The organism is Streptomyces shaanxiensis, from assembly GCF_039537145.1.
GTDB lineage: Bacteria > Actinomycetota > Actinomycetes > Streptomycetales > Streptomycetaceae > Streptomyces > Streptomyces shaanxiensis.
Window position 1 is genome coordinate 587,940 of record NZ_BAAAZY010000012.1, and the last position, 113,916, is coordinate 701,855.

The window sequence follows — 113,916 nt, forward strand, 5'->3', positions numbered from 1 at the left end:
CGGTCAAGGACTTGTCGGGCGGGGTCAGCCGCCGCGGGGTCCGGGTCAGCCGCTGTAGGGCTCGGCCTTCAGGATCTTCACCGAGGCCTTCTTGCCGTTCGGCAGCTCGTACTCGGCGTCCTCGCCGACCTTGTGGCCGATGACGCCGGAGCCCAGCGGGGACTGCGGCGAGTAGGTCTCGATGTCGGCGCTCGCGTACTCGCGGGAGGCGAGCAGGAAGGTCATGGTGTCGTCCTCGTCACCGTCGAAGGCGATCGTCACGACCATGCCGGGCGCCACCGCACCGTCCGCCGATGCCGGCGCCTCGCCGACCTGGGCGTTCTCCAGGAGCTGGGTCAGCTGGCGCACACGGAGCTCCTGCTTGCCCTGCTCCTCCTTGGCCGCGTGGTACCCGCCGTTCTCGCGCAGGTCGCCCTCCTCGCGCGCGGCCGCGATCTTGGCTGCGATCTCCGTGCGCGCAGGACCAGACAGGTACTCCAGCTCGGCCTTGAGCTGGTTGTACGCCTCCTGGGTCAGCCAGGTGACGTTCTCGCTGGTCTGGGTCACAGGTGCTCCTCGTCGGTACTGGGAATACAAAGCATCGCCCTACCCAGAAGGATGTTCCTTCACGGATGGGCGAAACCACGAGCCTAACAATTCAATGGCCGAAGGGGGAGGACATAAGCCATCAGAATCACATCAACGCAGGTCAGGGCCTACGCATTCAGGACAGAACCGGTCGGCGTCGAGCAGCGTCGGGCGGTTTCGATCGACGGAGAAGCCGGAGTCAGTCGGCGTGGCAGCCGAGCAGTTCGGCCGTCGTCCCCTGGGACGTCGTACGGAGTGTGACGACCTTGTCGATCCGAGTCGCGTCGCCGTCGAAGCGGAAGTCGGCCCGGCCCACCTCGGCGCCGTTCTCCGCCTGGGAGCGCAGCGTGCAGTAGCCGGAGGCGCCGGCGTCCTTGCGGACCTCCAGATGGACCTTCACCGCGTCCTGCGTCGCGTCGAACTCGATCACCTCGGCGCTGATCTTGTTCTGGCCGACGTAGTGGTAGCCGAAGAAGCCGACCAGTGCCAGCAGCGCCACCCCGAGAACGGCGCCGACGACCTTGAGCGTGCGGTCGGAGCGCGCGTCCGAGGAACGGCCGTAGCGGCCCTCGGGCAGTCGCGTGCTCGCCGTACTCATGATCGTCCTCTCGGCCGGGGCGGGACGGATGTCCTAAAAGGAGGGCCTGCGGGCCGTACCACGGAATTATCCGCCCCCCGATTCGGTCACTATAGAAGCCGCCGATCGCACCGGTTCACACCGGGCGCCGACTTTTGAGGATTGAGTCTTGACTGACCAGTTGCGACTGATGGCCGTCCACGCCCACCCCGACGACGAGTCGAGCAAGGGCGCGGCCACCATGGCGAAGTACGTGTCCGAGGGGGTGGACGTGCTGGTCGTGACCTGCACGGGCGGGGAGCGCGGCTCCATCCTCAATCCGAAGCTTCAGGGCGACAAGTACATCGAGGAGCACATCCACGAGGTACGCAAGAAAGAGATGGACGAGGCTCGCGAGATCCTCGGTGTGAAGCAGGAGTGGCTCGGCTTCGTCGACTCCGGCCTGCCCGAGGGCGACCCGCTGCCGCCGCTGCCGGAGGGCTGCTTCGCCCTGGAGGACGTCGACAAGGCGGCCGGCGAGCTGGTGAAGCAGATCCGTTCGTTCCGCCCCCAGGTGATCACCACCTACGACGAGAACGGCGGCTACCCGCACCCCGACCACATCATGACCCACAAGATCTCGATGGTGGCCTTCGAGGGCGCGACGGACACCGAGAAGTACCCGGAGCCGGAGTACGGCCCCGCGTACCAGCCGCAGAAGCTCTACTACAACCAGGGCTTCAACCGCCCCCGCACCCAGGCGCTGCACGACGCCATGCTGGAGCGCGGCCTGGAGTCGCCGTACGGGGACTGGCTCAAGCGCTGGGACGAGTTCGAGCGCGGCGAGCGCACGATCACCACGCACGTCCCGTGCGGCGACTTCTATGAGATTCGCGACAAGGCCCTGATCGCCCACGCCACCCAGATCGACCCCGACGGCGGCTGGTTCCGTGTGCCGCTGGAGCTCCAGAGGGAGGTCTGGCCGACGGAGGAGTACGAGCTCGCGAAGTCCCTCGTCGATACCTCCCTCCCCGAGGACGACCTCTTTGCGGGCATCCGCGACAATGCCTGACATGAGCGCAAGCGCAAGCCTGGCAATGACACAGCTCGTCACCCTCGCGAAGGAGGTGGACAAGGACAAGGTCACCCCCGGCGTCCTCGGTTTCATCGTCTTCGCGGTGATGGCGGTGGCGGTGTGGGGCCTGATGAAGTCCATGAACCGCCACATGAGCAAGGTCGACTTCAAGGAGGCTCCGGACCCGAAGGCGGAGGCCTCCGGCGAGAGCGCCGGAGCGACCGGCACCGCCAGGCCGTAGCGAGGCCGAGGACGGCCACGGGGGCGAGGACGACCGAGGGCCCGGCCGGGTGGGGACCGGTGCCGGACCGGCCGTGTCACTGCCGGGCCGCCACCGGCACCCCCATGACCTCCCGCGCGTGGCGGTTCGGCACCATGCCGAGCCGCCAGGCCTGCCAGCCGGCCTCCAGGCTCACGCCGCGTTCGAGCAGGAGCTGGTACGCCTCCACGTAGTCGACCAGCTTTCCGTCCCGCAGCGCATGCCCGTCGCGTCCCAGCTGCGCCAGTTCCTCCTGCGCCACCGCCGTCCCGATCTCGACACCCCCCGGTGCCGCGTACGGCAGCAGGGTGCAGCGCAGGAACCGTGCCCAGTCCTCGCCTCTGCGGTCGCCGTACGACGTGAAGAGCCCCACCGCGTCCTCGCACAGCGTCAGCGCCTGCTGGGTTCGGGTGTTCCCGGCGTCCACCACGGCCAGCTCCAGGCATGTCCATGCCTCGCCGTGCGCGACGCCGATGCGCTGGAAGTCGGCGCGGGCGTCCATCAGCAGCTGGCGGGCGAACCCGGAGTTCTTCAACGAGCCCGTTTGGGCCGCCCGCTGGTCGCGGGTCACGCGGGCCGAGTGGTGCCGGGCGCAGGCGAGACCGTACACGTCGCGCATGCGGGAGAACATCGTGCGGGAACGTTCCAGCTCGCGGACCGCCAGGTCCAGGTTGCCCGTCTCCTCCAGGGCCTGGCCCAGGTAGTAGACGGACCAGGCCTCGCCGCGCGCGTCCTCGTTGTCGCGGTGCCGGGACGCAGCCTGGCGCAGTCCGTCCACCGCCGGGGACGGGTCACCGGCGACCAGGCGGGCACGGGAGAGCTGGGTCATCGCCCAGGCCTCGCCGCGGGCGTCACGCGTACGGCCGTACAACTCCAGGGCCGTGCGCAACTCGGCTTCCGCGCTCGGTACGTCGCCCATGCGCAGGCTCAGTTGCCCCAGCTGGAAGTGGGCCCAGGCCTCGCCGTGGATCGACTCGCCGGCGCGGTGCAGGGACAGGGATTCGGTCAGGAGGCCGAGCGACTCGGAGATCCGGCCCTGGTCCCGTTCCACGGCCGCCAGCGCGTGCATCGTCCAGGCGCGGTCCGTCGCCAGCGCGGGGGCCGACTGCAGGTCCAGCGCCTCGCGGAGCTTCGTCGCCGCCTCGGTGAGGTTGCCCTGGTGGTGCAGGGTGATGCCGAGGGAGCACAGGGCCCGGGCCGCGCCCGCGTCGTGGTGGGCCTCCATGTAGAGGTCGACGACCGACGTCAGGGTCGTGCGGGCCTTGTCCAGCTCGCCGAGCTGACGGGCCGCGATGCCGGTGCGCCACTGCACCGAGCGGACCAGCAGTCCCTGGTCCACCTCCTGCGCCAGCTCGCTGATCTCGCCGAGGCGGTAGAGGTCGCCCCGCAGGAGGCAGTAGTCGCACAGGGCGCCGAGCAGGTTCAGGACCGCCGCCTGGTTCACGTCCTCCGCGTGCCGGAGCGCAGCCGTGATGAAGCTCGACTCGTCGTCCAGCCAGCGCAGCGCGTCGTCCAGCGAGGTGAAACCGTGCGGGCTGAAGCGGTCCGAGCGGGTCGACATGTTGCCGTCGACCAGGCGCAGCACGGAGTCCGCCAGCTCCGCGTAGTTCACGATCAGCCGCTCCTGCGCCGCCGTACGCTCCACCGGCTCCTCCTCGTCGAGGAGGCGGGCCTGGGCGAAGGCGCGGACCAGGTCGTGCAGGCGGTAGCGGCTGCCGCGCACATGGTCGATCAGACCCGACCGGGACAGGGCCACCAGGTGGCGGGTCGCCTCCGCCTCGTCCGTGGCCAGCAGCGACGCCGCCGCGGCGGCGCCCAGCGAGGCCCGGCCCGCCAGAGCCAGCCTGCGCAGCAGGCGCCGCGCGACCTCCGACTGGTCCGTGTAACGCAGCCACAGCACCCGTTCGATCGGCTCCACCGGGCCGTACGCGCCCAGATCCGTCGCCAGCGTGCGCGGTGAACGCGGGCCCAGCGACGAACCCGCGATGCGCAGCGCCAGCGGCAGCCCGCCGCACAACTCCCGTATCCGGTCGGTGGATTCGGCGTCGTAGGGCCCCGAGGAATCCTGCGCCGCCGCCGTCAGCAGCTCCTCCGCGCCCGCCGCGTCCAGCGAATCCACCGGCAGCTGGTGCACCCAGGCGGCGAGGTCCGCGGGCAGGTCGAGGGGCTCGCGGGCGGTGACCAGGACCAGGCTGTCGGAGCGCTCGGGGATCAGGGTGCGGACCTGCTCCGGGTCCGAGGCGTCGTCCAGTACGACCGTGACCGGGAGGCCGGTGAGGTGCTGGTGGTAGAGCTCGCTCAGCCGCTTGACCTGCTGGTCGGCCGACGAGCGCTCGCGGAACAGGAGCTGCTCGCGCGGGGCGCCCAAACGGTTCAGCAGATGCAGCAGCGCGTCTCTCGTCGACAGCGGCGGCTCCTCCGACGTGTCGCCGCGCAGGTCCACCACGCACGCGCCGCGGAACTGGTCCTTCAGGTCGTGGGCGGCGCGGACCGCCAATGCCGTACGACCGCTGCCGGGCGCCCCGTGCAGGACGACGACCGTCGGCTTCGTCTCCGTACTCGCGCGTGCCGCCTGCACCCACTGCCGGATGCGGGCCATCTCCTGCCTACGGCCCGCGAACGAGCCCTCCGGCTCCGGGAGCTGACCGAACGACTGCTCCAGCACGCTCCGGCCGCGGGCCGCCGCGCTCTTGTCCGCGCCCTTCAGCCGCGGCCCCGTCTTCTTCGGGCCGGTGGACGCGCTCAGTACCCGCTGCTGGTCGAGGAACGGGCGGATGCCCCGTACCTCCAGCGCCGTCAGCCACTGCAGCCGCAGCTGTTCCGGTCCGCCCGGCTGGCCGACGGCGCCCGCGCGGTGGTGCGCGGCGGGCAGATGGGTGCCGGCCACCTTCGCGACCGTCGCCGCCGCGCCGACGACGCCCACGGTCACGCCCGCGCCGACCGCGGTGCTCGTGCCCGTGCCGAGCGCCAGGTCGGAGACGACGGCCGTGATCGCCGCGACACCCGCCACCATCAGCGGCGTACGGCCGCCCTCCCGCGCGAACCGCTGCCCGAACGTCAGCCGGCCGGCCTCCGCCTCGTCCAGCGCGCGCGTATACGCCTCGTACTCCTCGGCCGCCGTCTGCGCCATGGAGTCCAGCGCCCCGCGCGCCCGCGACAACAGCACCTGGCCGTCGACGCTCCCGCCCGAGCGCCGCACCTCCTCCTCCACGGCCCGGGCCAACAGCCGCTCGGCATCGGCCCGATGGCTGTCCCGCATGTGGCCTCCCCCCGGCCTTCAAGGCCAGGATTCCAGGCGGCTTTGCCGCTCGGTGGTTCCTGCTTCATCACCCACTGCCCCGGCTTGCGGGGTCTTACGCGGGCTCCACAGGCGTTTTACCTCTCCGCAAGCCCTGCGGCGAGGAGTCTGCGCCCTTCGGCGCGAAGGTTGTACTCGGCGTTCTGATCCCGGTCGCGCACGGCCCCGCGGTCGCAGACCCACGGGCGGGTGCGGAGCTGATCGCGGGACGGACGGATCCTGTGGTCGTAGCGCAGCTTCACCGCTGCAGGCGTGGGTGCGGACGCGTGACGGCGGGGTACTGCGGCAGGATGGACACCATGCCGAACCGACTGGCGCACGAGACGTCCCCGTACCTCCTTCAGCACGCCGACAACCCGGTCGACTGGTGGCCCTGGTCCGCGGAGGCCTTCGAGGCAGCCCGGAAGCGTAACGTCCCCGTGCTGCTCAGCGTCGGCTATTCGAGCTGTCACTGGTGCCACGTCATGGCACACGAGTCCTTCGAGGACCAGGAGACCGCCGACTACCTCAACGCCCACTTCGTCAGCGTCAAGGTCGACCGCGAGGAACGCCCCGACGTGGACGCCGTCTACATGGAGGCCGTTCAGGCGGCCACCGGCCAGGGCGGCTGGCCCATGACCGTGTTCCTCACCCCGGACGCCGAGCCCTTCTACTTCGGCACCTACTTCCCACCCACCCCCCGCTCCGGCATGCCGGCCTTCCGGCAGGTCCTGGAGGGCGTGCGCAGCGCCTGGACCGACCGGCGGGACGAGGTCGCCGACGTCGCGGGGAAGATCGTGCGGGACCTCGCCGGGCGGGAGATCTCCTACGGCGGCACGGAGGCCCCCGGCGAGCAGGAGCTGGCCCAGGCGCTGCTCGGGCTCACCCGGGAGTACGACGAGCAGCGGGGCGGGTTCGCGGGGGCGCCCAAGTTCCCGCCGTCCATGGTGATCGAGTTCCTGCTGCGCCACCATGCGCGGACCGGCGCCGAGGGCGCGCTGCAGATGGCCCAGGACACCTGTGAGCGCATGGCCCGCGGCGGTATCTACGACCAGCTCGGCGGCGGCTTCGCGCGCTACTCCGTCGACCGTGACTGGGTCGTGCCGCACTTCGAGAAGATGCTGTACGACAACGCCCTGCTGTGCCGCGCCTACGCCCATCTCTGGCGCGCCACCGGCTCCGAGCTCGCTCGCCGCGTGGCCCTGGAGACCGCGGACTTCATGGTGCGCGAACTGCGCACCGACGAGGGCGGGTTCGCCTCCGCGCTCGACGCCGACAGCGACGACGGGACCGGCAAGCACGTCGAGGGCGCCTACTACGTGTGGACCCCGCAGCAGCTGTGTGACGTCCTCGGCGACGACGACGCCGAGCTCGCCGCCCGGTACTTCGGTGTGACGGAGGAGGGCACCTTCGAGTACGGCTCCTCCGTCCTCCAGTTGCCGCAGCAGGACGGGCTGTTCGACGCCGAGAAGATCACCTCGATCCGCGAGCGCCTCCTCCGGCAGCGCGGCACGCGCCCCGCCCCCGGCCGTGACGACAAGATCGTCGCCGCCTGGAACGGCCTCGCCGTCGCCGCCCTCGCCGAGACCGGCGCCTACTTCGACCGCCCCGACCTCGTGGACGCCGCCCTCGGCGCCGCCGACCTCCTCGTCCGGCTGCACCTCGACGACCACGCCCGCCTCGCCCGCACCAGCAAGGACGGCAAGGTCGGCGCGAACGCGGGCGTGCTGGAGGACTACGCCGACGTCGCCGAGGGCTTCCTCGCGCTGGCCTCGGTCACCGGCGAGGGCGTCTGGCTGGACTTCGCCGGGTTCCTGCTCGACCACGTCCTCGCCCGCTTCACCGACGAGGAGTCCGGCGCCCTCTACGACACCGCGGCCGACGCCGAGCAGCTGATCCGCCGGCCGCAGGACCCCACCGACAACGCCGCCCCCTCCGGCTGGACCGCGGCGGCCGGCGCCCTGCTGAGCTACGCCGCCCTGACCGGTGCCGAGCCTCATCGCATCGCCGCCGAGCGGGCGTTGGGCGTCGTGAAGGCCCTCGGTCCACGCGTCCCCCGCTTCATCGGCTGGGGTCTTGCCGTCGCCGAGGCCAACCTCGACGGGCCCCGCGAGGTCGCGATCGTCGGACCGAGCCTCGACGACCGGGCGACAAAGACCTTGCACCGGACGGCACTTCTGGCCACCGCCCCGGGCGCAGTCGTGGCCGTGGGTACTCCGGAGAGTGACGAGTTTCCGCTGCTCGCCGACCGGCCGTTGCAGCAGGGTGAACCCGCCGCCTATGTCTGCCGTAACTTCACCTGCGATGCCCCGACCACCGATCCGAGCCGGTTGAAAGCCGCGCTGAGCAGCTGAAACGGCGGCGGGCGTGGGGCACTTACGCAGGCTGTGTTCGATTTGTTCACTCTCGGGGATCGTTGTGATGAAACGCGCTCTTCACTGAAACGGCCTGCGGACTTCACAGATCACCCTTAATGTCTACACAGTTCCGCGACAGATGTGGCTCACTGTCGCAACAGGGGGCATTGGGGATCTGGGGGGATCTGTTGCTGACGTCTGTCTTCATAGCCGTCGTCTCGCTGGCCTTGTTCTGGATGGCGGCTTTCACCTTGTGGTGGCAGATGCACGCGTGGCGTACGCCCGAGGTGCTCGCCTCCACCCGGTTCAGCAGACCGGACGGCGGCGAGCACGTGTCGTTCTCGCTGCTGTTGCCGGCCCGGCACGAACAGGCCGTGCTGGACCACACCATCCAGCGACTGCTGGAGTCCACACACACCGACTTCGAGATCATCGTCATCGTCGGACACGACGACCCGGAGACCACGGAGGTGGCCGAGAGGGCCGCGGCGCGTGACCCGCGCGTCCGCGTCGTCGTCGACACCCACGAGAAGAAGAACAAGCCGAAGGCCATGAACACGGCGCTGCCGCACTGCCGCGGCGACGTCGTCGGGGTCTTCGACGCCGAGGACCAGGTCCACCCGGAGTTGCTCGCCCATGTCGACCACGCGTTCCGGACGACGAAGGCGGACGTGGTTCAGGGCGGGGTCCAGCTGATCAACTTCCACTCCAGCTGGTACAGCCTGCGCAACTGCCTGGAGTACTTCTTCTGGTTCCGCTCCCGGCTCCATCTGCACGCGCAGAAGGGGTTCATCCCGCTCGGCGGCAACACCGTCTTCGTGCGGACAGACGTGCTCAGGGAGGCCGACGGCTGGGACCCCAACTGCCTCGCCGAGGACTGCGACCTGGGCGTCCGTCTCTCCAGCGTCGGCAAGAAGGTCGTCGTCGCCTACGACTCCGACATGGTGACCAAGGAGGAGACGCCCGGCAGCCTGATGTCGCTGCTCAAGCAGCGCACCCGCTGGAACCAGGGCTTCCTGCAGGTCTACCGGAAGAAGGACTGGAAGCAACTGCCCACCTTCGGGCAGCGGTTGCTCGCCCGGTACACCCTCATGACGCCGTTCATGCAGGCCTTCACCGGGCTCATCATCCCGCTCAACATCGCGATCGCGGTGTTCCTCGACGTGTCCGTGACCGTCGCCTTCATCACCTTCCTGCCAGCCGTCACCGCGCTCGTCACCTTCGTCTTCGAGATCGTCGGACTGCACGACTTCGGCAAGCAGTACGGCCTTCGGGTGCGCTTCGTGCACTACGTGAAGCTCGTCGTGGGCGGCCCCTTCTACCAGGTGCTCCTCGCCGGGGCCGCCGTCCGCGCCGTATGGCGTGAGCAGCGCGGCCAGAACGACTGGGAGTTGACCAGCCACGTCGGCGCGCATCTCACCGATGCCGAAGCGACCCGTGACCTCCGAGAGGACGTCCCTGCGTGACCTCCACCCTTCCCGCGGTGACCACTCCGAAGGTCCCCGCGCAGAGACAACCTGTCCCTGAAACGCGTTCGACCGCTCGAACGGACCCGCCGAACCGTCTCCGCTCCTCCCGTTCCGACCTGCTCCTGTGCGGCGTACTCCTCGTCGCGATCCTCGTCGTGCAGGGCTGGAACATCGCCGACTACCCGACCCTCAGCGACGACGAGGGCACCTACCTCGCCCAGGCCTGGGCCGTCCAGGAGGGCCGGGGCCTCGCCCACTACACCTACTGGTACGACCACCCGCCGCTCGGCTGGATCCAGATAGCCCTGCTCACCTGGATACCGGCCGCGCTCAGCCCCGAGTCGATGACCGTCGGCTCGATGCGCGCCGCGATGCTCGTCATCAGCGCGGTCAGCGCGGTCCTGGTGTACGTGCTCGGGCGGCGGCTGTCCCTGCCGCGCTGGGCGGCCGGGCTCGGCATGGTCCTGTTCGGGCTGTCCCCGCTGTCGGTCGTGCTCCAGCGGGAGATCTTCCTCGACAACCTCGCGGTGATGTGGACGCTGCTCGCCTTCGCCCTCGCCGCCTCGCCGAGCCGCCACCTCTGGCATCACTTCGGCGCCGGGATGGCGGCCGCCACGGCCGTGCTGACCAAGGAGACGATGCTCTTCGTCCTCCCGGCGGTCTTCGTCACCATGTGGCGGCACAGCCACCGCGACACCCGGAAGTTCGCCCTCACCGGCGCCGTCACCGCCTGCGCGCTGATCGGACTGGCCTACCCCCTGTTCGCCCTGCTGAAGGGCGAGATGTTCCCGGGCGACGGGCACGTCTCGCTGTGGGACGGCATCAAGTACCAGATGACCAGGCCGGGTTCGGGCTTCATCCTCGACCAGGGCTCCGGCTCGCACGGTGTGCTCCAGTCCTGGCTCTACTACGACCGGGTCCTCATCGTCGGCGGTCTCGCGGGCGCGCTGCTGCTCCTGTTCACCTGGCGCTGGTCGGTCACCGCCCGCGCCCTGGCCGGACCGTCGTTCGCGGTGGCGATCCTCGCCCTGGTGGCCATGCGCCCCAGCGGCTACCTGCCCGCCATGTACGTCATCCAGGCGCTGCCGTTCCTCGCCCTGGTCCTCGCCGGAGGAACCGCCTCCGTCGCCCACGCCGTCCTGCGGCGGTGGCGGTCCGAGGCCGAGCACCGGTACCTCACCGGCGGGCGGTACGCCCTCGCGGCCGTCCTCGCCATCGCCGCCGGCGCGTACGTCGTCCCCCGCTGGTACGACGGCGACCGCACCGCCGTCACCGCCGACGCCAACGCGCCCTACCAGGCAGCCTCGAAGTGGCTGTCCACCGAGGTGGCGGACCCGAAGGACACCCGCGTCCTCGTCGACGACGCGCTGTGGCTGGACCTGGTGCACGCCGGGTACAAGCCGGGGCTCGGCGTCATCTGGTTCTACAAGGCCGACCTCGACCCGGCCGTGACGAAGACGATGCCGCGCGGCTGGAAGGACCTCGACTACGTGGTCGCCTCGCCGACGGTACGGCGCGACGCGGTCGAGCTGCCCAACGTGAAGGCGGCCATCGAGCACTCGACGCCGGTCGCCGTGTTCGGCAGCGGCGAGGACCGCATCGAGATCCGCCAGATCCAGACAGCCTCCGGAGGCGTTCGATGACCCACGAGTACACCGCCCCCGGGGAGCTGGGCGATCCGTCCGTAGAGGCCGTCGAGGTGCCCGAGCCGGGCGCCGTCACCATCGTCGTACCGACCTTCAACGAGTCGGCGAACGTGCGGCAGTTGCTGCATCAGATCACCGAGTCGGTGCCGTCCCGGCTGCCCTGCGAGGTCGTCTTCGTGGACGACTCCACCGACGACACCCCGCAGGTCATCAGGGAGGCCGCGCAGGACTGCCCCTTCCCCGTCACCGTCATCCACCGCGACGAACCCGTCGGCGGGCTCGGCGGCGCGGTCGTCGAGGGGATGAAGGCGGCCGGCTCGGACTGGATCGTCGTCATGGACGGCGACTGCCAGCACCCGCCGTCCCTCGTGCCGGACCTGGTCGCCACCGGCGAGCGCGCGAACGCCGGGCTCGTCGTCGCCTCCCGCTACGTCAAGGGCGGCAGCCGGGCCGGTCTCGCGGGCAGCTACCGGGTGGCCGTCTCACGTGGCGCGACCTGGCTGACCAAGTCCCTCTTCCCGCGCAGGCTGCACGGCATCAGCGACCCGATGAGCGGCTTCTTCGCCATCCGCCGCAGCGACATCACGGCGGAGGCGCTCAAGCCGCTCGGCTACAAGATCCTGCTGGAGCTGGCCGTGCGCAGCCGCCCGCGCACGGTCACCGAGGTGCCGTTCGTGTTCCAGGAGCGGTTCGCGGGGGAGTCCAAGTCCACGGCGGCGGAGGGGCGCCGTTTCCTACGGCACCTCGCCGGGCTGCGTACGGCCGACCCGCTGGCCCGCATGGTGGTGTTCGGGCTGATCGGGCTCACCGGCTTCGTGCCGAACCTGGCCGCGCTGTGGGCGATGACCCAGGCAGGGCTGCACTACCTCCCCGCCGAGATCGTCGCCAACCAGTTCGGCGTGGCCTGGAACTTCCTGCTGATCGAGAAGCTGCTGTTCCGCGACCGCCGCCGGCACCGCCACTGGGCCGACCGCACCATCCGGTTCGCGCTGCTCGCCAACGCCGACCTGGTGCTGCGCATCCCGCTGATCGCGCTGCTCGTCGGGCAGTTCGGGCTGGCCGTGCTGCCCGCCACGGCACTGGCCCTGGTCGTCACCTTCGTCCTGCGCTTCGCCGGTACCGAAGCGCTGGTCTATCTGCCGCGCCGGGGCCGGAAGGGGACCGGGCGCGGGAGCCGCACAGCAAGGAGTACTGCATGAGATCGAGCCGCATGAGAGCCGGACGGAGAACGGCCCTGCTGGCCGTGCTGGGCCTCACCGGGGGCCTCCTCCTCACCGCGCCCCAGCCCGCCTCCGCCGCCAACCTCATCAAGAACCCCGGCTTCGAGACCGCCGGCACCGACGACATGCCCTACTGCTGGAAGAAGTCCGGCTGGGGCGACAACGACTTCACCTTCGAGACGGTGGCCGACGCCCACTCGGGCGGCAAGGCCATGAAGGTCACGCTCACCCGCCGCGTCGACGGCGACCGCAAGGCGCTCATCACCGAGTCCGCCGAGTGCGCGCCCGTCGTCACGCCGGGCAAGCAGTACGACCTGGGGCTCTGGTACAAGTCGACCACCCCCGACACCTCGGTCACCCTCTTCCGGCACGACCCCACGGCGGGCTGGCAGTACTGGACCGACCTGAAGACGCTGGAGATGGCGGGCGGTTGGACCGAGGCGACGGTCCGCACACCCGAGGTGCCCGCCGGCACCGACCGGATCGCCTGGGGCGTCTCCGTCTACGGCACCGGCTCCGTCACCACCGACGACTACACGATGGACCAGGTCGCCGACCCCGTCCCCGACCCGGTGTGCACGGGCACCGCGGAGGAGTGCGCGAACGGCCGCTGGGACGTCCTGCCGACCAAGAATCCGGTCCGCTCCATGCACTCCGTCGTGCTCCACAACGGCAAGGTGCTGCTGATCGCGGGCTCCGGCAACGACCCCGAGAAGTTCGCGGCGGGCACGTTCACCAGCGCGGTCTACGACCCGCAGAACGGCACGTACAAGCAGATCCCCACGCCCAAGGACATGTTCTGCGCGGGCCACGTCCAGCTCGACGACGGGCGTGTGCTCGTGATGAGCGGCAACAAGGGCTATCCGTCGGCGGACGGCACGATCGGCTACCAGGGCTACAAGGACTCGTACATCTTCGACCCGGTCACCGAGACCTACAGCAAGACCAACGACATGAACGACGGCCACTGGTACCCGTCGGCCACGATCCTCGGCAACGGTGACGTGATCTCCTTCGGCGGGCTGAAGGAGGACTCGACCGGCTCGGTCGCCGCCGAGCTGTGGTCCGACGCCGAGCAGAAGTGGCTCGAACTCTGGAAGGTCAACCAGACCTGGTCCTACTGGGGCCTGTACCCGTCGATGATCCTGATGCAGGACGGCCGCCTCTTCTACTCGGGCAGCCACACGTTCGGCAACAACATCCCCGGCACCGGATCGGCGATCTACGACTACAACGCCAACACGATCACCCAGGTCCCCGGACTGCAGAACAAGGACCAGCGCGACCAGTCCGCGAGCGTGCTGCTGCCCCCGGCCCAGGACCAGAAGGTCCTCACCATCGGCGGCGGCAACATCGACTCCAACCCGGACGCCAACCGCCTCACCGACGTCATCGACCTCAAGCAGCCCAACCCGTCCTACGTCGCCGGCCCGCCGATCCCGCAGGGCACCGTCGACCTCGGAGCCGGCAAGGTCCCGCAGACCGGCAACCAGGGCAAGATGTACGTCTCCGCCGTGCTGCTGCCCGACGGCAAGGTCCTGGAGACCGGCGGCGCGCTGCACAACCGGGCCGACCCGGTGTACGAGACGTCGCTCTACGACCCGGCGACCAACACCTTCGACCCGGTGGCCCCGGACCCGGAGGAGCGCGGCTACCACTCCTCGGCGTTCCTGCTGCCCGACGGCCGGGTGATGACGACCGGCGACAACCCGGGCAACGGCAGCTGGAACCACGACGTGTCGGTCTACACCCCGCCGTATCTGCTGAAGGGCCCGCGCCCGACGATCACTTCGGTCATCGACACCGAGTGGACGTACGGCGAAACCCAGCGCATCACCGTCGACCGGCCCATCGCCAAGGCCGAACTGATCCGCCCGGCGGCGGTGACGCATTCCTCGGACCCCAACCAGCGGTTCGTGGATCTGCCGCTGTCGGTGGACGGCAACAACATCGACCTGAACGTGACGAGCAACCCCAACCTGGCCCCGCCCGGCTGGTACATGCTCTTCGCGGTCGACGCGAACGGGGTGCCGTCGGTCGCCAAGTGGGTGCACCTCCAGGGCCCGCAGGCCCTGAGCGCGACGGACGCCTCCGCCCATGTCCACGACTTCGCCGACAACCTCCAGGGCAAGGTCACGGGCCCCGGCAAGAAGCGCACGTCGCAGAAGGTCGGCCCGACCGTCTCCGGCTGCGACCGGCACTACGGCTCCGCCAACGTCTGCGTCCCGACGGACTTCCCGCCGACCGTGAAGGCGACGACGAAGTCCCGCTGCGACTGGCTGAAGAAGAACGACTACGGCCGACTGAAGGTCAACGGCAAGGACGATCCGCTGCGGCTGGACCGGAACAGGGACTCAATCGCCTGCGGAAAGGGTGATGTGACCCGGCGTTAGCTCTCAGCTCCGTAGTCCGCGAGGGCGCGCTCCACGATGGCCACCAGCTGTTCGTGGTGCGCGCCCTTCCAGTACGCGCGCCCGCACTGGGTGCACTGCGCGAAGACGTCGTACGACCGCTGCGTCCCGCCCTCCAGCTGGTCGGCCACCTCGTCCTTGGTGGCCTCCTTGAGCAGGCCGTTGCAGGCGGTGCAGCGGGTCCACGGACGCAGCTCGGGGCGGAACCGGTCGAGGATGTCGCGGAGTTGGTCGTCGGGGCGGGTGCTGTAGACGAAGGCACCGGCCCACAGCTCGCGGCGCCGCAGCAGACCTCGGTCGCGGCTGAGCATGACCCGCTGCTCGGCGGCCGAGAGGGCGGCGAGCGCCGGGTCGCCGATGTCCGTCGACTCGTACGCCGTGTCCACGCCGAGCAGGCGCATGCGCCGGGCGAGGGTGCCGAGATGGACGTCGAGCAGGAAGCGCAGGGGAGCGCCGGGCACCCGCTGGGGGCGCCCGACGGGCCGTACGGCCACGGACTCGCCGCCCGCCGGGACGTGCGACACCGGCACCTCCCTGCCGTCCACGAGCAGGGTGCCGACCTCGGTCAGCGGGACGCCGAGGGACTCGACGACATGGCCGAGGGTCGAGACGCCGTCGGTACCGACCCGGGCGGCACCGTCCTGGCGCCGCCCGTTGGGGAGGAACAGGCGCAGCTCGGGGGCGAACTCGACGTGGATCTCGGGACCGTTCACCCGGTCAGGATGTCACGGTCCGGGGCTCACTCCTCAGGTGTTTTTCCCGGGGAGGCCGTGCTCGATGACGTCCAGGGCGCGGTCGAGGAGGGAGTGGAGGTCGTCCTTGAAGTCGTTCTCGGCCCAGTACAGGGAGATCTCCGCAAGGCCGCCGATGAGGGACATCGTGAAGACCCGCACCTCGAAGCTGTCCCTTGGCATGCCGGTGCGCTCGGCGATGGCCTCGCCGAGCATCCGGCCGGTGACCGACATGCTCTCCAGCATCCGGGAGCGCACCGCGGGGACCTGGACCAGCAGGTGCGAGCGCAGCCGGACGACCTCGGGTTCGTCCTCGGTCGCGGCCCCGATGGCCAGCCGCATGACGTACCGCAGGGAATCCATCCACGGCTCGTCCGCCGGCCGCTTGCGCAGCTCGTCCAGCAGGATCGGGTCGTACTCGTCCGTGAGGACGATGTCCTCCTTCGTCGGGAAGTAGCGGAAGACCGTGGACGGCGACACCTCGGCGCGTTCGGCGATCTGCTCGATCGTGGTGGCGTCGTAGCCCTGCTCCTTGATCAGGGCGTAGGTCGCGGTGCGGATCGCCGTCCGGGTCTTGATCTTCTTCCGCTCACGAAGTCCCAGCTGGGGACGGTCGGAGGGGGGAGAGGTCCGTGCGGGGGTCATGGGGGTCATTGTCGGGCATCGGCCCGCTCCGCAGCCATGTCCGGGGTCTCGGGACTCGGCGCACCGGGCGTGCCCGGCAGGAACGCGGCCGCGAGCAGCGCGGCGACCAGGGCCGCGATGCCGCACACCAGCAGGACGACGCCCATGCCGTGGACGTACGCGCTGTTCGCGGAGGCCGCCAGCTCGGCTGCCCTTCCCGCGCCCGCCCGCTCGGCGACGAGGTGCGCCGCGACCACGGACTCCCCGGCGGTGTCGGCGGCCCGCGCGGGCAGCCCGGTGACGTCGAGCCGGTCCCGGAAGGCGCTGGAGAGCAGGCTGCCGAGCAGCGCGATGCCGATCGCGCCGCCGACCTGACGCAGGGTCATCAGCAGGCCGGAGCCGCTGCCGGCGCGGTCGCGGGGCAGGGTGCCCAGGGCGTTGCTCATGGCCGGCATGAGCGAGAAACCGAAGCCGAGACCGGTCAGGGAGAGCCACAGCGCGGTGAAGCCGTAGCCCGAGTCGACCGTCGTACGGCTGCCGAGGAACGCGGCGAAGGCCAGCACCACCAGGCCCGCGCTCACCGTGGCCCGGGCACCGAACCGGGTGACGACCGGAGGGGCCGTCCGTGAGGCGACCAGGATGCCGCCCATCATCGGCAGCAGCCGGACGCCGGTGCCGAGGGCGTCGTGGCCGAGGACCGCCTGGAGGTACGGCGGCAGCACGAACAGCAGGCCGGACAGGACGAACATGACCAGGGTCGCGGCGACGGTGTTGAAGAGGAAGCCGCGGTGGGCGAGCAGGGTCATGTCGAGCATCGGCCGCTCGACGCGCCGCTCGCGCAGCACCAGCGCGGCGATCAGCAGGATGGCGGCGCCGAGCATGGCTACCACCAGGGAGTCGCCCCAGCCGCGGACGGGCGCCTCGATGATCGCGTAGATCAGCGCGCCGAGGCCGGTCGCGGTGAGCGCGGTGGAGACGGTGTCGACCTTCGGGGAGGCGGGGTCCTTCGTCTCCGGGAGCAGGAGGACGCAGGCGGCGATGCCGATCGCGGCCATCGGGACGTTGACCAGGAAGACCGAGCCCCACCAGAAGTGGTTCAGCAGCCAGCCGCCGATGATCGGGCCCAGCGGCAGTCCGAGCGCCGAGGCGGCGGAGACGATGCCGACGGCCTTGGTGCGCTCCTCGGGGCCGAAGAGCGAGGGCAGGACGGCGAGCCCGAGCGGGGTGACCAGCGCCGCTCCGACGCCCATCACCGCACGGGCGGCGATCACCGTGTTCACGTCGCCGGCCAGCGCGCCGACCAGCGAGCCGACGAGGAAGATCCCGAGCCCGGTGATCAGCATCAGCCGCCGCCCGAAGCGGTCGCCGAGCAGGCCCGCGGGGAGCATCAGGGCCGCGAAGACGACGACGTACGCGTCGGCCATCCACTGCTGCTGGCCGGTGCTCGCGCCGAGGTCGGCGGCCAGCGTCGGCAGGGCCACGTTGAGGATCGTCATGTCGAAGCCGAGGGTCAGCAAGCTCGCGACCAGGGCGCCGAGCGCCCACCAACGGCGCGGATCTGAAGTGACAGTTTCCATGAAATGAGAGTAGCTCTCAAAATCTAGTTACTGTCAATAGGGATCTGCTGTTGGCAGGCGGGATCTGCTGCGGGCACGCAAGAGGGCCACGGCTCGCAAGCCGTGGCCCTGATGGGGAAAGGGTGCTGTGCGGTACTACGCGTGCTGGTACGCCACCAGTGAGATCCCCACGTAGTGGGTGATGAACGCCGCCAGCGTGAAGGAGTGGAAGACCTCGTGGAAGCCGAACCAGCGCGGTGACGGGTTCGGGCGCTTGATGCCGTAGATCACGCCGCCCGCGCTGTAGAGGAGGCCGCCGACGATCACCAGGACCAGCACCGCGATGCCGCCGGTGCGCATGAAGTCCGGCAGGAAGAAGACGGCCGCCCAGCCCATCGCGATGTAGCAGGGGGTGTAGAGCCAGCGCGGGGCGCCGACCCAGAAGACGCGGAAGACGATGCCCGCCGCGGCGGCGGCCCAGATGCCCCACAGCAGCCACTGACCCTTGGCCCCCGGCAGGAGCAGCATCGTCAGCGGTGTGTAGGTGCCCGCGATGATCAGGAAGATGTTGGCGTGATCCAGTCGGCGCAGGAAGCCGTCCATGCGCGGACTCCAGTTGCCCCGGTGGTACAGCGCGCTCACGCCGAACAGCAGGCAGGCGGTGAGGGCGAAGATTCCGCAGGCGAGCCGGCCTCTGGGGGAGTCCGCGAGGGCGGTGAGCACCAGGCCCGCGATCAGTGCGGCCGGGAACATGCCGAGGTGCAGCCAGCCGCGGAGCTTGGGCTTGATCTCGTCCGTCAGCTGCTGGGCGTGGTGCGCGATCTGGTGAGGCAGGGAAGACGCGGCGGAACCGCGGCCGGCGGCCGCCGTGTCCGGTTGTGCGTCGGGGACGGGCGCAGTCATGCGGGGCATCGTACCTACGGAACCGTAAGTTACGTATCAGCGCGGCGAGATGAGAGCCCAGAAGTGGCCATCCTCTCATGGGGTACCCGGAACGGGCGCACCCGGGGTGAAGCCGTGGTGACGCATTGAAAACATCTCGATGAGTGGCGATGCTCACGCCGCTCACCTGTGACGCCCTCTGGACATATGGGCGGACGCGTCGGATGATCAAATGAGTGCGGTCGGCACCGGATGAGCGCGGAAGATCCAGACAGCAGTCAGTCCGCGAAGCATCCGGGTCGCGGCCCCCACGGGGCATACAAGGGCATATTCAGGACAAAATCCCTCACTTAGGAGCAACCGTGGCGCGCGACATCGCGGCTCCCCCCGTCGTCCCCACAAACCACCAGGAGCTGATCTCGTGGGTCAACGAGATCGCTGAACTGACGCAGCCGGACAGCGTGGTCTGGTGTGACGGATCCGAGGCCGAGTACGACCGGCTCAGCGAAGAGCTCGTCGCCAAGGGCACCTTCAAGAGGCTCGACCCGATCAAGCGCCCCAACTCCTACTACGCCGCCTCCGACTCGACCGACGTCGCCCGCGTCGAGGACCGGACCTTCATCTGCTCCGAGAAGGAGGAGGACGCCGGCCCGACGAACCACTGGATGGACCCCGCCGAGATGCGTGAGGTCTTCTCGGGTGAGAAGGGTGTCTTCCGCGGCTCGATGCGCGGCCGGACCATGTACGTCGTCCCGTTCTGCATGGGTCCGCTCGGCTCGAAGCTCTCCGCGATCGGCGTGGAGATCACCGACTCCGCCTACGTCGCCGTCTCCATGCGCACCATGACCCGCATGGGCCAGGCCGTCCTCGACGAGCTCGGTGAGGACGGCTTCTTCGTGAAGGCCGTGCACTCCGTCGGCGCCCCGCTGGAGGAAGGCCAGGAGGACGTCCCCTGGCCGTGCAACCAGACCAAGTACATCTCCCACTTCCCGGAGAGCCGCGAGATCTGGTCCTACGGCTCCGGCTACGGCGGCAACGCCCTGCTCGGCAAGAAGTGCTACGCCCTGCGCATCGCGTCGGTGATGGCGCGTGACGAGGGCTGGCTGGCCGAGCACATGCTGATCCTGAAACTGACCCCGCCGCAGGGCGAGTCCAAGTACGTTGCCGCCGCTTTCCCGAGCGCCTGCGGCAAGACCAACCTCGCCATGCTGGAGCCCACGATCTCCGGCTGGACGGTCGAGACGATCGGCGACGACATCGCCTGGATGCGCTTCGGCGAGGACGGCCGCCTGTACGCCATCAACCCCGAGGCCGGCTTCTTCGGCGTCGCGCCCGGCACCGGTGAGCACACCAACGCCAACGCGATGAAGACGCTGTGGGGCAACTCGGTCTTCACCAACGTGGCGCTCACCGACGACAACGACATCTGGTGGGAGGGCATGACGGAGGAGACTCCGGCCCACCTCACCGACTGGAAGGGCAACGACTGGACGCCGGCCTCCGAGGCGCCGGCCGCCCACCCCAACGCCCGCTTCACCGTTCCCGCCTCCCAGTGCCCGATCATCGCGCCCGAGTGGGAGGACCCCAAGGGTGTGCCGATCTCGGCGATCCTGTTCGGCGGCCGCCGCGCCACCGCCGTACCGCTGGTGACGGAGTCCTTCGACTGGAACCACGGCGTGTTCCTCGGCGCCAACGTGGCCTCCGAGAAGACCGCCGCCGCCGAGGGCAAGGTCGGCGAGCTGCGCCGCGACCCGTTCGCGATGCTGCCGTTCTGCGGCTACAACATGGGCGACTACATGGCCCACTGGGTCGAGGTCGCCAAGGACAAGGACCAGTCCAAGCTGCCGAAGATCTACTACGTCAACTGGTTCCGCAAGAACGACGAGGGCAAGTTCGTCTGGCCCGGCTTCGGCGAGAACAGCCGTGTCCTGAAGTGGATCGTCGAGCGCCTCGACGGCAAGGCCGAGGGCGTCGAGACCCCGATCGGCATCCTGCCGGCCAAGGGCGCTCTGGACACCAACGGCCTGGAACTGGCCGACTCCGACCTCGACTTCCTGCTCACCGTCGACAAGGAGGTCTGGCGCGAGGAGGCCGCGCTCGTCCCCGACCACCTCAACACCTTCGGCGACCACACGCCGAAGGAGCTGTGGGACGAGTACAACGCGCTGGTGCAGCGCCTGGGCTGAGCACAGCCCCCAAATACGCCGCGGCCGGCTCCGATCGTGCCCTGACCAGCAACATCGTCACGGCCGGCCGCGGTGACAGCACCACAGACCGGCGAAGTTCCGTACAACGGCGTGCGGGGCTCTGGGCCTGTCGTCGCACCCTCCCGTCCGCCCCGACGGGAGGAACGCGACGACAGGCCCTCGCCTGCATTTCGGTCGTTTGTGCGGTCGTGCCGCCTTGATCGCGGGATCTTCACCACTGTTACATGGTCTCCACAGGAGCGTCACTGACCCCAGTGAGCGCTCAATTCAGCCTGTGGGGGGCACAGTTGAATACTGCACACCGTCCCAGACGTCTCGCGGCCACGCTGCTCGCCGCCGCACTCGCCGGGACCGGACTGACCGTCGCCGTCGCACCCGCGGCGCACGCGGCGGCGTCCGACGCCGTGGCCAAGCTGCCGATCTCGTCGTACTCGGCGCTGGCCGTCGACAACGTCCACCAGCGCGTCTTCGTGGCGGACAGCAACGTCGGCTACTACCTCAACTCCGGCACCATCGCCGTCTACAACTTCGCCGGCGAGCGCCTCACCACGATCACCACCAACCAGGCCCATGTCTCCGGCCTGGCGGTCAGCGCCGACGGCAGCAAGCTCTACGCCGGGCTGCGCGACCGGATCGAGGCCATCGACACCACCACCTACGAGCGCACCGTCGTCGCCTACGCCAACACCGACTACTGCGGCCGCGAGGTCGCCCAGTCCGGCGGCCAGGTCTACTTCACGACTCCGTTCGCGTCCAACGTCTCCCAATGCGCCACCGCCGAGACCTACCTGGACGCGGTCATCGACGGAACACACACGCGCACCGGCTGGAACGACTACGGCGATCTCCTGCTGGAGGCCGGAGCCGGCGACCGGATGCTCATGGGCCAGCCGCTCAACGCGAAGGCCGCAAACCCCTTCCTCACCGTCTACGACACCAGCGGCCCCAGCCCCGTGCGCGACGCCGCGCGGCGCTTCGCCGACGCCGACGGCAAGGGCGCCCTGGACCTCAAGGACCTGGCGCTGTCCGCCGACGGCAGCAAGGTCGCCGTGGCCGACGCCACCGCCGGGACGCGGCTGCTGAACACCACCGACCTGTCCGACGCGGCCACCGGCTACCAGGCGCTGCCCGACGGCGCCACCGCCAGCTCGGTCGCCTTCAGTGGCGACGGCAAGTACATCGCGCGCGGCGCGGCGGCCACCGGCTCGACGCCGGACCTCCTGGTACAGCCCGCCGACCCGACGGACTCGACGGCCCCGCTGGAGTTCGTCTTCGAGGGCAGCCTCGACGGCGACAAGGTCGTACCCCGCGGCATGGAGTGGTCGGCGGACGGCTCCCGGCTGTTCGCGGTGACCACCAACGCGACCGGCGGCCAGTACTGGCTGCACATCATCCAGCCCCCGGCGGTGCAGTACGACGCCCGCTTCACCGGCGGCCTCACCCACAGCCCCGCCGCTGCCGCCGCGGGCGAACCGCTCGCCGTGCGCGGCAAGCTGGAGCAGGACGGCCCGGCGCCCGCCGAGCCCCTGAAGGTCAAGGCGACCCGCACCGACGCGAACGGCACCCACGAGCTGGGCACCTTCACCGTCAAGGCCGACGGCACGTTCACCGTCCTCGACGAGCCCGACCTCGTCGGCGACGCCACCTACACCGTCTCCTACCTCGGCGACCTGACCCACCGCCCCGCCGAGGACATCACGACCACGGTGTCCGTCGGCAAGGCCCCCACCTCGATCGCGCTCACCGCGCCCGAGGAGGGCTCCCTGAGCACGGGTGTCGAGATCACCGGCACGTTCACCGCACAGGGCAAGGCGCTGCCCGACCGGGCGGTCCTGAAGGTCACGCGGACCGACCGGCTCGGCACCGGCACCCTGTCGTCGGTGACGGTCGCCGCGGACGGCACCTTCACGATCAACGACCTGCCGCGCACCCGGGGCGACGCGGACTACACGGTCAGCTGGCCGGGCGACGACCTGCACAGCGCGTCGTCCGCGTCGGCGACGGTGTACGTCAGGCGGTAATGCCACCCGTCCCGCCCCGGTCCTCCAGATACCGGGTGTGGGACTCCTGGCGGCGGGCCTCCACCTCGCGCAGACCCGCCGCCAGCCGCTCGGCGTCCTTCTTCAACAGCCCGAGCTGCCGCTCCAGATGCAGCTCGGGCGACTCGGTGCCGGGCGTCATCCGCGTCCACCACCGCGTCCGTACGAAGCTGTCGACGGCCTCGGGAAGATCGCGCCGCACGATCCGGGAGAGCATGTGCACGCCCTCCGGATCGTGCGCGAGCAGCTCGGCCACCCAGCCCCGGTCGAGCAACGCGGTCAGCAGCTCGGTGAGTTCACGCAGCCGCGCGGCGGCCGTGACCGACAGCTCGACGTCCGTCAGATAGCCGCGCAGCTTCTCGAAGTCGCCCCGCAGCTCGTCCAGTTGGGCCGACGGATCCGGGAAGTCGGGCAGCGCGGGCCGCTCCGGCGGGGCGATCAGCGCGCCCGCGCCGTACAGTCCCGCGACCACGACGGGCCAGTACGGTCCCGCCACCCCCGTGAAGGTCAGCACCAGCCCGACCAGCCCGCACGCGCTCCCCGCGATGTTCTTGCGGGACTCCAGGTACGCCACTGCCTTGCTCGTACCCGTCCTATTGGTAGCCACGGATCTCCTCGAAGGCGCCGTCCAGCGAGCCCTCCTGGGCGTCGAAGAGGCGGCCGCCGGTCAGCTCGGCGATGTGCTCCAGCTCGGAGCGGTCGGAGTCGCCGAAGAGAATGGGGAACACGGGCGTGTCCCGCCGGTCGCGGTCGAGCCCGGCGTAGAAGGCGTCGAAGTCCGCCGCCTCGGCGCCGGTGGTGTTCTCGCCGTCCGTCATCAGCACGACCGAGGTGAACGTGTCCTGGGACCGTCCGGCGCCCAGATGCTCGTACGCCTTCTCCAGCGAGGTGTAGATCGCCGTGTCGCCCTCGGCGGTGAGCGCGTCGGTGTCCTCGCGGATGGCGTCGAGCCCCCTCGCCGGGCGGGCCGGCTCCACGACATGGGTGCGCACGCTCTTCACGTCCGACCCGAACGGCATCAGCGTGACCTCCTCGCGCTCGCGGAAGTCGCCGGTGAGGTCGGCGAGCGCCCGCTTCAGCTGCTCCAGGCGGTCGCCCTCCATCGAGCCCGAGGTGTCGAGGACGTAGACCGTCCTGGACGGGCGGCGCAGCTCGTTCTCGTACGAGTCGAGCAGGCCGTCGGCGACGGAACGGCTGCCCGGGAAGGGCAGTTCGCGCCGCCGGGCGGGGTCGAGGCCGGATGCGGGCGGGACGGAGGCGACGACCGGACGGCGATGGGTGCGCTCGGTGATCAGCCGCTGGATGTCCTCGGTGCGCAGGGCCTCGGTGAGGCGCCGGACGTCCTCGCGGGTCGCGGCGCTCGTCGACGCGAGGGAGGAGAGCGGGTAGTCGGCGGTGACGACGCCGTCGCGGGGGCGGATCACGGTGAGGCCCGGGATGCCCTTGAGGACGGACTCGTAGTTGAGCAGGGCGTCGACGTTCCCGCGCCGCTCGTACGCCGTCGCCAGCCAGCCCGAAGACCCCGACGTCAGCTTCTGCCCCTGGAAGAACTCCTTGAGCCGGGGCGTGGCCTTGTCGACGTCCGCGTCCGTCAGGGCCGACTGGGCGCCGGACAGGGCCGAGGCAACGGAGACGAGGGTGGCGAAGCCGGAGTTGGAGCGGGCCGGGTCGGTCATGCCGTAGGTCAGACGGCCGTCCCGCACGGCCTGTTCGACCTGCGACCAGGTGACGTCGTCCGACTTCCAGCCGAGCCCGCCGAGCGCCGTGGACCTGACCCCGATGGCGACCGGGCTCGACATGACCGGCGTCTCGGACACGACCTTCTTCGCCGCGTCGGGCCGCAGCCGCAGATAGTCGTTGGATGACAGCCACAGGGCGTCGTACTGTCCGTCCGCCTTGCCCTTCGCCAGCAGTTCCACGGCGTCGAGGGTGCCCATGTAGGTGGGCCGGACCTTGATGCCGCTGTCGTCGGCGATCCGGTCGAGCACCGGGGTCATGTCGCTGAGCTCGCTGGAGGCGAGGACGCGGAGGGTGCCGGGCTGCGGGGCGTTCGGGTCGTCGGCGTCCTTGTCCGATTCCGGGGTGCAGGCCGTCAGCAGGGCCAGCGCGGCGAGGGCGCCGGTGAGCAGGCGTCGAGGGCCTCGGTGCTGTCTCATCCGAGCCCACCCTCCAGCGCGCCCTGCGAGCGGCTGCGCTCCAAGTAGGTGCTCGCGTGCTGCAGTTCGGCGGTGAGGTTCTCCACCGTCGTCGCCATCACCTCGGTCGCCTGGACCTTGTAGGTGTCGATGGCGTCGAGCGTGCGGTAGATCTGCTGGAAGGCCGAGCGCAGGGTCTCCGCGCCGACGGCCGGGTCGGCGGCGATGCGCTGGATCTCGCCGCTCTGGGTCGCCAGCATCTCGGCGTTGCCCCGGATCAGATCCTCGGTCGTCCCGCGCAGGGCGTTGACCTGCTCGATGACCTTCTTCTGGTTGTCGAGCGCGGACGCCAGCATCACGGAGATCCGCAGGGCCGAGACGGTCGTGGTCGCGGCCCGGTCGACGCCCTTGATGAGCTCCTCGTTGTTACGCCGTACGACGTCCATGGCGAGGTAGCCCTGCGCGCACACCGCGAGCTGGGTGAGCAGGTCCTGGTGCTTCTGCCGGACGGGAAAGAGGACGTCGGCCCGGAGGGAGTCCGCCTGCTGCGGGTCGCTCGCGTCGACCCCGGCGATGTGCTGCTCTACGGCGGTGTCCAGGGCCTGAGTCAGAACGACGTACTCCTGGAGCTTGCCCATGGTCTCCCACAGGCGCACCCGCTCGGTCTGCAGCGCGGCGTTGTCCCGGCGCAGCTCGTCCTGCCCGCCCCGCAGCGACCCCACGATCTTGTTCAGGGTCCCCTGCGCGGAGGCGTACTTGGCGACGTGGTCGCGCAGCTTGTTGCCGCCGGGAAGCCTGGACAGGAGCTTGCGCCCCTTGGAGGCGGGCAGGTCCCGCGGATCCAGGTCCTCCACGACCCGCCGCAGTTCGACGAGCGAGCCCGCGACCTGCGACTGGGCGTCCCCGCCCGTGTCCGGCAGGCTCCGGATGGTGCGCTCCAGCATCCGGTTGGACTGCGCCGCCGCCGTCCGCATCTCACCGGCACCGAGGCCGGTGATCTCACCGACCTTGCCGGCGAACTCGGGGGAGCGGGCATCGAGCGCCGCGAGCCCCTCGACATAGGCGGAGGCCTTCTTGGCCATCTCGGTACGGACGGCATCGTCGACGGGGACGAGCCCGCCGGCCTTCTCCCGCGGCACGGTGGCCACGGGCTCGGGCGGGGTCAGTACGAAGGTGTCGTCGTTGCTGCTCATGAAGTGCTGTCCCCCTTATCCGCGCGCCCGTCGCGCCAGCTCGTGCAGCACCTTGGAGGTGGGCACGGGCGCCTGGCGGACGCCGGTCAGTTCCTGCTTGAGGTAGGTGGTGGCCGAGGCGAACTCGGCGGCGGCGCCCTGCGGCCGGAACCCGTGCCGGAGGGCGATCCGCCGCAACTCCGGGTCATCCGAGAGGAGTTCGGCGACGGCCTTGCCGTCCTCGGTGAGCGGTACGGCGGTGTGGTCGCTGTTGACCGTGGTGTCGGGGTAGAGGACGACCAGGTCGTCGGGCTGCTCTCCGTTGGTCAGGAGCGAGGCGACCTGCGACTCGTAGACCACGACGAGCGGATTGCCGGCACCGCTGACGAAGTCCCGGAACGCGGCGTCGCTGCCGGACTGCTGGGCGCCCTGCACGCTGACCAGCTTGTGCAGCAGCGGTGCGGTGCGATCCACCTCGGCGTCGGAGGCGACGACCTTGCCGCCGTTCTCGACGTAGGAGGCGGCGGCCAGGTAGAGCGCGCCGGAGTTGGAGGTCTCGGGGTCGGTGCTGGACAGGTAGAGGGTGCCCGTCAACTCCCCGTACTTCCCGGCTCCCTTGAGCTGCTGCCAGGTGCGGTCGGCGCGGGCGGCGTCCAGATAGGCGGCCATCCGCAGCGTGCCCCGGTGGGCCTCGTCCAGCGTGGCGAGCCCGTTCGCCGCGAGCACCTCGGCGGCGTTCTTGTGCGCCACGACGACGAGGGGCGAGTAGAAGGGGCGGGGGAGGGCCCCCGTCACCTTGTACTTCGCGGCGAGTTCGACGGCCGGCGCCTGACTCGACGGCAGCGCGAGGTCGTACCCCTTGAGGTCCAGCCCCTCCATGGCCCACGACCCGGAGGTCTCGGCCTTCACGGTGTAGCCCTTGGCGGCGAGGGCCTTCACCACGTCGGGATCGGCGAAGAACTCCGCCTTCTCCGATCCGATGACTGCTTGCACGGTCTTCGTTGCCGTGCCCTTGTCCTCATCACTGCGACCCGCGACGACGGCGGCCACCACGCCACCGATCAGCAGAACCGCGAGGACGATCCCTGCGATACGTCTCACGCAGGGGAGAGTGCTCGCGGAATCCAACGTTCCCCGTCAACGGGGGTGAACGGGAGGTGTCACACCGGTCCCGGTACAACACGGGGTTCTGCAAGGCCCTTTGTCTTCAGGTGCGCGGGGCTGTGTCGATGTGCGGCTCCGCCGCGTGGGCGCGACCAGCCACACACAACCGTCAGCCGCGAAACGACAGACTGTGGCGCCCGGTCCGCGCGTCGCTGCGGGTGCACGCGGACCGGGGCCGTTCAAGGGGCGTCAGCCGACGCCGGTCAACTTCTGCGACTCGGCCTGCGCGGCGGCATGCGCGTCCATACGCTCCGCCGCGAGAATCGCCGCCGCCGTATCGGCCCGCGACGCGGCGACGACCAGCGCCCGTCCGGCAAGGGCATGCGCCCGCTGATGCAGCGCAGACAGCTTCGGCTGATCGCCGGAGGCCACCGCGCGGGCCGGCTTACGTCCTTCCCGAAGCCGGGCCACCTGGTCCGCGAGGCGCTCGGCCGCGATGTCCAGGTCCTCCGAGGGCGCTGCCGCGCGCAACTCGTCCGTGACGGCGAGCAGCGCGGCGAGATGGCCCGCGAGCTGGATGTCCAGCTCCTCCTCGCGCGAGCGGTGGGGGAAGTCGGTGGTGTTGCCGGCCATCGTGCTGTGGACCGACTTGGTGCGGATCGGTTCGTACATGGGGATGGCCTCCTGTGCGCTGACAGGAAACCATCCTAGCTTAGATTTCGTCTAAAGTTGAGTGCTTCACAAAACAGGGCGGCCCGTACACACAGCGTGAGCGTCAGGGCTGGCCGTAGCCGTCCAGGAACCGCCCGATCCGCCCCACCGCGTCCCGCAGATCCGTGACCGTCGGCAGGGTCACCACCCGGAAGTGATCCGACTCCGGCCAGTTGAAGCCCGAGCCCTGGACGACCATGATCTTCTCGCGTCGCAGCAGGTCCAGGACCATCTGCCGGTCGTCCTTGATCTTGAACACCTTGGGGTCGAGGCGCGGGAAGAGATACAGCGCCCCCTTCGGCCGTACGCAGGTCACGCCGGGGATCTGGGTCAGCAGCTCGTAGGCGACATCCATCTGCTCCTTCAGCCGCCCCCCGGGCAGTACCAGGTCATTGATGGACTGCCGCCCGCTCAGCGCGGCCACGACCCCGTGCTGACCGGGCATGTTCGCGCACAGCCGCATGTTCGCGAGGATGGTGAGGCCCTCGATGTAGGAGTCGGCGTGGGCGCGCGGTCCGGAGATGGACATCCAGCCCACGCGGTATCCGGCGACCCGGTACGCCTTCGACATGCCGTTGAAGGTGAGGGTGAGCAGATCGGGGGCGACGGCGGCGGTGGGCGTGTGCGTGGCGCCGTCGTAGAGGATCTTGTCGTAGATCTCGTCGGAGCAGACGAGGAGGTTGTGTCGGCGGGCGATGTCCGTCAGTCCCCGCAGCATCGCCTCGTCGTAGACGGCCCCCGTCGGGTTGTTGGGGTTGATGACGACGATGGCCTTGGTGCGGTCGGTGACCTTGCGCTCGATGTCGGCGAGGTCGGGCATCCAGTCGGCCTGCTCGTCGCACCGGTAGTGGACCGCGGTGCCGCCGGACAGGGACACGGCGGCGGTCCACAGCGGATAGTCGGGGGCCGGGACGAGCACCTCGTCGCCGTCGTCGAGCAGGCCCTGCATGGCCATGACGATCAGCTCGGAGACGCCGTTGCCGATGAAGACGTGCTCGACGTCGGTCTCGATGCCCAGGGTCTGGTTGTGCATGACCACGGCCCGGCGTGCGGCCAGCAGGCCCTTCGCGTCGCCGTACCCGTGGGCCGACGACACGTTGCGGAGGACGTCCTCCAGGATCTCGGGCGGACACTCGAAGCCGAACGCGGCCGGGTTGCCGGTGTTCAGCTTGAGGATCCGATGCCCCGCCGACTCGAGCCGCATCGCCTCCTCGAGCACCGGGCCCCGGATCTCGTAACAGACGTTGGCGAGCTTGGTGGACTGGATCACCTGCATGTCAAGGAGCTTACGGCGGAGTAACGCGCCTTGGTCCGTGTTTTCCGACACGTGAGACGCGGGGGTTTGGGCTGTTATCGCCGGTAGCTGTCCCGTGGGCGCTCCCGTCCCTACAATGCCCGGTCATGTCCAGGCCGTCTGACCACGAGAACGGAACGTACGGGGCGAATACCGCGAACGGTACGCCCGGTGCGTACGACACCCCTGGCGGGATCCAGCCGGCCGATGGGCCCGAGGCGCCGAACGTGTACCACCCGCAGGCCGAGCCGTCCCCTGAGTACGAGGCGTACGTCGACCCGGCGGCCGCCCACGGGTGGCAGAACGCGTACGACGAGACGGCCGAGCTGCCTCGGGTGGTCGGCGGGGCGGACGGTGCCCACGAGGACCGCGGTGCCGGCGGTGGCTACGACTACGTCTACGAGGACGGCTACGACTACACCGACGGCTACGACGCGGAACGCGGCGGCCGCCGCAGCCACCGCGGCCGGCACCAGCCCGCCGTCCGGCCCGGCGTCTGGCGTTCGCGGCGCGTCACGGTGGTCGCCGGTGCGGTGGTCGCCGTGTCGGCGGCGGCGCTGATAGCCGGGTTCTCCCTGTCCGGATCCTCCTCGGAGGGCGGCGCGAAGACCAAGGGCGACCGGACGAGCACGAGGTCCGGCGACTCGGTGCTGCCGGGTGAGCCCTCCGCGGGCGCGTCGGTCGGCACTCTCCGCTCCGAAGGCGCCGATCGGTCGCGAACCGCCTCCCCGAGCGCCTCGGCGAGCCCGTCCGCCTCGGACGACCCCGACTCGGACGACAAGACCTACAAGCCCTCGACCGCCCCGTCGACCACCAGCGCGGCCCCCACTCCGACCGCCACCACGCCGGAGCCGGGCGAGACCGACGATCATCCGGGGCGGGGGCAGGGCAACACCAAGAAGCCCGGTTGAAGACCGGGCGGGTCGGGATAGCGCTCAGGGTGTGAAGCGCCGGGCGGCCGCCCTGGTGGTTGTCCTCCTGGCTGCCCCGGCGAGAGCGGGTGCGTGAGTCCCGGGTGTTCCGACTGTGGTGATCTCATGCCCTCGCGTGAACGTCCTGCGCCGCCTGCCCGGCATGCCCGGCTCCCCGTGATAGGGAGACCCCTACGGCCCGAACTCGCCGGTAATCAAGTCCTTGTCCGCACCCCCCTCCTGCGTGAGAATGCGCATGACAAAAGTGCGGGTGACCGGAGATTCTTCGGTCACCCTCCTCGTATGAGGGGACCCCCACATGAGAAAACCGCTCGGCGCCGCCCTCCTCGCCCTGGCGATAGCCGGGGCCGGCGCCGCACCCGCGGTCGCGGCTCCCGTGGACTCGGCCGCTTCCTTCGGCAAGAGCGTGGACACGGGCTCGGTCACGTCGGTGGTCAATGACACCGTCGCCTCCACCGCGGACACCCTGGGCCAGGTCCTGAACCGGAACCCAAAGGTCCAGGCCGTCAGCTTCGCGGGCACCGTCTCACTCAGCAACTGTTCCGGCTCCGTCGTCCGTTTCCCGGACTCGGAGGACAACGACCCGGCGCTGGTGATGACCAACGGCCACTGTCTGGAGACCGGCATGCCGGGCCCCGGCGAGGTCGTGGTCGACCGGGCCTCCAGTCGTACCTTCGGTCTGCTCAACGCGTCGGGCAGCCGGGTCGGCACACTGCGGGCCAGCAAGATCGCTTACGGGACGATGACCGACACGGACGTCGCCTTCTACCAACTCACCACCACGTACGGGCAGATCAAGAGCTCGTACAACATCAACCCGCTCACCGTGGCCGACACCCACCCGGTCAAGGGCACCGCCATCACGGTCGCCTCCGGTTACTGGAAGCGGCTGTACAACTGCAACATCGACGGGTTCGCCTACCAGCTCAAGGAAGGCGACTGGACCTTCAAGGACTCGGTCCGCTACACCTCCGCCTGCAACACCATCGGCGGCACCTCCGGCTCGCCCGTCATCGACCAGGCCACCAACCAGGTCGTCGCCGTCAACAACACGGGCAACGAGTCCGGCGAGCGCTGCACGGTCAACAACCCGTGCGAGGTCGACGAGGCCGGCAACGTCACCGTCCGCCAGGGCATCAACTACGCCCAGCAGATCTACCAGATCCACGCCTGCTTCGGCGTCGACAACAAGCTCGACCTGAGCGCGAGCGGCTGCGTGCTGCCCAAGCCGTAAACAGCGGTTTGTTCACAGGGTCTTATGGGCCCGGGGCGGGTGGTCCCGGGGCACCGAGGCGGTTCAGCTCGGTGTCCTGCGGACCGCCCGCCCCGCCAGTTCGTCCGTCCTGCGTCCGTCCTCGATCACGAAACGGCCGTCGACGAGAACGTACGGAATGCCCGTCGGCAGCCTCCGAGGTTCCGCGAACGTCGAGCCCGCCGCCACCGTCCGCGGGTCGAACAGCACCAGGTCCGCCCGGTACCCCTCGCGGACCAGCCCCCGGTCCGGCAGCCGCAGCCGTGCCGCCGGGCGCGAGGTCAGATGGGCCACGCACTCCTCCAGGGACAGGACCCCCAACTCCCGTACGTAGTGGCCGAGGTAGTGCGGGAACGTGCCGTACGCCCGCGGATGCGGCTTCGTGCCCTGCAGGATGCCGTCCGAACCGCCCGTGTGGACGGGGTGCCGCATGATCGTCCGCACGTTCTCCTCGTGGCCGACGTGCTGGAGGATCGTCGAGCCCAGCCGGTCGTCGAGGAGGAGACGGCGAGCGGTGACCCAGGGGGCCTCGCCCCGCGCGTCCGCCGACTGCTGGATCGTCCGGCCGACGAAGTCCCCGAGCGCCGGGTCACTCACCCCCGAGATCTCGATCGTGTCCCACTCGATGGGCACGCCGTGGCAGCCGTCGGCGCCGATGACCTCCATGTGGTGGCGGATGCGCCCGGCCGTCTCCTCGTCCGAGAGCCGGCCCAGGATCGCCTCGGGGCCGCCCTCGCTCGCCCAGCTCGGCAGCATGGCGACGAGCGTCGTGCAGCCGGGGGTGTAGGGGTAGGTGTCGAGGGTGATGTCGGCCCCTTCGGCGAGGGCCTTGTCCAGGAGTGACAGCAGCTCCGGCGCCCGGCCCTTGTTCACGCCGAAGTTCATGGTGGCGTGGGCCAGGTGGAGGGAGCAGTCCGCCTCCCTGGTCAGGGCCACCATCTCCGCGTACGCCTCCAGGGCCCCGGCCCCGTAGGAGCGGTGGTGCGGGCAGTAGTAGCCGCCGTACGACGCCACCACCCGGCACAGCTCCGTCAGTTCGGCGTCCTTGGCGTACATGCCGGGCGTGTACGTCAGCCCGGACGACAGGCCGACCGCGCCCTGCTCCAGGCCCTCCGCGACCAGCTGCCGCATCCGGTCGAGCTCGTCCGGCGTCGCCTCCCGGTCCTCCCAGCCGACGGCGAGCGCGCGGACCGTGCCCTGCGGGATCAGGTACGCCGCGTTCACCGCGATGCCCCGGCCTTCGAAACCGGAGTCGAGCCGGTCCAGGTACTCGCCGACCGTGCGCCAGTCGAAGTCGATGTCGTCGCCGGAGCCGTTCCAGCCGGTGATCGCGCGGCGCACCTCGGCGAGGGTGCGGTCGTCGACGGGGGCGTACGACAGGCCGTCCTGGCCGATGACCTCCAGCGTCACGCCCTGCGCGGCCTTGGCGCTGTGGTCGGGGTCGCGCAGCAGCGCGAGGTCGCTGTGGGCGTGCATGTCGATGAAGCCGGGGGAGAGGGCGAGGCCCGCCGCGTCCAGCTCGCTGCGCGCCTTGGGGCGTTGGCAACCGGCCGCCGACGCCTCCTGGACGATCGACACGATCCTGCCGCCGTCCACGACGACATCCGCGCGGTAGGAGGGGCCGCCGCTGCCGTCCACGACCTCCGCGTCCCGAATGACCAGGTCCTCCATGGACGTACCTCCTAGAAGAACGTGCGGATGTAGTCGACGACCGTCCCGTCCGCCTCCGCGACCGGGATCAGCTGCCACTTGTCGAACGACGTGCACGGGTGGGAGAGCCCCATGCCGAGCCAGTCCCCGACCTCCAGATCCGCCTCCTCGGTCGTGCGCAGCCACGCGTGCTGGTCGGACAGGGCGGTCACGGAGATGCCGGTGGCCGGGCTCTCGGCGCCGTCGCGGCGGACGACCTGGGCGAACGGCAGGTCGAGGTCGTACGCCGCGTCCCGCTTGCCCGCGTTGACGAAGGCCTGGTCGGGGGAGGGGCGGGAGACGACCTGGGCCCAGAGGCGGAAGGCGGGCTCGAGGGCGCCCTCCGACGGGACCCGGTTGAAGGGGGTCAGCTTGCGGTAGTGGCCGTCGTCGTGCGAGACGTACGCGCCCGAGCGCAGCAACTTCAGTACGGGGACGGACAGTTCGGGGATCTCGGCGAAGACGTCGGCCACCGCGTCGAACCACGCGCTGCCGCCCGCGCTGACGACGATCTCGTCGAGGCCGGCGAACCGGCCCGCCTTGTCGAACTCGGCGGCCAGGGCGACGAGCCGCCGCAGCCACGCGTGCACCCGCTCGGGGTCCGCCTGCGGGACCTCGCCCTCGTAGCCCGCGACACCGACCAGCCGCAGCGTCGACACGCCGGCCACCGCGTCCGCGACGGCGGCGCACTCCGCCTCCGTACGGACCCCGGTACGGGCGCCCTCACCGGCCGCCAGCTCGACGACGACGTCCAGCGGACGGGTGGCCCCGGCGCCGCTCAGCGCCGCGTCCATCTGCCGCACACCGCGTACGGAGTCGACGTAGCAGACGAGACGGAAGTCCGGGTCGGCGGCCAGCTCGCCGGCGATCCAGCGCAGGGCAGCCGCGTCCACCAGTTCGTTCGCGAGGAAGATCCGCCGGGTGCCGTACGCCCTGGCGACCCGCACCTGGTGCGGCACCGCGAGCGTGATGCCCCAGGCGCCGTGCTCGATCTGCCGCTGGAACAGCTGGGGGGCCATGGAGGTCTTGCCGTGCGGGGCGAAGGCGAGGCCGTGCCGGGCGGCGTACGTCTCCATGAGGTCGAGGTTGTGCTCCAGGCGCTCGGCGGAGAGCGCGAGGACGGGAGTGGCGAAACCGCCGGTGAAGAGGTTCCGGCGCTGGGCTGAGAGCTCCGCGACGGTCAGGCCGTCGGCGTCCGGGGGGAGGCCCTTGAAGCGGTGGTCGACGCGTTCCTCGGCCAGGCGGGCGAGCGCCTCGTTGCTCATGGAACCTCCCTGATCTGATGCGTTGCAATCCCTGCAACACTCATTGCGTATATCGCTTACGGCTGTCTAACATCTCGGCCAACCGCGGGTCAACGGAGCCGCCGATCCACCCGCACAAGACCTGGAGCTACGACGATCGTGACCATCACCGGACCCTGCAATGCCCCCGGCGTCGTGGACGTCGTCGCGCTCGGCGAGTCCATGGTCACGTTCCTGCCCTCGCGCCCGGGGCGCCTCGCCGACGTGCCGTCGTTCGAGCGGGCGATCGGGGGCGCGGAGTCCAACGTGGCGTGCGGGCTCGCTGCCGCGGGGCATGCGGTGCGGTGGGTCAGCCGGGTGGGGGCGGACGGTTTCGGCGATCACCTGGTGGAGGCGATCGGCGGCTACGGCGTCGATGTCTCGGCTGTGGGCAGGGACGCCGCGCGTCCGACCGGCGTGTACTTCCGCACGGCGGGGGACCGGGCGACGGACGCGCATGAGGTGGCGTACTACCGGGCGGGTTCGGCGGCGTCGGCGATGTCCGTGGACAACGTGGACCTGGAAGCGGTGCGTTCGGGGCGGGTACTGCATCTGACGGGGATCACGGCGGCGCTCTCGGACAGCTGCCTTGGGCTGATGCGGGAACTGGCCGCACCGCGACCGGACGGTCCGCTCGTCTCCTTCGACATCAACCACCGGGCCGGGTTGTGGCGGGACACCGACGGCCCCGACGTGCTGCTGGAGCTGGCGCGCACCTGTGACCTGGTCTTCGTGGGCGCCGATGAGGCCGAGGCGGCCTGGGGTGTCACCGGAGGGCCGGAGGCGATCCGTGCGCTGTTGCCGGAGCCGAGGGCGCTGGTCGTGAAGGAAGGGGGCCGTGGGGCGACCGCGTTCGCCTCGGCCACGACGCCGGCCACCTTCGTCCCGGCCCCCGACGTGGACGTGGTCGCGGCGGTCGGCGCGGGCGACGCCTTCGCCGCCGGCTTCCTCTCCGCCACCCTGCGCGCACTGCCCGTCCGGGACCGCCTCCGCCACGGCCACCTCTGGGCCGCCGCCGCCCTGACCGCCCCCGGCGACCTCGCCGCACCCCCTTCCCGCGACCACGCCGACCGCCTGGTCGCCCTCGACGACGCCGCGTGGGAGAAACTTCGACTCGGCCCCGGCTGGACGCAAGCCGCTGAGCGGGCCGACGAGGAGGTACGTACGCCATGAGCCAGACCGTCGACCGCGCGCTGAGCATCCTGCCGCTGCTCGCCGAGGGCCCCGCCGACCTCGGCCAGGTCGCCGACCGGCTGGGGGTCCACAAGTCCACCGCCCTGCGCTTGCTGCGCACCCTGCACGAGCACGGCCTCGTCTACCGCCAGTCCGACCAGCGCTACCGCCTCGGCGCCCGCCTCATCGCCCTCGCCCAGGAGGCGATGGAGAACCTCGACATCCGCGAGATCGCCCACCCCCACCTCGTACGGCTGAACGAGCACTGCGGCCACACCGTGCACCTCGCCGTGTACGAGGAGGACGAGGTGCTCTACATCGACAAGGTCGAGAGCCGCTACCCGGTGCGGATGTACTCGCGGATCGGCAAGCCGGTCGCCATCACGGTCGCGGCCGTGGCGAAACTGCTGCTCGCCGACCTGTCCGAGCACGAGCGCCGCGCCCTCGCCGAGAAGCTCGACTACCCCATGTACACGGCCCGTTCGACGCCGAATCCGGACGCCTTCCTCAGGGAACTGGCCAAGGTGCGCGAACAGGGCTGGGCCACCGACCTCGGTGGTCACGAGGAGTCCATCAACTGCGTCGCCGCGCCGATCCGCGGTGCCGACGGCCGGGTCGTCGCCGCGATGTCGGTCTCCGCGCCGAACGTCGTCGTCACCGCCGACGAACTCCTCACCCTGCTCCCGCTGGTGCGCCGTACGGCGGACGACATCAGCGGCGAGTACTCCGGCAGAACATCGGCGAAGAACCCCGTATGACCGAGGACGGCAAGGAATCCGTATGACCGAGAAGATCGCACTCACCCCGAAGACCCACACCACCCCGCCCGCGAAGTTCTCGCACGGCGTGAAGAAGGGGAACATCCTCCAGGTCGCCGGCCAGGTCGGGTTCCTTCCCGCGGTCGAGGGGCAGCCCCCGACGCCGGCCGGCCCCACCCTGCGCGAGCAGACCCTCCAGACCCTCGCCAACGTCAAGGCGATCCTGGAGGAGGGCGGTGCCTCCTGGGACGACGTGATGATGATCCGCGTCTATCTGACGGACGTCGCCCACTTCGCCGAGATGAACGAGATCTACAACACCTACTTCGAGGAGCAGGGCCTCACCCAGCCGCCGGCCGCGCGCACGACCGTGTACGTCGGTCTGCCGGCGGGGCTGCTCATCGAGATCGACGCGCTGGCCGTACTCGGCTGACGCCTCCTCAACTCCCGCACGCCGTACACGGCATGGTGTCCGTCACCCCTGGGGCGCCATGCCGTGATCCCCCCTGCCCGAAAGCAAGATGTACTTACCCCGAGGACCCCCGAATGTCCCCATTGTCCCTCCCGCTCGCCGCATCCGCCCCCGCCGAGACACCACCCCACACCGGCGGCCTGCTCCTCCTCATCGACGGTACGGCCGGTCTCCTGACCGTCGCCGCCATCGGTATCGCGCTCCTGCTCTTCCTGATCATCAAGGTCCGCCTGCAGCCCTTCGTGGCCCTCCTCGCGGTCTCCATAGCCGTCGGCCTGATGGCCGGCCTCTCGGTCACCGAACTCTTCGGCACCGTCCAGCGAAGCGACGCCGTGTCGACCATCGAGTCCGGCATGGGCGGCATCCTCGGCCATGTCGCGATCATCATCGGCCTGGGCACGATGCTGGGCGCGATCCTCGAAGTGAGCGGCGGCGCGGAGGTGTTGGCAGCCCGCCTCCTGAACCTCTTCGGTGAGAAGAGAGCCCCCCTCGCCATGGGCCTGACCGGCCTGATCTTCGGTATCCCGGTCTTCTTCGACGTCGGCATCTTCGTCCTCGCGCCGATCGTGTACGCGGCGGCCAAGCGCTCGGGGAGGTCCATCCTCCTCTACTGTCTGCCGCTGCTCGCGGGCCTGTCGATGACGCACGCCTTCCTGCCCCCGCACCCCGGTCCGGTCGCGGCGGCGGGCCTCCTCCACGTCGAGCTGGGCTGGGTCATCCTCATGGGCATCGTCTGCGGCATCCCCGCGGTGCTGGCCGCGTGGGTGTTCTCGGCCTGGATCGGCAAGCGCATCTTCGTCCCCGTACCGCAGGACATGGTGGAGGCGGCGGACGAGGCGAAGCAGGCCGTGATCGACGAGCAGCGGGCGGCCGGGGTCGAGCCCCAGGAGACGCCGGTCCCGCTCGGCACGGTCCTCGCCATCATCGGCACGCCGCTGGTCCTGATCCTCGCGGCGACCTTCTCCTCCATCGCCCTGGACCCCTCCACCGCCCGCTCGGTGATCGAGTTCTTCGGCAACCCGTTCGTGGCCCTGACGATCGCCCTGCTCCTGGCCTACTACCTTCTGGGCATCCGCCGGGGCTGGTCCCGCAAGTCCCTGGAGACGGTGTCGACTTCGTCCCTCAAGCCGGTCGGCAACATCCTCCTCGTCGTCGGGGCGGGCGGTGTCTTCGGCGCCATCCTCAAGGGCAGCGGCGTCGCCCAGGCCCTCTCCGACACCTTCAACGACGTCGGCCTCCCGGTGATCGTCCTGGCGTACCTGATCTCGGTGGTCCTCCGGGTCGCCCAGGGCTCGGCCACGGTCGCCATTGTCACCACGGCCGGCATCGTCGCCCCCCTCCTCACCGAGGGCGACCACTCCCAGGCCTTCATCGCCCTGGTCATCATGGCCATCTCGGCCGGCTCGATCTTCGCCTCGCACGTCAACGACGGCGGCTTCTGGATCGTGGCGAAGTACTTCGGTATCAGCGAGCGGGACACGTTGAAGACGTGGACCGTGCTGGAGAGTGTGCTGTCGGTGGCCGGGTTCGTGGTGGCGGCTGTGTTGAGCCTGGTCGTCTGAATCTTCGTGTAACGATGCGGGGGCTGGTTGCGCGGGACACAGGGTCGTCGACCATACTGCTCCGCTGTGGAGCAGCGCATAGGTTCAGGCAGCCAGCCCCTGGAAGGCGCCGGGTTCGACCCGGCCTTCATCCCCGGGCTCACCTCGCCCGCGTCCGCCAAGCCGGGGGGTGTGAAGGGCAAGGAGGAGGACGTGGCCGAGAAGGCCGCCTCCGGGGAAGCCCCTTCCGAGGAGAAGGAATCCGGGCAGACGGAATCCGGGCAGACGGAATCCGGGCGGGCGGGATCCGAGAAGACGGAATCCGACGACACGGAGTCCGAGGTCACCGCCTCCGAGGAGACGGACCTCGAAGCCGACGGCGAGGCCGCGGCGGAGGACGACGAGGAGGCCGAAGCGGAAGCGGACGAGGACGTCGAAGAGGAGGCCCCCGTCGACGGGCCCGTCTTCGAGGCCGCCGACCGCCGGGCCCGTATCGTCGCCGACCACAAGGGCGTACGGCTCGCCCTGGACGACCAGGAGTGCGAGTTCCGCTGGGACGAGATCGGCGCCGTCGAGACCGAGGCCCCGCGTTTCGGGAAGCGGTTCACCGTCACGGTGCACACTCCTGACCGCCGCTGGTACCCGATCGAGATCGAGGCGACGGCCAGGAGCCGCTTCAAGGAGTGGGACGAGCAACTGGACGCGGTCCTCGACGCCTACTTCGAAGACGCGGATGCCGAGGAGGCCGACGCGGTGGAAGCCGACGCCGAGGACGCGAGCGCCAAGTAGCCGGCCGGCTAGCTGCAGTACTGGGCTTCCTTGCCGATGGACCGGTACATACAGTCCGCGTTCTCCAGCAACTGCAACACCGCATCCCTGTTCCGGGACGTCTCCCGCTCGATCACCTCGTCGGGCGGGTAGAACCCACCCCCGGAGCTGGACGACGGGTACATCTCGAAGGTGTACCCGAAGATCTTCTGACTGCCCCACAGCCAGTCGTCGATCGACCCGTCGGTGATGTACAGATCACTGGACTGCTCCGCCGTATAGCCGTTGCTGGCGGCCATCTTCTGCCCGACCGTCGCGAACGCGTTCCGGTCGTCCGCGGTCATCCCGGTCGTCGTGTCGGAGTACGTGTACCCGAACGGCCACAGCACCAGCTCGCTGTACGTGTGGAAGTCGACCCCGGCCTTGATCTGCTGAACCCCGCCGACGACCCGGCTGCGCACGAAGTTGGCGACAACCTTGACCTCCGGCGCCGACTCGGCGGACGCGCCCCGGTAGGTGTCCGAGGACGTCGACCCCGACGACCCGCCGCAGCAACCCCACCGGTAGTTCCAGTTCCGGTTGAGGTCGGTCCCGACGTACGACGACCCGGAGTTGGGCTGCCGGTTCTTGCGCCACGACCGGTAGGAGCCGGTGGCGATGTCGTACTCGCCGCCGTCCGGGTTGAGGTCCGGCACGATCCAGATCTCGCGGTTGTTCACCATGCTGGTGACCCGGGAGTCGCTGCCGTAGTCGGAGGTCAACTCGCGCAGCAGATAGAGCGCCATCTCGACGGTGAGGTGCTCACGGGCGTGCTGGTGGTGGGTGAAGAGGACCTCCGGCTCGGACTCGTCGGTCCCCACGTTGTCGCTGATCTTGATGGCGACGATGTTCCGGCCCTGGTACGACGTGCCGATCACACGCTGGCTCGCGATCGAGGAGTTGGCCGAGACGAGCGAGTTGATCTCGCTCGTCATCTCCGCGTAGTTGTGATAGCGCGAGTCGCCCGACGGGAAGTCGTAGAGGCGGACGTCGTCCTCACTGGCGGACCGGTCCGGGACCGCGCCGAGCGGGGTGACGTCGTAGCCGAGCGACTTCAGCTTCTTGATCTGGGCCGCGCGGCCGGAGACGACGACGCCGTGGCCGTGGGTCTCGTCCACGGTCACGCCCGTGCGCTGAAGTGCCGTGCGGTCCTTGGCGGTCGAGTGCATGTGGACCTCGTACTGCCGGACGTCATCGGCCGAAGAGGCCGCCTTGGCGTCGCTGTCGGCGTTCGCGGTCACGGTCGCGGAGAGGGGCGCCGCGAGGGCGAGGGCGAGGAGTGCGGCGAGCGTGGCGGTCCGTCTGCCGCTACGGGCGCCTGAGCCGCGGATGCGGAGTCGCATGAATTCTCCTTGTGGGAGTGGGGGGTGGGGTTCAGTGCGACGTACGTGGTGCGGGTGTGGCGCTCATCGTGGGCCGGTGGCATGTGCAGGTCAAGAGTGACTCGCTGATCGATGGCCAGAACCCTTCGAAAATCAGCCGCGCAGTGTACGCGCGCGCCCTCCGTACGGAGTGGTCCCGGATGAAGTCCACCCGGGGGTGTGATCCGGACGTGCGGGGCGGCGCGAGGGCGGGGAAGGGTGAGGAACCGCGCAAGGGGGGGGAGCGGTGGGAGCGGCGGGAGTGGTGGGGAACGCCGCACCCTCCGACTCCCCCGGCTCCTCCACTCCCGGCTCCTTCGGCCCGGACGGCGACACCTTCGGATGCGGATGCGGACGACACCCCAGAGGAACGGCTGATCATGGGCGGATCAGCGCCACGACGGGATCACCGGCTGCCGGTCGAGACGACCAGCTTCGTCGACCGGCGCGGCGAACTCGCCGCGGGACGCGAGCTGCTGGCCCGGACCCGGCTGGTCACGCTGACCGGGCCCGGCGGCGTCGGCAAGACCCGCCTCGCCGCACGCATCGCGACCGCTGTGCGGCGCACCTTCCCGGACGGCGTGCGGTGCGTGCACCTCTCCGGCCTCGACGACCCGCAGCTCGTCCCGCTCGCCGCCGCCGACGCGCTCGACCTGCACGACCACTCCGCGCGACCCCCGCTGCAGGCACTGGTGGAGCGGGTACGGGACCGCCGGCTGCTCCTGCTGATCGACAACTGCGAACACCTGCTGCCGGCCTGCGCCGAACTCGCCGCGGCCCTGCTGCACGGCACGACCGGCGTACGGATCCTCGCCACCAGCCGCCACCGCCTGGGCCTCACCGAGGAACACCTCCTGGACGTACGGCCCCTGCCGGTCCCCGACCCCGACAGTGACCTCTCCGCCCCCGAGGGCTACCCGGCCCTCGCCCTGTTCGCCGACCGGGCCGCCGCGGTGGTCCCCGGCTTCCGCCTGACCGCCGCGAACCGGACGGCCGTCGCCCGCCTGTGCCGCCGCCTCGACGGCCTCCCCCTCGCCATCGAACTCGCCGCCGTACGCATGCGCGTCCTCGACGTCGACCAGCTCCTCGACCGTCTCGACGACCGCTACCGCCTCCTCACCGGCGGCAGCCCCGCCGCCCTGCCCCGCCACCAGACCCTGCGGGCGGCGGTCGACTGGAGCCACGAACTGTGCACCGGGCGGGAGCGGTTGGTGTGGGCGCGGTTGTCGGTACTGGCGGGGAGCTTCGACCTGGAGACGGCGGAGGCGGTGTGTGCGGGCGAGGTCGGGGGTCCTGGGGCGGAGCCCCCAGCGGGGTCCAGGGGCGGAGCCCCTGGCGGGGTCGACAGGGCGGAGCCCCTGGAGGACGGGACGGGTAGGGACGGCGGGGGCGACAAACTCCCGGCGGCCACCATCACCCGCCTCCACCCTCAAGACGTCCTGCACCCTCAAGACGTCCTCCACCCTCAAGACGTCCTCCACCCTCAAGACGTCCTCAACCCTCAAGACGTCCTCCACCCCCACGACATCCTCGACGCCATCGCCGGCCTCGTCGACAAGTCCGTCCTGTCCCGCGAGTCCGGCCCCGACGGCACCCGCTACCGCCTCCTCGACACCCTCCGCCACTACGGCCTGGACCGCCTGCGCCGACTCCCCGGCGAGGAACCCGCCGCCCGCCGCCGCCAACGCGACTGGATGCTGCACCGCGCCGCCGCCTGCGAGAGGGCCTGGTTCGGCCCGGGCCAGCGCGCGATCGTCGCCCGCCTCCGCGCCGACCAGGACAACCTCCGTACCGCCCTCGACTTCAGCCTCACCACCCCCGGCGACCGCCTCCCCGGACTGCGCCTCGCCGGCACCCTCTGGTTCTACTGGCACGCCTGCGGCGCCCCCCGCGAGGGCCGCCACTGGCTCGACCGCGCCCTCGCCGCCAACCCGGAGCCGACCCCGGAACGCGCCCGCGGCCTGTGGATCGCCGGCCTCCTCGCCGCCGCCACCCACGACCTCACCGCCGGCCTCTCCCTCGCCCGCGACGCCCACGCCCTGGCCCAGGACCTCGACGACGAGGCCGAGGCGGCCCACGCCGCGTACGCCATCGGCGTCATCACCCTGTTCCTGGGCGACCTCCCGACCGCGCTCGAGCACTTCGAGACCAGCGTCGCCCGCGGCCCCGTCCCCGGCCAGCACCTCAGCCTGTACGGCCTCGACCAGGTCGAACTCGCCTGCGCCCTGGGCTTCCTGGGCGAGGCCGACCGCGCCGTCGAGGTCTGCGAGCGGGCCCGGCGGATGTGCGAACGGCACGGCGAGGAGTGGGTGCACTCGTACGTGCTGCGGATGCTCGCCCTCGCCCACACCGTGCAGCGCGACTGGCGCCGGGCCGAACACCACGCCCGCCGGGCCCTGCGCCTCAAACTCGCCGTCCACGACGTCCTCGGCATCGCCCTCACCCTCGACCTCCTGGCCCACGTCGCCACGGAGACCCGCGCCCACGAACGCGCGGCCGTGCTGCTCGGCGCCGCCGACCGCACCTGGTCCGGCATCGACCGCGACCGCTGGGGATCGGCGGCCCTCAACGCGACCCGCCACGACAGCGAGACCCGGACCCGCGAGGCCCTGAACGGCCCCGTCTTCCAACGGGCGTACGAACGCGGCACTCGACTCGGCCTCACGGAGACCGTCGCCTACGCGGTCACCGACGACCGACGGCCCAAGGCCACCCCCGACGTGACAGGTGCGAGGGGCACCACAGACACGGCAGACCCGACGGGCACCCGCCGGACCGACGGCAGACCCCGATCCCCCCACCTCACGACCGGCGTCCACCTCACCCGCCGCGAGACCGAGGTCGCCGAGCTCGTCGCCCAGGGTCTCGCCAATCAGCAGATCGCCGACCGGCTGGTCATCGCCCGCCGCACCGCCGAGGGCCACGTCGAACGCATCCTCGGCAAGCTCGGCTTCAGCAACCGCAGCCAGATCGCGGCCTGGGTGGCGGCCCAGCGCTGAGCGAGCCCCACGACCGGCACACCCGACAACCGGCTCCCAAGGAGGTCCCACCCCATGACCCCCCGACTCGCACCAGCCCAGTCCCCCTTCGACCACCGCATGGCCGTCTACGCCACCGACGACGAGTTCCTCGCCGCCGCCCTCCCCTTCCTCGCCGAAGGACTCGCCGCCCCCGGCGAACCCCCGCCCGTGGCCATCGCCGCCACCGCCCGCCTGAACCTCCTGCGCGACGCCCTCGGCGGCGACGCGAAGGAGGTCGGACTCGTCCCGCACACCGAGTGGTACACCGGCTCCGCCGCCAACGCGATCGCCCAGGGCGCCGGTTACCTCGCCGCGAACGCCGGCCCCGGCGGCCGTATCCATCTCCTCATGGAGCCCCTCTGGGGCGGCCGAGCGGGCCGCTCGCCGCGTGAGACGGCCGAGTGGATCCGCTACGAGGCCCTCGCCAACCTCCTCTTCGCCCCGCTCGCGACGACGGCCCTGTGCGCCTACGACGCCCGTGTCGCGGGCCCCGCCATCGTCGCCGCGGCCCGCCGCGCCCACCCCGACACCGGTGTGTACGAGGACCCGGTCCGCCTCGCCGCGGAACTCGACGCCGTACCGCTGCCACCGGCTCCCGCCGACGCCGAGCGGCTCCCCGGCCCGATGCCCACCGCCGAAGCCGTAAGCGCCTGGGCGGCCGCGCGTGGACTGCCCGTCGCGGACGCGGAGTTGTTCGCCACGGCCGTCATCGAGGCGGCCGACGCCGTCGGCCCGCTCGACGGGGCCCTGCTGTGGGCCCAACCCCCGGCGTGCGTCGCCGAACTGCGCGCCGCGCACCGGGTCGACGACCCCCTCGCGGGCTTCATCCCGCCGCCGAGCGCGGAACTGGAACCCGGGCAGGGGCTGTGGTTCGCACGGCAGGTGTGCGCGTACGTCGATGTGCGTGACGAGGGGGAAGGGGCGAGCGTACGGCTGCAGTACGGGTAGCGGAGGCCGGTGCGGGTATGCGGCGGTGCAGGTATGGAATCGGGTATTCCTCCCCGTGCGGCCGTACCCCCGTCCACGCCACTGTGGACCCATGCTGCACCTCTCCGGGTATCCCCAACCGCCCATGAGGGCCGGCCATCTGAGCGTCGAGTACGACCCCCGTCCCTCCGCGATCCGTGAGGCCCGTGCGGAGGTCCGCCGGCAGTTGGAGGGATGGGGGCTCGCGGACCTGGACGACGTGGCGGACGTGGCCGAGTTGCTGGTGAGCGAGCTGGCCACCAACGCCCTGCTGCACTCGGCGAGCCGCTTCCGGCTCACGCTGTTCGCCGCGCACGGGATCCTGCGCTGCGAGGTCCGGGACGCGGGAAGGCGCGTTCCCACCGTGCTGGAGGCGGGCTCCTCCGAGAGCGGTCGCGGAATGTTCCTGGTGGACGCGCTCGCCCGGCGCTGGGGCTGCCAGCAGGACGGGACGGGCAAGACAGTGTGGTTCGAGCTCGGCACGTGCGGGTCGGACGACTGCTGCCGGTGAAAGCCCCGGCGCCCGCCAAACCCCTGTGAGCACATCGGGTGGAGATCGCGCACGCCCTCTTGTCCGCTCGGCGCCTTTGCGCTTTCTTGACGCTCATGGCGGACACCACGGGTAACACAGCGGCATCACCGGTCGGCGAGGCGAACTCCCGTCCCCGTAAGTCCAGTTGGCGTTACATCGGCCCCGGCATCGTCGTCGCCGCGACCGGCGTCGGGGCCGGCGATCTCGTCGCCACCCTCATCGCGGGCAGCAACTTCGGTTACACGCTGCTCTGGGCGGCGGTCGTCGGCTGTCTGGTGAAGATCTCCCTCGCCGAGGCGGCGGGGCGCTGGCATCTGTCGACCGGGCGCACCCTCTTCGACGGCTGGGCGAGCCTCGGCCGCTGGACCACGTACTTCTTCGGCGTCTACGCCGTGATCTGGGGCTTCGTCTACGGCGCGGCCGCGATGTCGTCGAGCGCCCTGCCGCTGCAGGCGCTGTTCCCGGACGTGATGGACCTGGAGTGGTGGGCCATCGCCTGCGGTCTGGTCGGGCTGGTCTTCGTCTGGTTCAACAAGTACGCCGTGTTCGAGAAGGTCATGACGGTCATGGTGGGCGTCATGTTCGTGGTGACCGTCTACCTGGCGATCCGCGTCACGCCCAACCTCCCCGACGCCTTCGCCGGTCTGCTGCCCGTCCTGCCCGACGAGAAGGACTCCATCCTCAACACCCTCGGCCTGATCGGCGGCGTCGGCGGCACCATCACCCTTGCCGCGTACGGCTACTGGGTCAACGCCAAGGGCTGGACGAACACCGGCTGGATGAAGGTCATGCGGCTCGACAACCGCGTCGCCTACGCCACCACCGGCATCTTCGTGATCGCGATGCTCTTCGTCGGCGCGGAGCTGCTGCACTCGGCGAACGTGGCCATCGCCGGCGGCGACAAGGGGCTGCTGCAGCTGAGCGACATCCTGGAGGCGGAGTACGGGGCCGCGACGGCCAAGTTCTTCCTGATCGGCTTCTTCGCCACCTCGTACACCTCCCTGATCGGCGTCTGGCACGGCGTGAGCCTGATGTTCGCCGACTTCGTAGCCCGCTACCGGGGACAGGGCGAGCAGAAGGGCGAGGAGGTCGCCTCCGGCGCGCGCGAACGCTCGTGGCCGTTCCGCGCGTACCTGCTGTGGCTGACCTTCCCGCCCATCGTCCTGCTCTTCCAGGGCGAGCCCTTCCGCCTGATCATCCTCTACGGCGTCCTGGGCGCGGCCTTCCTCCCGTTCCTCGCCGGAACCCTGCTCTGGCTCCTCAACTCCTCGCGCACACCGAGGGAGTGGCGCAACGGTCCGGTCAGCAACGCGATGCTCGTGATCGCGGGCCTGCTGTTCCTGGTGCTGTGCGTGAAGCAGATCTGGGACCAGCCGTGGTCGGAGTTCTTCTAGTGGCCTAGCGGAACCTGTTCCACTGTGGGCTGAGGGCGATCTCCCGGAGCTGCTGCACGGTCAGGGCGGGCTTCGCACGGGACGGGGCGGCATGCGGGCCTGCCGCGTTGTAGGCGCTGACCGCGACGCGGAAGCCGTCCGTGCGCAGGGTGTCGACGGTCCACCGCACGCAGCCCGGGACGTCCTTGTCGCCCGCGTCCTGGCGGTCCGTGACCTTGGTGCCGTCCGCCAGGGTCTCGGAGCCGTCCCCGAACAGCTCGTCGGCTACGTCGCCCATGCCGTGCTGGACGCCGATCTCGACGAGGCTCCTGCCCTTGCCGTCGTCGATCACGGCGTACGAGAAGTCCTCGCCCCTCTCGACCACCTCGGCGCCCTTGGGGAGGAGCGGCACGAGCGTGTCCAGGACCTTGTCGTAGGACGCCTCCTCGACGGGGTCCGGCGCGGCCGTCGCCGTCGGCTTCCCGGTGTCCTCGGGAATGAATTCGACGTACTTGCGCCACACCTGGGCCGTCACCAGTTCCTTCAACTGGGCGGTGGACAGGGGCGGTTCGGGCCTGCTGACCGGCGCGCCCTTCTCGGCGGCGGCGTTCCACTCGCTGACGGAGACATGCTGTCCGGTCGGGGTGACCAGGTCGGCCGTCCACCTCTTGGTGTCGACGCGCCGGTCGGGATACTCGTAGCCCTGGAACAGCATGAGCAGGGAGCCGTCCGGCAGCCGGCTGGAGACGCAACTGTCGTGCGGGGTCAGCGTCTTGTCCGGGCAGTCGACAACCTGGCGGGCCTGCTCGCTGCCCGGCTCGACCCGGTTCAGGCTGACGGCGATGGCTCCGGGGCCCTTGCCGTCGTCGTGGACGAGGTGGACGTACGGCGACGGCATCGAGCCCTCGGTGCCCCGTGCCTGCTGCTCGCTGACCTTTCCCTCGGGGAGCAGGTCTTCGAGTGTGGCGATGAGTTCGCGGCCCGTCAGGGGAACCGCGGACGGTGTGGCGGAGGGCTGTTCGGCCACGCTGGAGTCGGCCGGCCGCGGGGCGGGCGTGCCGCCCCAGGGCACCAGCAGCGCCCCGCCCACCCCCACGAGCGCGATCCCGGCCGCGCCGCCCGCCATGGCGGCCCGCCGGCGCAGCCGCTGCCGGCGGCCCCGCGCCAGTCCGCCCGCGACGAGCGCGGCCCGGTCGGCGTCGAAGCGGTCACCGGCGTCGTGCAGGGCGTCACCGAGCCGCCCCGCGAAGTGCTCCTCGTCGTGTTCCACAGGCATGGCGAATCCACCGTTTCTCGGGATCGGGGTCGGGGGCGGGGGAGAGTCGTGGGGGTGGGAGGGTTTCCGGGGGTCAGGAAGCCGCGTACTCGCCGAGGTCCTCGCCCAGCAGCTCGCGCAGCCGCCCGAGCGCCCGGGTGCACCGCGTCCGCACCGCCGCGGAACTGGCGTTCAGCGCGTCGGCGGTCTCCTCGACGGACCGGTCCTCCCAGTACCGCAGGACGATCACGGCCCGGTCCTTGGCGGGCAGGCCGGAGAGCGCCTGGAGCAGGGTCAGCCGCAGCGGCAGGTCGCCCTGGCCGCCGTGGGACGCCGCGCGGTCGGGAATCGCGTCCGTGGCCCGCTCGGTGCTGCTGCGCCGCCGCTGGTGGGCGAGGAAGGCGCGGGTGAGGACGGTCTGCGCGTACCCGGCGGGGTTCCCCACCCGGGACACACGTCCCCAGCGGACGTAGATCCGGCCGAGTGTCTCCTGGACGAGGTCCTCGGCGAGGTGGGTGTCCCCGGCGGTCAGCAGACAGGCCGACCGGTACAGATGGCCGGCCCTCGCCGCCGCGAACTCGGCGTACTCGTCCGCGCGGCCCTGTCTCATGCGTTCCCCCTGCTGCTGTGTGCCGGCTGTCGGCGAGGTCCTCACTTCACTGATGCGGTGAGGCAGGGAGAATGTTTCACCGCAGCACCGAGAAGTTCTCGGCGCGTACAAGGACACAGGACCCGATGACCGAGCAGCCACCCCCACCCGCCCCGGGCTTCGGCCCGCCCCCGCCGCAGTACGCCCCCGGGCAGCCCGGGCAACCCCCCTACGCGCCCGCGCAGCCACCGTACGCCCCGCTCCCGCCCCAGCCGGCACCGGCCGGCCCCGAGTTCCTGGCCGTCGACAAACGCAACGCGGTCGTCGTCGACGTGTCCGGCGTGGTCTTCGAGCTCGGGGACTTCACGATGGAGTTCCCCTGGCCCGAGATCCGCAGTGTCCACTACAAGGCGAGCCCCGACGGCAAGGCCCTGATGGTCGCCGTGGTCCACATGGACGGCCGGTTCTTCGAGTGCGTGGTGGAGGCCAAGCCCCGGACGAGGCTGCAGGAGTGGTTCCCGCAGCTCGCCTGGGTGCTCGGCCACTACCGTCCGACGGGGTGAGGTCAACGGCTCCTACGGCAGCCCGTGCACATGCGGCCCCACCGCGTTCGACCACGCGTTGCCGGCCGCGGCGTCCCAGTTGGTCGACCAGGTCATCGCGCCCCGCAGGTCGGGATAGGTCCTGGACGGCTTGAACGAGCCGCAGTTCGTGCCCTTGGCCAGACAGTCCAGGGCGTTGTTCACGACAGTGGGCGAGACATACCCGCTGCCCGCGCCGCTCGGCGAGGCCGGCAGGCCGAGACCCACCTGGGACGGGGCGAGGCCGCCCTCCAGCTGGATGCAGGCCAGGGCGGTCAGGAAGTCCACCGAGCCCTGGCTGTAGACCTTGCCGTCGCAGCCCAGCATCGAGCCGCTGTTGTAGTACTGCATGTTGACGACCGTGAGGATGTCCTTGATGTTCAGGGCCGTCTGGAAGTAGGAGTTCGACGTCGACTGCATGTCGATGGTCTGCGGCGCCATCGTGATGATCAGCGACGAGCCCGCCTTGGACGAGAGCGAGCGCAGGGCCTGCGTCATGTAGGTGGCGTTGAGGCCGTTCTCCAGGTCGATGTCGACGCCGTCGAAGCCGTACGTCTGCATCAGTGAGTGGACGGAGTTCGCGAAGTTCGTCGCCGACGCCGCGTCGTTCACCGCCACGGTGCCGCGCTCGCCGCCCACCGAGACGATGACCTTCTTGCCCGCGGCCTGCTTCGCCCTGATGTCGGCCTTGAACTGGTCGACGGTGTAGCCGCCCAGCCCGGCCGAGTCCAGGTTGAAGGTCACCGCGCCCGGCGTCGAGGTCGCGTCCGCGAAGGCGACGGCGATGATGTCGTACTGCGACTGGACGTCGGCGAGCTTCTGGACCGTGGCGCCGTTGTTGAAGTTCTGCCAGTAGCCGGTCACCGCGTGCTTCGGGAGGGCGGGGCCGGGACCGGTCGGCGTGTTCGTGGTCCCCGTCACCGCCGCCGACTTCGGCGACTCACCGGCCGCGTTGGTCGCCGTGACCTGGAAGGAGTACGAGGTCGAGGCGGTGAGCCCGGTCACGGTCGCCGAGGTGCCGGTCACCGCGGTCAACTTCGTACCGTCGCGGTAGACGTTGTAGCCGGTCGCGCCCGAGACGGTGTTCCAGGCCAGGGAGACGGAGGAGGAGGTCGTACCCGACACGGCCAGGCCGCCCGGTGCCCCGGGGATCGTGGGGGAGGGGTCGGTGCCCCCGCCGCCGTCGGGGCCGTACACCGACAAGTCGTCCGCGTGGTACGCGGCCTGCCCGTACCAGCCGTGCGTGTACACCGTCACGGAGGTCGTGGCGGCGCCGGTGGTGAAGGTGGTCGACAGCTGCTTCCAGGCCGCGGAGTCGGGCGTCCAGGTCGAGACGTCGGTGGTGCCCGTGCCCGTCACACCCAGGTAGGTGTAGCCGCCCTGCACCCAGGCGCTCAGCGTGTACGTCGAGTTGGGCTTCACCGCCACCGTCTGGGCGCACCGGGCGTTGTCCTGCCCGGCCGGGGTCGCCTTGAGCGCGGTCGTGCCGCCGTGCACCGGGGAGGTGACGGTCGTCCCGCTGTTCGCGGAACAGGTCCAGTTGCTCAGGCCGGACTCGAAGCCGGCGTTCTTGGCGTTGTTGACGTCCGCGGCGGAGGCCTGGCCCGCGGGGAGGAAGGCGAGGGCGAGGGCCGCGGTGACCGCGCCCGCCCGGAATCTGCTGCGTATGGACATGACAAGAGGCATGGTGAACAACTTGGTCCAGACCAATTCGCGTGTCAAGAGATTCCGGTAGTGGAGAGTTCGTGTGCGTAACCTGCCCCGTTTTGCCGTGACTTGTGTGAGGAGAGTTGCTTCTCGGCTGGAGAGAAGCTGTTCTCCGGCCACAAAGCCGTGGATACAGTGCTGAGGTAGTCACGCAATGAAGTCACCGGGGAGCTGCGCGTGCCAACTGCCATTGCCGTGACCAGCGCCGACATGGCGCTGCCGGCGCAGGACGAGCGAACCGTGCCCGCCGTCGTGCTCGGGGACCTCGGTCAGGAGTCCCTGGACCTGTCGTTGGCGGACATGCAGACCCTGATCGATCAGCACGGCCATGTGATCGTCGTCTGCTCACAGGCCACTCCGCGCAATGTGGTGCAGCGGCTGCGCACCGTACGGTCCCTGCTGGAGAGCGACCGGATCGCCCTGTTCCGCCCCGAACTGCCCCCGCTCGGAATCGCCGTCCTCGCCCGCCAGTTGCGGCAGCTGGCCTCCTGCGACCTCAGCCCCGGCGTCCTCGCCTCCGCCGGCCGGCTGCTCACCCACTACATCCACGCCGGGGCGCTGCTCGGCTCCGTCACCAAGCTGGACCGCATCCCCGTCGACCTCAAGTCGCACGCCAAGTCCTGGGTGCCCGGCAGCCAGTTCGGCGTCCTCGCCCACCCCACCCCGCACCTGGTGAAGATGGGCCCCTCGGTCACCCTCCCCGGCCCGGAGTTCGGCACCTCGCTGCTGGTCGCCAAGGGGCAGCTCCCGTCCGACTGGGTCACCACCACCCTGGCCCCCTCCTGGCGGGCGAGGGGCCTGCGCGAGGCGGCGCTGCCCGCCGAGTCGGCGGCCTGGTGGGGGACGTCCAAGCTGGTCGAGTTCTGCGCCTACCTGCCCGATCTGTCGGTGCTTTACCAACTGGTCACCTCCGTACGGCAGAACTCCTGTCACTGGTGCGGCATCGACGTCATCGGCGACCGCTGCGTCTTCTGCTCCGCCATCCCGCCCGCCCACGAGCAACCGGCCCGCGCAGGCTGACCGGACCCCGCCCCACCCGACCCCGACCGATTCCCCCAATGAGGTTGTACGGTTCATGAACTCCCGTCAGCGCCGCGGCGTGATACTCCTGCTCCTGTCGGTGGTCTGCGCCCTCGGCGCCTTCGCCGGCGTCCTCTCCGTCATCAGTGACGTGAAGTCCAAGGTCGGTCCCGAGGTCACCGCATACCAGCTCAAGCGGGACGTGGCCCCCTACACCCCGCTCAGCGCGGCCCAGTTCGAGAAGATCGAGATGCCCGAGCGGTGGCTGTCGAAGAACGCGGTCACGAACCTCCGTGAGATCCAGGGCAAGATCGCCGTCACCACCCTGCGACAGGGCTCCCTGCTGCAGAGCGACATGATCGTCGACCAGCCCGCCCTGCAGACGGGCGAGCAGGAGATCGCCATCATGATCGACGCGGCGACCGGCGTGGCCGGCAAGATCACCCCGGGCTCCAAGGTCAACGTCTACGCCACCTTCGAGGGCCAGAGCGACAGCGCCCCCGACCAGTCCAAGCTCATCGTCGAGAACGCCCGGGTCATCGACGTGGGCGAGCTGACCTCGCTGGAACCGGACGACGACGACCGCACCCGCCGGACCACCGAGGCCGTCCCGATCACCTTCGCCCTGACCCCCGTCGACGCCCAGCGCATCACCTACGCCGAGTCGTTCGCCGACGAGGTCCGGCTCGCCCTGGTGGCCCCCGGCAGCGACTCCGACATCTCCGCGACGGACCGCACGTACGAACTCGCCAAGGACAAGTGAGAGGCCCCCATGCCCACGAGGATCCTCCCGGCGGTCGGCGACGCGGACGCGGTCCGGTCCCTCACGACGCTGCTCAGCCAGCTTCCCGACGCCGAACCGGTGGCCCCGGTGACGGACTCGACCCAGCTCGTCGACACCCTCGCGCGCCTCGCCGCCGAGTCCGTCGACGAGCTGCCCGAGGTCGTCGTCGTCCACGAACGCATCGGCCCCGTCCCGGCCCTGGAGCTCATCCGCGAGGTCGCCCTGCGCTTCCCGGCGGTCGGCGTCATCCTCGTGACCTCCGACGCCGGGCCCGGCCTCTTCCAGGCCGCCATGGACTACGGGGCGCGGGGCCTGGTGGCCCTGCCGCTGCACTACGAGGAGCTGGCCAGCCGGGTCCACGCGGTGGCCCAGTGGTCGGTGGGCGTACGGCGGCATCTGGGCGCCGGCGGGGAGGACGTGTTCAGCGGCGTCGGCGGCACCGTCGTGACGGTGAGCGGCGCGAAGGGCGGGGTCGGCACCACGCTCACCGCCATCCAACTGGCCCTCGCCGCCCAGGCGTCGGGCGCCGGCACCGCGCTGCTCGACATGGACCTGCAGACCGGGGACGTCGCCGCCTTCCTGGACATCCAGTTCCGCCGCTCGGTCGTCGACCTCGCCGCCATCAACGACATCTCGCCGCGCGTGCTCGCGGACGCCGTGTTCCGGCACGACACCGGGGTCGCCCTGCTCCTCGCCCCCGGCGACGGCGAGCGCGGCGAGGAGGTCACCGACCGTGCCGCCCGCCACATCGTCAGCGCCCTGCGCTCCCGCTACGAGGTCGTCGTCATCGACTGCGGCGGCCAGTTGACCGGCGCGAGCGCGGCGGCCGTGGAGATGGCCGACACGGCGCTCCTGGTCACCACGCCGGACGTGGTCGCCGTCCGCGGCGCCAAACGCACCGTACGGATGTGGGACCGGCTGCAGATCCGCAAGGCGGAGGAGACCACGATCGTCGTCAACCGCTACTCGCGCGGTGCGGAGATCCAGCCGTCCCTGATCCAGAAGATCACCGGCACCGGGATCGCGGCGACCGCGATCCCCGCCAACTACAAGGAACTCCAGGGCGCGATCGACGCCGGCCGCGTGCACGAGCTGGACGGCAAGGGAGCCGTCCGACAGGCCCTGTGGGCGCTCGCCGGGGAGCTGGGGCTGGTCAAGGGAACAGAGGGGGCGCTTCAGCGGCGCAACGGCAAGGCACGGGGCGGGGACCGGGCGGCGCTGACGTTCCGGCGGCGGAAGGAGCTGGGGCGGTGAGGGGGCGGGGGGACAGGGCTCGGATCGGGGGTGACCGGGGCCGGTTCAGGGGTGACCGGGGCCGGTCCGGCGGTGACAAGGGCCAGGTCACCGTCGAGTTCCTCGGCATGATGCCGCTGATCATCATCACCCTGGTGCTGCTGTGGCAGTTCGTGCTGCTGGGGTACACGTTCTCGCTCGCGGGGAATGCCGCGGACGAGGCGGTGCGGGCGGCGACCGCGGCGGATCCGGGAGGGCGGCAGGCCGCCTGCCAACAGGCGGGACTGGACAAGCTCCCGGACGCGTGGACCGGCGAGGTGAAGTGCAGCACCGGCGGAGGCTTCGTGACCGCCGATGTGCGTCTCGAGGTCCCCGTCCTCTTCCCGGGTGCGATCGGGTTCCCGTTCACGGTCGACGGCCACGCGGGTGCCGTCGAGGAGGAGACGGGCTGAGATGTCGTACGACAGGAAACGCCGCGACCGGGGGCAGGTCGCCCTCGAATACCTCGGGTTCATCCCCGTCCTGATCCTCGTCGCCATGGCAGGCGTACAGGTCGGGCTCATCGCCTACACGGCCCAGCAGGCGGGTACGGCGGCGCGGGCCGGGGCGCGCGCGGCCTCGCTGGACGAGAGCGCGCAGGCCGGCTGCTCGAACGCGATCAGCAGCTGGTTGTCCGTCACCTGTGACGCCGCGGTAGGCGGCGACGAGGTGACCGTCACCGCCGTCGTCGAGATCCCGTCGATCGTCCCCGGCTGGAACTTCGACCCCGCCCAGAAGACCGCGACCATGCCGCTCGACCACTGAACGAGGATCCCCATGAGCTTGAGGTCACGCATCAACACCCCCGAGGAGAACGGCAGCCGGGGCGAGGACGGCCACCTGGTCTCCTCCTACCGGGCCAAGCTCCTGGAGGAGATCGACCTCGCGGAGATGAGCTCGCTGGCCGCGGCCGAGCGCCGGGCCCGGCTGGAGCGGGTGCTCGGGCACATCATCAGCCGTGAGGGCCCGGTGCTGTCGACGGTCGAGCGCTCGCAGCTGATCCGCAGGGTCGTCGACGAGGCCCTCGGCCTGGGCATCCTGGAACCGCTGCTGGAGGACGCGTCGATCACCGAGATCATGGTGAACGGCCCGGACGCGATCTTCGTCGAACGAGCGGGCCGCGTCGAGCAGCTGCCGCTCCGCTTCCCCTCCCACGACCAGCTGATGCAGACCATCGAGCGCATCGTCTCGACGGTGAACCGGCGGGTGGACGAGTCGAACCCGATGGTGGACGCCCGCCTGCCGTCCGGCGAGCGCGTGAACGTCATCATCCCGCCCCTGTCGCTGACCGGCGCGACCCTGACGATCCGCCGCTTCCCCCGCTCCTTCACCCTGCACGAGATGACCGGGCTCGGCTCGCTCGACGAGCCCATGGTGTATCTGCTGGCCGGGCTGGTACAGGCGAAGTCCAACATCATCGTCTCGGGCGCGACGGGCACCGGGAAGACGACCCTGCTCAACGCGCTCTCGGGCCTGATCCCCGAACACGAGCGCATCATCACCATCGAGGACTCGGCCGAACTCCAGCTCCAGCAGGCCCATGTGATCCGCCTGGAGTCCCGCCCGCCGAACGTCGAGGGCAAGGGCCAGGTCACCATCCGCGACCTGGTCCGCAACTCGCTGCGCATGCGCCCCGACCGGATCGTCGTCGGCGAGGTCCGCGGCGGTGAGTCCCTGGACATGCTCCAGGCGATGTCGACCGGCCACGACGGCTCCCTCGCCACCGTGCACGCCAACAGCGCGGAGGACGCCCTGATGCGGCTGAAGACCCTCGCGTCCATGTCCGACGTCGCCGTCCCCTTCGAGGCGCTGCACGACCAGATCAACAGCGCGGTGGACGTGATCATCCAGTTGACCCGCTTCCCGGACGGCGCCCGCCGGATCACCGAGATCGCGATCCTGGACAGCCACGGGGCGGAGCCGTACCGCCTGGCGACGGTGGCCCGCTTCCACGCCCAGCCCATGACGCCGGACGGCCGCGTCCACGGCGCCTTCCAGTACTTCCCCCTCCCACGCCGCACCGCGGACCGCCTCTACTTGGCGAGCCAGCCGATCCCCCAGGCCTTCGGCGTCGCCCAGTCCCCGCTCGAGCTCGCCACCCGAGAAGCCAGGTAGGACCCACCCCATGGACCTCCAGACCCGCATCACGCTCACCACCGGCATAGCCCTGCTGACCTGCGCGCTGGCCGTAGCGGGCGTCCACGCGTACGCCGCCGGCCGGGCCCGGCGCCAGGCCCTGGTCGACCGTCTGACGGCCACCGGCCAGATCACCGGGGCCGGGGGCCGCCGACGCCGCTTCGCCGACCTGGACCGCCGACTGCGCCGTACGAAACCGGGCAAGCAGCTCGAACTGCGGCTGGCGGCGACGGGCCTGGACGTCACCCCGGGCGAGTTCTTCGTCTACATGCTGGCGACGGTGGCCGGCCTGTGGCTGATCGGCCAGGCGACCCTCGCGCCCTTCTTCGGCCCGATCGCGGGCCTCCTGGGCATCTGGGCCGCGGTCCAGTTCCTCAACTGGCAACGCCAGAAGCGCATCGAGAAGTTCATCAACCAACTCCCCGAACTGGCCCGCATCCTGGCCAACGCCGCCCACGCGGGCCTGGCCATGCGCACCGCCATCGGCCTCGCCGCGGAGGAACTGGAGGCCCCGGCGGGCGAGGAACTCGCCAAGGTCTCCAACCAGCTGGCCCTCGGCGCCTCGATGGACGACGCCCTGGGCGAGCTCGCCGAGCGCCTCCCGTCCCGCGAACTGGTCGTCCTGGTCACGACGCTGGTGCTGTCGAACCGGGCGGGCGGCCAGGTGGTGAGCGCACTGCGCAACCTCACCGAGACGCTGGAGGAGCGCAAGGAGACCCGACGCGAGGTCCGTACCCAGCTCTCCCAGGTGAGCATGACGTCGTACGCGGTCCCGGTGCTGGGCGTGGGGTCGCTGTTCCTGATGAACGGCGTGAAGGACGGCGCCCTGGACCGCATGACCGGTTCCCCGGTCGGCCAGGCGGCGGTGCTGATCGCGTTCGGGCTGTACGCGGTCGGCTTCATCCTGATCCGCCGCCTGTCGCGGATCGACGTCTGAGGCGCGGAAGCGGGAGAGGAGGAAGAAGACGATGACGATGACGATGATGGCGCCGGCTACGACGGCGATGACGACGACGGCCACGACGGCCACGACGACGACGGCGATGACGGCGACGGAAATCGGACAACTCGGCCTGATCCTCGCCCTGGTGACGGGCCTGAGCGTGTGGGGCGTCTTCGCCGGCATCCGCATGTACCGGGCCGACGCGAAGCTGCCCAGCGACCTGGCGCTGGCCCTGGAGGTCGGCGCGACCCGCACCGGCGCCGTGGACTCGCTGATCGACCGCATGGGCATGCGCTACGCCCCCGCCGTGCTGCGCCTGATGGGCCCGAAGCTGGTCGCCAAGTACCGCCGCAGGATCGACCTCGCGGGCAACCCCGGCGGCCTCACCATCGACCGCTATGCGGCCAGGCGGGCGGTGTACGGCTTCCTCGGCGCGGTCGGCTTCCTGGTCTTCCTGCTCCGGGGCCAGGTGCTGATGGCCTTGCTGCTGCTGGCGTTCGGCGCCTTCTGGACGGAGGTCGGCATCTGGTCGGCGATCCGCATCAGGAAGGACGAGATCGAACGCACCCTGCCGGACTTCCTGGACGTCCTGGCGGTCGTGGTGAGCGCGGGTCTCGGCTTCCGCCAGGCACTCGACCGGGTCGCCTCGAAGTACGAGGGCCCCTGGGCCGACGAACTCCGCATCACCCTGCGCCAGATGGACCTCGGCATGAGCCGCCGCCAGGCCTTCGCGGAGCTGAGGAGGAGGAACGACTCCGAACAAATGGCGATGTTCGTGACGGCACTGCAGCAGGGGGAGGAGCTCGGCGCGCCGATCGTCGACACGCTGGTGGCGCTGGCGAAGGACATGCGCCGCACGGACGCCCAGAACGCCCGTAGGAAGGCGGCCCGGGCGGTGCCCAAGGCCACGATGATGATCACGACGTTCATGGTTCCGGCGACGATGATCCTGCTGGGGGCGGGGCTGTTGCTGGGGTCGGGGACGGACTTCGGGTCCTTGACGGGGGAGTAGTCGTTGACGGGGGGAGGGAGCAGGGGAGGGGAGGGCTGTATGGCAGGAATGCCGGTGCGGATGGGAACGGCGACGGCGAAGTCGACGGGGACGGCGACAGGGACGGGGGCGCGGACGGAGGCGGGTCTGTTGAGGGCGGCGAGCCTCACGTTCGGGCTGCGCCGCCGCTGGACGTCCCGTGCGGCGACCGAGGAGACGGAACGGTCGTCGACGATCACCCTCCAGATAAACGCCCTCCAGGCACTGTGCCGCCAGGTCTTCGGCTTCCGGCTCGCCATGATCGCGCTCGCCGCACCCGGGGCCCTGCTCAACGCGGCACCGGGCCTCGCCACCCGCCTGGTGGGTGCCTCGGTGGTGGTCACGTTCATGGGCTCCTACGTCCTGTTCCGCGACTGGGAACGCTTCGGCCCCCTCCTCCTGCGCCACCCCACCCTCCTGGCGGCGGACACCCTCTGCACCTCCCTGCTCCTCGTCTCCGCGGGCCCGGACACCACGCTGGCCTACGTCAGCGTCTGCACCCCGCTGCTCGCCGGCATCGTCTACGGCTACCGGGGCGCGGCGGTGTTCGCCAGCGCGCAGTCACTGATCCTGCTGCTGGCCTACGCGATCGACGGGGAGGCGCAGGCGGGCAGCGGCCTGGCGGAGAAGCTCCTCCTCCCGGGCCTCTGCGTCATCACGGGCGCCCTGGGCTCGTCCCTGCGCAACCTCATGCTCCGCTTCGGCACGGCCACCCAGGCCCTCACGACGATCCAGGCCCGCCTGGCGGTCACGGAAGCGGTGAGCGCGGAACGGGCCCGGCTGGCCCGCGAGATGCACGACTCGGTGGCGAAGACGCTGCATGGCGTGGCGCTGGCCGCGGAAGGGCTGGCGATTTCGGCGGGGGCGGCGGGGGGTGGGGGGTTGTCCGGGGTGGACTCGTCCCGTGAGGGTCTGGCTGGCGTGGATCCGTCGGCGGGGGTGGGCTCGTCGGGTGTGGATCTGTCGGGCGTGGGCTTGGCCGGCGTGGATCCGTTGGGCGTGCACTCGTCCCGCGTGGTCATTTCCGGCGTGGACCCGTCGTCGGGTGTGGGTCTGTCGGGCGTGGGCTTGGCCGGCGTGGATCCGTCGGGGGTGCACTCGTCCCGTGTGGTCATTTCCGGCGTGGACCCGTCGTCGGGTGTGGATCCGTCGGGCGTGGGCTTGGCCGGCGTGGATCCGTCGGGGGTGCACTCGTCCCGCGTGGTCCTGTCCGGCGTGGACCCGTCGTCGGGCGTGGGCGCGTCCCGCGTGGACCGGACCGGCGCGGGCTCGCCCGCCATGGATTCGTCCCCCACGGAATCGTCCCGCACGGAATCGCCCGGAATGGACGCGTCCCGGATCAGGCAACAGGCGGAGCTGGTCGCCCGCGCGGCGCGCCGGGCAGCGGCCGAGTCCCGGGAGCTGCTGGCGGACCTGCGCCGCGAGTCCGACCCGGATCACGCGACGGACATCGCGCCTGAACTGGCGGCCCGCACCGAGGCCTTCACAACCCGCACCGGTATGCGCGCCACGTACCACGCCACGGGCGAGACCCCTTTGCCCGCCGTCCCGCCTGCCGTGGCCCGCCACCTCCTCACCATCACCGAGGAGGCCCTGGAGAACGCCCACCGCCACGCGAAGGCGACCCGTGTCGACGTACGGGCGGGCGTGGAGGCCGACGTGCTCCGGCTGACCGTCCAGGACGACGGCCAGGGCCTCCCCGCCGGCACGACCGTCGAACACCTCCGCCGGACGGGCCACTTCGGCCTGCTGGGCATGACGGAACGAGCGGCCTCGATAGGAGCCCGCATCCACATCGGCAAGGGCAGGCAGGCGCGCGGCACAGAAGTCCGCCTGGAACTCCCGCTGGCGGCCCTGACGACGACGAGGACGACAAGGACGACGAGGACGACAGGGGCGACCTCATGACCGAGCGGAAGCCAGCCCCCGCCACCGAGCCTCTCCGACTGGTGGTGGCCGACGACAACCCGGTGGTCCGCGCCGGCCTGACGGCCCTCCTCTCCACCCACGCGGACATAACGGTCGTGGCCGAGGCGACGAACGGCCACGAGGCCCACGAGGCGGCCCGCCGCCACCGCCCCGACACGATCCTCCTGGACGTCCGCATGCCGGGCATGGACGGCATCACGGCACTTCCGCACCTCGTGCGCATCGCCCCGGTGCTGATGCTGACGTACAGCGCGGAGTCGGAGACGGTCCGCGAGGCCCTGCGCCGAGGGGCAGTCGGGTACCTGGTCCACGGTGAGTTCACGACGGACGAACTGGTGGAGGCCGTACGGGACATCAAGCGAGGTCGGCCGCCTCGACTCACGCCTACGGCGGCAGCTGCGGCAGCGCCGTCGCTCGCGGAAGCAAACTCTCAACTATCAACTCCTACGGGCAATTCCCCGGAACTCCTTTCGCAAGTGCAACCAGATGTGGGACAGTCGTCGTCGTACCGTTCGCGGTTCCAGCTGAGCAGGAGGGAGGCGGAGATCATGGACCTCATCGCATCGGGCATGAACAACCAGCAGATCGCCGCCGCCTGCTTCATCAGCGAGAAGACGGTCAAGAACCACATCAACCGCATCTTCGCCAAACTCCACAGCACCAGCCGGGCGGAAGCCGCCGCCAAGTGGCTGGGCACCGCCCCGGGTTCACACCCAGGACGGAGTTGATCGGCGATGACACAGCGATGGTTTTCGGACTGGGCCCGGAATTGGGCCCTGGGACCCTCTGGTGTTCCGGGTAATCCCGCTTACTTTTCTCATGAGCATTACGAGCGAAGTGCTCAGCGATCGCCGGACACCAGAGGGGAACACCATGAGCAACTGGATCAACACCACCGTCGCACGCCTCCGCTCACGCGCTGTGCGCAACGACGAGGGGCAGACGGCGGTGGAATACCTGGGGATCATTGCCGTGGTGGTAGCGATCGTGTTGGCGATCACGGGGACGGACATCGGCAGCACGATCTACGACGCGATCACGGAGAAGATCGCCGAAGTGACCGGCGGCTGATGCGGCCATCCAGGTCCGGCGACGCAGGGCAGGCCTTTCCCATCTACATCACGGTGGTGGCGGGCCTGCTCTTTCTTGCGTTCGCTTACCTTGCGGTCGGCCAGGCCGCGGCAAATCGGAACGGTGCCCAGACGGCAGCGGACGCGGCAGCGCTCGCGGCGGCCCTGGACACCCGGGACAAGCTCACGGACGAGTGGGTGGAGAACGTACTCGACCCGACGAAGTGGCAGGACATCTTCGACGGCGAGGGCGTGGTGTTCGACGGGTGCGGGCGGGCGGCACAACTGGCGGCGCAGAACGACGCCACGGCGGAGTGCGAGTCGATGCTCGGCCTGCCTCCGGGCTACGAGGTCGAGGTCAAGACCACGAAACCCGTCGGTGACTCCATCGTGCCCGGCACCGAGGACGTGCACTCGACAGCGACCGCCACCGCCGTGATCGAGCCGCTCTGCGAGTTCGAGCTCCCGGGGGAGGATGCCGGGGACCACGTACTGCCGGAGCTCACCTGCAAGGACAGGAACTGGACCCTGGACCCGGAGGATCTTGACGATCTCCCGGGGCCCGAGGACCTCTTCGATGTCCATCTGGCCGACTGACAAGCGATCGACGAGTGACGAGGGAAGCAGAGGCATGAGCATTCGGTTCACCACGAAGGCCCACAGGGGGATGGTCGCGCTGACCGTTGCGGCTGGACTGGCCCTCGGCGTGGCCGGTTGCGGCAGTGGCGGGGACGACGACAAGAAGCCGGAAGCCACGGCGTCCGCTCCGTCGAAGAGTGGGTCCGACCCGAGTGCGCAGGAGGGACAGACGGACGCCCCCTTGGCGGAGATGAAGGGACCTGACGGTCTGGTGCTCCAGGTCACTTCGGCTGTGCGTGACTCCGGCGGCTTCCTCACCGTGAACGGCACCATGAAGAACGACGGTGCCAAGACTGTCGTCGTTCCTGCGGTGCTCCGAGGAGACGAGACCGAGATCGTCAGGCACGGTAGGTCACTCGGTGGCGCCACGCTCGTCGACTCGAAGAGCAAGAAGCGGTACTACGTCCTGCGGGACACGGATGGCCGTCCTCTGACCACGACGGACCTCACCTCGATCAAGTCCGGTGAATCCGTACCCGTGTTCATGCAGTTCCCTTCGCCGCCGACCGGGACCTCGGAGGTCACCTTCCAGCTCCCGTCGTTCGCCACCGCCTCCATCCAGATCTCCGGATGAGGCCGACCATGACCCGCACCCCCCGCCTCCCCCTAACCCTCACCGCGGCCACCCTCATGGTCGCTGCCAACATCCTCGGCGCCACCACGGCCGACGCGGCCGACGACCCCAGCGTCCCGCCCGGTACCGCGGCGACGGCCGCCGCCCCCGTCGAGGTGGACGCCAACGACCCCGACCTCAAGCTCCCGGAGGGCGCGACGCTCGCCGAAGCCAAGGTGCTGGACATCAAGCAGGTGGTCGAGGACCAGGCCGGTGAGGAACGCCGGGAGGACACCAACACGGACGTGAAGTTCGCGCTCCAGGCGGAGGTTCTGTTCCCCAAGGACAGCGCGAAGCTGACCGGCGAGGCGAAGGCCCGTATCTCGTCCATCGCCGAGGAGATCAAGACCCAGAACGCCACCCGGATCCGCGTCTTCGGCTTCACCGACAACCTGGGCTCCTCGGCCCACGGCGACGTCCTGTCCCGGAAGCGCGCGAACGCCGTGCAGGGCGTCCTGGAGTCGGAGCTGAACGACTCCACGATCACCTACGAGGTACGGGGCTACGGCGAGCAGTACCCGATCTCCTCCAACGACACGGAGTCAGGCCGTAAGAAGAACCGAAGGGTGGAGGTCTCGTTCCCGCGCTCGGACAACTGACCTGACCTGACCTGACCTGACCTCACTTCACTTCATCTCTCCTCACCCCGACTCCACACTCACCCGCGTGCCCACCCGCACCCCCCACCCCGCCATCGCCCCGGCCTCCGCCTCCAGCACGTGCCGGGCACGAAGCCGGGGCAGTCCCAACCGCCCGGGCCGCATGGTGTGGACCGCGATGACGTTCAGCCGGCGGTCGAGGTATGCGACATCGATGGGGATGCGCATGCGGAACGTGTGCACACCGCCGGCAGGCGTGAGCAGCATCGCCCCGTCGACGGCATCACGCCCCAGGAGCCCTTTCGTGCGGGCCCGATAGGACGCGGCGATCTCCAGGGGCACCGACACGTCACCCCGCTCCCCATGGACGACCAGGGCCCCTCGCCCGTCACGCCAACGCCGCCCCATCCTCAGCCACCTCCTGGATTTTCTGTTGTCCGGCGAGTGCTACCCGGGTAGGAAAGATCGCATGACCGGACTCGGCGCAGTATTCCGCCCCCAACTCGCCCCCGAACGACTCCGATCCGTCGCCGAACTGGCCGACGCCGCTGGACTCGAAGAGCTCTGGCTCTGGGAGGACTGTTTCCGGGAGGGCGGGATCTCCACGGCCGCGGCCGCCCTCGCCTGGACCGAGCGGGTCAAGGTCGGCGTCGGGCTGTTGCCCGTCCCGCTGCGGAACGTCGCCATCGCCGCCATGGAGGCCGCCACCCTGCACCGGATGTTCCCGGGGCGGCCCATTCTCGCCGTCGGGCATGGCGTGCAGGACTGGATGGGGCAGGTGGGGGCGAGGGTGGAGTCGCCGGTGAGCCTGCTGCGGGAGCATCTCGTCGCCCTGCGTGCACTGCTCGGCGGGGAGCGGGTCAGTACCGAGGGCCGGTACGTCAAGCTCGACGACGTCGCACTCGACTGGCCGCCCGTCGAGCCGGTGCCCGTCATCGCCGGGGTCACCGGGCCCCGCTCGCTGCGGCTCGCCGGGGAGGCAGCCGACGGAACCCTGCTCACCGCCTCGACCTCGCCCGAGGGGGTACGGAAGGCCCGGCAACTCATCGACGAGGGGCGGGAGTCGGCGGGCCGTTCCGGTGTCGGGCCGCATCCGATCGTCGTCTATCTGCTCACCGCCACCGGGCCCGACGGCGCCGCCCGGCTCAAGGCCGAGCTCGCCGCGGAAGGGCTCGGCTCCGTGCCCGATCTCGGTGTCGCCGGGGACGCCGGCGCCGTCGCGAAGGCCGTGCAGCGGCTCGCGGACGCGGGCGCCGACACCGTGGTGCTGCAGCCGACGGGGGACGAGCCCGATCCGGAGGGGTTCGTGCGGTTCGCGGCGGAGGAAGTGCGGCCGCTGGTGCCGTAGTCGAGAGGGTCCGTGCCCGGCTCGGCGGCGTTGTCAGTGGCTCCTGCCAGACTCCTGGACATGAGCGACGACACCGCGGACGTACGCCTCCGAGACGTGCACGACTCCGACCTGGAGACCTTCCTCGTCCACGAGCACGACCCGGAGGCCGTCTGGCGGTCGAGGTTCCCGCCCCGGCCGCGCGACGCCTTCATGAAGCACTGGCGGACGAGAGTGCTCGGGGACGAGAACTGCCTCGTGCGGACGGTCATGGTGGGGGACGACGTCGCGGGCAGCGTCGTCTCCTGGTGGGACGGCGACCGCCGCTTCCTCGGCTACTGGCTCGGGCGGCCGTACTGGGGGCGGGGCATCGGCACCAGGGCGCTCGCCCTCTTCCTGGAACTCGACCGGACACGTCCGCTGTACGCCGACCCCTTCCACGCCAACACCGCCTCCGTACGCCTCCTCGAACGCCACGGCTTCCGGCACGCCGGCACCCTCCACCACGGCGACGACGAACATGTGCTGCTCGTCCTCCCCGAGACCGATGCCGAGACCGAGACCGATGCCGAGACCGATGCCGAGACCGGCGCAGGGCAGGAGCGGAAAATCGGCGGCGGCGATTGATCCCACCCTGGGACGATCACCGTATGACTGAGCCGCAGCACACCCCTACCTCCCCCACCTCCCCTGCTTCCCTTGCCTCCTTCGAAGACCTCGTCGCCGAAGGCGCCGCCGTCCCCACCGAAGGCTGGGACTTCTCCTGGTTCGAGGGGCGTGCCACCGAGGCCCGGCCCTCCTGGGGATACGCCACGTCCCTCGCCGAGCGGCTCTCCCGTGCCACCGCGGCCCTCGACATCCAGACCGGGGGAGGGGAGGTACTCGACTTCGCCCTCCGCCGCGCCGCCCCGAAGGTGCCGCCGCTCACCGTCGCCACCGAGGGCTGGCCGCCGAACGTCACCAAGGCCACCGCCCTCCTCCGCCCGCGCGGCGTCGCCGTCGTCGCCTCCCCGGAGGACGCCCCGCTGCCCTTCGCCGACGGCGCCTTCGACCTGGTCGGCAGCCGGCACCCGGTCAGCCCGCACTGGGCCGAGATCGCCCGTGTCCTGCGGCCCGGCGGCACCTACTTCGCCCAGCACGTCGGGCCGCGCAGTGTCTTCGAGCTCGTCGAGTACTTCCTCGGCCCGCTCCACGAGGAGCAGAGCGACGCCCGCCACCCCGACCGCGAGCGCGCCGCCGCCGAGGCCGCCGGGCTGGACATCGTCGATCTGCGGGCCGAGCGGCTGCGCATCGAGTTCCACGACATCGCGGCCGTCGTCCACTTCCTGCGGAAGGTGGTGTGGATGGTCCCCGGCTTCACCGTCGAGGCGTACGAATCCCGGCTGCGCGCCCTGCACGAGTCGATCCGGTCCGACGGCCCCTTCGTCGCGCACAGCACCCGCCACCTTTTCGAGGCCCGCAAGCCCCACGCCTGAGCCCCACGCCTGAGCCCCCCGGCACGGCCCTCACGCGTGCGGACCGACCGTCACCTCCCCGACCACCAGCTCCGCCGTCGCCTCCAGCACCTCCCCGACCCGCTCCACCTGCTCGCCCAGCTCCCTCTCCTGCCGCGCCGTCAGCCGTCGTCCGACCGACTCCACCGTGACCGTCGTACGACGGCCCCGGCGCCGCTGATGCCAGACCCCGGCCACCACACCGTCCACCAACAGCACCGGATGGTTCCCCGCCTGACCGCCCGCCAGAGCCCGCCGGTACGCCTTCCCGGGGAACAGTGACTCCCGCGGTTGCGCGGCGATGGCGTACGCGTCGAAGTACGGCAGCAACCGCACGCCCCGCACCCGCCCGTCCGGGAACCCCGTGTCACCCGCCACCACCCAGGCCGCCGCTCCCTCGAACGACACCTCCTCGACCTCCCCGGCCCGCGCCAGCTCCCCGAACAGAGCCACCGCCCACCCCACCGGCGCCGCCAGCCACTTCGCGAAGTACTGGGGCGTCGCCGGTCCGTACGCGCGCAGATACCGCCGTACGAGTTCCCGAAGCGCCCCCTCGCCCACCTGCCCCGGCCCGGCCCCCGGCACCGGATCGAACCCCCGCGGCCGTGTGTACGTCACCTTCCGCCCCCGGTTCGGCCCGAAGCACAGCGCGCCCGACTGGCCGGCCCGGTGCATCACCTGCCGCCAGCGCGGCCACAGGTCCTGGAAGGCCGGCATCACCAGGTCACCGGCCCAGGGACCGGTGCGGGCGACCACCTCCTCGCCCAGCTCCTCCACGGTCAGACACACCCCGTCCAGGGCGTCCCCGATCGCCGCCACGATCTGCTCCGCCTGCTCCTCCGTCACCCGCACATCCGGCGGAAACGGGCTCGGCCCGGTCGGAATCGCGCTCAGCGCACCGCACCAGAGCGGCAGTTCGGCGGCGGGCAGCAGATGCACGGTGCCGCGCGGGCCGAACGTCTTCACCAGTGACCGCTCGTCCCACAGCGCCGTCCGTACGTCCGCCCGCGACACCCCGGCGGCCCGCACCCCCACCGACACCTCGGCCGCGGACAGCACCTGCGCATGCGCGCCCAGCATCGCCCCGACCACATCGGCGACCGGCGTGCCGACCCCGGCGGGACGGTCCAGGAACTGCCGCTCCAGCCGCCGCGCGCTCGCCTCGTCCCACGTGACAGTGACAGTCATGGGGCGACGTTAGGCCGGACAGAGGTCAGATGTTGTCCTCTATTCGAGGGCTTGCCACTCTCTGTGTGCTCTGCACTGCAAACCGTGCATCCATGCGCGAACGGCTTCCACGTCCTGCGCATCAAAGGAACCCTCACCTTTTCCACATTGTTATGACGGCTGACTCGCTTTCCCTTCACCTGTCACGTAAGTTCAGACCAAGGTAATTCGCGTAAGCAAAGCTGCGCGGCGGCACCGCGCAGTGGAGGGGGCTGCGCGGTGCCATGCCCCCGTACGCGCCCCTGCTGGACGCGCATCGCGTCGACCCCATCTGTGCCCCACGGCGCCATCCGCGCCGTCAAGCGGACGTTCGCGGTCGGCGTCACCCGGGGGAGGGAAGCGCGGACAAGTCGCCGAGCGCCCCCCAAGCTGCGCCAAACCCTATGGATCCGTCCGTATCCCACCCGTTTCCCCAGAGAATCCGTGTCGACGCGGCCACATTTCCGCCACGAACAGGCCCCCGCATGGCCACCGCGCCGTCGCCGAGCGATTTCGGAGAGTAGTTGTGGCACGCCAATGCGCGCAGCATCCCTTACGAAGGGTTATGGTGGAAACCCCCCCTCGGGCCGGTCCGTCTCCCCCCCACGGACCGGCCCGTTTTTTGTGCCCACGAGCCCGCTCCTCTCCTCTACTGGGCAGGGGCGCGGGGCTGTGCTTGATATGTGGCTCCGCCGCGTGGGCGCGACCAGCCCCCGCTCACCCGCAGCCGCCCACGCACACCAGACACCCCCACCCAAGGCGCCGACCCCACCCCCCGCACCCCAAAACCACGCCCCAAGCCCCGCAGGGGTACGCTTCGCCGCAGGGGACCGCCATACGGACAGGAACCGCGCCCTCCACTGCGCCGCGCGGAGCGCCGCGCGCCTGTCCGATCCGTACGGAGGGGCTGACAATCACGTGAACCTGCGCGACAAGCTGCGCGGCCTGCTGGTCAGGCTGTACGCACGCCGGGTGGAAGGTCACCTGGACCACGCTCAGGTGCCCAAGCACATCGGCGTGATCGTGGACGGCAGCCGGCGCTGGGCGAAGGCCGCCGGCTCCACCGCCGTCGACGGCCACCGTGCCGGTGCCGAGAAGATCGAGGAGTTCCTCGGCTGGTGCACCGAGACGGACGTCGAGGTCGTCACCCTCTGGCTGTTGTCGACGGACAACTTCAACCGGCCGCCGGAGGAGCTCGGCCCCCTCCTCGGCATCATCGAGGACGTCGTCCGCACCCTCGCCGCCGACGGCCGCTGGCGGGTCCACCACGTCGGTGCCCCCGACCTGTTGCCCTCCCCGATGCAGGCCGCCCTCAAGGAGGCCGAGGAGTCCACGGCCCACATCGACGGGATACTGGTCAACGTCGCCATCGGCTACGGCGGCCGCCAGGAGATCGCCGACGCCGTACGGTCGATGCTGCTGGACGCGCAGACCAAGGGCACCTCGATGGAGGAGCTCGCCGAGTCCGTCGACATCGACATGATCGGCCGCCACCTCTACACGAGCGACCAGCCCGACCCCGACCTCGTGATCCGCACCAGCGGCGAGCAGCGGCTGTCCGGATTCATGCTCTGGCAGACGGCCCACTCCGAGTACTACTTCTGTGAGGTCTTCTGGCCGGCCTTCCGCAAGGTCGACTTCCTGCGCGCCCTGCGCGACTACGCGGCCCGGCACCGGCGTTACGGCGGCTGAGCCGCTCTCCGGCGCACTCCTCGCCGTATCCGGGTGAGAGAAAAGCCACCCTCTCCGGGACAGAAGTAACAAGGAGTTCACCAGCGCGCCGTCATATGCGCTGGCATGGCACCGCATGTTCGAGGGCATAAGGCAAGCAGGTCGACACCCGAACCACGGGTGTCGTATCTCAGCGGGCGGCGCCGGAGCCGTCCGCCCGGGAGGCCCTTTGCACCAGCTCGACCGTGCGGTCACGGCATGGAAGAAGCAGTGGAGGGCCGGTTTTCGGCCCGTGCCAGGCGTGCAGGGCGGCCGACGACCGGTCCAGCTCCACTCCGTCGCTCCCCGACCTCATCCGAGGGGGTACGTCCTTCCGTGGTGACCAGCACAAAGCGCCACAAGCCAGACCGGCGCACCTACGTTCTCGACACCAGCGTCCTGCTGGCCGACCCGAACGCCCTGAGCCGCTTCGACGAGCACGAGGTCGTGCTCCCCATCGTCGTGGTGACGGAACTGGAGGCCAAGCGGCACCATCCCGAACTCGGCTACTTCGCCCGGCAGGCGCTGCGCCTGCTCGACGAGTTCCGGGTCCGGCACGGTCGCCTCGACGCCCCCATCCCGATCGGGGATCTCGGCGGGACCGTCCGTGTCGAGCTCAACCACTCGGACCCCAGCGTGCTGCCGACCGGCTACCGCCTGGGGGACAACGACTCCCGTATCCTCGCGGTCGCCCGCAATCTGCAGGCCGAGGGGTTCGACGTCACGGTCGTGTCGAAGGACCTCCCGCTCAGGATCAAGGCCTCGTCCGTCGGACTCCTCGCCGAGGAGTACCGCGCCGAGCTCGCCATCACGGACTCGTCCGGCTGGACCGGAATGTCCGAACTGACCCTGCCCGGCGAGCAGGTGGACATCCTCTTCGAGGAGGGGCACGTCTATGTCCCCGAGGTCGCCGAGCTGCCGGTGCACACCGGACTGATGATCCAGTCCGAGCGCGGCAAGGCGCTGGGGCGGATCTCGCCCGAGGGCAACGTGCGTCTGGTGCGCGGCGATCGGGAGGCCTTCGGTATCAAGGGGCGCAGTGCCGAGCAGCGGATCGCGCTCGACCTGCTGCTCGACCCGGACGTCGGGATCATGTCCATGGGTGGCCGGGCCGGCACGGGCAAGTCGGCGCTGGCGCTGTGCGCGGGGCTGGAGGCGGTGCTCGAGCGCCGTCAGCACCAGAAGGTGATGGTCTTCCGGCCGCTGTACGCGGTGGGCGGGCAGGAGCTCGGCTATCTGCCCGGCTCCGAGGCCGAGAAGATGAGCCCCTGGGCGCAGGCGGTCTTCGACACGCTGTCCGCGGTCACCAGCCGCGAGGTCATCGAAGAGGTCACCGCGCGAGGAATGCTGGAGGTGCTGCCGCTCACCCACATCCGCGGACGCTCGCTGCATGACGCGTTCGTGATCGTGGACGAGGCGCAGTCACTGGAAAGGAACGTCCTGCTGACCGTTCTGTCCCGAATTGGCGCCAACTCGCGGGTGGTTCTCACCCATGACGTGGCCCAGCGGGACAATCTGCGGGTCGGTCGCTACGACGGTGTCGTCGCCGTCGTGGAGAAGCTGAAGGGGCATCCCCTCTTCGCCCACGTCACGCTGACGCGGTCCGAGAGGTCCCAGATTGCCGCCCTTGTGACCGAAATGCTGGAGGACGGGCAGATCTGACCCAAGTGCTCAACTTGCGGTAGCTACTCGTTGGTTGGCGCCGTTCGGAAAGGCAGGGAGCCTATCCGGGCGGCGCCTCGGCGTGTGCGGCTTTCCGTAAAACCCCTGGCACAAACAAGGTGTGAGCTTTCACACGCAACACAGAATTGCCTTGCGGCGTCCGGGTACGGCAGAGTCTCACTCCTGTCAGGCCCCGCATACGACACACCTGTACCCCCAGCGGTACGGCACCACAGCAACACCACAGCCAACTGCATAGCGTCGTCGTATGCCGCCCGAGTTCTCACGCGGCGCTCCCCTTGGGGGAGTTGCCCACCGGGTCCGTGCCTCCCGTGACCCCGCAGTTGGGAGGCCAGCGCCAGGGGCACGATTGCGTCCGCCAGGGTCACCGAAGCGGGCGATGCTGGAAGGAAACCGTGTGAGTCCGATTTCGGTCAGGGGATTCGCAGTGGCCTCGGCCACCGCGGTCACCGCTGTCGGAAGCGTCGTCGGCGTTGCCTCGGGCAGCACTGCGCAGAACAACGACGCCGAGGCGACGGCTGCCGATTCGACGCTCCTCGCGGACATACCCGCGGGCCAGCAGGCCCAGGTGCAGACCGAGTCGCTGACGGCGCAGGCCGACGTCCAGGCCATCGCCGCGGACGCGAGCGCCAAGAAGGACGCGGAGGAGGCGGCCCGCAAGGCCGCGGCCCAGACCGCGATCGACAAGAAGGAAGCCGCCGAGAAGGCGGCGAAGGAAGCCAAGGAGCGCGAAGAGGCCGAGGCGAAGGCGTCCCGTAGCGCCTCCGACTTCCCGGTCTACAGCTCGTACAGCATCGCCCAGATCCAGTCGATGGCGCGCCAGATGGTGCCGAGCGATCAGTTCCAGTGCTTCAGCAACATCGTGGACCACGAGTCCGACTGGAACTACAAGGCCGTCAACCCGTCTTCGGGTGCCTACGGCCTCTTCCAGGCGCTGCCCGGTTCCAAGATGTCGTCCGTCGGCTCGGACTGGCAGACGAACCCGGCCACCCAGATCAAGTGGGGCCTGAACTACATGAACGACCGTTACGGCAGCCCGTGCGGCGCCTGGGACTTCTGGCAGGCCAACAACTGGTACTGAGCCTGCGCTCAACCCTGTGGAGCCCCTCACCGTCCTTCGGTGAGGGGCTTTCGCGCTTCCGCGCACGACGCCATGTACGGTCGGACGCAACGACTCCAGGGGGGAGTGGTGAGGAGAGACGGGGGAAGAGGACGGATCATGTCGCGAGTGCCAGGGTGGCTCGGTCGGCTCGCTGCCGGACTGACCGAGATGAGTGAGCGGTTGGACGAGCGTCGCGCGGCGGTGGAACGGGAGAGCGGCGACATCCAGCCCGCGCAGCGGTCCGCCGCCGAGCCCGAGACCTCCGCAGCCGACGCCCCGGCGCCGCCCGCCGACCACGTCCCACGGCCCCCCGACTACGCGCCCGCGGCTCCGCCGCCCCGCCCCGACCCCGCACAGGTCGTGCCGTGGGGCGTACGGGTCGCGGCGGAGGCCGGCTGGCGGCTGCTGGTGCTGGCCGGCACGGTCTGGGTGCTGATGCGGGTCATCAGCGCCGTACAGCTCGTGGTGCTGGCGTTCGTCATCGCCCTGCTCCTCACCGCGCTGATGCAGCCCTCGGTGGCGTGGCTGATGCGACGTGGGGTGCCGCGCGGGCTCGCCACCGCGATGACCGCGATCCTCGGGTTCGTCGTCATCGGGCTGATGGGCTGGTTCGTGACCTGGCAGGTCATGGAGAACATCGACAACCTCTCCGACCAGATCCAGGACGGCATCGACGAACTGCGCAACTGGCTGCTCAACAGCCCGTTCCACGTCACCGACAAGCAGATCAACGACATCGCCGAGAACCTCCGGGAGGCGATCGGCGCCAACACCGACGCGATCACCTCGGCCGGCCTCGAAGGCGTGACGGTCATCGTCGAGGCGCTCACCGGCATTCTGCTGGCGGCCTTCTCGACGCTGTTCCTGCTCTACGACGGCAAGCGGATCTGGGAGTGGACCCTCAAGCTGGTGCCGGCCGCGGCCCGGCAGGGCGTCGCGGGTGCCGGGCCGCGGGCCTGGGCGACGCTGACGGCGTATGTGCGCGGCACGGTGATGGTGGCCCTGATCGACGCCGTCTTCATCGGCATCGGCATCTACTTCCTGGACGTCCCCATGGCCGTCCCGCTGGCCGTGTTCATCTTCCTGTTCTCCTTCATCCCGCTCGTCGGCGCGGTGGCCTCCGGCGCGCTGGCCGTGGTCGTGGCCCTGGTCACGCAGGGCGTCTTCACCGCGGTCATGACCCTGATCGTCGTCCTGGCCGTCCAGCAGATCGAGGGCCACATCCTGCAGCCGTTCATCCTCGGCCGCGCGGTCCGGGTCCATCCGCTGGCGGTCGTGCTGTCGGTGGCGGCCGGCGGCATAGTGGCCGGGATCGGCGGCGCGGTGGTGGCCGTACCGCTGGTGGCGGTGACGAACACGATCGTGGGGTATCTGCGGGCCTATTCGCAGGAGGCGGCCCTTCGCTACGCACCCGAACCGAGGGGAGCGACCGCGGTGGGTGTGGCTTCCGTGGACCCGCCGCCGCCCGCGAAGGACAAGTCGGCGGCGGAGGAATGACAAGGGCCCGTTCACCCTCAGGGTGAACGGGCCCCGCGTTTCTCGGCGAAGGGCTACTCCGCCAGAATCGCTTCGGCGTCCAGGGTGACACCGACCGCCTGAACGACGGACGCGATCTTGAAGGCCTCCTGGACCGTCTCGCGGTCCACGCCGGCCTTGCGCAGCACCTGCTCGTGCGAGTCGAGGCACAGGCCGCAGCCGTTGATGGCGGACACCGCGAAGGACCACAGCTCGAAGTCGACCTTGTCGACACCGGGGTTGCCGATGACGTTCATTCGCAGGCCCGCGCGCAGGCTGCCGTACTCGTGGTCGGACAGCAGGTGCCGGGTCCGGTAGAAGACGTTGTTCATCGCCATCACCGCGGCGGCGGACCTGGCCGCGGTGTACGCCTCCGGCGAAAGGTTCGCCTTGGCCTCCGGCGCCAGCTCGCGCAGCACGATCGGGGAGCGGGAGGCGATCGCGGTGGCGAGCACCGTGCCCCACAGCTGCTGGGCCGGGAGGTCGGAGTTGCCGATGACCGAGCCCAGGTTGAGCTTCAGGTCCTTGGCGTAGTCCGGTATGCGGGACTTGAGGGAGTCGAGGGACATGTCACTCACTCTCCGGCAAGCAGCTTGACCGGGTCCAGGGTGTCCTCGCCCTTGGTCCAGTTGCACGGGCACAGCTCGTCGGTCTGCAGGGCGTCCAGGACCCGCAGGACCTCCTTGGGGTTACGGCCGACGGAGCCGGCGGTCACCATGGAGAACTGGATCTCGTTGTTCTGGTCGACGATGAAGACGGCGCGCTTGGCGAAGCCGTCCTCGCCCTCGATGCCGAGGTCGCGCATCAGCTCGTGCTTGGAGTCGGCCAGCATCGGGAAGGGCAGGTCGCGCAGGTCGTCGTGGTCCTTGCGCCAGGCGTGGTGGACGAACTCCGAGTCACCGGAGAAGCCGAGGACCTGGGCGTCGCGGTCGGCGAACTCCTCGTTCAGCTTGCCGAAGGCCGCGATCTCGGTCGGGCAGACGAAGGTGAAGTCCTTCGGCCAGGCGAAGACGATCTTCCACTTGCCCTCGTAGGTCTTGTGGTCGATCGTCTCGAACTCCTTGCCCTTCTCCAGCGAGACGCAGGCGGTCAGTTCGAACTCGGGGAACTTGTCACCGACAGTGAGCACACGCTCTCCTTGCAGCGAAGAGACACCTGTGTCTGTACAGGTGTCTCCCTTGGGTTGGACCTTACCGATCCTGGCACAGGCTGCATTGATACGGGAAATAGCTACACTCGGTCGAGTTGATCGGAGGTATTTATCAGTGACTGCTGGTAAGAGGAGGCAGCCGAGCCTCGCGCAGCTGCGCGCCTTCGCCGCCGTGGCCGAGCACCTCCACTTCCGCGACGCCGCCGCCGCGATCGGCATGAGCCAGCCCGCGCTGTCCGGTGCCGTCTCCGCGCTGGAGGAGACCCTCGGGGTCACGCTGGTGGAGCGGACGACCCGCAAGGTGCTTCTCTCGCCCGCCGGTGAGCGGCTGGCCGTACGGGCGAAGGCGGTGCTGGTGGAGGTCGCGGCGCTGATGGAGGAGGCGGAGGCGGTGCGGGCTCCGTTCACCGGCGCCCTGCGGCTCGGGGTCATCCCGACGGTGGCGCCGTATCTGCTGCCGACCGTCCTGCGCCTCGTCCACGAGCGCTACCCGCACCTCGACCTCCAGGTGCACGAGGAGCAGACCGCCAGCCTCGTCGAGGGGCTCGCCACCGGCCGACTGGACCTGCTGCTGCTCGCCGTCCCGCTAGGCGTGCCCGGTGTCACCGAACTCCCGCTCTTCGACGAGGACTTCGTGCTCGTGACGCCGCTCGACCACCGGCTCGGCGGGCGCGAGGGCATCCCGCGCGAGGCCCTCAAGGAGCTGAACCTGCTGCTTCTGGACGAGGGGCACTGCCTGCGTGACCAGGCGCTCGACATCTGCCGGGAGGCCGGCCGCGCTGACGCCCCCGTGACCACGACGGCCGCCGGGCTGTCGACGCTCGTGCAGCTCGTCGCGGGCGGCCTGGGCTGCACGCTGCTCCCGCGGACCGCCCTCAAGCTGGAGACGACGCGCAGCAGCCAGCTCCTCACCGGGTACTTCGCGGACCCGGCCCCCACCCGCCGCGTCGCCCTCGCCATGCGGACGGGGGCGGCGCGGGGTGGGGAGTACGAGGAGCTGGCGGAGGCCCTGCGGGAGGCGTTGCGGCCGTTGCCCGTGCGGGTGTTGGGGGCGGAGGGGTGAGTTGTGCGCAGAGGGTGCCGTCTCTGGGGCGGGTGCCTCTGTCGACCGGGGGCCGACGGCTGAGCGCCGGCCCCCGGTCGTTCACTCCGTGCGCAGCCCGTCCGGGCGCATCAGCCGCAGCAGGGGCGGCAGGCTGAGCAGCGTCACCGCGAACACGACCGCGGCACCGATGCCGGTCATCGTCAGCACGCTCGCCCAGTCCACGCTCACCGTGGCCTCGACCATCTTCAGCAGCACCGCGCCCAGCGTCAGCCCCACCACCGACGCCAGCAGCAGACCCAGCGCGATCGGGATCGCCGTCTGCCACAGCACCGACAGGCTCAGCGTGCGGCGCCGGGTGCCGAAGGCGACCAGGGACGACAGCAGCTTCTTGCGCTCGCGCAGCTGCTCCAGCTGGGAGACCAGCAGGCTGGCGCCGATCAGCAGCAGGACGCAGGTCGCCCCGACGAACAGGCCGTTGCGGATGGCGCGGAACTCCTCGGACTGCCGGCTGGCGACCAGGGCGCTCACGTCCGTCAGCGGATCGATCCGCGCGGCGGCATTGCGCGTGAACTCGGCGGCGTCCGGCACCGACGTGTCCAGCGAGACGTACACCTTCTCGAACATGCCGGCTGCCGCGCCCTCGGGCAGGGAGCCCGGGGTGAACAGCAGGCCGCCGCGCTCGTAGCCGGTCGGATCCTCGCGTGGCGCCGCCGCCTTGATGTCGGCGGGCACCTTCCAGGACACCGTGTGGCTCGGCGAATCGGGGTAGGCCGGGTCGAAGTACAGGGTCCCGCCCGGCTTGGTGACCTTCTCCGTCTCGCTGTCGTACTGGCTGCCGAGGATCCTGAAGATGTCGCCGTCCCGGCAGGACGTCAGACGCGCCACCTCACGCAACTCGGCGCAGCCGGCGACGGTCGCCTCCAGCGAGAGTTCGGGCTCCTTGGCCCGGTCGCCGACCGAGCCCTCGGCGAGGGCCGTCGCGTGGCGCACGCCCTCGGTGCGCGTCAGCTGCCCGGCGAGCTCGCCCAGCGACACGTCGTCCCGCACGTGCAACGTCAGCTGAGCCCGGCTCGGGTCGTTGCCCGTGTCCTCGGTGTAGTCGGACTCGACCCCGGCGAACAGCATCTGCAGGGCGATCGCCCCGGCCACCGCGACCGCGATGCCGTTGACCATGCGGGCAGCCGTGCCACTGCTCAACTGGAGCCTGCGAACCGCTAGTTGCCAGGAGATCGAGCCCGAGTTCAGCCGGGCCACCACGGCCTCGACGAGCCACGGCAACAGCGCGGTGACGCCGACCAGCAGCAGTACGGTGCCGCCGATCACCATCCACTCGTTGAAGTTCCCGTTGCCGTTGCCCTGCCCCATCATCGGGTACAGCAGCGCGAGGCCGGCCAGCGGCAGCAGCAGTCGCCACCACAGCCGACGGCGCGGGGGCTTCGCCGTACGGACGACGCCGAGGGGCTCGATGACGACCCCGCGCAGCGCGAACAGCGTCACCAGTACGGCCGCGGCCGGTACGGCGACGGCGACCAGCGCGGCGAGCGCGGGCGACGGATTGAGGTCGCTCGGGAACACGCTGGTGTTGCGTACCTTCAACAGGGACGCCAGCTGACGCCCCACCAGGAAGAATCCGGTGCCGAGGACGAGCCCGAGCAGTGCCCCGGCGAGTGCCTCGCCGGCCGCGACCCGGCGCGCCATCCCCCCGTCCGCGCCGACCAGCCTGAGGGCCGCGAGCCGACGGTCCCGGCGCTCGCCGCCGAAGCGCACGGCCGCCGCGATGAACACGCCGACCGGCAGCAGCAGCACCACAAAGATGATCATGACGAGCAGGATCAGGATCGGGTCCAGCCCGTCGTCCACCATCCCTGAGGAGGGCCCGAAGTAGTCGATGCGCTCGATGGAACCGTTGCTCAGATGGCTTGCCAGACCCGAGCCGCCCGCGTAGTAGGCGAGTTCGGCGGGCCCGACGAGTCCGGACTGCTGGATGGTGCCGGTGATCCGATAGGGGAGGCGTTCGCGCAGCAGCTTGCCCGAGTCGGACTCCAGCAGGCGCTTGAGCGCGGGCGAAGCGACCATCTCGCCCTTCGCGGGGAACTTCTCGACACCCGGCGGCAGCGGGGCCCGCGGGCCTTCGGGCTCCAGGAGGCGGCCCCGTACGTCCTCGGTGCGGAAGGTCGTGTCGACCTCCGCGATGATCAACGTGTCGTCCGCCTTGGGCAGCGGCTTCGCGCCGTACGTGAAGTCGTCCCGGGCGCTGCCGCGGTGTTCGCGCTCGGTCAGCGCGCTCGGTACGGCGGTCGTCAGCAGCAGCAGCGCCACGCCGAGCCCGACCCCGACGGCCGTCAGCAGGGCCCGGACCCAGCCCTCACGTCCGCCGGCGAAGGCGAACCGGACCCCCATGCCCAGGTCCTTGGCCCACTGGCCGACGCTCATACGACCCGCTCCATGTCCCGGGACTTGCCGTCCCGTACGACGATCTCGCGGTCGGAGTAGGCGGCGACCCGGGCCTCGTGCGTGACCAGCACGACGGCTGCGTTGGTGGACCGCGCGGCATCCGTCAGCAGCTCCATCACGCGCTCGCCGTTGAGGGAGTCGAGCGCGCCGGTGGGCTCATCGGCGAAGAGCACACGCGGGTTGGTGACCAGCGCACGGGCGACGGCGACGCGCTGCCCCTGACCGCCGGAGACCTCGCCGGGCCGCTTCTTGCGCAGGCCGTCGACCTCCAGCCGCTCCATCCAGGTCAGGGCGGCCTTCTCGGCCTCCTTGCGGGAGGTCCCGTTGAGCCGCAGCGGGAGGGCGACGTTCTCGACGCAGGTCAACTCCGGTACGAGCTGCCCGAACTGGAACACGAAGCCGAACTCGGAGCGCCTGAGCGCACTGCGCTGGGCGTCGCTCATGCCGGCCAGCTCGTGCCCGTTGTAGGTGATGGACCCGGAGTCGGGCGGCACGATTCCGGCGAGGCAGTGCAGCAGGGTCGACTTGCCGGAGCCGGACGGCCCCATGACGGCGACGACCTCGCCGGGGTGGATGGAGAACTCGGCGCCGTCGAGGGCGACGGTCGGGCCGTAGGCCTTGCGCAGCTCTTCGGCCGCGAGCAGGGAACCGGGAGGCGGGGTCACTTGGCCACCACCTCGGCCAGCTTGTCGAGGCGCGCGGCGGTGAGCTCCAGCCAGCGCAGATCGGCCTCCAGGTGGAACAGGGCGTGGTCGCAGATGAGCTGATCGGCGAGATCGCCCTTGCGCTTGCGGTCGGTGAGGATCCGCATCATGCGCAGGTGCTCGGCGCGCTGGGTGTCGAGGATGTCGGCCGCGTTGCGCCGGGTGAGCAGGGCGAGGACGACCTTGGTGTACAGGGTCGACTGGAGGTACGGCTCCGGCTTCTCGGGCGTCGCGAGCCACCGCTGTACGTCGGTGATGCCGGCGTCGGTGATCGCGTACCGCTTCCGCTCGGGCCCGCCGCCGGGCTCGATCCCGTCGACCTCGACGAGCCCGTTCTTCAGCAGCCGGGACATCGTCGAGTAGACCTGGCCGTAGTGCAGCGGCCGGTCGTGACCGAACTTCTCGTCGAAGGCCCGCTTGAGGTCGTAACCGTGGCGGGGGCCCGATTCCAGGAGCCCTAGAAGGGTGTGACCGATGGACATGGCCATGACTCTACATGGGGTGTATACGCCGCATGTATACGCGGAGTGTGTAGGTGCTGGCGTGGAGTGTGAAGGCCCAGGTGGGGGCCGATTGTCACGGTTCTGCTACTGGCGCTCGGGAGGGTTCGCGGGAGGGCGTCCTCGGCGCGCGATCGGCTTGGCCTCGCCCGGCAGCCGCCCCGCCTCCGCGAGGGCGCGTCGCAGCAGGAACTCGATCTGCGCGTTGGCCGAGCGCAGTTCGTCGCCGGCCCACCGCGCGAGCGCCTCGTACACCGACGGGTCGAGCCGCAGCAGCACCTGCTTGCGCTGCGGCCGACCTTGAGGGGTCGAGCCCCCGGAGAGATCCGTCACTGGTAGAGCGTCCCGGTGTTGAGGACCGGCTGGGGGGACCTGTCGCCGCACAGCACGACCATCAGGTTCGACACCATCGCCGCCTTCCGCTCGTCGTCCAGCTCCACGATGTCCCGCTCGGAGATCCGCGCGAGCGCCGCCTCGACCATGCCCACCGCCCCGTCGACGATCTGCCGCCGGGCGGCGACGACCGCTCCGGCCTGCTGCCGCTGGAGCATCGCGGAGGCGATCTCGGGAGCGTACGCGAGGTGCGTGAAGCGCGACTCGATGATCTGCACGCCGGCCGCCTCCACGCGCGCGTGCAGCTCGAAGGCGAGCTTCTCGGTGATTTCCTCGGCGTTCCCGCGCAGTGACAGGCCGCCCTCGTCATGGGCGTCGTAGGGGTACTCGATGGCGATGTGCCGCACGGCCGCCTCCGTCTGGGTGGCCACGAACTCGAGGTAGTTGTCCACCTCGAACGTCGCCTGCGCGGTGTCCTCGACCTTCCACACCACGACCGCGGCGAGCTCGATCGGGTTGCCGTAGGCGTCGTTGACCTTGAGGACGGCCGTCTCGTGGTTGCGGACCCGGGTCGAGATCTTCGTGCGGGACGTGAGGGGGTTCACCCAGCGCAGTCCGTCCTGCCGGATCGTCCCCCGGTATCGCCCGAAGAGCTGGACGACCCGCGCCTCGCCCGGCGCGACCATGTTCAGCCCGCACATGGCCAGGACGGAGGAGAGGAAGACCAGGATGCCGGCGATGATCAGCGCCGCCCTGGCGCCGCCGCCGGAGACCGCCCCGGCGCTGACGAGTAACCCCGCGCCGAGCAGCAGCCCGACGAGGCCGAGCAGCAGGGCGAGCCCGCCGCTGATGCTGTGCGCCGTGAACTCCCGCACGCGTGGTGCGGGCATCTCCGGTATGTCGGCGGCGACGGATGTCGCGTCGTCCTTGTTCTTCTTGTCCCTCTTGTCGTTCGGCATGAGTGCCTTCCCCCGTCGATCTGCTGACTTTGATTGCTTTGATCTAGCTAAGTGATATCACTTTACCCCCTGCGAGCAACCCTATGCACCCCTCAGCCGTCGGTTCCGGTGGGACAGGTGCTGATTGTCACGTCCGTAAAAGACCGGATCGGCCGTCCTTTGTCACAACTTCCGGTGTTAGCTTTCTGAGCTGACCTGAGCGGCGAACCTGTGTTGCAGAAGTGCACACAACAGCGAAGCGGAGCGGAACAGACCCATGGGACGAGCGGAAGAGAGACGAGCGCGGCAGCGCGGTGGCCGCCGCGCGGCGCCCCGGCGTTCGTCCGGGTCGCCGTCGGTCGCCGGGGGAGACCCGTCGGCCACCGCCATCGGGGCACCGTCGGCCGTTGCGGGAGGCCGTGCCGCGGCCCGGCGAGCGGCCAAGGGCGGGGGCAGGGGCGGCGACGGCAAGGGCCGAATACGCCGGCTCTTCACCTGGAAGAAGATCCTCGGCACGTTCCTCGGCACGTGCCTGCTCGCCATCGGCGCCTTCATCGCGCTGTACCTGTCCGTGGACATCCCGGAGGGCAACGCCGCCGCCCAGGCCGCCCAGCGCCAGAGCAACGTCTACAAGTACAGCGACGGCTCGACCCTGGCCCGCGACGGCGAGGTCAACCGCGAGATCGTGGACCTGTCCAAGGTGCCGAAGGAGGTCCGGAACACCTTCGTCGCCGCCGAGAACAAGTCGTTCTACAACGACAACGGCATCGACCTGAAGGGCACGGCGCGCGGTGTGCTCAACACGCTGATGGGCAAGGGCGCGCAGGGTGGTTCGACGATCACCCAGCAGTACGTCAAGAACTACTACCTCAGCCAGGAGCAGACGGTCAGCCGCAAGCTCAGGGAGATCGTCATCTCCCTGAAGGTCGACCGCCAGATGTCCAAGGACGAGATCCTCGCCGGCTACATCAACACCAGCTACTACGGCCGCAGCGCCTACGGCATCCAGGCCGCCGCCCAGGCCTACTACCAGGTCGACGCCGAGAAGCTCACCGTCGCACAGGGCGCGTATCTCGCCGCGTTGCTGCAGGCGCCGAGTCAGTACGACTGGCAGGCCGCGTCCGACACCGGCAAGAAGCTGGTCCAGGCCCGCTGGAACTACGTCCTGGACAACATGGTCGAGGAGGGCTGGCTGAGCAAGGCCGAGCGCCAGGAGCTGACGTTCCCGAAGCCGAAGGAGCCGAAGCCCGCCGCCGGACTGGAGGGCCAGAAGGGCTACTTCGTCGCGCTCGCCAACCGTCAGCTGGAGGACCAGCTGATGAAGCAGCAGGGCCTCACCCGCTCCCAGGCGGAGGCCGCGGTCGTCGACCAGGGCTGGACCATCACCCTGAACATCGACAAGAAGAAGCAGGCCCAGCTGGAGAAGGCCGTCAAGGCGCAGTTGACGAGCAAGCTGGACGCGGAGAAGCGCAAGGTCGACGCGGACATCCAGGCCGGCGCGGTCTCCGTCGACCCCAAGACGGGCAAGGTCGTCGCGCTGTACGGCGGCGTGGACTACTTCAAGCACTACACGAGCAACGCGACCCGCACGGACTACCAGCCCGCCTCCACGTTCAAGCCGGTGATCCTGGCCGCCGCGCTGGAGGAGAACGCCGAGACGCAGTCCGGCAAGCCGATCACCGCGAACACGATCTACGACGGCACCAGCAAGCGGCAGGTCGTGGACGGCAACGGCGACAAGGTCGGCTTCGCCCCCGAGAACGAGGACGACCAGAACTACGGCGACATCACCGTCCAGACGGCGATGAACAAGTCGGTCAACTCCGTCTTCGCGCAGATGGGCGTCGACGTCGGCATGAAGAGCGTCCTGGACGTGGCCGGCAAGCTCGGCATGGACGTCGCCGACGAGCAGGCCGTACCCGCCCAGACCCTGGGCACCATGGGCGCGAGCCCGCTGCAGATGGCCGGGGTGTACGCCACCCTGGACAACCACGGCAAGAAGGTCACCCCGAGCATCATCAAGACGGCCGAGCACAACAGCCAGGCGGTCGAGCTGCCCAACCCGGTCGGCGAGCAGGTCATCAGCCGTGAGTCCGCCGACACCGTGACCTCGGTGCTGACGGGCGTGGTCGACGACGGTACGGCCCGCAGGTCCGTGGCGAACAACCCCGAGCGCGACGGCCAGAAGGTCGCCGGCAAGACGGGTACGTCCGACGACAACAAGTCGGCCTGGTTCACCGGTTACACGCCCGACCTGGTCACCTCGGTCGGCCTGTTCGGCGAGGACGACAAGACCCACGCCCAGACGAAGATGTACGGCGCGGGCGGCGAGGAGCGCGTCAACGGCGGTGGCTTCCCGGCGGAGATCTGGGCGGCGTACATGTTCGGCGTGACGAAGGCGAACGCCAAGTTCGACCTCGACACCGACCAGGGCGCGGCGGTCCAGCCGACCTGGACGCCGACCCCGACCCAGGAGCCGACGACGCAGGAGCCGACGGAGGAACCGACGACTCAGAAGCCGACGGAGACGCCGACGACCGAGGAGCCGACGGAGACGCCGACGACCGAGCCGCCGACGGAGGAGCCGACGACCGAACCGGCGCCGACGGCTCCGACGACCGAGCCGACGGACGACATCACCCTGGATCCGGTCAGACCCGATAACGACCAGTGACACGAGAGGGGCGCCCGGCATCACGCCGGGCGCCCCTCTCGTACTCTGCTCGGGCTCAGCTCCGGTTCAGCTCGAACCACACCACCTTGCCGGTGCTCAGCCGTGTCGCGCCCCAGCGCCGGGCGAGCCGGTTCACGAGGTACAGGCCGCGGCCGCCCTCGTCCGTGGCCCGAGCCTGGCGCAGGCGCGGCAGCTGAGGCACATCGTCGCCGACCTCGCAGCGCAGCACATCGGTGCGCAGCAGCCGCAGCGTCACCGGCCGTGAGGCATACCGCACCGCGTTGGTGACGACCTCGCTGACCAGCAGCTCGACGGAGTCGCTGAGTTCCTCCAGTCCCCAGCGGGCCAGCGCACGCCGGGCCAGCCGCCGGGCACGGCCGGGCGCCGAGTCCTCCGGCTCCAGGAACCAGTACGCCACGTCGCTGGGCGCGATCCCGTCGAAGCGGGCGGCCAGCAGCGCGATGTCGTCGTCCCGGTCGCCCGGGCCGAGCATGTCGAGGACCTCGTCGCACAGGGCTTCCAGGGGCGGCGGGTGGTCGGGGCCGGTGAGCTGCGCGGTGGCGGCGAGCTTCTCGCGCAGCTGCTCTATGCCGGTCCACACGTCACGCAGCCGGGACTCGACCAGGCCGTCGGTGTAGAGGAGCAGGGTGGCTCCGGCCGGCGCGTCCAGCTCCACCGCCTCGAAGTCGACGCCGCCGACGCCGATGGGGGCGCCCGCGGGGACGCGCAGCACCTCCGCGCGGCCGCCCAGGTGGAGCAGGACGGGCGGCGGATGGCCGGCGTTGGCGATGGTGATGCGGTGCGAGACCGGGTCGTAGACCGCGTACAGGCAGGTCGCCATGCGGTCGGTGCCCAGGCGCTGGGCCTGTTCGTCGAGGTGGTGCAGGACCTCCTGCGGGGGCAGGTCGAGGCCGGCGAGGGTCTGCGCCGTGGTGCGCAGCTGGCCCATGATCGCGGCGGAGGTCATGGAATGGCCCATGACGTCACCGACGACCAGGGCGACGCGGCTGCCCGGCAGGGGGATCGCGTCGTACCAGTCGCCGCCCACCCGGGCCGTCTCGGCCGCCGGGAGGTAGCGGGAGGCGAGCCGTACGCCCGTGGGGCGCGGCAGTGTCTCCGGCAGCATGGTGCGCTGCAGCTCGTCGGCGATGTACGCCTCGCGGCCGTACAGCACCGCCTTGTCGATGCCGAGTGCGCTGTGCGTGGCGAGCTGGGCGGCGACCAGGAGGTCGTCGGGCTCGAAGGCGATGCGGTCGGGGCGGCGCAGGAAGACCGCGGCGCCGATGACGCGGCGGCGGCCGCGCAGCGGGGCGAGGATCGCGCGCTGTCCGTCGGGAATGATCAGCTGTCCGTCGTCGCCGAGGAGTTCGGGCAGGGCGGCGCGGGCGGCCGGCGCGTCGGCGAACACGGGACGTACGCCGCGCAGCACTTCGGCGAGGGCGCCGCCGGGCCGCACCTCGCACAGCTCGGCGGTGAGGGCGGACAGTTCGGCCAGTTCGGTCGGCTCCGGCGGCGTCTGCGCGGGCAGGAAGCCGCCGCCCTCGGTGTCCCGCTCCTCCGGGATGCGGTCGGTGCGGCGCAGCCGCAGCACGACGGGCCCGGTGGGCCGTTCGTCGCCGACCGGCAGCGGGTCGCGCAGGTAGACGAGGATCGCGTCGGAGAAGGTCGGCACGGTCGCCCGGCACAGCCCCATCACGATCTCGTCCAGGTCGATGCCACGGGCGATCCGCCGGGTGGCTGCGCCCACGAAGCGCAGCCGGTCACCGTCCCGCCGCATCGGCGTGGGCCGGCCGGGTGGCAGGCCCTGTCCGGTGCGCCGCTCGGCGGACGCCTGCGACTGCTCGGTGCCGGGCTGGGGCGGTATGGCCTCCGGTACGGGGCGCGGCCGGTGCGTGTCGGGCTCGGCGGCGACGGAGGGCTGCGAGTGCTCGGGGCCGTTGCCGGCGATGACTGGGGGCTCCTTGCTCGGGCCGGACGGCGTGGTGGTGCCCGGCGTGGAAGGGGTCTCTCCGGTGCGCGCCTGCACGGGTAAGGCGGAACCGCCGCCGGGGGTGTGCGACGGCGTGGAGTGCGTCGTCGACGGTGTCGAGGTACGCACGAGCGCCCCGCGGGGCTCCGCGGGGTCGACGCCCGTCTCGGGGCGTTCGAAGGAGGTCGGCTGCTCCGTCACGCCTTTCGAATCCATCCGTCCGGGGCTGCGCGCCACGCGTGCAGTACGTCCCGCCGAAACTCCGATACCCGGAATACGTGCCCCAGGAACGGAATTCCCGCGTGGCCAGAGGCAGTTCCTGTGCCGCCGGTGGAGCGTCTGCTCGTCCCGGCGTTGCCCTGGTAACCCTCGCTCACGTCCTGCCGCCCCTCGGTGACGATCGGTCAAGCCCGGTGCGCACTCCGGTAGTTGTTCTTGCGCGCCCTTGCGGAGGACGATCCTACGTTTGTTGCCCGGGGGCGCATCAAGGGTCTCACGAGGACAGGTGCGCGGGCGTGCGATCCCAGTCCTCAGGCAAAGAAGGTACAGCCCAGGAGGGATCCGGTCGCCAGTGCGGCCAGCCGTCCGAGAACGGCGGCCCCCACGCCCGGATCACCTCCACCGCGTCGTGCCCCGCCTCCCGCACCCGCGCGGCGACCCGTTCGTCGATCAGCCCGTCCCGCTGGGCCTGCGCGAACTCGTCCTCGTCCCGCCAGTGCCAACTGCGGTCCGGGTGCACGGAGATGTCGAGGAAGTGGTCCTCGGAGTCCACCCCGCCCGCCCAACGGGCCAGCGGCTCCTCAAGGTTCACGTACCAGTTCTTGAACTCCCACCCGGGCTCCCAGAACAGCCACACCGACCACGGCTCACCGGGCCGCGCGAGCTTCAGCACCCCGGTCCCGAACCAGCGGTCGCGCTGGACGGACCGCGGCTTGGTGTACCGGGTCTCAAGGGGTTCCAGGTGCACGGAGGTTCCGTCGGCGAGCACCGGCTTGACGCACTCCGTGCCCGGAGCCAGCCATACGGCGAGGAGCTCGTCGTCGTCCCGCACCACGGTGACGGGGCGCGCGATGTGGAAGCGACGGCCCGCGTTCTCCCGGTACCGCCACAGGATCTGTGTCCCGGGCGCCCAGAAGCCCGTCGACCCGCCCGCTTCCACTTCCGTCGTCACCGCTCCACCGTCTGCCATGAACAGATATTAGGTGCCACAGGCATACGACGCTGCGGCACGTGTCATGGTTCACGCCGCGCAGGGCGTTCTCGCGACGACTGGTTACGGCCGTGTCATCCGCAGGACATCAAGGGCCTCGTCCAGCTGCTGAAGCGTGAGGTCACCGCGCTCCACGTACCCGTTCTCCAGGACGACTTGGCGAATGGTCCGCCGCTCCGCGAGCGCCTTCTTGGCGACCTTGGCGGCCTCCTCGTACCCGATGTACTTGTTGAGCGGCGTGACCACGGAGGGTGACGACTCGGCGTACTCCAGCGCCCGTTCGCGGTGCGCGACGATGCCGTCGACGGTGCGGTCGGCCAGCAGCCGGGAGGCGTTGGCGAGCAGCCGGATCGACTCCAGGACGTTCTTCGCGATGACCGGAAGCATCACGTTCAGCTCGAAGTTGCCGGCGGCTCCGGCGGTGGCCACGGTGGCGTCGTTGCCGACGACCTGCGCGGCGACCATGAGCACGGCCTCCGGAATGACCGGGTTGACCTTGCCGGGCATGATCGACGAGCCGGGCTGGAGGTCGGGGAGAGAGATCTCGGCGAGCCCGGTACGCGGCCCGGACGCCATCCACCGCAGGTCGTTCGCGATCTTCGTCAGCCCGACCGCGATGGTCCTGAGCTGCCCACTGGTCTCGACGATGCCGTCCCGGGCACCCTGCGCCTCGAAGTGGTCGCGCGCCTCGGTGAGCGGCAGCCCGGTGACGCGGGCCACCTCCTCGATGACGGCGGCGGAGAAGCCGGGGGGCGTGTTGATGCCGGTGCCCACCGCCGTGCCGCCTAGGGGGAGTTCGGCGAGGCGGGGGAGGGAGGCGTGCAGTCGCTCGACGCCGTACCGCATCTGGGCGGCGTACCCGCCGAACTCCTGGCCCAGCGTCACGGGCGTGGCGTCCATGAGGTGCGTACGGCCCGACTTGACGACATCGGCGAACTCCTCGGCCTTGCGCTCCAGGGAGGCGGCGAGGTGCTCCAGGGCCGGGACGAGATCGCGGGTGACGGCGGCGGTGGCGGCGATGTGGATGGAGGACGGGAAGACGTCGTTGGAGGACTGCGAGGCGTTGACGTGGTCGTTGGGGTGGACGTCCCGCCCGAGTCGCTCGGTCGCGAGGGTGGCGATGACCTCGTTGGTGTTCATGTTGGACGAGGTGCCGGACCCGGTCTGGAACACGTCGATGGGGAAGTGCTCGTCCCATCGCCCTTCGGCGACCTCCTGCGAGGCCTCCTGGATGGCCTCGGCGACGTCCTTGTCGAGCACCCCCAGCCGCGCGTTCACCTTGGCGGCTGCGCCCTTGATGCGGGCCAGGGCCTCGATGTGGGCGCGCTCGATGCGCTGGCCGGAGATCGGGAAGTTCTCGACGGCACGCTGGGTCTGCGCCCGCCACTTGGCGTCCGCCGGGACCCGGACCTCGCCCATGGAGTCGTGCTCGATGCGGTAGTCGCTCATACCTGGGTAAGCGTGGGCGGCGACGCGGTTGTTCCTGGGCTGCACCCATTCGTGGCTCGCCCGAGGAGTCTCGCCCCCGCCGCCCCTACCCGTCCCTGGGGGCTGCCGCCCCCAGACCCCCGCTTCGGCCCGAAGGGCCTCGTCCTCAAACGCCGGACGGGCTGAAATGCCAAAATCAGCCCCTCCGGCGTTTGAGGAGCGGGGTCTGGGGCGGAGCCCCAGAAGGACGGGAAGGGTAGGGGCGGCGGGGGCGAAAACCGTCCGCGCCGCACCGCAGGTACTACGCCAGCCCGGGCCCCCGCACCGGAATCGACGTGAACGTCGGCGCCGGCGCCGGGTCCTGGAAGAAGTCGTTGCCCTTGTCGTCGACCACGATGAACGCCGGGAAGTCCTCGACCTCGATCTTCCAGACGGCCTCCATGCCGAGCTCCTCGTACTCGACGACCTCGACCTTCTTGATGCAGTCCTGGGCGAGGCGGGCGGCCGGGCCGCCGATGGAGCCGAGGTAGAAACCGCCGTGGCTGCCGCACGCGTCGGTGACCTGCTTGCTGCGGTTGCCCTTGGCCAGCATGACCTTGGAGCCGCCGGCGGCCTGGAACTGCTCGACGTAGGAGTCCATGCGGCCGGCCGTCGTCGGGCCGAAGGAGCCGGACGCGTAGCCCTCGGGGGTCTTCGCCGGGCCGGCGTAGTACACCGGGTGGTCCTTCAGGTACTGCGGCATCTCCTCGCCCGCGTCCAGCCGCTCCTTGATCTTGGCGTGCGCGATGTCACGGGCCACGACCAGCGGACCGGTGAGCGAGAGCCGGGTCTTCACCGGGTACTTGGTGAGCTCGGCGAGGATCTCGTCCATCGGCTGGTTCAGGTCGATCTTCACCACGTCCGAGGACTCGTCGAGGTGCTCGTCCGTCGTCTCCGGCAGGAACCGCGCCGGGTCGGTCTCCAGCTGCTCCAGGAAGACGCCCTCGGCGGTGATCTTCGCGACGGCCTGACGGTCGGCGGAGCAGGAGACGGCGATGGCGACCGGGCAGGAGGCCCCGTGCCGCGGCAGCCGCACCACGCGCACGTCGTGGCAGAAGTACTTGCCGCCGAACTGCGCCCCGATCCCGATCCTCTGCGTCAGCTCGAAGACCTTCTCCTCCAACTCCTTGTCCCGGAACCCGTGCCCGAGCGGCGAGCCCTCGGCCGGGATCTCGTCCAGGTAGTGCGCGGAGGCGTACTTCGCGGTCTTCAGCGCGTACTCGGCGGACGTACCGCCGACGACGATCGCCAGGTGGTACGGCGGGCAGGCGGCCGTACCCAGCGAACGGATCTTCTCCTCCAGGAACTTCATCATGGAGGCCTCGTTCAGGACGGCCTTCGTCTCCTGGTACAGGAACGACTTGTTGGCCGAGCCGCCGCCCTTCGCCATGAAGAGGAACTTGTAGGCGCCGCCGTCGGTGGCGTACAGCTCGATCTGCGCAGGCAGGTTCGAGCCGGTGTTCTTCTCCTCCCACATGGTGAGCGGAGCCATCTGCGAGTAGCGCAGGTTGAGGTTCAGGTATGCGTCGTAGATGCCGCGGGAGAGGGCCTCTTCGTCGCCGCCCTCGGTCAGCACGTTCTGTCCGCGCTTGCCCATCACGATCGCCGTACCGGTGTCCTGGCACATGGGCAGGACGCCCGCCGCCGCGATGTTCGCGTTCTTCAGCAGGTCCAGCGCGACGAACTTGTCGTTGCTCGACGCCTCGGGGTCGTCGATGATGCGCCGCAGCTGGGCGAGGTGGGCGGGGCGCAGGTAGTGCTGGATGTCGTGGATGGCCTCCTCGGCCAGCTTGCGCAGCGCCTCGGGCTCCACCTTGAGGAACGTCCGCCCGTCGGCCTCGAAGGTGGAGACACCTTCGGAGGTCACCAGCCGGTACGGGGTGGTGTCCTCTCCCATGGGGAGCAGATCGGTGTACGCGAACTCAGGCATGTCGCCCATTCCTCACTAAAAAGACAGCGCGGCTGGCCTCCGTTGGCAGCGTCCACCAGCGTAGAACCTGCCACTGACGGCGAGCTTGTGAGGTAAGGCTCAGTTCGATGGCGGGTGGGTGTCCGGACAGGGGCTATCGCGATCTATCGTGTTTGGGTACGCTGCTGCCGTGGACCTTCAGAAGCAGACCGCGCCCGCTGCCGGCGCCGAGCTCCGCGCCTCCGACGCCGACCGTGACCGGATCGCCGACATCCTGCGCGACGCCCTGGCCGAGGGCCGCCTCACCGCCGACGAGCACGCCGAGCGCGTCGAGGGCGTGCTGGCCGCCAAGACGGTCGGCGAGCTGGACGTCTTCATCCGGGACCTGCCGGCCGCCCACCCGCGCCGCGCACCCCAGGTGCCCGCCTTCGACCGGCCGGCCCTCGCCGCGGTCCCGGCCGACCCCGACGAGAACGTGGTCGCGGTCTTCAGCGGCGCCGTCCGCAAGGGCCGCTGGCGCGCGGGCCGCCGTATCCACGCGTACGCGATCTTCGGCAGCGTGGAGATAGACCTCAGCGAGGCGCTCTTCGAGTACCAGCAGGTCGTGATCCGCGCGATATCGGTCTGCGGCAGCGTCGAGGTCCGCGTCCCCGAGAACGTCTCGTTGCGCGGCACCGGCGGCGGTGTGCTCGGCGACTTCGCGGTGGACGCGCTCGACGCGGAGGATCGCGAGGCGCCGATCGTCCACGTCGACGGCTGGGCCGTGCTCGGCAGCATCGAGGCCAGGCCGAAGCGGGGCAAGGTCGTCGCGGACATTCTCGACCTCGTGCAGCGCAACATCGACAAGGGCGCCAGGAGTTTGCGCAAGCATCTGGATCATTGACGGTTGTGAATCGGACCGGCTCCGTCCCGGCTCCGAGGCCGTCCGGGGTGCCGCACAGCAGCGCGCAGGACACCCCGAAATCCAGCGGTTCGGAACTGCCTGCATAGGCGCGCGTACAGCGGGTAGACCTTGCTGCATCGTCTCTCGCTCGCGAAGCCGTCGTCAGGAGTAGACCGTGCTGCAACCGCCGCATTCGTCCCTGCAGGTAGCTGCCGTTCCGGCCCAGCGGGTGCCAGTGCGAGACAGGGACCAAGACGCCCCATGGCACACAGAGGCCGTGTGCCGCCGCGACGAGGCCGGCCTGTTCTTCGCCCCCTCCAAGGAGCCCACCGCGGCCCGCCTCTCCCGTGAGGAGGCGGCCAAGCGGGTCTGCGCCCGCTGTCCCGTCATGGTCGAGTGCCGCGAACACGCCCTCCTCCAGCCCGAGCCCTACGGCGTCTGGGGCGGCCTCACGGCAGCGGAACGCCGCGTGGTCCTGGCGAGGCGCCGGCGCCGCGAAATGGAACTGAAGAAGGCGGCGAGGGCGACGAACCAGATAGCGCAGGCAGGCTGAGGAGCAAAAGACGTTGGGCGCCCCCTCCGCACCGGGGGCGCCCAACGTCTTTGAGGGGCGCGGGGCCGGGCCGATTCGCGGCTCCGCCGCGTGGGCGCGACCGGCCACGAATCACCCGCGGCCGCCGACGGTCCGCAGTTCCCTCATCTCCTGGGCGTACTGGGCGCTACTTCGCCCTGTCGAAGTCGATCGCGCTGTAGGCCCGCAGCTTGCTCAGCCGGTGCTCGGAATCGATCCTGCGCACCGTCCCCGACTTCGACCGCATCACGATGGAGTCGGTGGTCGCGGTCTCCGACCGGTACCGCACGCCGCGCAGCAGCTCACCATCGGTGATCCCGGTCGCGACGAAGAACACGTTGTCCCCGGCGACCAGGTCGTCCGTCAGCAGCACCCGGTCCAGGTCGTGCCCCGCGTCGATCGCCCGCTGCCGCTCCTCGTCGTCCTTGGGCCACAGCTTGCCCTGGATGGTCCCGCCGAGGCACTTCACGGCACACGCCGAGATGATCCCCTCCGGCGTACCACCGACACCGAGCAGCATGTCGACCCCGGTGCCCTCACGCAGCGCGTAGATCGACCCCGCCACGTCGCCGTCGGAGATCAGCTTGATCCGCGCTCCGGCGTCCCGGATCTCCTTGATGATGCCCTCGTGCCGGGGCCGGTCGAGGATGACCACGGTGACGTCCTCGGGCGTCGACCGCTTCGCCTTGGCGACCCGGCGGATGTTCACGGACACGGGCGCGTTGATGTCGACGAAGTCGGCGGCCTCGGGGCCGGTGACGAGCTTGTCCATGTAGAACACGGCGGACGGGTCGAACATGGACCCGCGGTCGGCCGCGGCCAGCACGGCGATCGCGTTCGGCATGCCCTTCGCGGTCAGCGTGGTCCCGTCGATCGGATCGACGGCGATGTCGACCTCGGCCCCGGTCCCGTCGCCGACCCGCTCCCCGTTGAAGAGCATCGGCGCCTCGTCCTTCTCGCCCTCACCGATGACGACGACGCCGTTCATCGACACGGTGTGGACGAGGGTCCGCATGGCGCGCACCGCGGCGCCGTCGGCGCCGTTCTTGTCGCCGCGGCCGACCCAGCGGCCCGCGGCCATCGCCGCGGCCTCGGTCACACGGACCAGTTCCAGAGCGAGGTTGCGGTCGGGGGCTTCGCTGGGTACTTCGAGCTCGGACGGCAAATGATGATGATTCTCGGTCATCGGAGCGCACCTTTCTGATACGACGACGGCCGGATGAGGGTGACGGTCCTGACTCTATCCTCGGGCGGACAGAATGAGCAGGGGGCCCCACGGATGAGCAGACCAGGGCACCTGCGACGATAGGGGGCGTGGCAGGTTCGAACGGCAAGCAGAAGTCGGTCCGGAACATGGTCCTCTCCCTCGGAGTGACCGTGCTCGCGGCGGGGGTCATCTATCTCTTCGTCCCTCATGAGGACGGCACTCCCGACCTCCCGCGGGTCGACTACCGCGTGGAGCTGCTGACGGCCCGCCGCGCGGCGTCGTACGCGGTGGCCGCGCCCGAGGGCCTGCCCGACTCCTGGAAGGCGACGTCCGTGCGCTTCAAGGGCGACGACTTCGACGCCTGGCATCTCGGCTACCACACCTCCGGCGGGGACTACGTGCAGGTCGAGCAGTCGACCGAGAAGCCGTCGACGTTCCTGGAGGAGGCCACCCGGGGCGGGCGGGCCACCGAGGTCACCGAGGAGATCGGCGACCGGACGTGGACGCGGTACACGGGCGGCCGTTACGACGCGCTCGTGCACCAGGAGAAGGGCGCGACGACCGTGGTGGCCGGTACGGGGTCGTTCGAGCAGCTGACGCAGATGGCGAAGGCCCTGAGGACGGAGTGACCGCACAGGGCAAAGGACAGGGCGAAGGCCCCCGGTGTTGTCGCCGGGGGCCTTCGTCGTGCGCGGTCGGGTCGTGCGCGCTCGATGGTGTGGGGTCGGTTCAGACCGTGGTGACGACCTGGTCGAACTCCAGACGCGGGGAGCGCGGGTACCAGGCGTCCGGGCCCGGCTTGCCGATGTTGACGACCATCAGCGGGGTGTGGTCGTCGTCCAGGAACTCCTTGCGGACGCCCTCGAAGTCGAAGCCGGTCATCGGGCCCGCGGCCAGCCCGGCGGCGCGGACGCCGACGATGAAGTACGCGGCCTGCAGGGCGGCGTTCAGCCCGGCGGCGTTCTCGCGGGCCGCGCGCTCGCTGAAGAAGAGGTCCTTGGCCTGCGGGAACGCCGGGAAGAGGGCCGGCAGCTCCTCGTGGAACTCGTTGTCCGCGGACAGGATCGCGACCAGCGGGGCGGCGGCGGTCTTGGCCTGGTTGCCCTCGGCCATGTGCTGAACCAGACGCTCACGGGCCTCGGCGGAGCGGACCAGGGTGATGCGCAGCGGGGTCTGGTTGAAGGCGGTGGGGCCGTACTTGACCAGGTCGTAGATCGCCTGGACCTGCTCCTCGGTCACCGGCTCGTCGGTGAAGGTGTTCGCGGTACGGGCCTCGCGGAACAGCAGGTCCTGGGCGGCGGGGTCAAGAACGAGAGACATGCGTGAACCTTCTCGGGTCGTGCGTCGGGTTGGCCGTCGCGTTTGTACGTCGCGTTTGTACGTCGCGGGGTACGCCGCGTTGTACGTCGTGCGTAAACGGACCGGGGGCCGGTTTCGAGTTCGACGGTACGCGAGACAAGTTCAAGCTTCAACAAATACTGGGGCGTGGTGATCCGCTTCACACTTCAGCCATGGCGTCACGGGCGTGACGAGCCGCCCTCGGCCTCATTCCGCTCGGCCTCGGCCTCCTCGGCGAGCGCCGCGTCCAGACGGGCCCGGGCGCCCTCCAGCCAGCGCCGGCAGACCTTGGCCAGCTCCTCGCCCCGCTCCCAGAGCGCGAGGGACTCCTCCAGCGTCGTACCGCCCGCCTCCAGCCGTCGTACGACCTCGATCAGCTCGTCCCGGGCCTGCTCGTAGCCCAGTGCCTCTTCCGCCTTGCTGGTCATTCGCCCACCCTATGCATCGGTTCGTGCGTCACTTCGTGTGTCGGTTCCTGCGGCGGTCCGCGCCTCGACCCGTACCGAGAACTCACCCTCGGCGACCCGTGCCCGCAGCGCCTCGTCCGCCGTCACCTCGCCCGGGTCACGGACCACGTGCCCGTCGGCCTTCTGCAGGACCGCGTACCCCCGCTTCATGGTCGCCGCGGGGGACAGGGCCACCACGCGCGCGTGCGTGTGCGTCAGCTCCGACTCGGCCCGGTCGAGGAGATGGCCGAGGCAGCGGCGGCCGCGGTCGAGGAGGGAGGCCACATGATCGGCGCGTTCGTCGATCATCCGGTGCGGATCCTCTATCGACGGCCGCGCGAGGGCATGGGCGAGCCCGCGTTCCTCCCGCTCGATGAACGCCTCGACACACCGCCGGGCCCGGTCGCGCAGCAGCCGTACGCGCTCGTACTCCTCGCCCACGTCCGGTACGACCTTCTTGGCGGCGTCGGTGGGGGTGGAGGCGCGCAGATCGGCGACGTGGTCGAGGAGGGGGTTGTCGGGCTCGTGCCCGATGGCGGACACGACGGGGGTACGGCAGGAGGCGACGGCCCGGACGAGCTGTTCGTCGGAGAAGGGCAGCAGGTCCTCGACGCTCCCGCCTCCCCGGGCGACGATGATCACGTCGACGTCGTCCATCTCGTCGAGCTCCTTCACCGCCTGCACGACCTGCGGGACGGCGTGCACGCCCTGCACGGGGACGTTGCGCACCTCGAAGCGGACGGCAGGCCAGCGGTGGCGGGCGTTCTCGAGCACGTCGCGTTCGGCGGCGGAGGCGCGTCCGCAGACGAGGCCGATGAGCTGGGGGAGGAAGGGAAGTGCCTTCTTCCGCTCCGGCGCGAACAGCCCCTCGGCGGCGAGGGACTTCTTCAGCATCTCCAGCCGGGCGAGCAGTTCACCGACGCCGACGGGCCTTATCTCGGTGGCGCGCAGGGAGAGCTGGCCGCGGGGGGCGTACCACTCGGGTTTGGCGAGTACGACGACGCGGGCGCCCTCGCTCACGACGTCGGCGACGGTGTCGAAGACCTGTCGGTAGGCCGTCACGCTCACGGAGATGTCGTACGACGGGTCGCGCAGCGTCAGGAACACGACGCCGGCGCCGGGGCGTCGGGACAGCTGGGTGATCTGTCCCTCGACCCAGACCGCTCCGAGCCGGTCGATCCAGCCGCCGATGAGCCGCGACACCTCACCTACGGGCAGGGGGGATTCGGGCGACGTGTTCACAGCCATGCGCCGAGCGTAACGGCCGCCGCCGACATGACCGGGTCGGCGGTCGGGTGCGGGCCGTGAGCGTTTTCGCCCCCGCCGCCCCTACCCGTCCCGTCCCTGGGGGCTGCCGCCCCCAGACCCCCGCTTCGGCCCGAAGGGCCTCGTCCTCAAACGCCGGACGGGCTGAGTTCACCCTCTGGCCCGAAACTGGGGTCCCGGCCGTCGCCCGCGTCCCCACCCCTCACAGCCCCCCACCCCTCTCGGCACCAACCCGTCACCCGCGCGATCTTCGCGCCCCCGAACGCACCCTTACGATGGGACGCATGACTGCTTCGCCTGGCCGCCGTGTCCTGCTCGCCGCCCCCCGTGGCTACTGCGCGGGTGTGGACCGCGCCGTGATCGCCGTCGAGAAAGCCCTGGAGCAGTACGGCGCTCCGGTGTACGTCCGGCACGAGATCGTCCACAACAAGTACGTCGTGCAGACCCTGGAGAAGAAGGGCGCCATCTTCGTCGAACGGACGGAGGAGGTGCCCGAGGGGAACATCGTCATGTTCTCCGCGCACGGCGTGGCCCCCGTCGTCCACGAGGAGGCCGCCCGCGGCAAGCTCGCCACCATCGACGCGACCTGCCCGCTGGTCACCAAGGTCCACAAGGAAGCCGTCCGCTTCGCCAACGAGGACTACGACATCCTCCTGATCGGGCACGAGGGGCACGAGGAGGTCATCGGTACGTCCGGTGAGGCCCCGGAGCACATCCAGCTCGTCGACGGCCCGGGCGATGTCGCCAAGGTCGAGGTCCGCGACGAGTCGAAGGTGGTCTGGCTCTCCCAGACCACCCTCTCCGTCGACGAGACCATGGAGACCGTCGACGCACTGAAGGAGAAGTTCCCGCAGCTCATCTCCCCGCCCAGCGACGACATCTGCTACGCCACGCAGAACCGTCAGCTCGCCGTGAAGCAGATGGGCGCGGAGGCCGAGCTGGTCATCGTGGTCGGCTCGCGCAACTCCTCCAACTCCAAGCGCCTGGTCGAGGTCGCCAAGCTGGCCGGCTCGCGCGAGGCCTACCTCGTGGACTTCGCCAGCGAGATCGACGAGGCCTGGCTGGAGGGCGTGACGACGGTGGGCGTCACCTCCGGCGCCTCCGTCCCGGAGGTGCTGGTCGAGGAGGTCCTGGAGTGGCTCGCCCAGCGCGGCTACGGCGATGTCGAGCTGGTCAAGGCGGCCGAGGAGTCCATCACCTTCTCGCTGCCGAAGGAGCTGCGCCGCGATCTGCGCGAGGAGGCGGCGGCGCTGATCGCCCAGCGCACGGGGGCCGCCGGCTCCGGTAACTCCGGCGACTCCGGGGAGTGACCGTCAGTCCCGCGTCGTAACGTAGAGCCATGCAGATCTTCGGCTTGGACATCGGTGGATCCGGGATCAAGGGCGCCCCGGTGGACCTCGACAGGGGCGATCTCGCCCAGGAGCGCTTCAAGGTGCTCACTCCGCACCCGGCCACGCCCGACGGGGTGGCCGACGGTGTGAAGGAGGTCGTCGAGCACTACGGCTGGACCGGACCGGTCGGGCTCACCTTCCCCGGCGTGGTCACCGGCGGCTCCACGATCCGCACCGCGGCGAACGTCGACAAGAGCTGGATCGACACCGACGCGCGCGCGTTGTTCAGCGAGCGCCTCGGCGGCCACCCGGTGACGGTGGTCAACGACGCGGACGCGGCCGGCGTCGCCGAGATGCACTTCGGCGCGGGCCGCGACCGCCGGGGCACCGTGATCCTCCTCACCTTCGGCACCGGCATCGGCAGCGCGCTGTTCGTCAACGGCGCCCTGGTCCCCAACACCGAGTTGGGCCACCTCGAACTGCACGGCCACGACGCGGAGAAGAAGGCCTCCAGCAAGGCCAAGGAGGACGAGGAGCTGACCTGGGAGCACTGGGCCCACCGGGTCCAGAAGTACCTCGCCCATGTCGAGATGCTGTTCTCCCCGGAGCTGTTCATCATCGGCGGCGGGGTGAGCCGCAAGTCCCACAAGTTCCTGCACTACATCGAGGGCATCAAGGCGGAGATCGTCCCGGCCCAGCTGCAGAACAACGCGGGGATCGTGGGGGCCGCGATGCACGCGGCGGAGAAGGACGGCTAGCGGCACAGCAGGGAGGACGGCCGGCCGGCGGTCACGGCGACCGGCGGCGGGCCGCCGCCGCCCTGCGTGCGATCAGGCGGACCCCTCGCACGGTCACGACGAGACCGGCGATCAGCGTCCCCCCGTACAGCCATCCGGCCTGGGTGGCGAGGGCGGTGAAGATTCCCATCAGGTGGCCGCTGATGCCCCCGCCGTTGTCGGCCACCGGAACCAGCCCCACGGCGAACGCGATCGGCAGCACCACCGGCGCGGTCACCAGGTCGCCCCTGCGCACCCAGACGGCGGTCAGTACGCACACCGGCAGGAACAGCACGCTGTACACCGTGAGCGACGCCCCGAAGAGAAGTGCGTCGAGGTAGCCGAGCAGCATCATCACCGCACCGCAGAACAGACCGCCGCCCAGACCGGTGAGCCGGGGGTTGGGAAACCGGCGGACCGCCTGCGGCGCGGGGGACGGCCCGGGCCGCCGTACGGCCGCTGCCGCCGGGGCCGTACCCGAATCCGGGCGGCGCTGGGCGACGGGCCGGGTGGAGCGGGCGGGCCGGTCCGAGGCCGTCGCTCGGGAGGGGCGGGCGGCGAGCCGGGCCCCGGACGACTGGGCCCCGGACGACCGGGCCGCGGACGACCGGGACGATCGGGCAGGCCAGGCGGACCGGGCCGAACCACTCCCTCCGCGGCCGAACCCGCCCTCGCCGTGACTCGCCCGACGTTCGCCCCGCTCCACCCTGTCCCCGTCCCTGTCCCCGTCAGTCGGCATTGCGCCCTGGCCCGACGCGAATCCGCCCGTACCCCGCGTCCACCCGCCCGCGCTCCGTCGCGCCGCCTGTGACGGCAACGACAACGGCGGCCCCATCGGCGTACCGCGTGGCGACTCGTACCCGGCGGGTCGCGTCCTGTCCTGCTCCACTGGACCAACCTAGGTCGGTTTATGTGCCGAATCGCCCGTCAGACACACCTTGGGGCCGACCTTGGCCAGGTGTTCGATCGGGCGCCGGGGCCGGGCCCGGTACGCCGTAGACTGGTGGATCGGCCCGTGCGTCTGCATCATCTGCACCGAAGATCGAAGAAGGACCGGGCCGGCCCCAGCCCAGCCCCTGAACTCCTCTCACGTACGGGAAGTCGCAACGTGTCGCTCACGATCGGAATCGTCGGTCTGCCGAATGTCGGCAAGTCGACCCTGTTCAACGCCCTGACCAAGAACGACGTGCTGGCGGCCAACTACCCGTTCGCCACGATCGAGCCGAACGTCGGTGTCGTGGGCGTCCCGGACGCCCGCCTCACCAAACTGGCCGAGATCTTCTCCTCCCAGCGCATCCTCCCGGCGACCGTCGACTTCGTCGACATCGCGGGCATCGTGCGCGGCGCCTCCGAGGGCGAGGGCCTGGGCAACAAGTTCCTGGCGAACATCCGTGAGTCCGACGCGATCTGCCAGGTCATCCGTGCCTTCAAGGACGAGAACGTCGTCCACGTCGACGGCAAGGTCTCGCCCAAGGACGACATCGAGACGATCAACACCGAGCTGATCCTCGCCGACCTCCAGACCATCGAGAAGGTCCTGCCCCGGCTCCAGAAGGAGTCGCGGATCAAGAAGGACGTGGCTCCGAAGGTGGCGGCGGTCGAGGCGGCGAAGGAGATCCTGGAGAAGGGCGACACGCTGTTCTCCGCGGGCATCGTCCAGGGCTCGGGCAACGAGGAGCTCCTGCACGACCTGCACCTGCTCACCACCAAGCCCTTCCTCTACGTCTTCAACGTCGACGAGGACGAACTGGTCGACGAGGACTTCAAGAACGAGCAGCGCGCCCTGGTCGCCCCCGCCGAGGCGATCTTCCTCAACGCCAAGCTGGAGGCGGACCTCGCCGAGCTCGACGAGGAGGACGCGATGGAGCTCCTGGAGTCCGTCGGCGCCGAGGAGCCCGGCCTCGCCACCCTCGCCCGCGTCGGCTTCAACACCCTCGGCCTGCAGACCTACCTCACGGCCGGTCCCAAGGAATCCCGCGCCTGGACGATCAAGAAGGGCGCCACCGCCCCCGAGGCCGCCGGCGTCATCCACACCGACTTCCAGAAGGGCTTCATCAAGGCCGAGGTCATCTCCTTCGCCGACCTGGTGGAGACGGGCTCGGTCGCGGAGGCCCGCGCCAAGGGGAAGGCGCGGATGGAGGGCAAGGAGTATGTGATGCAGGACGGGGATGTCGTCGAGTTCCGTTTCAACGTCTGAGCGGATGACCGGACACCACGTCGGTGTCCTGGTGAATATGCAGGTCAGATGGGGTCCGGCTCTTCGGGGTCGGGCCCTTGGCCTTTGTCCGCACCGGGATGGCCGCTTGAGGTGAAGTAAGATTCAATCTACGTAAGACTCCGTCTACGTTAACCGCCCTGGGGGTGTGCCATGGAGTTTCAAGGTCGGGCCGGGGATCTTGAACTGCTGGCCGAGCAGTACCGGACCGTGGCGGAGGGTGCCGGGGCCACTCGAGGGCGGGCCGTGATCATGACGGGTCGGCGGCGGGTGGGGAAGTCGCGGCTGGTCCAGGAGTTCTGCGACCGCTCGGGGGCGCCCTACGTGGTGTTCCAGGCCACCCGGGGGCGCAACCCTGTGACGGAGCGCGCCGACTTCGCCGCGACCCTCGCGCAGTCGCCGCTGCCGGGGGCGGAGCTGGTCGCCGGTCTCCAGGCGCAGGACTGGAACCAGGCCCTGCGTTCGCTGGCCCTCGCCGTGCCCGATGACTCACCCAGCATCGCGGTGATCGACGAGGTGCCCTGGCTGGTCGAGCAGGATCAGGAGTTCGAGGGCGCACTCCAGACCGTCTGGGACCGTCATCTGTCTGCCAAGCCCGTGCTTCTGCTGCTGGTCGGCAGCGACACGTCGGTGATGGAGGCGCTGCAGTCGTACGGCCGCCCGTTCTTCGGCCGGGCGGCAAAGATGACCGTCCGTCCCCTGAACCTTGCCGACGTGCAGGCCATGACCGCACTCGACGCCGCCGGGGCCGTCGACGCCCAGTTGATCACCGGAGGGTTCCCCGAGATCGTGCAGTCATGGCGGCCGGGTATGGGACGTACGGACTTCCTCCGGGCTTCGGTCGCCAGTCCGCTCTCGCCGCTGCTGGTGGCCGGCGAGCTGTCCCTGCTGGGCGAGTTCCCCGAGGCCTCGCACGCACGGGCCGTACTGGAGGCGGTCGGCAGCGGTGAGCGCACGTTCAGCGCGATCGCGGCCCAGGCCGGCGGCGCCGGCGCGCTGCCGTCCGGCACGCTCTCCCCGCTGCTGGCGGTGCTGCAGGCCAAGCGCGTCCTGGCCGCTGATCTCCCCCTCTCCGTCAAGCCGGACAGCAAGAACAAGCGCTACCGGATCGCCGACCCGTATCTGCGGTTCTGGCTGGCCTTCCTGGCGCGCTCGATCCCGCTCATCGAGCGTGGCCGCGGTGACCTGGCGCTGGAACGTATCGAGCGGTCATGGACCACGTGGCGCGGGCGCGCGGTCGAGCCGCTGGTCCGAGAATCCCTGCTGCGTCTGATGCCCGACGCCGAGTGGGCCGGGACCGAGGCCATCGGCGGCTGGTGGAACCGGCAGAACAACCCCGAGATCGACCTCGTCGGCACGGACCGTGAGCCGGTGGCCGGGAAGGTGCACTTCGTCGGGTCGGTCAAGTGGCTGGAGAGCCAGCCCTTCGGGCGGCGTGAGTACGACGCCCTGGTGCGCGACATGCTCGCTGTCCCCGGTACCGCCCTGGACACTCCGCTGGTCGCGGTCTCCCGCTGCGGGGTGGCCGATGATCTGCCACTGACCGCGCACTGGGGCCCGGAGGACCTCGTACGGGCCTGGCAGCCCCGATAGCCGCTGCATTGCATGCAGGTCGGAAGGGGTCGTGTTCGGCAGAGGTCGACCCCTTCCGGCCTTGCGCGGGTGCCGGTCAGGCGGGAAAGACGTGGTCGTGGCTGACGTGGCGGGAGCGCAGGAGCAGCTCGCCGTCCTCGCCGCGGACCAGGACGTCGTGCACGACGCAACTTGGCCCGAACTCGGGCTCCTTGACGTCGGCGTGGACGGTGAGGACCAGGCAGTAGCTCGTCGCCGTGAGCGAGCCGTCGGGCGCCTGGCTCAGCGCCACGTGGTTGAACCAGTGCCGGCGCTGGATCTTCCGGGCGTCGAACTTGCGGTGGAAGTCCTCCAGGACGGCGAGGATCCCGGTCCGCGTATGGGCGGCGGGCAGCGAGGGGGAGTGCTTGAACTCGCCGTCCTCGGTGAAGGTCGCGGCGTAGCCGGCGAAGTCGCGGCCGTCCAGCTTCTGCATCTGGTGGCCGTAGAACGACAGGACCTCGGCGTACAGGCCGGTGGGAAGCGCTGTGATGGTCATGCGGCCACGGTCGCCCCGTGGCCTCGAAGTCCGCTCGAGCCGGGTTCGAGGTGGCCCTGCCAGCCTCGTCGCCATGAGCACCGTGACAGTGATCGGGGCGGGCACGATCGGCCTGGGATGGATCAACCTGTTCAGCGCCTACGGGCTGACCGTACGGGTCAACAGCCGCAGGCCTGACGCCCGGCGCATCGTGCGCGAGGGGCTCGAGCTGTTCTCCCCGGGTCGGGCGGACGAGCTGGCGGCGCGGATCGAGTACGAGCCGGACGTCGGCCGGGCGGTGGCCGGGGCGGACCTCGTCTCCGAGAACGCCCCCGACGACCTGCCCCTCAAGCAGCGGCTGTTCGCCGAGATCGGCGAGGCCGCCCCGGACCACGCCCTCGTCCTGTCCTCGACGTCGAAGCTGCTCCCCGACGATCTGAGCCGGGACATGCCCGGACCGGGCCGGCTGGTCGTCGCCCATCCCTTCAACCCGCCGCACATCGTTCCGCTGGTCGAGGTGATCGGCGGGGAACGCACCGACCCGGAGGCCGTCGAAAGGGCGGTGGCCTTCCTGGAGTCGGTCGGGCGGACCCCGGTCGTGCTGCGCAGGGCGCTGCCCGGCTTCGCCGCCAACCGGCTGCAGTCCGCGCTGCTGCGCGAGAGCATCCACCTCGTCCTCGAAGGCGTCGTGACCGTCGAGGAGCTCGACCGGATCGTCACCGACTCGATCGGGCTGCGCTGGTCCACCGTCGGACCGTTCCACGCCTTCCACCTGGGCGGCGGTCCCGGCGGCCTGCGCAAGTGGCTCGAGCATCTCGGCAGCGGCCTCGAACAGGGCTGGCGTGGGCTCGGACAGCCCGCCCTCACCCCAGAGGCCGTCGAGGCCCTGGTCGCACAGACCGAAGCCGCCTACGGGGACCGGACCTATGCCGAGCTGGTCCGGGACCGTGACGACCGGCACCACGCCGTACTGGCCGCCCTGGGGCGGACCGAGCAGCCCCAGGAGGAGAAGAAGTGATGCGTGCCGTCCAGTTCGACCGGTACGGGGATCCCGACGTGCTGTACGTCGCCGAGCGCCCCGTTCCCGAGCCCGGCCCCGGCCAGGTGAGAATCGCCGTCGAGGCCGTCAGCGTCGGCCACGCGCAGACCCAGATGCGGCGCGAGGCCTTCCCCGCGCCGATGTGGCGGCCCGTCTTCCCCGTCGTCCTCGGCGGCGACGTGGTCGGCAGGATCACCGCGGTGGGACCCGATGTCGCGGGCCTGCGCCCCGGGGACCGGGTCGGCGCCTTCACCCTCTACGGCGCCTACGCCGAGCAGGTCGTCGTCGATGCCGTCACCGTCGTGCCCGTACCCGAGGAGCTGGACGCCGCCGAGGCCGCGGTCCTCCCGGGCACCGGACTGATCGCCCTCGGCATCCTGCGGACCGGGCAACTGCGCAAGGGCGAGACGGTGCTGGTGCACGCGGCGGCCGGCGGGGTCGGCCATATCGCGGTCCAGCTGGCCCGGGCAGCCGGGGCCGGCCAGGTCATCGGCACCGCGGGAGAGGCCGGCAAACGCGAGTTCGCCCGGACCGTGGGCGCCGACGCCGTCGTCGACCACCGCTCCCCGAACTGGGCCGACGAGGTCCGGGAACTCACCGGGGGACGCGGTCCCGACCTGATCCTGGACGGCGTCGGCGCCGAGGTCCTGCACCAGGGCATCGACCTGCTCGCCCCGGGCGGCCGGCTGGTGTTCTACGGCTCGTCCGGCGGCGAGTTGGAGATCCCGCAGGTGTCGGTGATGGCCCTCATCGGCATCAAGTACGTCACCGGCTTCGCGCTGTCGGCCTGGCGGGGCGGCCGCCCGCACGAGTACGAGGCGGGCGTCGCCGAACTCACCCGGCTGCTGGTCGACGGACAGGTGAAGTCGGCCGTACACGCCCGGCTGCCCCTGGAGCGGGCCGCCGAGGCCCACACCATCCTCGAGGCCAGGGCCCAGCTGGGCCGGGTCGTCCTCATTCCCTGACGGCCTCATTCCCTGGCCTGTCCACGGCCTTTCGGCCTTCCTCGGCCATTCCTCGGCCATTCCTCGGCCTTTCCTTGGCCTTTATTGGCCTTTCTTGGCCGTCCATTCCGAGTTCGTTTTCCAAGAATCCGAAGGAGAACTTTCCATGACCTCGAAGCGTCAACAGGTGATACGTCTGACCACCGCGTCCGCCCTCGCTCTGGGCGGAATCATGAGCCTGGGCACCAGCGCGCATGCCGCGAACGTGGACGTGCCGTACGAGTGCCGCACCTGGGTGCAGGGCAACACGCACCCTGTCTACGACTACAAGCGCGGGTTCGATGTCACCGTGCCCGCCTCCGTCCGGGCGAACAAGCAGTTCCAGGCCACGTACGACCCGGCGCCGATCACCGCCTTCGCCGACTACAACAAGATCGTCAAGGACGTGCGGGTCGCCTACCGGATCCCGGAGGGCGCGAAGGTCAAGAAGGTGAAGCTCACCGGAGGCAGCGGCCTCGGCGACTCCGCTCTCAAGGCCGAGGTCCAGGGCGGGGACATCATCGTGAGCGCGTCCGGCCCGTTCGAGGGCGGCGTCGAGTTCGACCTGCCGACGCTGAAGGTCACCTACAAGGCGCCCAAGGCCACGGGTACGCTCAACTTCGGCCCGGGCGGCTCGAGTTACGAGAAGCCGGGCTTCTACTGGTACCGCTACCAGCCGACCCTCGACGAGTGGGGCCCGTTCGAGTGCTTCCCGGACCCGGCGAAGCCCCAGACCGTCCTGGCCAGCACGCAGGTCAAGAAGTAACAGCACCGTCAAACGAAAGTGGAGAACGCATGCCTAAGGCCGTAGCCATCCACCAATTCGGCGGGCCGGACGTACTGGGCCTCGTCGATGTCCCCGAGTCGGTGCCGGGGCCGGGCCAGGTGACGGTCCGGGTGCGGGCCGCCGGGGTCAACGGGTTCGACTGCCGGGTGCGCTCCGGCGGCATGCGGGGTCGTTATCCGGTCGAGTTCCCGCAGATCATCGGCAACGAGTTCGCCGGGGTCGTCGAGCGGACCGGCCCGGAGGTGACCGGGTTCGCGCCCGGCGACGAGGTGCTGGGGTTCGCCGTCATGCAGTCCGGCACCGAGCTCCTCGCCGTCGGCGCGGACCAGATCACCGCCAAGCCGCCGGAGCTGTCGTGGGAGGTCGCGGGGTCCCTGTCGGCCGTCGGGCAGACCGCGGACATCGCCCTGGACGCACTGCGCGTCGGCCAGGGGGACACCGTGCTCGTGCACGCCGCGGCCGGCGGGGTCGGCAGCATCGCCGTCCAGCTCGTGCGGGAGCGGGGCGGCACGGCGATCGGCAGCGCCGGCGAGCACAACCACGAGTTCCTGCGGTCGCTGGGCGTGCTGCCCGTCGCCTACGGCCCGGGCTTCGCCGACCGGGTGCGTGCCCTGGCCCCGGACGGCGTCGACGCCGCCCTCGACTGCCACGGCGGACCGGAGGCGCTCGCCGTGTCGCTCGAACTCGTCGCGGACCGGGCCAGGATCGCCACCATCGCCAACTTCCGCGCCGCGGCCCAGGAGGGCATCGTCATGCCGCAGGTGGTGCGGTCCGCCGAGCGGCTCGCCGCCCTGGCCGCGCTCTGCGCCGAGGGCCGGCTGCGGCCGCACGTCGAGGCCGTCCTCCCGTTCGCCAAGGCGGCCGAGGCCCACCACAGGCTGGAGCAGGGCCATGTGCGCGGGAAGCTCGTCCTGGTGCCGGACCTGTGACACCGGGCCCTGGTCGACCGGGCGGCCCGGCGCACGAGGGGCATCCGCGGCGCTGGGCCGTTCTCGCGGTGCTGGTCCTCAGCCTGGTGAGCATCATCCTCGACAACACCGTGCTCAACGTGACGCTGCGCACCCTCACCGACCCGGAGGAGGGCCTCGGCGCCTCCCACAGCCAGGTCGAATGGGTGCTCAGCGCCTACACCCTGGCCTTCGCGGCGATGCTGTTCACCTGGGGTGTGCTCGGCGACCGGCTGGGCCGCAGGCGCGTACTCCTGCTGGGCCTCGGCCTGTTCGGGCTCTCGTCCCTGGCCGGGGCCTACGCCGGATCGCCGGAGCAGCTCATCGCCGCCCGCGCCTGCATGGGGGTGAGCGGCGCGGCGGTCCTGCCGAGCACGCTCGCCACCATCGCCGCCGTCTTCCCGATGCGGGAGCGCCCCAAGGCCCTCGGGATCTGGGCGGCTTCGGTCGGCTTCGCCCTCGGTATCGGGCCCGTCACCGGCGGGCTGCTGCTCGCGCACTTCTGGTGGGGCTCGGTCTTCCTGATCAACGTGCCGATCGTGGCGGTCTGCCTGGTCGCGGTGGTGCTGGTGGTGCCCGAGACCCGGGGCCTCGCGGGCAAGCGCGTCGACGCGGGCGGGCTGCTGCTCTCGATCGCCGGTCTCGTGCTGCTCGTCTACGGCATCATCGAGGCCGGCCGGACCGGCGGGGTCACCCAGCCCACGGTCTGGGGAACCGGCCTGGCCGGCCTCGGCCTGCTCGGCGTGTTCCTGTGGCACGAGCGCCGTACGGCGGAACCCTCGCTGGAGCTCGGCTTCTTCCGGTTGAAAGCCTTCTCCACCGCTGTCGCGGCCGTCGGCTTCGTCAGCTTCGCGATGATGGGCTTCCTCTTCTTCAGCGCCTTCTACCTGCAGAGCGTGCGCGGCTACACCCCGCTGCAGGCCGGGAGTTGCACGGTGGCGCTGGCCGTCGCGAACGTGGTCTGCGGACCCCTCAGCACGGTCCTGGTGCGCTCGATCGGCCCCCGGAACGTGTGCGCGGCGGGCATGCTGGCCGTGACCGCCGCACTCTCCGGAGTCGTCTTCGTGACGCAGCACGCTCCGCTCTGGCTGATCCTCGTCTTGTTCGCCGCACTGGGGGCGGGCGTAGCCTGCGTCATGCCGACCGCAGCCGTGTCCATCATGAACGCGATCCCACGCGAGAAGGCGGGCGTGGCCTCCGCGATGAACAACACCGTGCGCCAGCTGGGCGGTGCCCTGGGCGTCGCGGTGCTCGGCTCCCTCATGGGCGCCGCCTACCGCAGCGGTATCGAGGACGAGCTCGCCGTACTGCCGCCGTCCGTGCGGCACGAGGCCGGCGAGTCCCTGGACGCCACGCTGCTGGCTGCGACTCGGCTGGGGGAGAGCGGACTTGTCGGTCCCGCACGGCAGGCCTTCCTGGACGCCATGCACCTGGCCGCCGGGGTGGCCGCCGCGGCGGCCCTCGTGGGCGCCCTCGCCGTGCTCCGCTGGCTGCCCTCCACCGTCATGACTCCGAAGCCCGCGGCGGGCCCCCTGCCCGGCCGGGAGCATTCCGACCACACCAAGACCAAGGCCCAAGGAAGCTGACATGCCTTTCACTCCTGACGAGCTCGAGTACTACGCCTCCCAGAACCTCGGCCGGCTGGCCACCGTGGCGGCCGACGGCCAGCCCCAGGTCAACCCCGTCTCGTTCACGATCAACACCGAGACCGGCACGATCGACATCGGCGGGCACAATCTGACGGCCAGCAAGAAGTTCCGCAACGTCGGCAAGAACGACCAGGTCGCCTTCGTCGTCGACGATCTGCTCTCCACGCAGCCGTGGAACGTACGCGGTATCGAAGTGCGCGGCCGGGCCGAGGCACTCACCGACGCCCAGCCGCCGCACCCGTACTTCGGCACCGCGATGATCCGTATCCACCCCAAGCGGATCATCACCTGGGGAATCGGCGACGACACCGCTCAGCGCGGCCGCAACGTCTGACCGAGGCGCCTTCTGACTGAGGTGACTCTGACCGAGGCCCCTTCGACTCCGCTTCGAGCGGACCTCGAAGCCCTCTTGCCAGGGTGGAGCCCGTAGGACGGGCACACCACGGGGAGGGCCGGATGAGCACAGAGATCTTCCATGAGGATTTCACCGGGGGACTGGTGACCGAGGGACCGGGCGCGCCGTGGCGGCTGCGCCCGGTCGACGGTCTCCCCGAAGGAGACGGGGTGGTCCGCGGCGGGCCGAACGGCCTGGTGGTCGTGCCGAGCGCCGCCCACCCCCGGACCAGGCGGCCGGCGTTCACCGAACCGAAGCCCGGGCCGGACGGCGCCCCGCTCCATCTGCGCTGGGGTGCGTTCACCACCGGCGGCACCGCCTCGGCGCGCGGCGGGTTCACCGCGGTGCCGGGCGAACTGCTCTCGGTCACGGCCGAGGTGGGACTGCGCGGTTTCGGCCTGCGCTCCCATCCGTACGACGACGTGGCCGAGCCGACCGCGGACGCCCGGCTCGGCGCGGGCGGTCTGATCTCGGTCGACCTCGAGACCGGCATCATCTTCGACTTCTTCCTCACGCACAGCCGGCTCTACGCGGTCTACGAGCGCCTCGCGCTGCAGCCGGACGCCGATTTCGCGTCCTTCACCTACTGCGTCCCGGTCGCGGACCGCACGCCCGGCACGCTCCACCGGCTCCAGGTCGGTTACGACGCCGAGGCCGGTACCGCCCACTGGACGGCCGACGGGCAGGAGGTGCTGTCCGTGGACCGCATCGGCTTCCGCTCGCTGGACACGCGCTGGCTCCGGCGGGACAACGGCGGCCGGGAGGAGCTCGTACGGCCGCGCGGACTCAGCTTCGGCCTCGGGCTGTTCCTGGAGCGCTACTTCGGCCAAGGGATACGGCTGTCGGCCCGCCGGCTCTCGGTGTCCACCTCGCCCGCCGGTTCCCGCGACGCGTGATGACCGACGCGTGATGACCGACGCGTGACGCCCGACGCGTGACGACCGGCTCACGACGACCGACTCGTGACGACGACCAACGAAAGGCACAGCCATGCCCGATGAGAACAAGCCCGTACTGGTCCTCGGCGCCACCGGCAAGCAAGGCGGCTCCGCGGCCCGGTACCTGCTGGAACGCGGCTGGACCGTCCGGGCCTTCGTCCGCGACCCGGGCGCGCCCAAGGCCAAGGAGCTGCGGGAACTGGGCGCGAGCCTGCACACCGGCGACCTCGAGGACGCCGAGTCGGTGCGCGCTGCCATGAAGGGCGCCTACGGGGTGTTCAGCATCCAGACGCCGATGACACCGGCGGGCGTGGAGGGCGAGGAGCGGCAGGGCAAGATCTGTGCCGACGCCGCCCGCGACCTCGGCATCCAGCACTACGTACACAGTTCGGTCGGCGGGGCGGAGCGGCCGGAGGGCGTGAACTGGCGGCTGTCCAAGCTCGCGATCGAGCAGCGGATCCAGGAGAACGAGCTCAACTTCACCTTCCTGCGGCCGTCGTACTTCATGGAGAACCTGAACCACGACATGTCGCCCCTCGTCATGGAGGACGGCGCGCTGACCTTCCGGCGGGGGCTCGGGCCGACCAACACCCTGCAGATGATCAGCGGCCCCGACATCGGGTACTTCGCGGCCGACGCCTTCGACGACCCCGAGACCTTCGGCGGCGCCAAGATCGAGCTGGCCGGGGACGAGCTGACCGGCGAGCAGATCGCGGACGCGTTCGGCCGGCACACCGGGCTGCCCGCCCGCTTCGTCTCGGTGCCGATACCGGAGCTGCACCGCACGGGCTTCGAATGGCAGGCGATCTCGTACACCTGGCTCAACGGGATCGGCTATCACGCCGACATCCCCACGCTGCGCGCCCAGTTCCCGCAGATGCTCACCCTCGACCAGTGGCTGGCCAAGACCGGCTGGGCCCCGATGGACCCGGCATGAGCGGGGACACGATGACCCAGGAGCGCTCCCCTCTGGCGGCCGGGGCCGGCCGGATCGCCGAGCTGGCCGGGAAGCGGGCGGCCGACGCCGAGCAGCAGCGCCGGCTGAGCCCCGATGTCGTCCGTGCGGTCCTTCAGGCCGGTTTCGCCGCCCACTTCGTTCCGGTGGCGCACGGCGGCCGGGCCGCGACCTTCGCCGAGCTCGTGGAGCCGGTCGCGGTGCTGGGCGAGGCCTGCTCGTCGACCGCCTGGTACGCCTCGCTCACGGCGAGTCTCGGCCGGATGGCCGCCTATCTGCCGGACGAGGGCCAGGCCGAGCTGTGGTCCGCCGGCCCCGATGCCCTGATCGTCGGTGCCCTGATGCCGCTCGGCCGCGCCGAGAGGACGGCGGGCGGCTGGCATGTCTCGGGCACCTGGCCGTTCGTCAGCGTCGTCGACCACTCCGACTGGGCGCTGGTGTGCGCCATGGCGGGGCAGGAGCCGTGGTTCTTCGCGGTGCCGCGACAGGCGTACGGGATCGTCGACAGCTGGTACCCGATGGGCATGCGCGGAACGGGCAGCAACACCCTGGTGCTCGACGGGGTGTTCGTGCCGGACGCGCGGGCCTGCACCCGGGCGGCCATCGCGGCCGGCCTCGGTCCGGGTGCCGAGGCGATCTGCCACACCGTGCCCATGCGGGCGGTCAACGGGCTGGCCTTCGCCCTGCCGATGCTCGGCGCGGCCCGCGGCGCCGCGGCCGTGTGGACCTCGTGGATCGCCGCGAAGCTGGCCGGGCCGACCGGACAGAACGCCATTTCCTCCCAGGACCGGGTGCTGTACGAGCACACGCTGGCCCGGTCCACCGGCGAGATCGACGCGGCCCAGCTACTGCTGGAGCGGGTCGCCGCGGTCGCCGACGCCGGCGGGGTGACCGGCGAACTCGTCGGCCGGGGGGCGCGGGACTGTGCCCTGGCGGCCGAGCTGCTGACCGCCGCGACCGACCGGCTGTTCGCCTCCGCGGGCACCCGGGCGCAGGCGGAGGACAGCCCGCTGCAGCGCTTCTGGCGCGATGTGCACGCGGCTGCGAGCCATATCGGGCTGCAGTTCGGGCCGGGAGCGACGTTGTATGCCGGAGAGCTGCTGAGGAGGAGCAACGATGGCTGAAGTGAACGATCCCCGGGTGGGCTTTGTCGCCGTCGTCACCTTCGCGGTGGACGGCCCCGCCACCCAGCACAAGCTGGTGGAGCTGGCCACGGGCGGGGTGCAGGAGTGGATCCGTGAGGTGCCCGGCTTTCTGTCGGCCACGTATCACGCGAGCACGGACGGCACCGCGGTCGTCAACTACGCCCAGTGGGAGAGCGAACAGGCCTACCGGGAGAACTTCAGCGCCGACCCGCGCTCGGCGAAGCTGCGGGAGGCGCTGAGCTCTCTGCCCGGTCTGGCGGGACCGCCGAAGGCCGTCTTCATGACCCCGGAGGGGTCGATCCTGCCGTCCTGACACCGTCGTCCGCACCGTCACCGTCGTCCGCACCGTCACCGGCTCCGGCGACCAGGCCGGCGATGATGATCTCGAGTCCGAGCTCGAACCGGCGGTCGGAGTCGAGCGAGGTGATCGGGCCGGCCAGGTGGACCAGGTTCGGGAACTGGGCGGCCGGCAGTGACTTCAGGTAGCCATGGAGCTGGTCGGCGAACATGCCGGCCTGCTCCTGGCTCTGCTCCGCACCGGAATGCCGGGACGACTGCTCCAGGGCCTCCGCCGTGACGAAGGTCGACAGCAGATCGCCCCCGTAGGCGGCGAGTTCGTCCCGCAGGCCCCCCGCGCGCAGCAGGTTCAGGGTGCGCTCCATCCCCATGATCCCGTTGGGGCCGAGCGGGACCCGGTCGATCGCGATGCGTGCCACGTCCCGGTGGGCCAGGAACACCCTCCGCAGTGACCGGCACATCTCCTTGACCTGCTCCGCCCAGCGGCCCGGCTCCGGATCCGGGATCTCCACCTCGGTCAGTACGAGGTCGAAGACGAGGTCGAGCAGCTCGTCCCGGTTCCCCACGTGCGCGTACAGCGAGGCGTGCCCGGTCTTCAGCTCCTGCGCGAGCCGCCGCATGCTCAGCGCGTCGAGTCCCTCGGCGTCCAGGATGCCGAGCGCCGTGTCGACGATCCGGTCCTGGGACAGGGGCATGCGCGGCGGCGCCTTCTTCGGCCGGCGCCACGGAGGTACGGGGATCTCCTCGGGCATGGGCCTCCTTCCTTCGCATCGCAGCAGGTCGCAGACCTCATCGTAGGGCATCGACGGGCCACCGTTTCTTGACACGACCACCGTTCCACTATAGAACGGTGGTCGTTCATGGACCTATAGTCGAGAACCTCGGGGGATGCCATGAGTTCCGTTGAAGCAGACGAGCCGGACGGGGCCGTGGCGCCTCCGACGGCGCTGGTGTCCGGGCAGGACCCGGGGCCGGACGCAGCCACGGCCGAGCCCCCGGCCTATGCGCGCCGCTGGGCTGCGCTGGGTGTCATCCTCGGCGCCGAGATCATGGACCTGCTCGACGGCACGGTCATGAACATCGCCGCGCCCGCGGTCCGCGCCGACCTGGGCGGCAGCCTCAGCGTCATCCAGTGGATCACTGTCGGATACACGCTCGCCTTCGCCGTCCTGCTCGTGGTCGGCGGCAGGCTGGGCGACATCTACGGCCGCAAGCGCATGTTCGTCGTCGGCGCCGTCGGATTCACCCTGGCCTCCGTGCTGTGCGCGGTGGCGGGCAGTCCGGAGTTGCTCATCGCCGCGCGCTTCCTGCAGGGCGGGCTGGGCGCGCTGATGATTCCGCAGGGGCTCGGCCTCATCAAGCAGATGTTCCCGCCGAAGGAGACCGCGGCGGCGTTCGGCGCGTTCGGGCCCGCCATCGGGCTGGGCGCCGTGCTCGGCCCGATCGTCGCCGGATTCCTGGTCGACGCCGATCTGTTCGGCACGGGCTGGCGGTCCGTCTTCCTGATCAACCTGCCGATCGGGGCAGCCGTGATCATCGGTGCGGTGCTGCTGCTGCCCGAAGGCAAGGCGCCCGTGCGGCCGAAGTTCGACGTCGGCGGCATGCTGCTGGTGACGCTCGGGCTGACCCTGCTGATCTTCCCGCTCGTCCAGGGGCGCGAACGCGACTGGCCCGCCTGGACGTATCTGATGATGGCGGCCGGAGCGGCCGTGCTCGCCGCCTTCGTCGCCTACGAACTGCGGCAGGAGAAGCGCGGCGGTGCCACGCTCATCGAGCTCAGCCTGCTGCGCAGGTCCCGCTACGCCGCCGGCCTTGCGGTGGCGCTGGTGTTCTTCACCGGCATCTCCGGAATGTCCCTGCTGCTCGGCCTGCATCTGCAGATCGGCCTGGGCTTCAGCCCGACCCGGGCGGCGCTGACGATGACGCCCTGGTCGGTGTTCCTGGTCGTCGGCGCGATCCTGACCGGTGCGGTGCTGGGCGCGAAGTTCGGCCGCAAGGCCCTGCACGGCGGCCTCGTGGTCATGGCACTCGGCGTACTGATCATGCTGCTGACCATCGGCGACCAGGCCGGCGGACTGACCAGCTGGGAGCTCGTCCCCGGCATCGCGGTGGCCGGGCTCGGCATGGGCATCATGATCGGCCTGCTCTTCGACATCGCCCTGGCCGATGTCGACAAGCAGGAGGCCGGCACCGCCTCCGGCGTCCTCACCGCGGTCCAGCAACTCGGCTTCGCGGTCGGCGTCGCGGTGCTCGCGACGCTGTTCTTCGGGCTGCTCGGCTCCCAGGCCACGGCGAGTGTCGCCGACGGCGAGAGCCGGACCCGGGCCGAACTCACCGCCGCCGGGGCGACGTCGGCCGAGCAGGACCGGCTCCTCGCCGATCTGCGGGACTGCCTGAAGGAATCGGCGAGCCAGAAGGACTCCGAACGGACGCCGGACAGCTGCCGGAACATCCAGCAGGCCCGGCCGCAGCTGGCCGAGGCCACGGCTCGGGCCTGGCAGACCGCCCACACCGAGAACTTCAGCACCGCGATGGTCCGCACGCTCTGGGTCGTGATCGGACTGCTTGCGGTGGCCTTCGCGCTGGCCTTCCGGCTGCCGCCCAAGCCTCGTGAGGAAGAGGGTTTCTAGATGACACGCAAACTACTGGCCTGGCCCGGCGGCCGCCGGCTCAAGTGGCTGGTGCTCGTGGGCTGGATCGGACTGCTGATCGTGCTCCAGCCGCTGGCCGGAAAGCTCGGTGACGTCGAGTCGAACGACGCCGCCGCCTGGCTGCCCGGCAACGCGGAATCGACCGAAGTGCTCGAGCTCTCCGAGAAGTTCCAACCCGCCGACACCAGCCCGGCCATCGTCGTCTACGACCGCCCCTCCGGGATCACGGCCGCCGACGAGGAGAAGGCCCGGGCCGACGCCGCGGACTTCGCGGACGGCACCAACGTGGTGGGCGAGCCGTTCGGCCCGGTGCGCTCGGACGACGGCAAGGCCCTGCGCACCGTGGTCAACGTCCACCTCGGCAAGGAAGGCTGGGAGGGACTCAACGCGGCCACGAAGGATCTGCGGGCGACCGCGCAGCCCGACGCGCCCGACGGTCTCGGCGTCCATGTGACGGGCCCGACCGGCTATGCCGCCGACTCCGCGGAGTCCTTCAGCAGCGCCGACTTCAAACTCACCCTGGTCACCCTTCTGATCGTCGTGACGATCCTCGTCGTCACCTACCGCAGTCCGCTGCTCTGGCTGCTGCCGATGATCGCCGCGGGCATGTCCCTGGTCATCTCGCAGGCCATCATCTACCTGCTGGCCAAGAACGCGGGACTCACGGTCAACGCCCAGACGGCGATGATCCTCACGGTGCTGGTACTCGGCGCGGCCACCGACTACGCGCTGCTGCTCGTCGCCCGTTACCGGGAGGAGTTGCGGCGGCACGAGGACCGGCACGAGGCCATGGCCGTGGCGCTGCACCGTGCGGGTCCGGCCATCGTGGCCAGCGCCGCGACCGTCGCCATCAGCATGCTCGTCCTGCTGCTGGCCGCGCTGAACTCCACCAAGGGCCTCGGCCCGGTCTGCGCCGTCGGTGTGCTGGTCGGCCTGCTGTCGATGATGACGCTGCTGCCCGCCCTGCTGGTGATCTTCGGCCGCTGGATCTTCTGGCCGGCC

At 70.4% G+C, this 113,916-nt stretch carries 102 protein-coding genes (1 of these 102 cut by a window edge); 63 read left to right on the forward strand and 39 right to left on the reverse strand.

Annotated features, from left to right (window positions below; translation table 11 throughout):
- Positions 1-45: 45 nt before the first annotated feature.
- Positions 46-546: a transcription elongation factor GreA gene (gene greA / locus ABD932_RS25705; protein WP_126394557.1), complete on the reverse strand. Its 501-nt coding sequence runs from the start codon at positions 544-546 to the stop codon at positions 46-48.
- 220 nt (positions 547-766) lie between these two features.
- A complete protein-coding gene (locus ABD932_RS25710; RefSeq protein ID WP_345015873.1) occupies positions 767-1,165 on the reverse strand; it encodes a DUF4307 domain-containing protein in 399 nt (132 codons plus the stop codon).
- A 148-nt stretch (positions 1,166-1,313) separates the two neighbouring features.
- On the opposite strand from ABD932_RS25710, the gene mca reads away from it, so the two are divergent.
- Complete coding sequence (gene mca / locus ABD932_RS25715; protein WP_345015874.1) at positions 1,314-2,195, forward strand: mycothiol conjugate amidase Mca; 882 nt, start codon at positions 1,314-1,316, stop codon at positions 2,193-2,195.
- Positions 2,188-2,439, forward strand: coding sequence for a hypothetical protein (locus ABD932_RS25720; protein ID WP_345015875.1), 252 nt, complete (start codon positions 2,188-2,190; stop codon positions 2,437-2,439). The genes mca and ABD932_RS25720 overlap by 8 nt, the downstream gene beginning before the upstream one ends.
- 76 nt (positions 2,440-2,515) lie before the next feature.
- Here the strand turns inward: ABD932_RS25720 and ABD932_RS25725 are convergent, their stop codons facing one another.
- Positions 2,516-5,716 carry a tetratricopeptide repeat protein gene (locus ABD932_RS25725; RefSeq protein ID WP_345015876.1) on the reverse strand — a complete coding sequence of 1,067 codons (3,201 nt, stop codon included), beginning with the start codon at positions 5,714-5,716 and terminating at the stop codon, positions 2,516-2,518.
- Between the two features lie 338 nt (positions 5,717-6,054).
- On the opposite strand from ABD932_RS25725, the gene ABD932_RS25730 reads away from it, so the two are divergent.
- From ABD932_RS25730 to ABD932_RS25750, 5 genes are all read left to right on the forward strand, one after another.
- Positions 6,055-8,088: a thioredoxin domain-containing protein gene (locus tag ABD932_RS25730; RefSeq protein WP_345015877.1), complete on the forward strand. Its 2,034-nt coding sequence runs from the start codon at positions 6,055-6,057 to the stop codon at positions 8,086-8,088.
- Positions 8,089-8,279: 191 nt separating this feature from the next.
- Positions 8,280-9,557, forward strand: coding sequence for a glycosyltransferase (locus ABD932_RS25735; RefSeq protein ID WP_345015878.1), 1,278 nt, complete (start codon positions 8,280-8,282; stop codon positions 9,555-9,557).
- Positions 9,554-11,203 (forward strand): ArnT family glycosyltransferase, encoded by a 1,650-nt coding sequence (locus ABD932_RS25740; protein ID WP_345015879.1) that lies wholly within the window; start codon positions 9,554-9,556, stop codon positions 11,201-11,203. The genes ABD932_RS25735 and ABD932_RS25740 overlap by 4 nt, the downstream gene beginning before the upstream one ends.
- On the forward strand, positions 11,200-12,405 hold the full coding sequence (locus ABD932_RS25745; RefSeq protein ID WP_345015880.1) for a glycosyltransferase: 1,206 nt from the start codon (positions 11,200-11,202) through the stop codon (positions 12,403-12,405). The genes ABD932_RS25740 and ABD932_RS25745 overlap by 4 nt, the downstream gene beginning before the upstream one ends.
- A gap of 11 nt (positions 12,406-12,416) precedes the next feature.
- Positions 12,417-14,819 carry a galactose oxidase family protein gene (locus ABD932_RS25750; protein WP_345016414.1) on the forward strand — a complete coding sequence of 801 codons (2,403 nt, stop codon included), beginning with the start codon at positions 12,417-12,419 and terminating at the stop codon, positions 14,817-14,819.
- On the opposite strand, the gene ABD932_RS25755 is transcribed toward ABD932_RS25750, so the two are convergent.
- The 4 genes from ABD932_RS25755 to trhA all read right to left on the reverse strand — a co-directional run bounded on the left by ABD932_RS25755 (position 14,816) and on the right by trhA (position 18,651).
- Positions 14,816-15,550, reverse strand: coding sequence for a Mut7-C RNAse domain-containing protein (locus tag ABD932_RS25755; RefSeq protein WP_345015881.1), 735 nt, complete (start codon positions 15,548-15,550; stop codon positions 14,816-14,818). The genes ABD932_RS25750 and ABD932_RS25755 overlap by 4 nt on opposite strands.
- 33 nt (positions 15,551-15,583) lie before the next feature.
- Positions 15,584-16,213, reverse strand: coding sequence for a TetR/AcrR family transcriptional regulator (locus tag ABD932_RS25760; RefSeq protein ID WP_345015882.1), 630 nt, complete (start codon positions 16,211-16,213; stop codon positions 15,584-15,586).
- Positions 16,214-16,218: 5 nt separating this feature from the next.
- A complete protein-coding gene (locus tag ABD932_RS25765; RefSeq protein WP_345015883.1) occupies positions 16,219-17,769 on the reverse strand; it encodes a DHA2 family efflux MFS transporter permease subunit in 1,551 nt (516 codons plus the stop codon).
- Positions 17,770-17,904: 135 nt separating this feature from the next.
- Positions 17,905-18,651 carry a PAQR family membrane homeostasis protein TrhA gene (trhA, locus tag ABD932_RS25770; protein ID WP_345015884.1) on the reverse strand — a complete coding sequence of 249 codons (747 nt, stop codon included), beginning with the start codon at positions 18,649-18,651 and terminating at the stop codon, positions 17,905-17,907.
- A gap of 341 nt (positions 18,652-18,992) precedes the next feature.
- On the opposite strand from trhA, the gene ABD932_RS25775 reads away from it, so the two are divergent.
- Both ABD932_RS25775 and ABD932_RS25780 read left to right on the forward strand, forming a co-directional pair.
- Positions 18,993-20,816 carry a phosphoenolpyruvate carboxykinase (GTP) gene (locus ABD932_RS25775; RefSeq protein ID WP_345015885.1) on the forward strand — a complete coding sequence of 608 codons (1,824 nt, stop codon included), beginning with the start codon at positions 18,993-18,995 and terminating at the stop codon, positions 20,814-20,816.
- A gap of 308 nt (positions 20,817-21,124) precedes the next feature.
- Positions 21,125-22,858, forward strand: coding sequence for an Ig-like domain repeat protein (locus tag ABD932_RS25780; protein ID WP_345015886.1), 1,734 nt, complete (start codon positions 21,125-21,127; stop codon positions 22,856-22,858).
- Here the strand turns inward: ABD932_RS25780 and ABD932_RS25785 are convergent.
- The 6 genes from ABD932_RS25785 to ABD932_RS25810 all read right to left on the reverse strand — a co-directional run bounded on the left by ABD932_RS25785 (position 22,848) and on the right by ABD932_RS25810 (position 29,274).
- Positions 22,848-23,450, reverse strand: a complete 603-nt coding sequence (locus ABD932_RS25785; RefSeq protein WP_425587524.1) for a hypothetical protein — start codon at positions 23,448-23,450, stop codon at positions 22,848-22,850. The two genes, ABD932_RS25780 and ABD932_RS25785, sit on opposite strands and share 11 nt — an antisense overlap.
- 19 nt (positions 23,451-23,469) lie before the next feature.
- Entirely contained in the window at positions 23,470-25,032 is a 1,563-nt protein-coding gene (locus tag ABD932_RS25790; protein WP_345015888.1) for a substrate-binding and vWA domain-containing protein, read from the reverse strand.
- Positions 25,029-26,204 carry a toxic anion resistance protein gene (locus ABD932_RS25795; RefSeq protein ID WP_345015889.1) on the reverse strand — a complete coding sequence of 392 codons (1,176 nt, stop codon included), beginning with the start codon at positions 26,202-26,204 and terminating at the stop codon, positions 25,029-25,031. Before ABD932_RS25795 ends, ABD932_RS25790 begins: the two co-directional genes overlap by 4 nt.
- A 15-nt stretch (positions 26,205-26,219) precedes the next feature.
- A complete protein-coding gene (locus tag ABD932_RS25800) occupies positions 26,220-27,284 on the reverse strand; it encodes a hypothetical protein (protein WP_345015890.1) in 1,065 nt (354 codons plus the stop codon).
- A 252-nt stretch (positions 27,285-27,536) separates the two neighbouring features.
- Complete coding sequence (locus tag ABD932_RS25805; protein ID WP_345015891.1) at positions 27,537-27,959, reverse strand: SCO4983 family protein; 423 nt, start codon at positions 27,957-27,959, stop codon at positions 27,537-27,539.
- Between the two features lie 103 nt (positions 27,960-28,062).
- On the reverse strand, positions 28,063-29,274 hold the full coding sequence (locus tag ABD932_RS25810; protein ID WP_345015892.1) for a pyridoxal phosphate-dependent aminotransferase: 1,212 nt from the start codon (positions 29,272-29,274) through the stop codon (positions 28,063-28,065).
- A gap of 125 nt (positions 29,275-29,399) precedes the next feature.
- Between ABD932_RS25810 and ABD932_RS25815 the strand changes: the two genes are divergently transcribed.
- Both ABD932_RS25815 and ABD932_RS25820 read left to right on the forward strand, forming a co-directional pair.
- The gene (locus tag ABD932_RS25815) at positions 29,400-30,203 is read left to right on the forward strand and encodes a hypothetical protein (RefSeq protein WP_345015893.1); all 804 of its coding nucleotides are present in this window, start codon (positions 29,400-29,402) and stop codon (positions 30,201-30,203) included.
- A 319-nt stretch (positions 30,204-30,522) separates the two neighbouring features.
- The gene (locus tag ABD932_RS25820; protein ID WP_345015894.1) at positions 30,523-31,458 is read left to right on the forward strand and encodes a trypsin-like serine peptidase; all 936 of its coding nucleotides are present in this window, start codon (positions 30,523-30,525) and stop codon (positions 31,456-31,458) included.
- A 63-nt stretch (positions 31,459-31,521) separates the two neighbouring features.
- On the opposite strand, the gene ABD932_RS25825 is transcribed toward ABD932_RS25820, so the two are convergent.
- Complete coding sequence (locus ABD932_RS25825) at positions 31,522-33,147, reverse strand: N-acyl-D-amino-acid deacylase family protein (protein WP_345015895.1); 1,626 nt, start codon at positions 33,145-33,147, stop codon at positions 31,522-31,524.
- A gap of 11 nt (positions 33,148-33,158) precedes the next feature.
- Positions 33,159-34,430, reverse strand: a complete 1,272-nt coding sequence (locus ABD932_RS25830; RefSeq protein ID WP_345015896.1) for an amino acid deaminase — start codon at positions 34,428-34,430, stop codon at positions 33,159-33,161.
- Between the two features lie 138 nt (positions 34,431-34,568).
- Here ABD932_RS25830 and ABD932_RS25835 point away from each other — a divergent pair, with 138 nt between their 5' ends.
- The 5 genes from ABD932_RS25835 (at position 34,569) to ABD932_RS25855 (ending at position 39,181) form a co-directional block, all read left to right on the forward strand.
- Complete coding sequence (locus tag ABD932_RS25835; protein WP_345015897.1) at positions 34,569-35,621, forward strand: sugar kinase; 1,053 nt, start codon at positions 34,569-34,571, stop codon at positions 35,619-35,621.
- Positions 35,618-36,379 (forward strand): IclR family transcriptional regulator, encoded by a 762-nt coding sequence (locus ABD932_RS25840; RefSeq protein ID WP_345015898.1) that lies wholly within the window; start codon positions 35,618-35,620, stop codon positions 36,377-36,379. The genes ABD932_RS25835 and ABD932_RS25840 overlap by 4 nt, the downstream gene beginning before the upstream one ends.
- A gap of 22 nt (positions 36,380-36,401) precedes the next feature.
- Positions 36,402-36,812, forward strand: coding sequence for a RidA family protein (locus tag ABD932_RS25845; RefSeq protein ID WP_345015899.1), 411 nt, complete (start codon positions 36,402-36,404; stop codon positions 36,810-36,812).
- Between the two features lie 113 nt (positions 36,813-36,925).
- Complete coding sequence (locus tag ABD932_RS25850) at positions 36,926-38,413, forward strand: GntP family permease (protein ID WP_345015900.1); 1,488 nt, start codon at positions 36,926-36,928, stop codon at positions 38,411-38,413.
- Positions 38,414-38,479: 66 nt separating this feature from the next.
- On the forward strand, positions 38,480-39,181 hold the full coding sequence (locus ABD932_RS25855; RefSeq protein WP_345015901.1) for a hypothetical protein: 702 nt from the start codon (positions 38,480-38,482) through the stop codon (positions 39,179-39,181).
- Between the two features lie 8 nt (positions 39,182-39,189).
- Here the strand turns inward: ABD932_RS25855 and ABD932_RS25860 are convergent, their stop codons facing one another.
- Positions 39,190-40,542: a M14 family metallopeptidase gene (locus tag ABD932_RS25860; RefSeq protein ID WP_345015902.1), complete on the reverse strand. Its 1,353-nt coding sequence runs from the start codon at positions 40,540-40,542 to the stop codon at positions 39,190-39,192.
- Positions 40,543-40,940: 398 nt separating this feature from the next.
- Between ABD932_RS25860 and ABD932_RS25865 the strand changes: the two genes are divergently transcribed.
- The 4 genes from ABD932_RS25865 to ABD932_RS25880 all read left to right on the forward strand — a co-directional run bounded on the left by ABD932_RS25865 (position 40,941) and on the right by ABD932_RS25880 (position 46,472).
- On the forward strand, positions 40,941-43,559 hold the full coding sequence (locus tag ABD932_RS25865) for an ATP-binding protein (RefSeq protein ID WP_345015903.1): 2,619 nt from the start codon (positions 40,941-40,943) through the stop codon (positions 43,557-43,559).
- A gap of 54 nt (positions 43,560-43,613) precedes the next feature.
- Positions 43,614-44,528, forward strand: coding sequence for an anti-sigma factor RsbA family regulatory protein (locus ABD932_RS25870; RefSeq protein WP_345015904.1), 915 nt, complete (start codon positions 43,614-43,616; stop codon positions 44,526-44,528).
- Between the two features lie 91 nt (positions 44,529-44,619).
- Positions 44,620-45,057 (forward strand): ATP-binding protein, encoded by a 438-nt coding sequence (locus ABD932_RS25875; protein ID WP_345015905.1) that lies wholly within the window; start codon positions 44,620-44,622, stop codon positions 45,055-45,057.
- Between the two features lie 95 nt (positions 45,058-45,152).
- Positions 45,153-46,472 carry an Nramp family divalent metal transporter gene (locus ABD932_RS25880; RefSeq protein ID WP_345015906.1) on the forward strand — a complete coding sequence of 440 codons (1,320 nt, stop codon included), beginning with the start codon at positions 45,153-45,155 and terminating at the stop codon, positions 46,470-46,472.
- A 4-nt stretch (positions 46,473-46,476) separates the two neighbouring features.
- Here ABD932_RS25880 and ABD932_RS25885 read toward each other — a convergent pair whose 3' ends face one another.
- Both ABD932_RS25885 and ABD932_RS25890 read right to left on the reverse strand, forming a co-directional pair.
- Positions 46,477-47,727 carry a hypothetical protein gene (locus ABD932_RS25885; RefSeq protein WP_345015907.1) on the reverse strand — a complete coding sequence of 417 codons (1,251 nt, stop codon included), beginning with the start codon at positions 47,725-47,727 and terminating at the stop codon, positions 46,477-46,479.
- A 73-nt stretch (positions 47,728-47,800) separates the two neighbouring features.
- The gene (locus ABD932_RS25890; RefSeq protein WP_345015908.1) at positions 47,801-48,316 is read right to left on the reverse strand and encodes a SigE family RNA polymerase sigma factor; all 516 of its coding nucleotides are present in this window, start codon (positions 48,314-48,316) and stop codon (positions 47,801-47,803) included.
- 125 nt (positions 48,317-48,441) lie between these two features.
- Here ABD932_RS25890 and ABD932_RS25895 point away from each other — a divergent pair, with 125 nt between their 5' ends.
- The gene (locus ABD932_RS25895; RefSeq protein WP_345015909.1) at positions 48,442-48,858 is read left to right on the forward strand and encodes a hypothetical protein; all 417 of its coding nucleotides are present in this window, start codon (positions 48,442-48,444) and stop codon (positions 48,856-48,858) included.
- Between the two features lie 12 nt (positions 48,859-48,870).
- On the opposite strand, the gene ABD932_RS25900 is transcribed toward ABD932_RS25895, so the two are convergent.
- Positions 48,871-50,550 (reverse strand): chitinase, encoded by a 1,680-nt coding sequence (locus ABD932_RS25900; RefSeq protein ID WP_345015910.1) that lies wholly within the window; start codon positions 50,548-50,550, stop codon positions 48,871-48,873.
- 243 nt (positions 50,551-50,793) lie between these two features.
- Here ABD932_RS25900 and ABD932_RS25905 point away from each other — a divergent pair, with 243 nt between their 5' ends.
- The 14 genes from ABD932_RS25905 to ABD932_RS25970 all read left to right on the forward strand — a co-directional run bounded on the left by ABD932_RS25905 (position 50,794) and on the right by ABD932_RS25970 (position 62,618).
- Positions 50,794-51,603: a hypothetical protein gene (locus tag ABD932_RS25905; protein ID WP_345016416.1), complete on the forward strand. Its 810-nt coding sequence runs from the start codon at positions 50,794-50,796 to the stop codon at positions 51,601-51,603.
- A gap of 55 nt (positions 51,604-51,658) precedes the next feature.
- Entirely contained in the window at positions 51,659-52,366 is a 708-nt protein-coding gene (cpaB, locus tag ABD932_RS25910) for a Flp pilus assembly protein CpaB (RefSeq protein ID WP_345015911.1), read from the forward strand.
- A 9-nt stretch (positions 52,367-52,375) separates the two neighbouring features.
- Positions 52,376-53,641, forward strand: coding sequence for a CpaE/TadZ family protein (locus ABD932_RS25915; RefSeq protein ID WP_345015912.1), 1,266 nt, complete (start codon positions 52,376-52,378; stop codon positions 53,639-53,641).
- 107 nt (positions 53,642-53,748) lie between these two features.
- Positions 53,749-54,072 carry a pilus assembly protein gene (locus ABD932_RS25920; RefSeq protein ID WP_345016418.1) on the forward strand — a complete coding sequence of 108 codons (324 nt, stop codon included), beginning with the start codon at positions 53,749-53,751 and terminating at the stop codon, positions 54,070-54,072.
- A 1-nt stretch (position 54,073) separates the two neighbouring features.
- Positions 54,074-54,424 (forward strand): TadE/TadG family type IV pilus assembly protein, encoded by a 351-nt coding sequence (locus ABD932_RS25925; protein WP_345015913.1) that lies wholly within the window; start codon positions 54,074-54,076, stop codon positions 54,422-54,424.
- Positions 54,425-54,436: 12 nt separating this feature from the next.
- Positions 54,437-55,774 (forward strand): TadA family conjugal transfer-associated ATPase, encoded by a 1,338-nt coding sequence (locus ABD932_RS25930; protein WP_250084921.1) that lies wholly within the window; start codon positions 54,437-54,439, stop codon positions 55,772-55,774.
- A gap of 10 nt (positions 55,775-55,784) precedes the next feature.
- Entirely contained in the window at positions 55,785-56,732 is a 948-nt protein-coding gene (locus tag ABD932_RS25935; RefSeq protein ID WP_345015914.1) for a type II secretion system F family protein, read from the forward strand.
- A 106-nt stretch (positions 56,733-56,838) separates the two neighbouring features.
- Complete coding sequence (locus tag ABD932_RS25940; RefSeq protein WP_345016420.1) at positions 56,839-57,750, forward strand: DUF5936 domain-containing protein; 912 nt, start codon at positions 56,839-56,841, stop codon at positions 57,748-57,750.
- Positions 57,751-57,789: 39 nt separating this feature from the next.
- Positions 57,790-59,676: an ATP-binding protein gene (locus tag ABD932_RS25945; protein ID WP_345015915.1), complete on the forward strand. Its 1,887-nt coding sequence runs from the start codon at positions 57,790-57,792 to the stop codon at positions 59,674-59,676.
- Complete coding sequence (locus ABD932_RS25950; RefSeq protein ID WP_345015916.1) at positions 59,673-60,425, forward strand: response regulator; 753 nt, start codon at positions 59,673-59,675, stop codon at positions 60,423-60,425. Before ABD932_RS25945 ends, ABD932_RS25950 begins: the two co-directional genes overlap by 4 nt.
- Positions 60,426-60,570: 145 nt before the next feature.
- Complete coding sequence (locus ABD932_RS25955) at positions 60,571-60,768, forward strand: Flp family type IVb pilin (protein WP_345015917.1); 198 nt, start codon at positions 60,571-60,573, stop codon at positions 60,766-60,768.
- Positions 60,768-61,364 carry a pilus assembly protein TadG-related protein gene (locus ABD932_RS25960; protein ID WP_345015918.1) on the forward strand — a complete coding sequence of 199 codons (597 nt, stop codon included), beginning with the start codon at positions 60,768-60,770 and terminating at the stop codon, positions 61,362-61,364. The genes ABD932_RS25955 and ABD932_RS25960 overlap by 1 nt, the downstream gene beginning before the upstream one ends.
- A gap of 34 nt (positions 61,365-61,398) precedes the next feature.
- The gene (locus ABD932_RS25965; RefSeq protein WP_345015919.1) at positions 61,399-61,980 is read left to right on the forward strand and encodes a hypothetical protein; all 582 of its coding nucleotides are present in this window, start codon (positions 61,399-61,401) and stop codon (positions 61,978-61,980) included.
- Between the two features lie 8 nt (positions 61,981-61,988).
- Positions 61,989-62,618, forward strand: a complete 630-nt coding sequence (locus tag ABD932_RS25970; protein WP_126394645.1) for an OmpA family protein — start codon at positions 61,989-61,991, stop codon at positions 62,616-62,618.
- A 42-nt stretch (positions 62,619-62,660) separates the two neighbouring features.
- Here ABD932_RS25970 and ABD932_RS25975 read toward each other — a convergent pair whose 3' ends face one another.
- Positions 62,661-63,026 carry a DUF192 domain-containing protein gene (locus ABD932_RS25975; protein WP_345015920.1) on the reverse strand — a complete coding sequence of 122 codons (366 nt, stop codon included), beginning with the start codon at positions 63,024-63,026 and terminating at the stop codon, positions 62,661-62,663.
- Positions 63,027-63,087: 61 nt separating this feature from the next.
- Here ABD932_RS25975 and ABD932_RS25980 point away from each other — a divergent pair, with 61 nt between their 5' ends.
- The 3 genes from ABD932_RS25980 to ABD932_RS25990 are packed head-to-tail and all read left to right on the forward strand — an operon-like array spanning position 63,088 to position 65,420.
- The gene (locus ABD932_RS25980; protein ID WP_345015921.1) at positions 63,088-63,966 is read left to right on the forward strand and encodes an LLM class flavin-dependent oxidoreductase; all 879 of its coding nucleotides are present in this window, start codon (positions 63,088-63,090) and stop codon (positions 63,964-63,966) included.
- Between the two features lie 60 nt (positions 63,967-64,026).
- Complete coding sequence (locus ABD932_RS25985) at positions 64,027-64,572, forward strand: GNAT family N-acetyltransferase (RefSeq protein WP_345015922.1); 546 nt, start codon at positions 64,027-64,029, stop codon at positions 64,570-64,572.
- 23 nt (positions 64,573-64,595) lie between these two features.
- The gene (locus ABD932_RS25990) at positions 64,596-65,420 is read left to right on the forward strand and encodes a class I SAM-dependent methyltransferase (protein ID WP_345015923.1); all 825 of its coding nucleotides are present in this window, start codon (positions 64,596-64,598) and stop codon (positions 65,418-65,420) included.
- A 30-nt stretch (positions 65,421-65,450) separates the two neighbouring features.
- Here the strand turns inward: ABD932_RS25990 and ABD932_RS25995 are convergent, their stop codons facing one another.
- Positions 65,451-66,626, reverse strand: coding sequence for a winged helix DNA-binding domain-containing protein (locus tag ABD932_RS25995; protein ID WP_345015924.1), 1,176 nt, complete (start codon positions 66,624-66,626; stop codon positions 65,451-65,453).
- Between the two features lie 936 nt (positions 66,627-67,562).
- On the opposite strand from ABD932_RS25995, the gene ABD932_RS26000 reads away from it, so the two are divergent.
- The 4 genes from ABD932_RS26000 to ABD932_RS26015 all read left to right on the forward strand — a co-directional run bounded on the left by ABD932_RS26000 (position 67,563) and on the right by ABD932_RS26015 (position 72,636).
- The gene (locus ABD932_RS26000; RefSeq protein WP_126394653.1) at positions 67,563-68,336 is read left to right on the forward strand and encodes an isoprenyl transferase; all 774 of its coding nucleotides are present in this window, start codon (positions 67,563-67,565) and stop codon (positions 68,334-68,336) included.
- A 354-nt stretch (positions 68,337-68,690) separates the two neighbouring features.
- A complete protein-coding gene (gene phoH2 / locus ABD932_RS26005; protein ID WP_126394655.1) occupies positions 68,691-70,016 on the forward strand; it encodes an RNA 5'-3' helicase PhoH2 in 1,326 nt (441 codons plus the stop codon).
- 418 nt (positions 70,017-70,434) lie between these two features.
- Positions 70,435-71,118, forward strand: a complete 684-nt coding sequence (locus ABD932_RS26010; RefSeq protein ID WP_345015925.1) for an aggregation-promoting factor C-terminal-like domain-containing protein — start codon at positions 70,435-70,437, stop codon at positions 71,116-71,118.
- A gap of 138 nt (positions 71,119-71,256) precedes the next feature.
- Entirely contained in the window at positions 71,257-72,636 is a 1,380-nt protein-coding gene (locus ABD932_RS26015; RefSeq protein ID WP_345015926.1) for an AI-2E family transporter, read from the forward strand.
- 53 nt (positions 72,637-72,689) lie between these two features.
- Here ABD932_RS26015 and ABD932_RS26020 read toward each other — a convergent pair whose 3' ends face one another.
- Together ABD932_RS26020 and ABD932_RS26025 are read right to left on the reverse strand one after the other, a co-directional pair.
- Positions 72,690-73,223, reverse strand: a complete 534-nt coding sequence (locus tag ABD932_RS26020) for an alkyl hydroperoxide reductase (RefSeq protein ID WP_126394660.1) — start codon at positions 73,221-73,223, stop codon at positions 72,690-72,692.
- Positions 73,224-73,228: 5 nt separating this feature from the next.
- The gene (locus tag ABD932_RS26025; RefSeq protein WP_126394662.1) at positions 73,229-73,783 is read right to left on the reverse strand and encodes a peroxiredoxin; all 555 of its coding nucleotides are present in this window, start codon (positions 73,781-73,783) and stop codon (positions 73,229-73,231) included.
- Between the two features lie 136 nt (positions 73,784-73,919).
- On the opposite strand from ABD932_RS26025, the gene ABD932_RS26030 reads away from it, so the two are divergent.
- Entirely contained in the window at positions 73,920-74,867 is a 948-nt protein-coding gene (locus tag ABD932_RS26030) for a LysR substrate-binding domain-containing protein (RefSeq protein WP_345015927.1), read from the forward strand.
- Positions 74,868-74,948: 81 nt separating this feature from the next.
- On the opposite strand, the gene ABD932_RS26035 is transcribed toward ABD932_RS26030, so the two are convergent.
- From ABD932_RS26035 to ABD932_RS26055, 5 genes are all read right to left on the reverse strand, one after another.
- A complete protein-coding gene (locus ABD932_RS26035) occupies positions 74,949-77,282 on the reverse strand; it encodes an ABC transporter permease (protein WP_345015928.1) in 2,334 nt (777 codons plus the stop codon).
- Positions 77,279-77,968 (reverse strand): ABC transporter ATP-binding protein, encoded by a 690-nt coding sequence (locus ABD932_RS26040; RefSeq protein WP_126394669.1) that lies wholly within the window; start codon positions 77,966-77,968, stop codon positions 77,279-77,281. Before ABD932_RS26040 ends, ABD932_RS26035 begins: the two co-directional genes overlap by 4 nt.
- Positions 77,965-78,489 (reverse strand): PadR family transcriptional regulator, encoded by a 525-nt coding sequence (locus ABD932_RS26045; protein ID WP_031483740.1) that lies wholly within the window; start codon positions 78,487-78,489, stop codon positions 77,965-77,967. The genes ABD932_RS26040 and ABD932_RS26045 overlap by 4 nt, the downstream gene beginning before the upstream one ends.
- 105 nt (positions 78,490-78,594) lie before the next feature.
- Positions 78,595-78,840: a type II toxin-antitoxin system antitoxin gene (locus ABD932_RS26050; protein WP_345015929.1), complete on the reverse strand. Its 246-nt coding sequence runs from the start codon at positions 78,838-78,840 to the stop codon at positions 78,595-78,597.
- Entirely contained in the window at positions 78,837-79,799 is a 963-nt protein-coding gene (locus tag ABD932_RS26055; RefSeq protein ID WP_345015930.1) for an SPFH domain-containing protein, read from the reverse strand. Before ABD932_RS26055 ends, ABD932_RS26050 begins: the two co-directional genes overlap by 4 nt.
- Positions 79,800-80,055: 256 nt before the next feature.
- Here ABD932_RS26055 and ABD932_RS26060 point away from each other — a divergent pair, with 256 nt between their 5' ends.
- Positions 80,056-82,452, forward strand: a complete 2,397-nt coding sequence (locus ABD932_RS26060) for a transglycosylase domain-containing protein (RefSeq protein ID WP_345015931.1) — start codon at positions 80,056-80,058, stop codon at positions 82,450-82,452.
- Between the two features lie 55 nt (positions 82,453-82,507).
- Here the strand turns inward: ABD932_RS26060 and ABD932_RS26065 are convergent, their stop codons facing one another.
- The 4 genes from ABD932_RS26065 to ABD932_RS26080 form a co-directional block, all read right to left on the reverse strand.
- A complete protein-coding gene (locus ABD932_RS26065; protein ID WP_345015932.1) occupies positions 82,508-84,637 on the reverse strand; it encodes a SpoIIE family protein phosphatase in 2,130 nt (709 codons plus the stop codon).
- Between the two features lie 277 nt (positions 84,638-84,914).
- Positions 84,915-85,610 (reverse strand): cytidylyl-2-hydroxypropylphosphonate hydrolase, encoded by a 696-nt coding sequence (gene fomD, locus ABD932_RS26070; RefSeq protein ID WP_345015933.1) that lies wholly within the window; start codon positions 85,608-85,610, stop codon positions 84,915-84,917.
- Between the two features lie 84 nt (positions 85,611-85,694).
- Complete coding sequence (locus ABD932_RS26075) at positions 85,695-87,080, reverse strand: class II fumarate hydratase (RefSeq protein WP_345015934.1); 1,386 nt, start codon at positions 87,078-87,080, stop codon at positions 85,695-85,697.
- 280 nt (positions 87,081-87,360) lie between these two features.
- A complete protein-coding gene (locus ABD932_RS26080; RefSeq protein ID WP_345015935.1) occupies positions 87,361-89,028 on the reverse strand; it encodes a fumarate hydratase in 1,668 nt (555 codons plus the stop codon).
- A gap of 169 nt (positions 89,029-89,197) precedes the next feature.
- On the opposite strand from ABD932_RS26080, the gene ABD932_RS26085 reads away from it, so the two are divergent.
- Together ABD932_RS26085 and ABD932_RS26090 are read left to right on the forward strand one after the other, a co-directional pair.
- Positions 89,198-89,890 (forward strand): DUF1707 SHOCT-like domain-containing protein, encoded by a 693-nt coding sequence (locus tag ABD932_RS26085; RefSeq protein ID WP_345015936.1) that lies wholly within the window; start codon positions 89,198-89,200, stop codon positions 89,888-89,890.
- Positions 89,891-90,065: 175 nt separating this feature from the next.
- Complete coding sequence (locus ABD932_RS26090; RefSeq protein WP_126394683.1) at positions 90,066-90,443, forward strand: WhiB family transcriptional regulator; 378 nt, start codon at positions 90,066-90,068, stop codon at positions 90,441-90,443.
- A 166-nt stretch (positions 90,444-90,609) separates the two neighbouring features.
- On the opposite strand, the gene glpX is transcribed toward ABD932_RS26090, so the two are convergent.
- Positions 90,610-91,647, reverse strand: a complete 1,038-nt coding sequence (gene glpX, locus ABD932_RS26095; RefSeq protein WP_250092960.1) for a class II fructose-bisphosphatase — start codon at positions 91,645-91,647, stop codon at positions 90,610-90,612.
- A 128-nt stretch (positions 91,648-91,775) separates the two neighbouring features.
- Between glpX and ABD932_RS26100 the strand changes: the two genes are divergently transcribed.
- Entirely contained in the window at positions 91,776-92,297 is a 522-nt protein-coding gene (locus ABD932_RS26100) for a DUF4245 domain-containing protein (RefSeq protein ID WP_345015937.1), read from the forward strand.
- Positions 92,298-92,397: 100 nt separating this feature from the next.
- Here the strand turns inward: ABD932_RS26100 and ABD932_RS26105 are convergent, their stop codons facing one another.
- The 3 genes from ABD932_RS26105 to xseA form a co-directional block, all read right to left on the reverse strand.
- A complete protein-coding gene (locus tag ABD932_RS26105) occupies positions 92,398-92,988 on the reverse strand; it encodes a malonic semialdehyde reductase (protein WP_345015938.1) in 591 nt (196 codons plus the stop codon).
- A 197-nt stretch (positions 92,989-93,185) separates the two neighbouring features.
- Positions 93,186-93,434, reverse strand: a complete 249-nt coding sequence (locus tag ABD932_RS26110; RefSeq protein ID WP_345015939.1) for an exodeoxyribonuclease VII small subunit — start codon at positions 93,432-93,434, stop codon at positions 93,186-93,188.
- Positions 93,435-93,443: 9 nt separating this feature from the next.
- Positions 93,444-94,700, reverse strand: a complete 1,257-nt coding sequence (gene xseA / locus ABD932_RS26115) for an exodeoxyribonuclease VII large subunit (RefSeq protein WP_345015940.1) — start codon at positions 94,698-94,700, stop codon at positions 93,444-93,446.
- A gap of 293 nt (positions 94,701-94,993) precedes the next feature.
- Between xseA and ABD932_RS26120 the strand changes: the two genes are divergently transcribed.
- A complete protein-coding gene (locus ABD932_RS26120) occupies positions 94,994-96,028 on the forward strand; it encodes a 4-hydroxy-3-methylbut-2-enyl diphosphate reductase (RefSeq protein ID WP_345015941.1) in 1,035 nt (344 codons plus the stop codon).
- Positions 96,029-96,057: 29 nt separating this feature from the next.
- Positions 96,058-96,807, forward strand: a complete 750-nt coding sequence (gene ppgK / locus ABD932_RS26125; protein ID WP_345015942.1) for a polyphosphate--glucose phosphotransferase — start codon at positions 96,058-96,060, stop codon at positions 96,805-96,807.
- Positions 96,808-96,838: 31 nt separating this feature from the next.
- Here the strand turns inward: ppgK and ABD932_RS26130 are convergent, their stop codons facing one another.
- The gene (locus ABD932_RS26130; protein WP_345015943.1) at positions 96,839-97,531 is read right to left on the reverse strand and encodes a DUF6542 domain-containing protein; all 693 of its coding nucleotides are present in this window, start codon (positions 97,529-97,531) and stop codon (positions 96,839-96,841) included.
- 402 nt (positions 97,532-97,933) lie between these two features.
- On the opposite strand from ABD932_RS26130, the gene ychF reads away from it, so the two are divergent.
- The gene (ychF, locus tag ABD932_RS26135; RefSeq protein WP_250092953.1) at positions 97,934-99,022 is read left to right on the forward strand and encodes a redox-regulated ATPase YchF; all 1,089 of its coding nucleotides are present in this window, start codon (positions 97,934-97,936) and stop codon (positions 99,020-99,022) included.
- 171 nt (positions 99,023-99,193) lie between these two features.
- A complete protein-coding gene (locus ABD932_RS26140; RefSeq protein ID WP_345015944.1) occupies positions 99,194-100,633 on the forward strand; it encodes an ATP-binding protein in 1,440 nt (479 codons plus the stop codon).
- Positions 100,634-100,709: 76 nt separating this feature from the next.
- Here the strand turns inward: ABD932_RS26140 and ABD932_RS26145 are convergent, their stop codons facing one another.
- Positions 100,710-101,150, reverse strand: coding sequence for a nuclear transport factor 2 family protein (locus ABD932_RS26145; RefSeq protein WP_345015945.1), 441 nt, complete (start codon positions 101,148-101,150; stop codon positions 100,710-100,712).
- 73 nt (positions 101,151-101,223) lie between these two features.
- Here ABD932_RS26145 and ABD932_RS26150 point away from each other — a divergent pair, with 73 nt between their 5' ends.
- From ABD932_RS26150 to ABD932_RS26195, 10 genes are all read left to right on the forward strand, one after another.
- Entirely contained in the window at positions 101,224-102,147 is a 924-nt protein-coding gene (locus ABD932_RS26150) for a 3-hydroxyacyl-CoA dehydrogenase NAD-binding domain-containing protein (RefSeq protein ID WP_345015946.1), read from the forward strand.
- The gene (locus ABD932_RS26155) at positions 102,147-103,133 is read left to right on the forward strand and encodes a quinone oxidoreductase family protein (protein WP_345015947.1); all 987 of its coding nucleotides are present in this window, start codon (positions 102,147-102,149) and stop codon (positions 103,131-103,133) included. The genes ABD932_RS26150 and ABD932_RS26155 overlap by 1 nt, the downstream gene beginning before the upstream one ends.
- 145 nt (positions 103,134-103,278) lie before the next feature.
- The gene (locus tag ABD932_RS26160) at positions 103,279-103,917 is read left to right on the forward strand and encodes a hypothetical protein (RefSeq protein WP_345015948.1); all 639 of its coding nucleotides are present in this window, start codon (positions 103,279-103,281) and stop codon (positions 103,915-103,917) included.
- A 29-nt stretch (positions 103,918-103,946) separates the two neighbouring features.
- Positions 103,947-104,867, forward strand: coding sequence for an NADP-dependent oxidoreductase (locus tag ABD932_RS26165; RefSeq protein WP_345015949.1), 921 nt, complete (start codon positions 103,947-103,949; stop codon positions 104,865-104,867).
- On the forward strand, positions 104,864-106,471 hold the full coding sequence (locus ABD932_RS26170; RefSeq protein WP_425587514.1) for an MFS transporter: 1,608 nt from the start codon (positions 104,864-104,866) through the stop codon (positions 106,469-106,471). Before ABD932_RS26165 ends, ABD932_RS26170 begins: the two co-directional genes overlap by 4 nt.
- Position 106,472: 1 nt before the next feature.
- Entirely contained in the window at positions 106,473-106,868 is a 396-nt protein-coding gene (locus tag ABD932_RS26175) for a PPOX class F420-dependent oxidoreductase (RefSeq protein WP_345015951.1), read from the forward strand.
- Between the two features lie 122 nt (positions 106,869-106,990).
- A complete protein-coding gene (locus ABD932_RS26180; protein ID WP_345015952.1) occupies positions 106,991-107,824 on the forward strand; it encodes a DUF6081 family protein in 834 nt (277 codons plus the stop codon).
- A gap of 94 nt (positions 107,825-107,918) precedes the next feature.
- Positions 107,919-108,803, forward strand: coding sequence for an NmrA/HSCARG family protein (locus tag ABD932_RS26185; protein ID WP_345015953.1), 885 nt, complete (start codon positions 107,919-107,921; stop codon positions 108,801-108,803).
- A complete protein-coding gene (locus ABD932_RS26190) occupies positions 108,800-109,945 on the forward strand; it encodes an acyl-CoA dehydrogenase family protein (protein ID WP_345015954.1) in 1,146 nt (381 codons plus the stop codon). The genes ABD932_RS26185 and ABD932_RS26190 overlap by 4 nt, the downstream gene beginning before the upstream one ends.
- A complete protein-coding gene (locus ABD932_RS26195) occupies positions 109,938-110,279 on the forward strand; it encodes an antibiotic biosynthesis monooxygenase (protein ID WP_345015955.1) in 342 nt (113 codons plus the stop codon). The genes ABD932_RS26190 and ABD932_RS26195 overlap by 8 nt, the downstream gene beginning before the upstream one ends.
- On the opposite strand, the gene ABD932_RS26200 is transcribed toward ABD932_RS26195, so the two are convergent.
- On the reverse strand, positions 110,245-111,066 hold the full coding sequence (locus ABD932_RS26200; protein WP_345015956.1) for a TetR/AcrR family transcriptional regulator: 822 nt from the start codon (positions 111,064-111,066) through the stop codon (positions 110,245-110,247). The genes ABD932_RS26195 and ABD932_RS26200 overlap by 35 nt on opposite strands.
- Positions 111,067-111,156: 90 nt before the next feature.
- Here ABD932_RS26200 and ABD932_RS26205 point away from each other — a divergent pair, with 90 nt between their 5' ends.
- Both ABD932_RS26205 and ABD932_RS26210 read left to right on the forward strand, forming a co-directional pair.
- Positions 111,157-112,893: an MFS transporter gene (locus ABD932_RS26205; protein ID WP_345015957.1), complete on the forward strand. Its 1,737-nt coding sequence runs from the start codon at positions 111,157-111,159 to the stop codon at positions 112,891-112,893.
- On the forward strand, positions 112,894-113,916 hold the 5' portion of the coding sequence (locus tag ABD932_RS26210; protein WP_345015958.1) for an MMPL family transporter. It continues 1,113 nt past the right edge of the window; 1,023 of the gene's 2,136 nt are visible here — the first part of the coding sequence; the start codon lies at positions 112,894-112,896; its stop codon lies beyond the right edge, outside the window.

Bases quoted from the DNA above. Each gene is read 5' to 3' on its own strand.
- ABD932_RS25710 (WP_345015873.1), bottom strand. From the start codon at position 1,165: ATGAGTACGGCGAGCACGCGACTGCCCGAGGGCCGCTACGGCCGTTCC.
- ABD932_RS25720 (WP_345015875.1), top strand. From the start codon at position 2,188: ATGCCTGACATGAGCGCAAGCGCAAGCCTGGCAATGACACAGCTCGTC.
- ABD932_RS25725 (WP_345015876.1), bottom strand. From the start codon at position 5,716: ATGCGGGACAGCCATCGGGCCGATGCCGAGCGGCTGTTGGCCCGGGCC.
- ABD932_RS25730 (WP_345015877.1), top strand. From the start codon at position 6,055: ATGCCGAACCGACTGGCGCACGAGACGTCCCCGTACCTCCTTCAGCAC.
- ABD932_RS25745 (WP_345015880.1), top strand. From the start codon at position 11,200: ATGACCCACGAGTACACCGCCCCCGGGGAGCTGGGCGATCCGTCCGTA.
- ABD932_RS25750 (WP_345016414.1), top strand. From the start codon at position 12,417: ATGAGAGCCGGACGGAGAACGGCCCTGCTGGCCGTGCTGGGCCTCACC.
- ABD932_RS25760 (WP_345015882.1), bottom strand. From the start codon at position 16,213: ATGACCCCCGCACGGACCTCTCCCCCCTCCGACCGTCCCCAGCTGGGA.
- ABD932_RS25765 (WP_345015883.1), bottom strand. From the start codon at position 17,769: ATGGAAACTGTCACTTCAGATCCGCGCCGTTGGTGGGCGCTCGGCGCC.
- trhA (WP_345015884.1), bottom strand. From the start codon at position 18,651: ATGACTGCGCCCGTCCCCGACGCACAACCGGACACGGCGGCCGCCGGC.
- ABD932_RS25790 (WP_345015888.1), bottom strand. From the start codon at position 25,032: ATGAGACAGCACCGAGGCCCTCGACGCCTGCTCACCGGCGCCCTCGCC.
- ABD932_RS25795 (WP_345015889.1), bottom strand. From the start codon at position 26,204: ATGAGCAGCAACGACGACACCTTCGTACTGACCCCGCCCGAGCCCGTG.
- ABD932_RS25805 (WP_345015891.1), bottom strand. From the start codon at position 27,959: ATGTACGAACCGATCCGCACCAAGTCGGTCCACAGCACGATGGCCGGC.
- ABD932_RS25810 (WP_345015892.1), bottom strand. From the start codon at position 29,274: ATGCAGGTGATCCAGTCCACCAAGCTCGCCAACGTCTGTTACGAGATC.
- ABD932_RS25815 (WP_345015893.1), top strand. From the start codon at position 29,400: ATGTCCAGGCCGTCTGACCACGAGAACGGAACGTACGGGGCGAATACC.
- ABD932_RS25820 (WP_345015894.1), top strand. From the start codon at position 30,523: ATGAGAAAACCGCTCGGCGCCGCCCTCCTCGCCCTGGCGATAGCCGGG.
- ABD932_RS25825 (WP_345015895.1), bottom strand. From the start codon at position 33,147: ATGGAGGACCTGGTCATTCGGGACGCGGAGGTCGTGGACGGCAGCGGC.
- ABD932_RS25830 (WP_345015896.1), bottom strand. From the start codon at position 34,430: ATGAGCAACGAGGCGCTCGCCCGCCTGGCCGAGGAACGCGTCGACCAC.
- ABD932_RS25840 (WP_345015898.1), top strand. From the start codon at position 35,618: ATGAGCCAGACCGTCGACCGCGCGCTGAGCATCCTGCCGCTGCTCGCC.
- ABD932_RS25845 (WP_345015899.1), top strand. From the start codon at position 36,402: ATGACCGAGAAGATCGCACTCACCCCGAAGACCCACACCACCCCGCCC.
- ABD932_RS25850 (WP_345015900.1), top strand. From the start codon at position 36,926: ATGTCCCCATTGTCCCTCCCGCTCGCCGCATCCGCCCCCGCCGAGACA.
- ABD932_RS25860 (WP_345015902.1), bottom strand. From the start codon at position 40,542: ATGCGACTCCGCATCCGCGGCTCAGGCGCCCGTAGCGGCAGACGGACC.
- ABD932_RS25865 (WP_345015903.1), top strand. From the start codon at position 40,941: ATGGGCGGATCAGCGCCACGACGGGATCACCGGCTGCCGGTCGAGACG.
- ABD932_RS25870 (WP_345015904.1), top strand. From the start codon at position 43,614: ATGACCCCCCGACTCGCACCAGCCCAGTCCCCCTTCGACCACCGCATG.
- ABD932_RS25875 (WP_345015905.1), top strand. From the start codon at position 44,620: ATGCTGCACCTCTCCGGGTATCCCCAACCGCCCATGAGGGCCGGCCAT.
- ABD932_RS25880 (WP_345015906.1), top strand. From the start codon at position 45,153: ATGGCGGACACCACGGGTAACACAGCGGCATCACCGGTCGGCGAGGCG.
- ABD932_RS25885 (WP_345015907.1), bottom strand. From the start codon at position 47,727: ATGCCTGTGGAACACGACGAGGAGCACTTCGCGGGGCGGCTCGGTGAC.
- ABD932_RS25890 (WP_345015908.1), bottom strand. From the start codon at position 48,316: ATGAGACAGGGCCGCGCGGACGAGTACGCCGAGTTCGCGGCGGCGAGG.
- ABD932_RS25895 (WP_345015909.1), top strand. From the start codon at position 48,442: ATGACCGAGCAGCCACCCCCACCCGCCCCGGGCTTCGGCCCGCCCCCG.
- ABD932_RS25900 (WP_345015910.1), bottom strand. From the start codon at position 50,550: ATGTCCATACGCAGCAGATTCCGGGCGGGCGCGGTCACCGCGGCCCTC.
- ABD932_RS25905 (WP_345016416.1), top strand. From the start codon at position 50,794: ATGGCGCTGCCGGCGCAGGACGAGCGAACCGTGCCCGCCGTCGTGCTC.
- cpaB (WP_345015911.1), top strand. From the start codon at position 51,659: ATGAACTCCCGTCAGCGCCGCGGCGTGATACTCCTGCTCCTGTCGGTG.
- ABD932_RS25915 (WP_345015912.1), top strand. From the start codon at position 52,376: ATGCCCACGAGGATCCTCCCGGCGGTCGGCGACGCGGACGCGGTCCGG.
- ABD932_RS25920 (WP_345016418.1), top strand. From the start codon at position 53,749: ATGATGCCGCTGATCATCATCACCCTGGTGCTGCTGTGGCAGTTCGTG.
- ABD932_RS25925 (WP_345015913.1), top strand. From the start codon at position 54,074: ATGTCGTACGACAGGAAACGCCGCGACCGGGGGCAGGTCGCCCTCGAA.
- ABD932_RS25930 (WP_250084921.1), top strand. From the start codon at position 54,437: ATGAGCTTGAGGTCACGCATCAACACCCCCGAGGAGAACGGCAGCCGG.
- ABD932_RS25935 (WP_345015914.1), top strand. From the start codon at position 55,785: ATGGACCTCCAGACCCGCATCACGCTCACCACCGGCATAGCCCTGCTG.
- ABD932_RS25940 (WP_345016420.1), top strand. From the start codon at position 56,839: ATGACGGCGACGGAAATCGGACAACTCGGCCTGATCCTCGCCCTGGTG.
- ABD932_RS25945 (WP_345015915.1), top strand. From the start codon at position 57,790: ATGGCAGGAATGCCGGTGCGGATGGGAACGGCGACGGCGAAGTCGACG.
- ABD932_RS25950 (WP_345015916.1), top strand. From the start codon at position 59,673: ATGACCGAGCGGAAGCCAGCCCCCGCCACCGAGCCTCTCCGACTGGTG.
- ABD932_RS25955 (WP_345015917.1), top strand. From the start codon at position 60,571: ATGAGCAACTGGATCAACACCACCGTCGCACGCCTCCGCTCACGCGCT.
- ABD932_RS25960 (WP_345015918.1), top strand. From the start codon at position 60,768: ATGCGGCCATCCAGGTCCGGCGACGCAGGGCAGGCCTTTCCCATCTAC.
- ABD932_RS25965 (WP_345015919.1), top strand. From the start codon at position 61,399: ATGAGCATTCGGTTCACCACGAAGGCCCACAGGGGGATGGTCGCGCTG.
- ABD932_RS25970 (WP_126394645.1), top strand. From the start codon at position 61,989: ATGACCCGCACCCCCCGCCTCCCCCTAACCCTCACCGCGGCCACCCTC.
- ABD932_RS25975 (WP_345015920.1), bottom strand. From the start codon at position 63,026: ATGGGGCGGCGTTGGCGTGACGGGCGAGGGGCCCTGGTCGTCCATGGG.
- ABD932_RS25980 (WP_345015921.1), top strand. From the start codon at position 63,088: ATGACCGGACTCGGCGCAGTATTCCGCCCCCAACTCGCCCCCGAACGA.
- ABD932_RS25985 (WP_345015922.1), top strand. From the start codon at position 64,027: ATGAGCGACGACACCGCGGACGTACGCCTCCGAGACGTGCACGACTCC.
- ABD932_RS25990 (WP_345015923.1), top strand. From the start codon at position 64,596: ATGACTGAGCCGCAGCACACCCCTACCTCCCCCACCTCCCCTGCTTCC.
- ABD932_RS25995 (WP_345015924.1), bottom strand. From the start codon at position 66,626: ATGACTGTCACTGTCACGTGGGACGAGGCGAGCGCGCGGCGGCTGGAG.
- ABD932_RS26015 (WP_345015926.1), top strand. From the start codon at position 71,257: ATGTCGCGAGTGCCAGGGTGGCTCGGTCGGCTCGCTGCCGGACTGACC.
- ABD932_RS26020 (WP_126394660.1), bottom strand. From the start codon at position 73,223: ATGTCCCTCGACTCCCTCAAGTCCCGCATACCGGACTACGCCAAGGAC.
- ABD932_RS26035 (WP_345015928.1), bottom strand. From the start codon at position 77,282: ATGAGCGTCGGCCAGTGGGCCAAGGACCTGGGCATGGGGGTCCGGTTC.
- ABD932_RS26045 (WP_031483740.1), bottom strand. From the start codon at position 78,489: ATGTCCATCGGTCACACCCTTCTAGGGCTCCTGGAATCGGGCCCCCGC.
- ABD932_RS26055 (WP_345015930.1), bottom strand. From the start codon at position 79,799: ATGCCGAACGACAAGAGGGACAAGAAGAACAAGGACGACGCGACATCC.
- ABD932_RS26060 (WP_345015931.1), top strand. From the start codon at position 80,056: ATGGGACGAGCGGAAGAGAGACGAGCGCGGCAGCGCGGTGGCCGCCGC.
- ABD932_RS26065 (WP_345015932.1), bottom strand. From the start codon at position 84,637: ATGGATTCGAAAGGCGTGACGGAGCAGCCGACCTCCTTCGAACGCCCC.
- fomD (WP_345015933.1), bottom strand. From the start codon at position 85,610: ATGGCAGACGGTGGAGCGGTGACGACGGAAGTGGAAGCGGGCGGGTCG.
- ABD932_RS26075 (WP_345015934.1), bottom strand. From the start codon at position 87,080: ATGAGCGACTACCGCATCGAGCACGACTCCATGGGCGAGGTCCGGGTC.
- ABD932_RS26080 (WP_345015935.1), bottom strand. From the start codon at position 89,028: ATGCCTGAGTTCGCGTACACCGATCTGCTCCCCATGGGAGAGGACACC.
- glpX (WP_250092960.1), bottom strand. From the start codon at position 91,647: ATGACCGAGAATCATCATCATTTGCCGTCCGAGCTCGAAGTACCCAGC.
- ABD932_RS26105 (WP_345015938.1), bottom strand. From the start codon at position 92,988: ATGTCTCTCGTTCTTGACCCCGCCGCCCAGGACCTGCTGTTCCGCGAG.
- ABD932_RS26110 (WP_345015939.1), bottom strand. From the start codon at position 93,434: ATGACCAGCAAGGCGGAAGAGGCACTGGGCTACGAGCAGGCCCGGGAC.
- xseA (WP_345015940.1), bottom strand. From the start codon at position 94,700: ATGGCTGTGAACACGTCGCCCGAATCCCCCCTGCCCGTAGGTGAGGTG.
- ABD932_RS26120 (WP_345015941.1), top strand. From the start codon at position 94,994: ATGGGACGCATGACTGCTTCGCCTGGCCGCCGTGTCCTGCTCGCCGCC.
- ppgK (WP_345015942.1), top strand. From the start codon at position 96,058: ATGCAGATCTTCGGCTTGGACATCGGTGGATCCGGGATCAAGGGCGCC.
- ABD932_RS26140 (WP_345015944.1), top strand. From the start codon at position 99,194: ATGGAGTTTCAAGGTCGGGCCGGGGATCTTGAACTGCTGGCCGAGCAG.
- ABD932_RS26145 (WP_345015945.1), bottom strand. From the start codon at position 101,150: ATGACCATCACAGCGCTTCCCACCGGCCTGTACGCCGAGGTCCTGTCG.
- ABD932_RS26150 (WP_345015946.1), top strand. From the start codon at position 101,224: ATGAGCACCGTGACAGTGATCGGGGCGGGCACGATCGGCCTGGGATGG.
- ABD932_RS26155 (WP_345015947.1), top strand. From the start codon at position 102,147: ATGCGTGCCGTCCAGTTCGACCGGTACGGGGATCCCGACGTGCTGTAC.
- ABD932_RS26160 (WP_345015948.1), top strand. From the start codon at position 103,279: ATGACCTCGAAGCGTCAACAGGTGATACGTCTGACCACCGCGTCCGCC.
- ABD932_RS26165 (WP_345015949.1), top strand. From the start codon at position 103,947: ATGCCTAAGGCCGTAGCCATCCACCAATTCGGCGGGCCGGACGTACTG.
- ABD932_RS26175 (WP_345015951.1), top strand. From the start codon at position 106,473: ATGCCTTTCACTCCTGACGAGCTCGAGTACTACGCCTCCCAGAACCTC.
- ABD932_RS26180 (WP_345015952.1), top strand. From the start codon at position 106,991: ATGAGCACAGAGATCTTCCATGAGGATTTCACCGGGGGACTGGTGACC.
- ABD932_RS26185 (WP_345015953.1), top strand. From the start codon at position 107,919: ATGCCCGATGAGAACAAGCCCGTACTGGTCCTCGGCGCCACCGGCAAG.
- ABD932_RS26190 (WP_345015954.1), top strand. From the start codon at position 108,800: ATGAGCGGGGACACGATGACCCAGGAGCGCTCCCCTCTGGCGGCCGGG.
- ABD932_RS26195 (WP_345015955.1), top strand. From the start codon at position 109,938: ATGGCTGAAGTGAACGATCCCCGGGTGGGCTTTGTCGCCGTCGTCACC.
- ABD932_RS26200 (WP_345015956.1), bottom strand. From the start codon at position 111,066: ATGCCCTACGATGAGGTCTGCGACCTGCTGCGATGCGAAGGAAGGAGG.
- ABD932_RS26205 (WP_345015957.1), top strand. From the start codon at position 111,157: ATGAGTTCCGTTGAAGCAGACGAGCCGGACGGGGCCGTGGCGCCTCCG.